This window comes from Roseateles sp., assembly GCF_039595595.1.
Classification (GTDB): Bacteria; Pseudomonadota; Gammaproteobacteria; order Burkholderiales; family Burkholderiaceae_C; genus Roseateles.
The window spans coordinates 1-85,169 of the sequence record NZ_JBCNLG010000021.1 but is presented as its reverse complement, the minus strand read 5'-3'; the positions used below and the strand labels follow the sequence as shown (position 1 = coordinate 85,169).

75 protein-coding genes are annotated in these 85,169 nt (G+C 69.4%); 34 read left to right on the top strand and 41 right to left on the bottom strand.

Going from position 1 to position 85,169, the window contains the following annotated elements:
* Positions 1-200: 200 nt before the first annotated feature.
* From ABDW61_RS20605 to ABDW61_RS20565, 9 genes are all read right to left on the bottom strand, one after another.
* Entirely contained in the window at positions 201-728 is a 528-nt protein-coding gene (locus ABDW61_RS20605; protein WP_343641359.1) for a deaminase, read from the bottom strand.
* Positions 729-1,886 (bottom strand): hypothetical protein, encoded by a 1,158-nt coding sequence (locus tag ABDW61_RS20600; protein WP_343641357.1) that lies wholly within the window; start codon positions 1,884-1,886, stop codon positions 729-731.
* A gap of 221 nt (positions 1,887-2,107) precedes the next feature.
* Complete coding sequence (locus ABDW61_RS20595) at positions 2,108-2,794, bottom strand: YoaK family protein (protein ID WP_343641355.1); 687 nt, start codon at positions 2,792-2,794, stop codon at positions 2,108-2,110.
* A complete protein-coding gene (locus ABDW61_RS20590; RefSeq protein ID WP_343641353.1) occupies positions 2,791-3,243 on the bottom strand; it encodes a DoxX family protein in 453 nt (150 codons plus the stop codon). The genes ABDW61_RS20595 and ABDW61_RS20590 overlap by 4 nt, the downstream gene beginning before the upstream one ends.
* 1 nt (position 3,244) lies before the next feature.
* Positions 3,245-5,152, bottom strand: a complete 1,908-nt coding sequence (locus ABDW61_RS20585) for an amidohydrolase (RefSeq protein WP_343641352.1) — start codon at positions 5,150-5,152, stop codon at positions 3,245-3,247.
* Positions 5,145-5,450: a XapX domain-containing protein gene (locus ABDW61_RS20580; protein WP_343641351.1), complete on the bottom strand. Its 306-nt coding sequence runs from the start codon at positions 5,448-5,450 to the stop codon at positions 5,145-5,147. The genes ABDW61_RS20585 and ABDW61_RS20580 overlap by 8 nt, the downstream gene beginning before the upstream one ends.
* A 19-nt stretch (positions 5,451-5,469) precedes the next feature.
* On the bottom strand, positions 5,470-6,123 hold the full coding sequence (locus ABDW61_RS20575; RefSeq protein ID WP_343641349.1) for a hydrolase: 654 nt from the start codon (positions 6,121-6,123) through the stop codon (positions 5,470-5,472).
* A 74-nt stretch (positions 6,124-6,197) separates the two neighbouring features.
* Complete coding sequence (locus ABDW61_RS20570; protein WP_343641348.1) at positions 6,198-7,172, bottom strand: alpha/beta hydrolase; 975 nt, start codon at positions 7,170-7,172, stop codon at positions 6,198-6,200.
* 98 nt (positions 7,173-7,270) lie between these two features.
* A complete protein-coding gene (locus ABDW61_RS20565; RefSeq protein WP_343641364.1) occupies positions 7,271-7,903 on the bottom strand; it encodes a response regulator transcription factor in 633 nt (210 codons plus the stop codon).
* Between the two features lie 177 nt (positions 7,904-8,080).
* On the opposite strand from ABDW61_RS20565, the gene ABDW61_RS20560 reads away from it, so the two are divergent.
* From ABDW61_RS20560 to ABDW61_RS20550, 3 genes are all read left to right on the top strand, one after another.
* Positions 8,081-8,902 (top strand): response regulator transcription factor, encoded by an 822-nt coding sequence (locus tag ABDW61_RS20560; RefSeq protein ID WP_343641346.1) that lies wholly within the window; start codon positions 8,081-8,083, stop codon positions 8,900-8,902.
* Positions 8,890-12,330 (top strand): triple tyrosine motif-containing protein, encoded by a 3,441-nt coding sequence (locus ABDW61_RS20555; RefSeq protein WP_343641345.1) that lies wholly within the window; start codon positions 8,890-8,892, stop codon positions 12,328-12,330. Before ABDW61_RS20560 ends, ABDW61_RS20555 begins: the two co-directional genes overlap by 13 nt.
* A gap of 78 nt (positions 12,331-12,408) precedes the next feature.
* The gene (locus tag ABDW61_RS20550; protein ID WP_343641344.1) at positions 12,409-12,870 is read left to right on the top strand and encodes a hypothetical protein; all 462 of its coding nucleotides are present in this window, start codon (positions 12,409-12,411) and stop codon (positions 12,868-12,870) included.
* A 287-nt stretch (positions 12,871-13,157) separates the two neighbouring features.
* Here the strand turns inward: ABDW61_RS20550 and ABDW61_RS20545 are convergent, their stop codons facing one another.
* The 3 genes from ABDW61_RS20545 to mnmA all read right to left on the bottom strand — a co-directional run bounded on the left by ABDW61_RS20545 (position 13,158) and on the right by mnmA (position 16,450).
* The gene (locus ABDW61_RS20545) at positions 13,158-13,805 is read right to left on the bottom strand and encodes a response regulator transcription factor (protein WP_343641342.1); all 648 of its coding nucleotides are present in this window, start codon (positions 13,803-13,805) and stop codon (positions 13,158-13,160) included.
* Between the two features lie 32 nt (positions 13,806-13,837).
* Positions 13,838-15,142: a histidine kinase gene (locus tag ABDW61_RS20540; RefSeq protein ID WP_343641340.1), complete on the bottom strand. Its 1,305-nt coding sequence runs from the start codon at positions 15,140-15,142 to the stop codon at positions 13,838-13,840.
* A 198-nt stretch (positions 15,143-15,340) separates the two neighbouring features.
* Positions 15,341-16,450, bottom strand: a complete 1,110-nt coding sequence (gene mnmA / locus ABDW61_RS20535; protein ID WP_343641338.1) for a tRNA 2-thiouridine(34) synthase MnmA — start codon at positions 16,448-16,450, stop codon at positions 15,341-15,343.
* A 153-nt stretch (positions 16,451-16,603) separates the two neighbouring features.
* On the opposite strand from mnmA, the gene ABDW61_RS20530 reads away from it, so the two are divergent.
* Positions 16,604-17,482, top strand: a complete 879-nt coding sequence (locus ABDW61_RS20530) for a response regulator (RefSeq protein WP_343641336.1) — start codon at positions 16,604-16,606, stop codon at positions 17,480-17,482.
* A gap of 51 nt (positions 17,483-17,533) precedes the next feature.
* Here the strand turns inward: ABDW61_RS20530 and ABDW61_RS20525 are convergent, their stop codons facing one another.
* Positions 17,534-18,028, bottom strand: a complete 495-nt coding sequence (locus ABDW61_RS20525) for an NUDIX hydrolase (RefSeq protein WP_343641334.1) — start codon at positions 18,026-18,028, stop codon at positions 17,534-17,536.
* Positions 18,029-18,271: 243 nt separating this feature from the next.
* Here ABDW61_RS20525 and ABDW61_RS20520 point away from each other — a divergent pair, with 243 nt between their 5' ends.
* The gene (locus tag ABDW61_RS20520) at positions 18,272-20,110 is read left to right on the top strand and encodes a hypothetical protein (RefSeq protein ID WP_343641333.1); all 1,839 of its coding nucleotides are present in this window, start codon (positions 18,272-18,274) and stop codon (positions 20,108-20,110) included.
* Positions 20,111-20,173: 63 nt separating this feature from the next.
* Here the strand turns inward: ABDW61_RS20520 and ABDW61_RS20515 are convergent, their stop codons facing one another.
* Positions 20,174-20,659 carry a hypothetical protein gene (locus tag ABDW61_RS20515; RefSeq protein ID WP_343641332.1) on the bottom strand — a complete coding sequence of 162 codons (486 nt, stop codon included), beginning with the start codon at positions 20,657-20,659 and terminating at the stop codon, positions 20,174-20,176.
* 229 nt (positions 20,660-20,888) lie between these two features.
* Between ABDW61_RS20515 and ABDW61_RS20510 the strand changes: the two genes are divergently transcribed.
* The 9 genes from ABDW61_RS20510 (at position 20,889) to ABDW61_RS20470 (ending at position 31,854) form a co-directional block, all read left to right on the top strand.
* Positions 20,889-22,007: a Re/Si-specific NAD(P)(+) transhydrogenase subunit alpha gene (locus tag ABDW61_RS20510; RefSeq protein ID WP_343641331.1), complete on the top strand. Its 1,119-nt coding sequence runs from the start codon at positions 20,889-20,891 to the stop codon at positions 22,005-22,007.
* Positions 22,008-22,027: 20 nt separating this feature from the next.
* Complete coding sequence (locus ABDW61_RS20505) at positions 22,028-22,339, top strand: NAD(P) transhydrogenase subunit alpha (protein ID WP_343641329.1); 312 nt, start codon at positions 22,028-22,030, stop codon at positions 22,337-22,339.
* A 112-nt stretch (positions 22,340-22,451) separates the two neighbouring features.
* Entirely contained in the window at positions 22,452-23,873 is a 1,422-nt protein-coding gene (locus ABDW61_RS20500; RefSeq protein WP_343641362.1) for an NAD(P)(+) transhydrogenase (Re/Si-specific) subunit beta, read from the top strand.
* A 180-nt stretch (positions 23,874-24,053) separates the two neighbouring features.
* Complete coding sequence (locus ABDW61_RS20495; protein ID WP_343641328.1) at positions 24,054-25,850, top strand: hypothetical protein; 1,797 nt, start codon at positions 24,054-24,056, stop codon at positions 25,848-25,850.
* 149 nt (positions 25,851-25,999) lie between these two features.
* Complete coding sequence (locus ABDW61_RS20490; RefSeq protein WP_343641360.1) at positions 26,000-28,075, top strand: ATP-binding protein; 2,076 nt, start codon at positions 26,000-26,002, stop codon at positions 28,073-28,075.
* Positions 28,076-28,203: 128 nt separating this feature from the next.
* Positions 28,204-29,877: a long-chain-fatty-acid--CoA ligase gene (locus ABDW61_RS20485; protein ID WP_343641327.1), complete on the top strand. Its 1,674-nt coding sequence runs from the start codon at positions 28,204-28,206 to the stop codon at positions 29,875-29,877.
* A gap of 88 nt (positions 29,878-29,965) precedes the next feature.
* Positions 29,966-30,490 carry a hypothetical protein gene (locus ABDW61_RS20480; protein WP_343641325.1) on the top strand — a complete coding sequence of 175 codons (525 nt, stop codon included), beginning with the start codon at positions 29,966-29,968 and terminating at the stop codon, positions 30,488-30,490.
* A gap of 47 nt (positions 30,491-30,537) precedes the next feature.
* Entirely contained in the window at positions 30,538-31,095 is a 558-nt protein-coding gene (locus ABDW61_RS20475) for an NAD(P)H-dependent oxidoreductase (protein ID WP_343641324.1), read from the top strand.
* 15 nt (positions 31,096-31,110) lie between these two features.
* A complete protein-coding gene (locus ABDW61_RS20470) occupies positions 31,111-31,854 on the top strand; it encodes a 16S rRNA (uracil(1498)-N(3))-methyltransferase (RefSeq protein ID WP_343641323.1) in 744 nt (247 codons plus the stop codon).
* 170 nt (positions 31,855-32,024) lie between these two features.
* On the opposite strand, the gene ABDW61_RS20465 is transcribed toward ABDW61_RS20470, so the two are convergent.
* The 11 genes from ABDW61_RS20465 to ABDW61_RS20415 all read right to left on the bottom strand — a co-directional run bounded on the left by ABDW61_RS20465 (position 32,025) and on the right by ABDW61_RS20415 (position 42,946).
* Positions 32,025-32,330 carry a type II toxin-antitoxin system RelE/ParE family toxin gene (locus tag ABDW61_RS20465; protein ID WP_343641322.1) on the bottom strand — a complete coding sequence of 102 codons (306 nt, stop codon included), beginning with the start codon at positions 32,328-32,330 and terminating at the stop codon, positions 32,025-32,027.
* A 9-nt stretch (positions 32,331-32,339) separates the two neighbouring features.
* The gene (locus ABDW61_RS20460; protein WP_343641320.1) at positions 32,340-32,594 is read right to left on the bottom strand and encodes a type II toxin-antitoxin system ParD family antitoxin; all 255 of its coding nucleotides are present in this window, start codon (positions 32,592-32,594) and stop codon (positions 32,340-32,342) included.
* Between the two features lie 69 nt (positions 32,595-32,663).
* Entirely contained in the window at positions 32,664-33,950 is a 1,287-nt protein-coding gene (locus ABDW61_RS20455; protein WP_343641318.1) for a THUMP domain-containing protein, read from the bottom strand.
* 282 nt (positions 33,951-34,232) lie between these two features.
* Positions 34,233-35,756, bottom strand: a complete 1,524-nt coding sequence (locus ABDW61_RS20450; protein ID WP_343641316.1) for an RNA polymerase factor sigma-54 — start codon at positions 35,754-35,756, stop codon at positions 34,233-34,235.
* Between the two features lie 14 nt (positions 35,757-35,770).
* A complete protein-coding gene (gene lptB, locus ABDW61_RS20445) occupies positions 35,771-36,538 on the bottom strand; it encodes an LPS export ABC transporter ATP-binding protein (RefSeq protein ID WP_343641314.1) in 768 nt (255 codons plus the stop codon).
* Positions 36,535-37,158, bottom strand: a complete 624-nt coding sequence (gene lptA, locus ABDW61_RS20440; protein WP_343641313.1) for a lipopolysaccharide transport periplasmic protein LptA — start codon at positions 37,156-37,158, stop codon at positions 36,535-36,537. The genes lptB and lptA overlap by 4 nt, the downstream gene beginning before the upstream one ends.
* A gap of 57 nt (positions 37,159-37,215) precedes the next feature.
* Complete coding sequence (locus ABDW61_RS20435) at positions 37,216-38,088, bottom strand: nucleotidyl transferase AbiEii/AbiGii toxin family protein (RefSeq protein WP_343641311.1); 873 nt, start codon at positions 38,086-38,088, stop codon at positions 37,216-37,218.
* Entirely contained in the window at positions 38,076-39,173 is a 1,098-nt protein-coding gene (locus ABDW61_RS20430; protein ID WP_343641309.1) for a type IV toxin-antitoxin system AbiEi family antitoxin, read from the bottom strand. Before ABDW61_RS20430 ends, ABDW61_RS20435 begins: the two co-directional genes overlap by 13 nt.
* A gap of 96 nt (positions 39,174-39,269) precedes the next feature.
* Entirely contained in the window at positions 39,270-40,955 is a 1,686-nt protein-coding gene (locus tag ABDW61_RS20425) for a dipeptide ABC transporter ATP-binding protein (protein WP_343641307.1), read from the bottom strand.
* 3 nt (positions 40,956-40,958) lie between these two features.
* A complete protein-coding gene (locus ABDW61_RS20420) occupies positions 40,959-42,011 on the bottom strand; it encodes an ABC transporter permease (protein ID WP_343641304.1) in 1,053 nt (350 codons plus the stop codon).
* On the bottom strand, positions 42,008-42,946 hold the full coding sequence (locus ABDW61_RS20415; protein WP_343641302.1) for an ABC transporter permease: 939 nt from the start codon (positions 42,944-42,946) through the stop codon (positions 42,008-42,010). Before ABDW61_RS20415 ends, ABDW61_RS20420 begins: the two co-directional genes overlap by 4 nt.
* Before the next feature lie 334 nt (positions 42,947-43,280).
* Here ABDW61_RS20415 and ABDW61_RS20410 point away from each other — a divergent pair, with 334 nt between their 5' ends.
* The 8 genes from ABDW61_RS20410 (at position 43,281) to ABDW61_RS20375 (ending at position 55,842) form a co-directional block, all read left to right on the top strand.
* A complete protein-coding gene (locus ABDW61_RS20410) occupies positions 43,281-45,134 on the top strand; it encodes an ABC transporter substrate-binding protein (protein WP_343641301.1) in 1,854 nt (617 codons plus the stop codon).
* A 14-nt stretch (positions 45,135-45,148) separates the two neighbouring features.
* Positions 45,149-46,993 carry an ABC transporter substrate-binding protein gene (locus ABDW61_RS20405; RefSeq protein ID WP_343641299.1) on the top strand — a complete coding sequence of 615 codons (1,845 nt, stop codon included), beginning with the start codon at positions 45,149-45,151 and terminating at the stop codon, positions 46,991-46,993.
* A gap of 35 nt (positions 46,994-47,028) precedes the next feature.
* Positions 47,029-48,894 (top strand): ABC transporter substrate-binding protein, encoded by a 1,866-nt coding sequence (locus ABDW61_RS20400; RefSeq protein ID WP_343641298.1) that lies wholly within the window; start codon positions 47,029-47,031, stop codon positions 48,892-48,894.
* 88 nt (positions 48,895-48,982) lie between these two features.
* Positions 48,983-51,034 carry an acetoacetate--CoA ligase gene (locus ABDW61_RS20395; protein WP_343641297.1) on the top strand — a complete coding sequence of 684 codons (2,052 nt, stop codon included), beginning with the start codon at positions 48,983-48,985 and terminating at the stop codon, positions 51,032-51,034.
* Between the two features lie 172 nt (positions 51,035-51,206).
* On the top strand, positions 51,207-51,575 hold the full coding sequence (locus tag ABDW61_RS20390) for a hypothetical protein (protein WP_343641296.1): 369 nt from the start codon (positions 51,207-51,209) through the stop codon (positions 51,573-51,575).
* A 469-nt stretch (positions 51,576-52,044) separates the two neighbouring features.
* Complete coding sequence (locus ABDW61_RS20385; protein WP_343641295.1) at positions 52,045-52,635, top strand: PEP-CTERM sorting domain-containing protein; 591 nt, start codon at positions 52,045-52,047, stop codon at positions 52,633-52,635.
* A 10-nt stretch (positions 52,636-52,645) separates the two neighbouring features.
* Entirely contained in the window at positions 52,646-54,838 is a 2,193-nt protein-coding gene (locus ABDW61_RS20380; RefSeq protein WP_343641293.1) for a phospholipase C, phosphocholine-specific, read from the top strand.
* A 128-nt stretch (positions 54,839-54,966) separates the two neighbouring features.
* The gene (locus ABDW61_RS20375; protein ID WP_343641291.1) at positions 54,967-55,842 is read left to right on the top strand and encodes a hypothetical protein; all 876 of its coding nucleotides are present in this window, start codon (positions 54,967-54,969) and stop codon (positions 55,840-55,842) included.
* A 31-nt stretch (positions 55,843-55,873) separates the two neighbouring features.
* On the opposite strand, the gene ABDW61_RS20370 is transcribed toward ABDW61_RS20375, so the two are convergent.
* Positions 55,874-57,790, bottom strand: coding sequence for a hypothetical protein (locus ABDW61_RS20370; protein ID WP_343641290.1), 1,917 nt, complete (start codon positions 57,788-57,790; stop codon positions 55,874-55,876).
* A 34-nt stretch (positions 57,791-57,824) separates the two neighbouring features.
* Positions 57,825-59,528 (bottom strand): molecular chaperone HscC, encoded by a 1,704-nt coding sequence (locus ABDW61_RS20365; protein WP_343641289.1) that lies wholly within the window; start codon positions 59,526-59,528, stop codon positions 57,825-57,827.
* 248 nt (positions 59,529-59,776) lie between these two features.
* Here ABDW61_RS20365 and ABDW61_RS20360 point away from each other — a divergent pair, with 248 nt between their 5' ends.
* Entirely contained in the window at positions 59,777-61,282 is a 1,506-nt protein-coding gene (locus tag ABDW61_RS20360; protein ID WP_343641288.1) for an ATPase domain-containing protein, read from the top strand.
* Positions 61,279-62,952 carry a response regulator gene (locus ABDW61_RS20355; RefSeq protein WP_343641286.1) on the top strand — a complete coding sequence of 558 codons (1,674 nt, stop codon included), beginning with the start codon at positions 61,279-61,281 and terminating at the stop codon, positions 62,950-62,952. Before ABDW61_RS20360 ends, ABDW61_RS20355 begins: the two co-directional genes overlap by 4 nt.
* On the opposite strand, the gene ABDW61_RS20350 is transcribed toward ABDW61_RS20355, so the two are convergent.
* Both ABDW61_RS20350 and ABDW61_RS20345 read right to left on the bottom strand, forming a co-directional pair.
* Complete coding sequence (locus ABDW61_RS20350) at positions 62,938-63,441, bottom strand: hypothetical protein (protein WP_343641285.1); 504 nt, start codon at positions 63,439-63,441, stop codon at positions 62,938-62,940. The genes ABDW61_RS20355 and ABDW61_RS20350 overlap by 15 nt on opposite strands.
* 57 nt (positions 63,442-63,498) lie before the next feature.
* Entirely contained in the window at positions 63,499-63,699 is a 201-nt protein-coding gene (locus tag ABDW61_RS20345) for a hypothetical protein (RefSeq protein WP_343641283.1), read from the bottom strand.
* Between the two features lie 487 nt (positions 63,700-64,186).
* On the opposite strand from ABDW61_RS20345, the gene ABDW61_RS20340 reads away from it, so the two are divergent.
* From ABDW61_RS20340 to ABDW61_RS20330, 3 genes are read left to right on the top strand one after another with little or no spacing between them, the layout of a single operon-like run.
* Positions 64,187-64,588, top strand: coding sequence for a GntR family transcriptional regulator (locus ABDW61_RS20340; protein WP_343641282.1), 402 nt, complete (start codon positions 64,187-64,189; stop codon positions 64,586-64,588).
* The gene (locus tag ABDW61_RS20335) at positions 64,585-65,505 is read left to right on the top strand and encodes an ABC transporter ATP-binding protein (protein ID WP_343641281.1); all 921 of its coding nucleotides are present in this window, start codon (positions 64,585-64,587) and stop codon (positions 65,503-65,505) included. Before ABDW61_RS20340 ends, ABDW61_RS20335 begins: the two co-directional genes overlap by 4 nt.
* On the top strand, positions 65,502-66,971 hold the full coding sequence (locus ABDW61_RS20330) for a hypothetical protein (protein ID WP_343641280.1): 1,470 nt from the start codon (positions 65,502-65,504) through the stop codon (positions 66,969-66,971). Before ABDW61_RS20335 ends, ABDW61_RS20330 begins: the two co-directional genes overlap by 4 nt.
* Before the next feature lie 18 nt (positions 66,972-66,989).
* Here the strand turns inward: ABDW61_RS20330 and ABDW61_RS20325 are convergent, their stop codons facing one another.
* Positions 66,990-67,517, bottom strand: coding sequence for a flavin reductase family protein (locus ABDW61_RS20325; protein WP_343641279.1), 528 nt, complete (start codon positions 67,515-67,517; stop codon positions 66,990-66,992).
* A 44-nt stretch (positions 67,518-67,561) separates the two neighbouring features.
* Between ABDW61_RS20325 and ABDW61_RS20320 the strand changes: the two genes are divergently transcribed.
* Both ABDW61_RS20320 and ABDW61_RS20315 read left to right on the top strand, forming a co-directional pair.
* The gene (locus tag ABDW61_RS20320) at positions 67,562-68,512 is read left to right on the top strand and encodes a M48 family metallopeptidase (RefSeq protein ID WP_343641278.1); all 951 of its coding nucleotides are present in this window, start codon (positions 67,562-67,564) and stop codon (positions 68,510-68,512) included.
* A gap of 180 nt (positions 68,513-68,692) precedes the next feature.
* On the top strand, positions 68,693-70,294 hold the full coding sequence (locus tag ABDW61_RS20315; protein WP_343641277.1) for an ATP-binding protein: 1,602 nt from the start codon (positions 68,693-68,695) through the stop codon (positions 70,292-70,294).
* A 24-nt stretch (positions 70,295-70,318) separates the two neighbouring features.
* Here ABDW61_RS20315 and ABDW61_RS20310 read toward each other — a convergent pair whose 3' ends face one another.
* Entirely contained in the window at positions 70,319-70,966 is a 648-nt protein-coding gene (locus tag ABDW61_RS20310) for an MBL fold metallo-hydrolase (protein ID WP_343641276.1), read from the bottom strand.
* Between the two features lie 318 nt (positions 70,967-71,284).
* Between ABDW61_RS20310 and ABDW61_RS20305 the strand changes: the two genes are divergently transcribed.
* The 3 genes from ABDW61_RS20305 (at position 71,285) to ABDW61_RS20295 (ending at position 73,320) form a co-directional block, all read left to right on the top strand.
* Complete coding sequence (locus ABDW61_RS20305; RefSeq protein ID WP_343641275.1) at positions 71,285-71,740, top strand: VirK family protein; 456 nt, start codon at positions 71,285-71,287, stop codon at positions 71,738-71,740.
* A gap of 81 nt (positions 71,741-71,821) precedes the next feature.
* On the top strand, positions 71,822-72,889 hold the full coding sequence (locus ABDW61_RS20300; protein ID WP_343641274.1) for a beta-propeller fold lactonase family protein: 1,068 nt from the start codon (positions 71,822-71,824) through the stop codon (positions 72,887-72,889).
* A gap of 125 nt (positions 72,890-73,014) precedes the next feature.
* Entirely contained in the window at positions 73,015-73,320 is a 306-nt protein-coding gene (locus tag ABDW61_RS20295; RefSeq protein WP_343641273.1) for a hypothetical protein, read from the top strand.
* 26 nt (positions 73,321-73,346) lie between these two features.
* Here ABDW61_RS20295 and ABDW61_RS20290 read toward each other — a convergent pair whose 3' ends face one another.
* The 7 genes from ABDW61_RS20290 to ABDW61_RS20260 all read right to left on the bottom strand — a co-directional run bounded on the left by ABDW61_RS20290 (position 73,347) and on the right by ABDW61_RS20260 (position 80,452).
* Complete coding sequence (locus ABDW61_RS20290; RefSeq protein ID WP_343641272.1) at positions 73,347-74,000, bottom strand: hypothetical protein; 654 nt, start codon at positions 73,998-74,000, stop codon at positions 73,347-73,349.
* Positions 74,001-74,005: 5 nt separating this feature from the next.
* A complete protein-coding gene (locus tag ABDW61_RS20285) occupies positions 74,006-75,466 on the bottom strand; it encodes an aminotransferase class III-fold pyridoxal phosphate-dependent enzyme (RefSeq protein ID WP_343641271.1) in 1,461 nt (486 codons plus the stop codon).
* A 47-nt stretch (positions 75,467-75,513) separates the two neighbouring features.
* Positions 75,514-76,164, bottom strand: coding sequence for a class II aldolase/adducin family protein (locus ABDW61_RS20280; protein WP_343641270.1), 651 nt, complete (start codon positions 76,162-76,164; stop codon positions 75,514-75,516).
* The gene (locus ABDW61_RS20275) at positions 76,161-77,774 is read right to left on the bottom strand and encodes an FGGY-family carbohydrate kinase (RefSeq protein WP_343641269.1); all 1,614 of its coding nucleotides are present in this window, start codon (positions 77,772-77,774) and stop codon (positions 76,161-76,163) included. The genes ABDW61_RS20280 and ABDW61_RS20275 overlap by 4 nt, the downstream gene beginning before the upstream one ends.
* On the bottom strand, positions 77,774-78,673 hold the full coding sequence (locus tag ABDW61_RS20270; protein ID WP_343641268.1) for a TorF family putative porin: 900 nt from the start codon (positions 78,671-78,673) through the stop codon (positions 77,774-77,776). The genes ABDW61_RS20275 and ABDW61_RS20270 overlap by 1 nt, the downstream gene beginning before the upstream one ends.
* Before the next feature lie 50 nt (positions 78,674-78,723).
* Positions 78,724-79,155 (bottom strand): DUF2147 domain-containing protein, encoded by a 432-nt coding sequence (locus tag ABDW61_RS20265; RefSeq protein WP_343641266.1) that lies wholly within the window; start codon positions 79,153-79,155, stop codon positions 78,724-78,726.
* A 139-nt stretch (positions 79,156-79,294) separates the two neighbouring features.
* Positions 79,295-80,452, bottom strand: coding sequence for an MFS transporter (locus ABDW61_RS20260; RefSeq protein ID WP_343641264.1), 1,158 nt, complete (start codon positions 80,450-80,452; stop codon positions 79,295-79,297).
* A 120-nt stretch (positions 80,453-80,572) separates the two neighbouring features.
* On the opposite strand from ABDW61_RS20260, the gene ABDW61_RS20255 reads away from it, so the two are divergent.
* Positions 80,573-81,241 (top strand): TetR/AcrR family transcriptional regulator, encoded by a 669-nt coding sequence (locus tag ABDW61_RS20255; RefSeq protein WP_343641263.1) that lies wholly within the window; start codon positions 80,573-80,575, stop codon positions 81,239-81,241.
* Positions 81,242-81,389: 148 nt separating this feature from the next.
* Here the strand turns inward: ABDW61_RS20255 and ABDW61_RS20250 are convergent, their stop codons facing one another.
* From ABDW61_RS20250 to ABDW61_RS20240, 3 genes are read right to left on the bottom strand one after another with little or no spacing between them, the layout of a single operon-like run.
* Entirely contained in the window at positions 81,390-82,850 is a 1,461-nt protein-coding gene (locus ABDW61_RS20250) for a S8 family serine peptidase (protein WP_343641262.1), read from the bottom strand.
* 3 nt (positions 82,851-82,853) lie between these two features.
* Positions 82,854-83,540, bottom strand: a complete 687-nt coding sequence (locus ABDW61_RS20245) for a zf-HC2 domain-containing protein (protein WP_343641261.1) — start codon at positions 83,538-83,540, stop codon at positions 82,854-82,856.
* A gap of 50 nt (positions 83,541-83,590) precedes the next feature.
* On the bottom strand, positions 83,591-84,211 hold the full coding sequence (locus tag ABDW61_RS20240) for an RNA polymerase sigma factor (protein ID WP_343641260.1): 621 nt from the start codon (positions 84,209-84,211) through the stop codon (positions 83,591-83,593).
* Positions 84,212-84,344: 133 nt separating this feature from the next.
* On the opposite strand from ABDW61_RS20240, the gene ABDW61_RS20235 reads away from it, so the two are divergent.
* The gene (locus ABDW61_RS20235; RefSeq protein WP_343641259.1) at positions 84,345-85,037 is read left to right on the top strand and encodes a hypothetical protein; all 693 of its coding nucleotides are present in this window, start codon (positions 84,345-84,347) and stop codon (positions 85,035-85,037) included.
* Positions 85,038-85,169: the final 132 nt, after the last annotated feature.

The following is an 85,169-nucleotide window of genomic DNA, read 5'->3' as shown; positions in this document are numbered from 1 at the left end:
GGCCGCGCCGCCAAGAACTGGCGAGAGGCAATGAACCAATTTGCCATCCTCTACGCAGACCGATTCACCAGGACCGGCTCGTAGCCTCGTAGAAGCGCCTCAAACACAGAATTCCTGACACTCCCTCAGAAATGCACGGAGCTCTTGAGCTTCCTTCTTGGTCGCCTCGATCTGGTCCATCATGGAGCGCTGTTGACGAGTCATTTCTTACTCCTGGTTCGTTTTGGGGGAAGGGCGGCAATCCCCTCGACGGCAAGAATCTCCGCGAGGGCATACGTGAACACGAAGCGCCTGATTCGTGGCGTCGCCGTCTGCTCGTCCAAGGCACGGATCTTACCGGCGGGGGTCTTCCTGGAGCCTTGAGATTCGAAGAAGTCCAAGTACCGCCGAGGCGCCACACCAACGAAAGCACGGAAATTCGTGCGTGTCGGCGACGGTTCCGCCGGCTCGACGCTGATGGAGTCGCCGAACAGTTCGAGCGCTCGGCTCTTCTCATACGGCTCTATGAACACGACTTCTCGCACGCCGGACGCAACGATATGTCGAGCACAGATGTGGCATGGGAACGTTGTGCAGAACAAGCGACTGTCTTGGAGGCGCACCCCCAGCCGCCCCGCCTGCGCAATCGCGGCCATCTCCGCGTGCACCGCGCGTCCGAACTCGATGACATCGAAGATCTGAGCGTCCTTGAGGTATGCGTCCCTGTCGAAGAGCGCTTCCGCAGACAACTAGGCACTCGACTTCTGCATCGTCGCTTTGGTCAGAAGACGCTTGGTCTTCAGACGATCGAACACCTCCTCAACGATTTCTTTCTTGATGGACACGTTGGAATCGAAACCGCGTTCGAAGTCTCGGTCGACGAATTCATCCTCGGCCCAGTACAAGCCGCCTCCGAACTTGGGTACCTCATTGCAGCCCGTGGTCAGGAGGTCGCCATCAGCCGACACGATGGCCGCACCGACCTGGCGGGAAAGATCAAGGGAGCGCAATGCCGCCGCCTTCGCGAAGAACATCGCTTGCTCATCCCGCGTCGGTGAGACGTATGGATTCCCAAAAGTCAGTTGCGCCAGTCGCTTGAGCGTCTTCTCCAACTCCGGGCGTGATTCACTGGTCACGAAGAAGTCAGCCAGCGGAAACGTCTTTCCGACACACTGACCGAGGGCTTTGCCTTCCTCGTCGTGGTCGATGGCGATCAACTCCGCCGCATACCGATCCGCCATGGCCTTGTCGGACGACAGGCTAGAGACGATGGCCTTCTTCAGGAACTGGGTTCGCCAGAGCTTCGACGCATAGACCGAGATCAGCGTGAAGGCTTCGCCATAGACGTCCCTGAAGAGTTCAACCTCTTCTTTTCGCTTGAAGGAGCGAACCAGGTAGGCCGTGCGACGAGGCGGACGGATTGAAGCCCGTTGCTTCCGCGCCTGTCGGATCTCGAAGATCGCGAGCCTCGCCGCAATGTTGGCCTGCTGAGTTTCCTCACGCAATCGCGTGCCGCGCTCCATCAAGGTCTTCATGCGATCGTAGAAATTCGCGAAGACATGCGATTCACCCAGATAGTTCGTGATCAGGGTGCTCAGCCGGATTTCTACGCATTCGTATTGAAGCGCCTTCAATTGAGCCTTCAAAACATCGCACACCTTGTCGAGGTCGATGCCCGAGGGACCGACGAATCCGAATACCAACTCGATGTTGGCCGGATCCGAAGCATCGACGTTTTGCAGGGGCTCGGCAGCAGTGTCCGCTGGGATGCGCGGCGCCGCGTGGTCACCGTCGGCGCGGTCGGCCGCGGAAGCGTGTTTCGCCTTCTTGTCTTGCCGCATCGCTCCCTCCTCGATCGAGTTGATCGCGGCCCCGATGTCCAGGGCGGAACGTTCTTCTTCGTGCATGAAGTGTCCTCGGATGGCGTCGCCGACAGGAGCCGGGCTAACCCTTGCGCGCTCAGCGGCGTCATGGGGAGTCCTATCGAACACCAAGGATTCTTCGCTTCGGAATCAGTTTTGCGACGGCATCAATGGGCCGATCACGAGGCCAAACTGACGAGGGGTAGGGCAACGGCCCCTGGTCTTGTTAGCCAGGGTTTTCATTCTGAACAAAGCGCCCTCCCCCCTCATCTGTTCCGATCCGGCCTCACATCCATCACCACCAACCCGGCCAGCATCCCCAGCGGCAACCCCAGCGCCCAGAACCTCCACGCGGCGTACGCGAACGCGCCCGCCAGCGCCCCCGCGGCGAAGGCCAGCACCGGCCAGATGAAGCGCTTCCAGCGCTCCCGCACCTCCGGCCCGGCCGCGCCGCGCAGCAGGTCCACGCCGTCGATCACCACCTGCGTGACATTGCCCGTCATCACCGTCGTCGGCGTCAGCGCCGGCCAGGCCAGCCGGCCCGCCGCGTTCTGCACGCCCATCGCCGCCGTCATGAACAGCCCCGTGGCCATCGCCCACGGCGCGTCCGGCGCCAGCGCCGCGCCCGCCGGCACGCTGCACATCAGCGCCACCGCCAGCAACACCGCCTGCATCACCAGCAAGGGCCGGCTCGCCACCGTCTGCGTGCGCTCGCAGCGCAGGGCCACCATCCGCGCCAGCGCCACCGCCGCCACGAAGGTCGGGAACACCAGCAGCTTCAGCAGCACGCTGTTCGCGCTCGAGCGGCTCAGCTCCGCGCCGATCAGCACGAAGTTTCCCGTCACGTGCGCCGTGAACAGCCCGAACAGCGCCACGAAGCCCACCGTGTCCACATAGCCGCCGATGAAGCCCAAGGCCAGGCTCGCCAGCAGCAAACGCTTCGCCCCCGTCATGCCGTCCCCTTGCGCTCGAGCACCGCGATCCGCGCCGCCATCGCCAGCGCGCAGATCAGCCCCAGGTGCTCGAAGAACGCGTTCTTGGCCATGAAGCGCGCCTGCCCGCTCATGTCCCAGAAATTGTTGGCCACCAGCATCGCCACGAAGGTCAGCACGCCCAGCGCCCCCGCCGCGAGCCACACCCAGCGGTTGGCGATCAACAGCAGCGATGCGATCAGCTCCACCGCGATCACCACCACCGCCCACAGCGCGGCCGGCTGCAGGCCGAAGTGCGCCTGCTCGGCCACCGCGCCGGGGAAGTCCATCAGCTTGTCGATGCCGCCGATCAGGTAGGCCGAGGCCAGCCCCACGCGCAGCAGCACCGCCAGCGATGGCCATTGCAGGATCGCCTCCACCCAGCGCGGCGCGGCGGGCGCAGTCAGTCGAGTCGGTCGGAGTGCGCTCATGTCACACCGCCCAGCAGGCGCAGCCCAGGGCGCCCCAGAAACTGCGCAGGTCCGACGCGGGCACTTCCGACGCCCAGGCATTCGCGTGCGCATGGCCGTGGACGCCGCAGGCGGTGTCGCAGCAGGCCACGCGCTGCATCGCCGCCTGCAGCGGCTTGCCTTCCGCGCCTCCGGCCCCCCATGCGCCATAGCCGCCATAGCGCCGCACCGGCGACCAGTCCGGCATCGCCGGTGGCGGTGCCGATTCGTCGAGGCCGGCGAACTCGCCCGCGCCCCACACGACCTTGCCGCCGACCATCGTCAGCAGCGCGCTGGTGTCGGCGATGTCCGATTCGGCGCAACCGAAGAAGTCGCGGTCCGGCACGATCAGGTCGGCCAGCTGGCCCGCCGCGATCTGGCCCTTGTTGCCTTGCTCGTTCGAGAACCAGGTGACGTTCTCCGTCCACATGCGCAGCGCCGCCTCGCGGTCCAGGCAGTTGCGCTGCGGCGTGATCTGCAGTCCGCCGACGGTGCGGCCGGTGACCAGCCACGACAGCGACACCCACGGGTTGTAGGAGGCGACCCGCGTCGCGTCCGTCCCGGCCGAGACCTTCATGCCCCGGCGCAGCATCTCGGCCACCGGCGGCGTCGCCTCGGCGGCGCGCGCGCCGTAGCGCTCGACGAAGTACTCGCCCTGGTAGGCCATGCGGTGCTGCACCGCCACGCCGCCGCCCAGCGCCGCGATGCGGTCCATCGAGCGCTGCGAGATCGTCTCCGCATGATCGAAGAACCAGTTCAGGCCGTCGATCGGCGTGTCGCGATGGACCTTCTCGAACACGTCCAGCGCGCGCGAGATCGTCTCGTCGTAGGTCGCATGCATGCGCCACGGCCAGCGGTTCTGCACCAGGATGCGCACCACCTCCTCCAGCTCGCCCTCCATCTGGCCGGGCATGTCGGGCCGCGGCTGGCGGAAGTCCTCGAAGTCCGCCGCCGAGAACACCAGCATCTCGCCCGCGCCGTTGTGGCGGAAGTAGTCGTCGCCCTGCTTGTAGGTGACCGACCGGGCCCAGTTGAGGAAGTCCTCCTTCTCCTGCCCCGCCTTCTGGGTGAACAGGTTGTAGGCCAGCCGGATCGTCAGCTGCCCGGCGTCGGACAGCTGCTGGATGATCTGGTAGTCCTCGGGATAGTTCTGGAAGCCGCCGCCCGCGTCGATCGCGCCGGTCACGCCGAGGCGGTTGAGCTCGCGCATGAAGTGGCGCGTGCTGTTGAGCTGGTATTCCGGCGGCAGCTTGGGGCCCTTGGCCAGCGTCGCGTACAGGATGGACGCGTTGGGCTTGGCCAGCAGCAGGCCAGTGGGGTTGCCCGCGCTGTCGCGCAGGATCTGGCCGCCGGGCGGTTCGGGCGTCTCGCGCGTGTAGCCCACGGCGCGCAGCGCCGCGCCGTTGAGCAGCGCGCGGTCATAGAGATGCAGGATGAAGACCGGCGTGTCGGGTGCGACGGCATTGAGCTCGTCGATCGTCGGCAGCCGCTTCTCGGCGAACTGGTGCTCGGTGAAGCCGCCCACCACGCGCACCCATTGCGGCGCCGGCGTGATCGCGACCTGCGCCTTGAGCATCGCCATCGCGTCGGCCAGGCTGCGCACGCCGTCCCAGCGCAGCTCCATGTTGAAGTTCAGCCCGCCACGGATGATGTGGAGGTGGTTGTCGATCAGGCCCGGCAGCACGCCGCGGCCCTTCAGGTCGATGCGGCGGGTGCCGGGGCCGGCCAGCGCCAGGATCTCCTGGTTGCCGCCCACCCCCTGGAAGCGCCCGTCGCGGATGGCGACCGCCTGCGCCGTCGGCCGCGCGCGGTCCAGCGTCGTGAAGCGGCCGTTGAACAGCACCAGATCGGGCGTGGCCGCCGCGGCGGCCGTCGATTTCGAATCAGACATCTTGCGTCTCCGCGTTGCGGGCCTTCCCGGCCTTCCCGGTCTGGACACCGGTCACCGGCTTGTCGCAGCCCGGCATGCGTCCGAACATGTGCGGACGCACCTTCTGCTCGATCCAGCTCACCTGCGCAGTGTCGCGGTGCATCCACTGGCGCACCAGCCCGGGGATCTGCTCCCCGGCGAGGATCCCCAGCAGGCCCACCAGCGCGATCACCGGCGGCGCCGGCGACCTCACGTTGAGCACGCCGTAGATCACGCCGACGAGCAGGCCGACGGCGGCCGACAGGACATAGGCATTCATGATGGCCGCCCTTTCGCGATCAGCCCTCGTGGGCGTTGAACATCGACTTGGCGTAGTTGATGCCGATGCCGTACGAGCCGCCCACCTTCTTCGCGATGCCGGTGGTCATGTCGTAGGTGCCGGTGCGGGCCCAGTCGCGCTGCAGCTCCAGCAGGTACTGCAGCGAGGTCATCGGCTGCGCGCCGGCCTGCACCATGCGCTCGACCGCGCGGTTGTGTGCCTCCAGCGAGACGTCGCCGCAGGCGTCGGTGATCACGTAGACCTCGAAGCCCTGGTCCAGCGCCGACAGCGCCGGCCCGACGATGCAGACGCTGGTCCACAGGCCGGCCAGCACGATGCGGTCCTTGCCGATGCGGTTGATCTCCTCGATCACCGCGACGTCCTCCCAGGTGTTCATCGAGGTGCGGTCCAGCATCTTCTGGCCGGGGAAGGGCGCGGTGACCTCGTCGAACATCGGGCCGGAGAAGCTCTTCTCCGCCACCGTGGTCAGGATGGTGGACACGCCGAAGCCGGCGGCCGCCTGCGCCACCAGCGAGGCGTTGGTGCGCAGGTTGTTGGCGTCGATCGAGTGCGTGGCGAAGGCCATCTGCGACTGGAAGTCGATCATGACCAGCGTGTGGTCGGCGGGGTTCAGCAACTTGGCGCCGGGAACGGCCTTGGCGAGCTTGCTCATGGGGATCTCCTTGAAAGGCGGGAGGGGCCGGTCACGGACCGGCCCCGGGTCGGGGTCGGGGTCGGCGGCGCCGCTCAGGCCTTGGCGAAGGCCAGCAGGTCGGCGTTGAGCTGGTCCTTGGCGGTGGCGGCCAGGCCGTGGCTGCCGCCCTTGTAGACCTTCAGCGTGGCCTTGGGCGCCAGCTTCACCGACAGCTCGGCGGAGTTGCCGATCGGCACGATCTGGTCGTCGTCGCCGTGGATGATCAGCGTCGGGACGGTGATCTTCTTGAGGTCCTCGGTGAAGTCGGTCTCGGAGAACTGCTTGATGCAGTCGAACTGCGACTTCAGCGAGCCCTGCATGCCCTGGAGCCAGAAGCTGTCGCGCATGCCTTGCGAGACCTGCGCGCCCGCACGGTTGGCGCCGAAGAACGGCGTCGTCAGGTCCTTGTAGAACTGCGAGCGGTCCTTCTGCACGCCGGCGCGGATGCCGTCGAAGACGTCCTTGGGCAGGCCGTTCGGGTAGGCGGCGGACTTCATCATCGTCGGCGGCACGGCGCCCACCAGCACGACCTTGGCCACGCGCTTGGTGCCGTGGCGGCCGACGTAGCGGGTGACCTCGCCGCCGCCGGTGGAGTGGCCCACCAGCATCGCGTTCTTGACGTCGAGCTTGTCGAGCACGGCCGCGAGGTCGTCGGCGTAGGTGTCCATGTCGTTGCCGTTCCAGGACTGGCTGGAGCGGCCATGGCCGCGGCGGTCATGGGCGATGACGCGGAAGCCGTTCTGGCCCAGGAACAGCATCTGGTCTTCCCAGGCGTCGCTGCTGAGCGGCCAGCCATGCGAGAAGACGACGGGTTGGCCGGTGCCCCAGTCCTTGTAGAAGATCTGGGTACCGTCCTTGGTGGTGATGTAGCTCATCGGGGCTCCTGGTAGGGGGTGTTGAGGGGGGGAGGAAGCGGCCGCGGCCGCGTCGGCCAGCGCGAGCGGCAGCGCCGCGGCGAGCGCGAGCTGGCCGCCCAGCGCGAGCACGTCGCGGCGGGTCGGGTCCGAAGGGGTCGAAGGGATCGTCATCGAGGGTCTCCGAGGGATGAGTCATCCTAGGAAACCGCTGTCCGGAACAACAGCCGCCGATGGCGCAGCGGGAGCTCTCCCGTCGGAGGCAGCCGCGCTCAGAGCCGCAGCAGCCCGCGCTTGAGCGCGAGCACCACGGCATGCGTGCGGTCGCGCGCGTCGAGCTTGGCCAGGATCATCTTGACGCGCGCCTTGATCGTGTCCTCGGACAGCGACAGCGCGCCGCCGATCTCGCGGTTGCTCAGGCCCTGCGCGATGTGCTCGAGCACGTCCAGCTCGCGGCCGGAGAGCTGCTCCTGGCCGGCATGGGCGGCGATCTCCTGAGCGACCTCGTTGGGGATCCAGCGCTGGCCGCGGTGCACGGCGCGGATGGCGTCGAGCAGCTCGGTGCGCAGCTGCGTCTTGAGCAGATAGCCGGCCGCGCCGAGCTTGAGCGCCTGACGGGCCTGCGCGTCGGCCTTGAAGGTGGTGAGCACGATCACGCGCGCCCCCGGGCTGAGCGCCCGCACGCGGGCCAGCGCCTCCAGGCCGTCCATGCCCGGCATCTGGATGTCCATCAGCGTCACGTCGGGCCGCAGCCGCTCGAAGGCCTGCAGGCCCTGCCAGCCGTTCTCGGCCTGACCCACCGGCGCCATGCCGGGCTCCTCGCCCAGCACGGCGGCGATGCCCTCGCGCATCAGCGGGTGGTCGTCGACCGTGAGGACACGGATGGGGTCGGGCGTGGGCACCATGGCGGCGATCATAGGGGCGGCCTTCGCGCGAGGTCCCCGTTCCGAGGGGCCGATACCCTTTCGGGTAGCCGGTATCGACTCGACCGGGGCTATCGTGGCGACCGCCCGCTTCCGATGATGGGTTTCCGTGTCCGGCTCCGGCCGGCCCCGTCCGTCATCGTCCCCTGGGAGCTGTCCATGTCCCTGATCGAGCCCGTCGCCGCCACCCGCCCCCGCGTTCGAGATCCTGTGCGGGATCCCGTTCGCGACCCTGCCCGCGATGTCACCCGCGATGTGCCCCGCGAGGCGGCCCGCGACGCGGTGCTGGACGCCATCGTGGTCCATCGCCATCCGCTGCTGCGCGCGGGCATCGCCGCCGCGCTGTCGCCGTTCTTCCGCGCGCACGAGGCGGCGCAGGCCGGCGAGGCGTTCACGCTCGACGACGGCGCGCCGGCGGTGCGCGACGCGCCCTTCCGGCTCGTCATCGCCGATCACGAGGGCGCGCTGCAGATGCTCGGCGGCCAGCCGCGCCGCAGCGGGTTCACCGGACTGCCGGGACCGAACTGGCTGGTCGTCAGCCCCGTGACGCATGGGGGCCGCGTGCGGCATGCGATGGCGGCGGGGGTGCTCGGCTACGTGCATGCGACCTGCGCGCTGGAGGAATTGCGCGATGCCGCGCGCGCCGTCGCCGCCGGACGGCGCTATCTGTGCCGAGCCGCGGCCGGCGCGATCGCGGAAGGCTGGCTGGGCGACGACCTCACGCCGCGCGAGCGCGATGTGCTGCGCATGCTCTGTCTGGGGCTGGACAACAAGTCGATCGGCCTGCGGCTGGGTGTCGCGGCCGGCACGGTCAAGACGCATGTGAAGACGCTGCTGCAGAAGCTTGGCGCGCGCAGCCGCACGCAGGCGGCCACCGAGGCGCTGCGGCGCGGGCTGCTCGACGAGCCGCCGATCGACGATCCGCTGCCGGCGCCAGCGCGCGTGCCGCGGCCAGACCTTGATGCGCGGTGTGCCGCCTGATCGCGACGGCAGGCCTGATCGCGCGCGGGCTGGCCGCCGCCTGGTGCTGCGCCGCGCTGCTGCTGGGCCTCGGGCTGAACGTCGCGCGCGCCGCGGGCGATGGCCTGGCGGATTTCTCGCACCGCGGCTGGAACGTGCGCGACGGCGCGCCCGCCGATGTCTGGACGCTGGCCGGCGGACGCGAAGGCGTGCTGTGGCTGGGCACCGGCATGGGGCTGTACCGTTTCGACGGGCTGCGCTTCGAGCGCTACCGGCCCGGCGGCCAGCCGCTGCCGGCGCTCAACATCAATGCGCTGATGGTCGACGAGGACGGCTCGCTGTGGATCGGGCTGTTCGAGGGCGGCGTGCTGCAGCTGCGCGGCGGCCAGGTGTTGCGCCATGGCGCGGCGCAGGGGCTGCCCGGCGGGCGCGTGCTGCGTTTCGCGCGCGCCTCGGGGGCGCTGTGGGCCGCGGCGGGCAAGGGCCTGGCGCGCTTCGACGGCCAGCGCTGGCAGCGCGTCGGCGCGGCGCAGGGCTATCCGGCCGCGGGGGCGGAATACCTGTTCCGGGATCGCCAGGGCACGCTCTGGGTCAGCTCCGGCGAGCGCCTTTATCGCCTTGCCGCTGGAGCCTCGCGCTTCGATGACACCGGCGTGAGCACCGGCCATCAGGCCGTGATGACGCAGGACGGACAGGACCGGCTCTGGATGGCCGATGGCCACGGCGGCGTGCGGCCGCTCGGCCTGCCGGGCTCGTGGCGGGAGTGGGCCACGCTCGCCAGCACCGCGCCGGCGCCCGGCCCGGTGCTGATCGACGACCTGGCCGCGGCGCCGTTCTCGCCCAGCGTCGTGTCGGCGCGCGACGGGCGCCCGTCGACCCGCGTGAAGCAGATGCTGTTCGCCAGCGACGGCGGGCTGTGGGTCACGGTGAACGGCCGCGGCGTGTTCCGCACCGATGCCGCCGAGACCGCGCGGTTGATGGCCGGCGAGCAGCTGGACTGGTCGCGCGGGCAGTGGTTCAGCGTTGCGGACGGGCTGGGCTCGTCGATCACCGTGCCGCTGCTGGAGAGCGACGACGGCGAGATCTGGGTCGGCACCAATGTCGGCGTGAACAGCCTGCGCGCGCATCGGGTACGGCGCGTCACGCCGCTGGAGGACGCGGCGGCCACCGGGTTCAGCGTGCAGCCGGAGGGCAGCGGGGTGAGGCTGTCGAGCTCCTCGGCGAGCTGGCGCCTGGACCCGCCCGCCGCGCCGGCGCGCGAGCCGGCGCTCGATCCGAGGCCCGCGTCACGGCGGGCGTCGGCCGCGGCGGTGCGCGCGGCCGATGGCGCGCTCTGGCTGCTGGATGCCGAGACGCTGTGGCGGCTGCCCGCCGGCGGACGGTGGGAGCGCCACGAGCTGCCGATGCCCGCCGGCAGCCCGGCGCGTGCGATGGGGATGGCGGCCGATCCGTCGGGCGGGCTCTGGCTGTCGCTGCTCGATGCGGGCGTGTTCCATGCGACGCGGGCCGGCGTGGCGCGCGTGAAGGCGGCGGAGCTGGACGGCGTCGCGCCGGGCGCCTTGGCCGTCGATGCCGATGGGGCCGCGTGGTTCGGCCATGACGGCGTGCTGCTCGGGCTGGACGAGCGGGGGCAGCCGGTGCGCGCGGGGCCGGAGCAGGGGCTGCGCACGGGACGCATCCTGGCGGTGCTCAACACGCGCCACGGGCTGGTGGTGGCAGGGGAGAACGGCGTCGCGCTCGGCCGCGACGGGCACTTCGCCACCATCACCATTGACCGCGACCCGGCCTTCGGGCGCGTGTCGGGCATCGTCGAGTCCTTCGACGGCGATCTGTGGCTCAACGGCGGGCGGGGCCTGGTGCGGCTCGCGGCGGCGGAGGTGGCGTCGCTGTTCGTCGAGTCGGCGCATCCGCTCAGCTATCAGCTGCTCGACGCGGCGGATGGACTGCCAGGCATCGCGCGGCAGGCGTCGCCGACCTCCACCGCGGTGCGCGACGCCCGCGGGCGGCTGTGGTTCGTGACCAACCTCGGCGTGGTCTGGCTGGACCCGGCGCGCACGCCGCGCAATTCGCGCGAGGTGGGGGTGGATGTGCAGGCGCTGATGGCGGGCGGGCAGAGCTATCCGGCATCGCAAGGACTGCAGCTGCCGCAGGGCACCCATGCGTTGACGCTGCGATACGCGGCCAAGGTGCTGAGCCGCGCGGAGCAGGTCCGCTACCGGTTCCGGCTGGTGGGGGTGGATGCCGACTGGCGCGATGCGGGGACGCAGCGCGAGGCGACCTACGCGAACCTCGGGCCCGGCGACTATCGCTTCGAGGTGCTCGCCTCCAATCCCGATGGGCTGTGGAGCCGGCAGCCGTCGGTGCTGGCGTTTCATATCGCGCCGTCGGTGCTGGAGAGCAGCGTGTTCCGATGGGCGGTGGCGCTCGCGATCGTGGTGGCGGCGTGGGGCGGGTATCGGTTGAGAGTGCGGGCGCTCCAGGCCAGGCTGCGGATGCGGCTGGAAGTCCGCCATCGGGAGCGGGAACACATCGCGCGGGATCTGCATGACACGCTGCTGCAGGGGTTCCAAGGGCTGCTGCTCGGGCTCGATGCGAGCGTGCGCCGCGTCAGCGACGCGGAGCTGCGCCGGCGCATGGAACGCGACCTGACGCGCGCCGAGGCGCTCCTCGCCGAAGGACGCGATCGCGTCGGGCAACTGCGCCAGCGCATCGACGACGAAGATGCGCAGGAATGGGGGGACGCTGGCCCTCTCCCCCGCCCTCTCCCGCAAGCGGGCGAGGGAGTTGATGGCAGCGATGACCGCGAAGGTGGCGGAGGCGGCACCGGCGGTGCCAGGGGGGACCGCGGTGGCAGGGGTGGTGGCAGGGGTGGTGGCAGCGGTGGTGGCAGCGGTGGTGGCAGCGGTGGAGGTGGCAACGGTGGAGGTGGTAGCAGTGGGGGCTGTGGCGGTGGTGGTGGCAATGGTGGCGATGGCGGGCGATGCGGTGGCGGAGATCGCGGCGGGTTGGTGGAGCGGCTGACGCAGGCGGGGCGGGACCTGATCCGGCCGCCGGGGCGGTTCCGGATGCGGGTGAGCGGCACCGTGCGCGCGCTGGAGGCCGCCGTCGAGGACGAGCTGCTGCTGATCGCGCGCGAGGGGCTGACCAATGCCGAGCGCCATGCGCGGGCGAGCGCGGTGGAGCTGCTGCTGGAGTTCCATCCGGATGCGCTGACGCTGACGCTGCGCGACGACGGCATCGGGCTGGCGCCGGACTGGGCGGCGCGGCAGACGCGCGGCGTGCGCTACGGCTTGCGCGGCATGCATGAGCGGGCCCGGCTGCTGAACGCCGCCTTCACGGTGCGGGGCGCGCCGGGCGCGGGGACCGAGCTGGTGCTGCGCGTGGTGGATCCGCCACGGGCGGGCTGGCGGGAGCGCTGGTGGCCGGGGCGCGCGGCTGTCTCCCCGTGAAGTCCCCAGGGTCAGGGCAAACCCTTCTCCCTAGAATTCCCCGGGCGTCGAAGTTCGACGATTCACGAGGGAAGAGTGATGAAGAAGTTTGCCGCGCTGTCCGCGCTTTGCCTGTCCTTGACCGCCGCGCTGCCGGCCTTCGCCGATCCCGCGCCGGTGCCCGACGCCGCCCAGGCGCAGAGCCTGCGCGATGCCGTGCGCGCCGACCGCAAGGGCGTCGTGCTCAAGGCGCTGGCGCTGGACGAAGCGCAGACCAAGAAGTTCGTGCCGGTCTACGAGGCCTACGAACGCGAGCTGGCCGCGCTGAACCGCCAGTTCACCCGCATGTCGGTGGAGTTCGTGCAGATCGGCGACAAGCCGACCAATGCGCAGTCGAAGTACTTCTCCAAGGGCTACCTGGGCTACGTCGACGCGGAGCAGAAGCTCTACAAGAAATACCACCCGCGCGTGGTGAAGGCCATCGGCGAAGTGGGCGCCGCGCGTTTCCTGTCGGTCGAACGCCGTATCCGCGCCCTCCAGGACTACGACCTCTGGATCTGAGGCCCAGGAGCCTCTGAGTTCCAGAGGTCTCTGAGCTCCGGGGACCTCTGAGCTCCGGGGACCTCTGAGCTCCGGGGGCCTCTGAGTCCAGGGGCCTCTGAACTCCAGGGACCGTTGAGGTTTCAAGGCCTCGCCCCAATCGAACTCCCTCGCCCCGCGTGCGGGGAGAGGGCAGGGGAGAGGGGTCGTCGAAGTACCTCAGCGGTTTTCCACGCTCCCCCTCTCCCTCACCCTCTCCCCCCTCGCGGGGGGCGAGGGAATGAATACCGAAGGAATGCGTGGCGGCGTCAGATCCAGCCCAGATCGATCGCGCGCAGCACGGCCTGCGTGCGGTCGCGGACCCCCATCTTCGCGAACACCGCGGAGCAGTGGTTCTTGATCACGCCCTCGCTGTTCCCCAGCAGCGCGGCGATCTCCGTGTTGCTGCGTCCGCTGGCCACCAGGCGCAGCACCTGCAGTTCCTTCGGGCTGAGCGGCTCCGGTTCCGGCGTCGCCGCGAACGCCCGCTCCACCGGCGCGCGCTCCATCCGTTCCGTCAGCAGCGGCCGCAGCGCGGTCGAGCCGCCGACCACGTCGCGCAGCGCCTGCACCAGCGTGTCCGGGCTGATCGCCTTCAGCAGGAATCCACGCGCCCCGGCGCGCACCGCCTCGTCGAAGGCCGACGTGTCGTCGAAGGTCGTCAGCAGCACCACCGGAATCTTCAGCGCCCGCGCCGCCAGCGCGCGGATCAGTCCGATGCCGTCCAGCCGCGGCATCCGCATGTCCGACAGGATCACGTCCGGCTGCTCGCGCGCCAGCAGCTCCAGCGCCTCCGCCCCATCGGACGCCTCGCCGATCAGGCGGATGTCGTCGTGCAGCGCCAGCAGGCCCTTGAGCCCCTCGCGCACCAGTTGCTGGTCTTCCACCAGCAGCAGCTTGATCGTGTTCTCGCTCATGTCGTCTCCTTCCCTGGATGGCGCCGGCCCGTTCAGGCGCGCCGCGGGCAGTTCAATTCGATCAGGAATCCGGGGTGATGCCGCAGCACCTGCATCGTCCCGCCCAGTTCGGCCATGCGTTCCTGCATGCCCTTGAGGCCGTTGCCCTCGCGCAGCTTGCGCGTGCCGCGGCCATTGTCGTCAACCCGGACCCGCACCTGCGGACCCGCCCCCGTGCCGCCCGCCCCGGCTGACGCAATTGCTCCCGCGCCTTCGGCCGGTGGCGCGTCGACCGCCTCCAGGCTCACCCGCACATGCGTCGCGCCGGCGTGGCGCACCGCGTTGGTCACCGCCTCCTGCACGCAGCGCAGCAGCGCGTGCGCGCAGCGCGGCGTCAGGTCTTGCGCGACCGGATCCAGCGCCAGCTCGATCTGCGTGCTCGCGATGCCGTCGGCCAGCGTGCGCAGCGCCGTCTCCAGATTGATGCGCTGGCTCTCGCGCTCGCGCGACACCGCCGCGCGCACCTCCGCCAGCAGCCCCGCCGCGCCCAGCCTGGCCTTCTCCACCGCCTGCGCGGCGCCGGCCTCGTCGTGGCGCCGCAGCAGCGCTTCGCTCAGCTGCAGGTGCAGGTTGAGCGCGGTCAGATGGTGCCCCATCACGTCATGCAGCTCGCGTGCCATGTGCATGCGCTCGGCGTAGCGCAGTTGCTCCAGCTGCAGGCGCTCGCCCGATTCCTTCTCGGCCAGCATGGCCTGGAACCAGCGCCGCCGTTCGCCCTCGGCCGCGGCCAGCCGGCCCAGCCCGAAGGCCATGCCGTGCAGCGCCACCATCGACATCGCCAGCCCCACGCTGTTCACCCACCAGGGCATGTCGGGCTGGAGCTGCTCCAGGCGCTGGGCCTCGCTGGGCAGCAGCCAGTACAGCGCGACGTTGACGACCACCTGCGCCAGCGCGAAGTTGAAGGCGCGCCGCACGTTCAGCAGCAGCGCGGCCAGCACCGTGACCAGGAAGGGCAGCCCAGGCGTGACCAACAGCGCCAGCAGGTCCAGCAGCAGCACGCGGGACATCGCGTCGCGCGGCGGCAGGTCCAGGTGCTGCTGGCGCGCCAACTGCCAGAACTGCCACGCGAACAGCATCACCAGCCCCAGGCAGGTGAGCACGAAGGGCGCGTCGTGGGTGGTGCCGCCGACACGGCGATAGAGGCTGGCGAGCACGCCGTCGTAGGGCTCGGTCGCGTTGCCCATCAGGCCCCAGATCGCCGAGCCCAGTTCCAGCAGGCAGATCGCGAGGGCGGCAATGCGCAGCACGAAGGCGGGCTGGGCGATGCGGGCGAGCAGGCGATCCAGGGGGCGGTCCAAGGGCGATCCAAGGGGGCAGGTCACGGACCTGCCGGCGCGCTGGGGATCGACGCGATCAATCCGGGCGACTTCCGGCAGGGACGGTGCGCATTGTCATGGGACTGCCGCGCCAGCGGTTCCCGCCATGCGACGAGCGCCCCGAATCGCTGGATGAGCTGCCGGATGAGCCGCAGGACGAGCCGCAGGATGGGCGGCCGCTCAGGCGATCGCTTCCGAGATCACGCCGCCGCCCAGGCAGACCTCGCCGTCGTAGAGCACCGCGCTCTGGCCGGGCGTGACGGCCCACTGCGGCTGCGGGAAGTCCAGCCGGATGCTCTGCGCGCCGGGGGTCAGCGCGCAGGCGGCGTCGGCCTGGCGGTAGCGCGTCTTGGCGCCGAAGCCGCCGAAACCCGGCGCCGCGCCGGTCCAGCTCAGGTCCTGCGCGATCAGGCTGCGGCTCTGCAGCAGTGGGTGATCGTGGCCCTGGACGGCGATCAGCGTGTTGGTCTCCAGGTCCTTGCGGGCGACGAACCAGGGCTCGTGCTCGCCGCCGCCGCGCGGCGCGCCCTTGTCCTTCACGCCGCCGATGCCCAGGCCCTGGCGCTGACCCAGCGTGTAGAAGGACAGGCCGACGTGCTCGCCCAGCTTGCGGCCGCGCTCGTCCTTGATCGGGCCCGGCTTGTGGGACAGGTAGCGGTTGAGGAACTCGCGGAACGGGCGCTCGCCGATGAAGCAGATGCCGGTCGAGTCCTTCTTCTTCGCATTGGGCAGGCCGATCTCCTCGGCCAGGCGGCGGACCTCGGTCTTGGGCAGGTGGCCGACCGGGAACACCGTCTTGCCCAGCTGCGCCTGGTTGAGCCGGTGCAGGAAGTAGCTCTGGTCCTTCAGCGGGTCCAGGCCCTTGAGCAGCTGCGCCGTGCCGTCATCCAGCTCACGCACGCGGGCGTAGTGGCCGGTGGCGATCTTCTCGGCGCCCAGGCGCATCGCGTGGTCGAGGAAGGCCTTGAACTTGATCTCGGCGTTGCACAGCACGTCCGGGTTGGGCGTGCGGCCGGCCTGGTACTCGCGCAGGAACTCGGCGAAGACGCGGTCCTTGTACTCGGCGGCGAAATTCACGTGCTCGATCTCGATGCCGATGACGTCGGCCACCGCGGCCGCGTCGACGAAATCGATGTTGGAGGAGCAGTACTCGCTGTCGTCGTCGTCTTCCCAGTTCTTCATGAAGATGCCGACGACCTCATGGCCCGCCTGCTTCAGCAGCCAGGCGGACACGGCGGAATCAACGCCGCCGGAGAGCCCGACGACGATGCGTTGCTTCTTGGGATTCATGGGGCGCGATTGTCCCAAAGGTTCGGGGAAGGCCCGCCGTGTAGGGGGAAGGCTGACAAGCGGTCAGCGCCGCCCCGCACAGCGGCTCCCGGCAACGCCGACTGATTCCGGGACGGCAGCCGCACGAAACTGGATGCAACAGGGAGACCCGCCATGAACGTCGTCATCGTCGAAGGATCGATCACCATCCGGGCCCAGCTGCGGGCGCTGCTGGCGCGGGAGCGCCGGATCCGCGTGGTAGGCGAGGCGGCCTGCGAGCAGTCCGCGATCGAGGTGATCGCGCGGACGCAGCCCGACGCGGTGCTGATGGACCTGGCGCTGCAGCCGGGCAGCGGCCTGCGGGTGCTGCGCGCGATGCGGCAACTGGGCCTGGGCGCGCGGGTGATCGTGCTGAGCAACAGCTATTACGAGGAAATGCGGCGCGCCTGCGCGGAGCACGGCATCTCCGGTTTCTTCGACAAGAGCCATCAGACCGAGGACACGCTGATGCTGCTGCAGAGCTGGCTGGCGCCGCTGCAGACCGATGAACACCAGCGCCAGGCGGCGGTCGACGGCCTGGACGTGCCGCCGCGCGGGCACGCCTCTTTCGACGAACTGGCGGATCTGGCCTGCGACATCAGCGGCTGCGGCATGGCGGCCGTGGGGCTGGTGGATGGCGAGCAGCTGCGGCTGATCGGCAACTCGGGCCTGAACCTGCGTCTGATGCCGCGCACTCGCGGGTTCTGCTCCCATCTGATGCATTACCGCGGCCTGCACGAGGTGCCGGACACCTGGCGTGACACGCGCTTCCTCGACCATCCGCTGGTGCAGGGCGCGCCCTACGTGCGCTTCTACGCGACGGTGCCGCTGTCGCTGGCCACCGGGGAGGCGGTCGGCAGCCTGTGCGTGATGGACCGGCTGCCGCGCCGGCTGCGGGAGCGTCAGCGCGAGTCGCTGCTGACGCTGGCGCGCTGCGCGGTCAACGAACTGGAAGCCTGCCGGCGCGAGCCGCTGCACAGCGAGCAGGCGACGAGCGCCGCGATGACGCTCTGAGGGCGAGCCGCCGCGTCAGCGCGGGCACTGTCGTCGGTGCGGCCGGTGCGCTCAGTGCGGCCAGGCCTTGGGCGCGTAGATCGAGGCATGGGCGCTGACGGCCTCGAGCGGCAGGCGGCGCCCGGCGGCGTGGTCCTCGACGCATTGCAGGATCAGCGGGCTGCGATGGCGCTCGCGGCTGGCGCGGATCTCGTCCAGCGTCAGCCACAGGGTGCGCTGGATGGGCTCGTCGAAGGGGCGGTCCGGGATCTGGTCGCCGACGCGGCCGGTGAAGGCCAGACGGACGTAGGTGACGTCGTCGCCGCGGTCCGGGCGCAGGAAACGCGACAGGTAGACGCCGAGGAAGGCGTCCGGCGTGAACGGCCGGGCGGTTTCCTCGAGGACTTCGCGCTTGACGGCGTCGATGACAGATTCGGCCTGTTCGAGATGGCCGGCGGGGTTGTTGAGCAGCAGCCCGTCGCGGGTCAGCTCCTCCACCAGCAGGTAACGGCCGTCCTGTTCGATCACGGCGGCCACGGTCACGCTGGGCTTGAATCGTTCGGTCATGGTCCTTCCTGATGGGCGGCTGGTCCGCGGCGGGAGATGCCGGGGAACGCCGCCTCGATGTGGGAACGGGGCCGCATTGTGAGGGGGTCGGGTGACACCTGGCGGCGAACTGGCCGCAGAAGCAGGGGCTGATATCCCATAAACAGGTGAGAGACGCCCGGAAATGAATGCATGAAGGCTGATGCCACCGGCGATTCATGTCGGAAGACTGCCGGGTTTTCAACTCGGCAAAGGCCAGGCGTCATGACGCGAATCAAGCAACTGCGGCAGGTCGCCGCGCAGCAGCTCCACGGTCAAGGGCAGCCCGCGGGGCGGCGACTGGATGCACTCGACGAGGAACAGGCGCTGACGCCCGGCGAAGCGGCGGCTCCGGCCGAAGCGCCGGCGGTGAACGCGGTGAACGCGCCAGCCGCGATGGAGGGAGAGATGGCGGCCTCCGCCGAGGCCGGAGTGCCCGGCGCGGCCGGTGGCTCGTCCGGGCTGGTGATGGGCGGTGTGGCGCTTGGAGCGATCGGGCTTGCCGCCGTCGCCGCCAGCGGCGGAAGCGGGGCGAAGTCGGGAGACTTGAAACCGCCCGCCGCGGAACTCCCCAAGCCGGAGATTCCCCGGCCTCTTCCCGAACCGCCAAAACCCGATGATGGGAAACCGCTGCAGCCGGAGGTTCCGAAGCCCGAAGATGGACAAAAGCCCCCTCCGGAAATCCCCAAACCGGATGTGGAACTGCTCAAGCCCGAGCAGCCCGGCAAACCTGAGACACCCCAAACTCCGGTTAATCCGAATCCGGATAAGCCCACCACGCCGGAGCCCGAGGAACCGACGATACCCACGCCTCAGCGTCCGCCTGCGCCGACGGTTGCGTTGGCCGTGGACTCGGGCCGCAGCGCGAGCGATCGATACACCAATCAGGCCGATGTGCAAGTGTCCGGTTTGCTGCCGGGTGCGACGTGGAAGTACAGCGTCGACGGTGGCATAACGTGGCGGGAAGGTGGCATCGAAGGAAAGATTCTTGCAGGAGAGTTTCCACCGGGTGATGGTGAACGTTCGGTTTCTGTCGTTCAAATCAACAGCGCCGGAATGTCAAGCAATCTGTCGGTTCTTGATTTTCATCTGGATACCACGGCTCCGCAGACGGGCTTTATCGTGCTCCTGCCAGAGGGATATTCGGAGGAGCAGTCTGGAACCTTCGAGGCAAAAGGTGTTACCGCAACGCTGCTCAATTTTGCAGATTTTGTCAACTCCAATCTTCCACTTCAGTGGAGTCTCGGACCTGTTGATTATGGTAAATGGGAGGAAATGACGCATGATAGCGTCGACTTCTCTCAATATGTATCGCCAGAGGTGGATAAAGCGTATTTGCTATTCCGCATCGCTGATCTGGCTGGAAACTTCAGTAGTGGACGAGGGGTGGAATTTTATGGGCTTGCAAAATTTGCGCCGCCGCCTATTCCGCGTGTTGAAATAGTCATGGATTCCGGTACCTCAACTGATGATCGCGTCACCAATGATGCAACCCTACGCGTCAATGGTCTGGTGACCGGCATGACCTGGAAATACAGCCTCGACAACGGCGTGACGTGGAAGACCGGCGGTGCTGACCATCAGATTGCCGCCAGCGAATTCGGCGGTATTCCCGGCCTCAAGAACGTGCAGGTGGTACAGGTGAATGCCAGCAATAAGGAAAGCGCCGCTGCGCATTTCGATTTCACGCTGCAGCCGGATGACATCACAGGCGTCCCAGGAGCGGCCAATTTCAATCCCACTGTGTTCACCGGCACCAGCGGCATGGACAAACTCAAGGTGAATACTGCGGACGGAAAGAAGCTGTCGATTGTCGGTTACGACAAGAGTCAGGGGGATGTGATCGACTTGAGCGCTGTGCTGGCTATTCCTAATGGCGCCAATGTGTCCGAGTACATTCGAACAATGGGAGCCGGGTCATCCAATTCCGGATATCAATTCAGCGTCAATTTGACAGGAAATCCCGCCGCCGATTCCAAAGACTTCCTCGTCGTTGATTTGGGTTCCTACGCCGCGCAACCGCAAGTGACAATCCTCTACAACGGCGGCCAGACGGTCATCTGATTCGTCCCGCTTGAAAACAGAAAACCCCGGCTTGCCGGGGTTTTCTTTTATTCATCGAGAGGCTCAGTTGCCCCGGCCGTGTCCGTGGCCGCGGTCATCGTCGCGGTCCTTGTCGTGACCGCGTCCGCGGCCGTGACCCTTGCCGGGGCCGCGATCGTCGCCATCGCGCCAATCCCGGCGGCCATCTTCGCGCCAGCGATATTCGGTGTGCTCGCGGCGATATTGCGGGGCATATACGTCCCGATACCAGCCGTCGCGCACGAAATACACCGGCCGGCCGCACGCGTTATATCGCGCGCAATGCTTGGCCCAGTTCTTTTCATGCCCCGGCGGCACCCGCAGATAAACCGCCGGCATCGGCGCGGGCACGCGTTCGACCAGCACGGGCCGCTCGTACACGACTTGCGGCCGCACGTTGCCGATGTCGATCTGCCCGTAGAAGCCCGGCTCCCCGATGGACACCGACACCCCCACATCCGCCGCCCGCGACGCCATCGGCACCAGGGCAGCCGTCACCAACGCGCTGCACAGAAGCATCTTCTTGATCATGGTCTGACTCCTTTCGAGCCGTCTTTCGAGTCGTCATTTAACGCCACGTTGACTCCCTGCGATGACTCTAGTTCACCACTCGAAACAGGTTTGCCAGGGGATTGCCGGATGCCGCCCCTCGTTGCCCAGGCAGTTTCTTGGTGAAAACCCCTGTCCCGGGCGAGCCTCGCCCGCCTTGAATCCCCGGGTAAGCTCGCCCCGACCCTGATTCAGGATGGAGGGATTCCAGATGCTGATCGGTGTGCCGCAGGAAATTGCGGCGGGGGAAGCGCGCGTCGCCGCGACGCCGGAGACCGTCAAGAAGCTCGTCGCGCAGGGCCACACGCTGCGCGTGCAGCAGGGCGCCGGGCTCAACGCCAGCGTCACCGACGAGGCCTATGCCGCCGCCGGCGCCGAGCTGGTCAGCCGCGAGGCCGCCTTCGGCTGCGAGCTCGTGCTCAAGGTCCGGCCGCCGGAGCCGTCCGAGCTGCCGCTGTTCAAGCCCGGCGCCGTGCTGGCCGGCATGCTCAATCCGTTCGACCGCGACGGCCTGCAGCGCCTGGCCGACGCGCAGCTGACCGCCTTCGCGCTGGAGGCGGCCCCCCGCACCACCCGCGCGCAGAGCATGGACGTGCTCTCCAGCCAGGCCAACCTGGCCGGCTACAAGGCGGTGATGCTGGCCGCCTTCCACTACCAGCGCCTGTTCCCGATGCTGATGACCGCCGCCGGCACCATCAAGGCCGCGCGCGTCGTGGTGCTGGGCGTGGGCGTCGCGGGACTGCAGGCGATCGCCACCGCCAAGCGGCTCGGCGCCGTCATCGAGGCCTCCGACGTCCGCCCCGCCGTGAAGGAGCAGGTCGAATCGCTCGGCGCCAAGTTCATCGACGTGCCCTACGAGACCGACGAGGAACGCCAGGCCGCCGAAGGCGTCGGCGGCTACGCCCGCCCGATGCCGCCGGGCTGGCTGCAGCGCCAGCAGGTGGAGGTCGCCAAGCGCGTCGCCCAGGCCGACATCGTCATCACCACCGCGTTGATCCCCGGCCGCCCGGCGCCGGTGCTGGTCACCGAGGAGATGGTCCGCGCGATGAAACCCGGCTCCGTGATCGTGGACATCGCCGCGCCCGCCGGCGGCAACTGCCCGCTCACCGAGCCCGGCCAGACCGTGCGCAAGCACGGCGTCACGCTGGTGGGCGAGACCAACCTGCCCTCGCTGGTGGCGGCCGACGCGTCCGCGCTCTACGCGCGCAACGTGCTCGACTTCCTCAAGCTGGTCCTGACGAAGGAGGGCGGCTTCGCCCTCCCGCCCGACGACGACATCGTCACCGCCTGCCTCGTCGCCCATCAGGGCCAGGTGCTGCGCAAGGCTTGAAGGCCGAAGGAGCTCTCCCCATGGACGCCGTCTCCCCCACCCTGATCAACCTGACGATCTTCGTGCTGGCCATCTACGTCGGCTACCACGTCGTCTGGACCGTCACCCCCGCGCTGCACACGCCGCTGATGGCGGTGACCAACGCCATCTCCGCCATCGTCATCGTCGGCGCGATGCTTGCCGCCGCGCTCACCGAGACCCCGCTGGGCAAGGCGATGGGCACCTTCGCCGTGGCCCTGGCCGCGGTCAACGTCTTCGGCGGCTTCCTCGTGACCAGGCGGATGCTGGAGATGTTCAAGAAGAAGGAACCGAAGCGGGACGCGAAGCAGTGATGCGTCCTTGCTTCATAGCGCGCCGGGCCGAGCGCCGGGCCGCTCCCAAGCCGGCCCGGATCCCCTCGGGGGATCGGGCGATGTACCCATCGACCGAGGGGGCCACATGCATATGTCGATGAACCTTGTCACGCTGTTGTATCTGGTCGCCAGCGTCTGCTTCATCCAGGCGCTCAAGGGCCTTTCGCATCCGACCACCTCCATCCGCGGCAATGTCTTCGGCATGGCCGGCATGACGATCGCCGTGCTGACCACCGGCGCGCTGATCCTCAAGCTCGCCGGCGGACAGGCGCTGGGCCTGGGCTACGTGCTGGGCGGCCTGGTCATCGGCGGCGGCATCGGCACCGTCATGGCCAGGCGCGTCGAGATGACCAAGATGCCGGAGCTCGTCGCCTTCATGCACAGCATGATCGGCCTGGCGGCCGTGTGCATCGCGGGCGCCGCGGTGGTCGAGCCGCATGCCTTCGGCATCGCGCCGCATGGCGATCCGATCCCCGGCGGCAACCGCGTCGAACTGGCGCTGGGCTGCTTCATCGGCGCGGTGACCTTCTCCGGCTCGGTGATCGCCTTCGGCAAGCTCAGCGGCAAGTACAAGTTCCGCCTGTTCCAGGGCGCCCCGGTGACCTTCGCCGGCCAGCACTGGCTCAACGCGCTGCTGGGACTGGCCTCGGCCTTCTTCATCTTCGGCTTCTGGCATTCGCAGAGCGCCACGGACTTCATCCTCGTGGCGCTGCTGGGCTTCGCGCTCGGCGTGCTGCTGATCATCCCGATCGGCGGCGCCGACATGCCGGTCGTGGTCTCGATGCTCAACAGCTACTCCGGCTGGGCCGCCGCGGGCATCGGCTTCTCGCTCAACAACAGCATGCTGATCATCGCCGGCTCGCTGGTGGGCAGCTCGGGCGCGATCCTGAGCTACATCATGTGCAAGGCCATGAACCGCTCGTTCTTCAACGTGATCCTGGGCGGCTTCGGCGCCGAAGCCAGCGCCGCCACCGGCGCCACGCAGCAGCGCAACGTCAAGAGCGGCAGCGCGGACGACGCCGCCTTCGTCCTGGGCAACGCCGAGAGCGTGATCATCGTCCCCGGCTACGGTCTGGCCGTGGCGCGCGCCCAGCACGCGGTCAAGGAGCTGGCGCAGAAGCTGATCGAGAAGGGCGTCAGCGTCCGTTACGCGATCCATCCGGTCGCGGGCCGCATGCCGGGCCACATGAACGTGCTGCTCGCCGAGGCCGAGGTCCCCTACGACCAGGTCCACGAGATGGAGGACATCAACGCCGAGTTCGGCCAGACCGACGTGGCCATCATCCTGGGCGCGAACGACGTGGTGAACCCCGCCGCGCTGCAGAAGGGCAGTCCGATCTTCGGCATGCCCATCCTCGAGGCGTACAAGGCGCGCACCGTGATCGTCAACAAGCGCTCGATGGCGGCCGGCTACGCGGGCCTGGACAACGAACTCTTCTACATGGACAAGACCATGATGGTCTTCGGTGACGCGAAGAAGGTGGTCGAGGACATGGTCAAGGCGGTGGAGTAGTGAATCGCCGCCGGCCGAGGCCGGGCGATGTGCGGCGGCGTTCGTGCAGCTTCCACCACTTCCGGTAGGCGGCTGACCGAATGTGGTGGGAGGTGATCGGCATTCCCACTGGTGAAGGCCGATGCAGGACCGGGACGGCTTGAACAGACTGCGGCATCCCTCCATCGCAGTCTGATTGCCATGCCAATTCCCTTTGATTTGTCGTCCCGCGTTCGCGCCGCCCTGACCTCGACGCGGGAGCCCGGCGCGGCGCCGCGCCGGCCTCGTGACGAGACCGGGCTCGACGAGTCCGCACCCGCTGAACCCGGCACCCGCGACGACGCGGCCCAGCGCGCCGACGCGCACGCGGCACCGCAGCGCGAGCCCGCCGACGCTGCGCCCGCCGGCCCCGCGGCCGTTGATGCCGCGGCCCCCGAGGCGCACGATCTGCCCCGGCAGGATCGGTCCAGCGCGCTGCTCGCGTCCGCGCTCGGTCTGCTGGGGGTCGGCGGCGCGGCGACCGTCGCGGTGTCGGCCGCGAGTTCGGACGGAAAGCCGCCAGCGACCTCGACCGAGCCACCCGGCCCCGGAACGTCGAAGCCCGAGGACAAGCCGCATCCGCAGCCGGACACCTCGGGCACGGGGCCGGGGTCCAAGCCGGACACGTCAAAGCCCGACCCGTCGAAGCCGGACCCCTCGCATCCGGGTCCGTCCAAGCCGGATCCCTCCAAGCCGGATGACGGCTCGAATCCGTCCAAGCCGGACGATCCCCGGCCCGAGGACCCCAAGCCCGAAGACCCCAAGCCCGGCGGCGATCCCGATCCGAAGCCGGAGCAGCCCATCACCCCGGACCCCAACGCCGAGCCCGACCCCGATGTGCCGGCGCCGCGTCCGCGCCTGGCGGCCGACACTGGCGTGGCGGCCGACGACCGGATCACTTCGCGCGCGGACGTCCAGGTCGACGGTCTGCTCGCGAATGGGCAGTGGCGCTACAGCCTGGATGGCGGCGCGACGTGGGCCGCGGGAAGCGGCGACCGCATCGCGGCACCGGCCTTCGGCGCGGACGGGCGCAAGGACCTGATCGTCGAGCAGTTCGATGCGCGCGGCCATCGCAGCGTGTCGAGCCGGCTGTCGTTCGAACTCGACACGCTGGCACCCGATGCGCCGACCCCCTCGGCGCCATCGAACGGCTGGCTCGGACGCACCGGCGAGATTCACGTCGGCGGCCTGGAAGGCAGCGCGCATTGGCAGTACAGCCTCGACGGCGCGAACTGGCTGGCCGGCACCGGTGCCGGCGTGCGGGGCCTGGACGTCGGCAAGGAGGGCGAGCAGCAGGTCTGGCTGCGCCAGATCGACGTGGCGGGCAACACCAGCGAGGCCAGCCGCGTCACCGTCAACGTGGACCTGTCGCCGCCGACCGACGCGTCGATCCGGCTGCCCGTCGACCCGCCGGTCAATGGCCCGTTCACCACCCAGCCGCACATGGCGCACGGGGCCATCACCGTGGCCGCCGATCCCGGCTGGGCCTTCAGCTGGGATGGCCAGTCCTGGCGCACGGACGCGGAATACGGCACCGTGGTCCGCACCCAGGACCTGATCGACGGGTTTCACACGCTGTACGTCCGGCAGCAGGACCAGGCTGGCAACGTGACGATCAACGAGCGCTCGTTCACGCTGGACAACGTCCGGCCGGCTGCGCCGACGGTGCGACTCGTCAACGACACCGGCTGGTCCAACGTCGACAGGATCACTTCCGACGGCACCCTGCGCGTGAGCAACCTGGAGCCGCACGCGAAGTGGTGGTTGAAAGCCGTCCTCAACGGCAAGGAGTACTACGAAGGGGGCAGCTCGGACACGATCACGATGAACGACATCAAGCTGCCTCCAGGCGAGGTGGGCAAGATGTCCGTGTTCCTCCAGCAGATCGACCAGGCGGGCAACTCGAGCGTGATGACGCGCTTCGACTTCGAGCTCTACGCCCAGACCGCCGTGATCTGACGCCAAGGGGGGGCTCAGGCCCCTATGTCCAAGGTGTTGTCCCCCCTTCCCCCTTTGGCCTAGCATCGGCCGCGGCCGGCCCCATCGCGGGGCCGGTGCTTCCTTGTGGCGATGGTGTCGGCGCGATGCCGGGGAGGGCAACTTTGGCGGTGTTCTCTCGCACGATGGCGGCGCCACCGGCCAGTTCGGCGGCGGTGATGCGCCGGCTCGCGCTGCTGGTCGCGCTGCCGCTGCTGCTGCTGGGCGGCGTGCATCTGTTCTCGCAGCAGTACGGCACCGCGATGCCGCCGCAGGTGCTGCGGCTGGCCGAGGCGCGGCTGCTTCCGGGCGACGCGTTCGATCCCGCGCAGGTGCGCGGCGCCTTGCTGGACCCGGCCGCGCCGGCCCCTGCCGCCTCGGCCCTCGTGTCCCGTCCGCTGGAGCCGACCACGACGCCGACACCGATGCCGGCGACGGCGCCGACGACGCCCAGCGTGTCGCTCGCGCCCGGTCACGTCGTGGCGCTGCCGGTCCAGATCCACGACACCGACGCGCCGGGACCGCTCTGGTTCGCGCTCGACTTCCGGCTCGAGGCGCCGGCGCGGGTGCCGTACTGGCTCGTCATCCAGCACCGGCCCGCGGCGACCGTCTACCTCGATGGCCAGCTGATCGCGACCTCCGGCCCGGGCGTCGGCTATGTGTCCGAGGACGAGGACGACCTCGCGCAGCGCGGCCTGCTGCTGGCGGGCCGGCGGCTGCAGGTCAGCATCCCGCCGGCGTTGCTGCCCGCCGGCGACCATCGGCTGAGCCTGCGTCTGGCGCGCCCCGGCTTCGAGGGCGCGGGGCTGTCCGCGCCGCTGCTCGGACCGGCGGCGCAGATCCGCGCGTTGCAGGAAGGACGCCGCTTCTGGCAGGTGGCGCGCGTGACGACCGCGCTGGCGGGCCTGGTCATCGGCACCTTCATGCTGATGGTCTGGCTGGCGCTGCGCCAGGAATGGCTTTACGGCGTCACCGGCGTCTTCTGCCTGTGTACCGCGCTGCTGCTGTCTCCCTATCTGCTCAATGGCGCGCTGTTCCCCGCGCCCTGGTGGCGCGTGGCGCTCGACGTGGCGGACGTGCTCTCGAAGGCGCTGCTGCTGTTCCTCGTGGCGCGGCTGTCCGGTCTGGCGGCGGGCTGGGCGGAACGGATGGCCGCGGCGTATCTCGGCCTGGGCATCGTCATCGACGGCGCGGCCGCCGTGCTGGGCTGGAGCTGGACCGATTTCCACCATCCCTGGCCCTGGTGGGCGCTCGGGAGCCGGCTCGCCGTGCTGGCCGCCGCAGCCGCGCTCGCGGCGCGCGCCGCGCTGGCCTCCGGCCGCCGCGCCCATCTGGCCGGCGCCTGCGCGGTCGCGCTGTCGGCCTGGGTCTGGCTCTACGTGAGCGCCTTCGCGCTGGTGATGTCGCGCCAGATGAGCGTCGTCGACATCAATGTCATCGGCCATGCGGTGCTCATCGCGATCGCCGGCGTCGCGCTGCAGCGGCGCTTCGTCGGATCGCTGCGCGAGGAGGCGCTGGCCCGCGTGCGGCTGCAGCAGGCGCTGGACGAGCGCACCCGCGAGCTGCAGGACCGCTGGGAGGACCTGCAGGACAGCGAACGCCAGCGCAGCGCCGCGCAGGAACGCGAGCGCCTGCTGCAGGAGATGCACGATGGCCTGGGCTCGCAGCTGGTCACCGCGCGCCTGTGCGCCGAGCGCGGCGTGCCTTCGTCCTCGATGGTGTCGCAGCTGGACGATTGCATCCGCGAGATGCGTCTGACCGTCGACGCGCTCGCCGTCACCGATGGCGACCTGACGCTGCTGCTGGCCAACCTGCGCCACCGCATGGCGCCGCGATTGCACGATGCCGGGCTCGATCTCGATTGGCAGCTCTCCGACGTGCCCCTGCTGCCGACACTGCGCGGCACCGGCGGCCGCGAGCTGATCCGCATCGTGCAGGAAGCGCTCAGCAACGTGATCCACCACGCCGGCGCCACGCGGGTGCGCTTCGCCACGCGCGTCGACGAGGCGCGGGGCCAGGTGTTGCTGTCCATCGTCGACAACGGCCGCGGGCTGGCGGCCGACCTGCGTCATGGCAACGGCCTGCGCGGCATGCGGCGCCGCGCCGAGCGCATCCAGGCGGACATCGAATGGCGCGCGCCCGAGGAAGCCCCGCTGGAGGGCGGCACCGAACTGCTGCTGCGATTGCCGCTGCGCGTGACCCCATGACACGCGACTTCCCCCCCTTCCGGGGGCGTTCTGGAGTCATCTCTCCACTTTGTGCGTTCTATCGAATCCCCTGATGGGGCGCCCATGTCGATCGGCGAGAATCCGCGCCGTACCTTGGAGACAGAACAATGGAGAAGAACTGGCTGAAGCACTATCCGGCGGGCGTTCCCGCCGCGATCGATGCGGATGTCTATCCCTCGCTGGTCGAGCTGATGGAAGCGGCGTTCAAGCAGTTTCCGGAGCGTCCCGCCTACAAGATGCTGGGCCGCACGATCAGCTTCGCGCAGATCGACGAGGCCTCGCGCGCGCTGGCCGCGTACCTGCAAGGCCTGGGTCTGGAGAAGGGCGATCGCGTCGCGATCATGATGCCCAACGTGCCGCAATATCCGGTGGCCGTGGCCGCGGTGCTGCGCGCCGGCTTCGTCGCCGTCAACGTCAACCCGCTGTACACGCCGCGCGAGCTGGAGCACCAGCTCAAGGACGCGGGCGCCAAGGCGATCGTCATCGTCGAGAACTTCGCCGCCACGCTGCAGCAGGTGATGGCGCATGTGCCGACCAGGCACGTGGTGCTCGCCGCGATGGGCGACATGCTCGGCTTCGTCAAGGGCATGGTCGTCAACTACGTGGTGCGCAAGGTCAAGAAGCTGGTGCCGGCTTTCGAGCTGCCCTCGGCGGTGCGCTTCAACGACGCGCTGGCCAAGGGCCGCGGCCAGACCTACACGCGGCCGTCCGTCGGCCCCAACGACCTGGCGGTGCTGCAGTACACCGGCGGCACGACCGGCGTCTCCAAGGGCGCGGTGCTGCTGCATCGCAACCTGGTGGCCAACACGCTGCAGTGCGAGGCCTGGTACCAGCCGGCGCTGAAGAAGATCCCCGCCGGCGAGCAGCTGATGAGCGTCTGCGCGCTGCCGCTGTATCACATCTTCGGATTCACCACCAACCTGATGCTGTCGATGCGGGTGGGCGGCTGCAACGTGCTGATCCCCAATCCGCGTGACTTGCCGGCGGTGTTCAAGGAACTCAGCCACCACAAGATCCACAGCTTCCCGGCGGTCAACACGCTCTTCATGGCGATGGCCAACCACGCGCAGTTCAACACGGTGGACTGGAGCGGGCTGGTGATCTCGGTGGGCGGCGGCATGGCGGTGCAGCAGGCCACGGCGCGGCTGTGGCTGGAGAAGACCGGCTGCCCGATCGTCGAGGGCTACGGCCTGTCCGAGACCTCGCCGGTGGCCTGCTGCAACCCGACCGACAGCACGGCCTACACCGGCTCGATCGGCCTGCCGCTGCCCGGCACCGAGGTCCAGCTGCTGGACGACGACGGCAACGAAGTCCCGGCCGGCGGCGCCGGCGAGATCGCGATCCGCGGCCCGCAGGTGATGGCGGGCTACTGGCAGCGTCCGGACGAGACCGCCAAGGTCATGACCGCCGACGGCTTCTTCCGCACCGGTGACATCGGCACGGTGGACGAACGCGGCTTCTTCCGCATCGTCGACCGCAAGAAGGACATGATCCTGGTGAGCGGCTTCAACGTCTATCCGAACGAGATCGAGGACGTGCTGACGCAGATGCCGGGCGTGCTGGAATGCGCCGCCGTCGGCGTGCCCGACGAGAAGGCCGGCGAGACCGTCAAGGTCGTGATCGTACGGCGCAACCCCGCGCTGACCGAGGCCGACGTGAAGGCCTTCTGCGAGGCCAACCTGACCGGCTACAAGCGTCCGCGCATCATCGAGTTCCGCACCGAACTGCCCAAGACCCCGGTGGGCAAGGTGCTGCGGCGTGAACTGCGTGACAAAAAGTAGCAGTCGGTAGCAGTTTCGGGGAATGCTCGCGGGCGTAACGCGCCCGTCACGGCCTACAGTTCGCCCTCCTGGGAGAGGAGACAAGACCGTGCTCGAAGAACGTTACGAGAAGACCGAGGCCGGGAGGTCGGAGATCAAGTCACGCGCGCTGGTGCAGGCGCGGGTGGCTCGCAATCTCCTGCTGGTGATCGACGCCAGCAAGACCGGCGGGGAATGGCTGGCGATGGTGCAGGGCGCCGCGCCGGGGGATCTGGAACTGCTGGTGCAGCACCGGCTGGTGAAGGTCACTGCGGGCGCGCCGGCGTCGATGCCGATGAGCGGCTCCGTGCCGGGGCCGGCGACGCGCGCGGGAGGCTCGGCCTCGCGGCCGGCGCCGTCGCGGCTGGCGGGGGCGCCGAGTTCCTCGCTCGACTACACGCAGCTGTACACCGCGCTGAACAACTTCGCCAAGCAGCAGGGGCTGCTCAAGGGCTACAAGCTGGCGCTTGAGGTCGAGCAATGCGCCGACATGGCCCAGCTGCAGACGCTGGCGCTGGACATCATCGACCGGGTGCGCGCCACCAAGGGCGACGCCGCGGCGCACGAGCTGCGTGCGACACTGGGCTTCAACTGAACCGGACCGCCGCCCGAGGCGGTCGTTTTCTTGTTGGGAGCTTTCACATGTCCACCTCTTATCGTGTCGCGGTGCTGGTCGGCAGCCTGCGCAAGGCCTCGTTCAACCGCAAGCTGGCCCTCGCGCTGGCCAAGCTGGCACCGCCCGAGCTGAGCCTGGAGATCGTCGAGATCGGCCAGCTGCCCTTCTACAACGACGACGACGCGGCCGAGCCGCCGGCGGCCTGGGTCGAGTTCCGCAAGGCCATCAAGGCGGCGGACGCGGTGATGTTCGTGAGCCCGGAATACAACCGCTCGATCCCCGGCGTGCTGAAGAACGCGCTGGACGTGGGGTCGCGGCCGTACGGGCAGAACGCCTTCGACGGCAAGCCCGCGGCGGTGATCACGCTGTCGCCGGGCGCGCTGGGCGGCTTCGGCGCCCACCACCACCTGCGCCAGGTGCTGGCCTGCCTGAACGCGCCGCTGCTGCCCTCGCCGGAGGTCTATCTGGGCGGCGCCTCCGACATGTTCAAGGAGGACGGCAGCCTGGCGAAGCCGGAGACCGAAGCCTTCCTGGGCAAGGTGATGACGGCGTTCGCCGGCTGGGTGAAGACGCTCAAGGGGTGAGGCTTGGCGGCGAGGTTGTTTGTCGAGCAGCCGCTCACGGCGGCGGGGCTCGAGGCTGAACTGGCGCTGCCGCCTGGCGCGGCGCGCCATGTCCAGGTGCTGCGGCTGCAGCCCGGCGATGAGGTCACGCTGTTCGACGGCAGCGGCGACGAATGGACCGCGGCGGTCACCGCGATGGGCCGCAGCGAGGTGCGAGTCGCGCTGAAGTCGCGGCAGGCGGTCGATCGGGAGCTGCGGCGCGCGGTGACGCTGGCGGTCGTGATGCCGGCGAACGACCGGATGGACGGCATCGTCGAGAAGGCCTGCGAGCTGGGCGCGGTGGCGATCCAGCCGCTGATGAGCGAGCGCTCGGTGCTGCGGCTGACGGGAGACCGCGCGGAGAAGAAGCGGGCGCACTGGCAGGGTGTCGCGATCGCGGCGGCCGAGCAATGCGGACGTTCCAGGCCGCTGCAGGTCGCGGCGGTGAAGACGCTGGCGCAGTGGCTGGCCGAGTTGCCTGCTGATGCCCAAGAGCAGCGCTGGCTGCTGAGCCCGGTGGCCGCACAGCCGCTGTCGGCGTTGGCGCCCAAAGCGAGTGAGGCGGGCGATGCGGGACGCATCGTGGTCCTCAGCGGCCCGGAAGGCGGCCTCAGCGAGGCCGAGGAGCAATCGGCCCGCGCACGCGGCTTCAACGCCGCGAAGCTGGGTCCGCGGATCCTGCGGGCGGATACGGCGCCGCTGGCGGTGCTGGGGTGGCTGGCGTTGAGCGAACTGCATTGATTCCCTCCCGCCTCAGGTGAGGAAATTCCGCTCGCAACGTGGCGAATGCTTCGTCGAGCGGGATGCCCCGACCAGCGCGCAGGTCTGCGACCGCTCGGTCAACCGATTCATTGAAGGCGCGCAACAGGACCGCGCGATGGCTTGAATTCATGTCGGTCACGATGGCGACCTCATTCGAAGTGAAGAAGTAAAGGGGCGGTATCGCGGGACGTGTGCAGGACGCGCACGACGTGAACGACACCCTGTGCGACATCGGCGATGTAGAAGATCTGATACGGCTTGTGGGTGCGCCTGCGCAACCCGCTTGCGGCGTAGCGCGGAATCACGCGAAAGCACTCCGCCATGGAAGACAGTCCACGGATCTTCCCCAGCAACTCGTGAATGAAGCTGCGGGCCCGCGCTGGGCTGCTCCTGCGGATGTAGGTCGAAATGTCCTCTAGATCTGCCGACGCCTCAGTCAAGAGGCGGACTTGCATGCGTACCGGTCAACGAAGATCCGGGTACTTCTTGAACAGACGCTCGAAGGCGTCTTCAGCGGGCACGCCTCCGCCAGCCTTGATCTCCGCGAGGCCGCGCTCGATGGAGGCATCGAAAGCGCGCAGTTGCGCCTCCCGCCAGTCCTTCAACTCCTCGCTGTCGCGCAGCACCTGCGCGCGCGACGAATACTTTCCGCTCTCGATCAGATTCAGCACGATGGCCTCCAGGTCGGGTCCAAGTTCGGCGTGAATCATCTCGGTCATTCCCTCGGAAAGAAATCGCATCGTAGGGGGTGACCCCATCCCCCACAAGGAGGCCCCCACCCGCCGAAGTTATTCGTCGGAGTCAGCGTTCCCGGGGTTCTGCTTGCGCGCCGAGCCGGCGACCAGATCGAACTTGAACAGCCGGCATTCGATCGGGCCGTTCCACATGGGGATGCGGCGCGACTCCTTCAGGCGCATCTTGCTGGGCAGCTTCATCTCGGGACACAGCAGCCAGGCGGTCCATCCGGCCTCGTGCTGCGTGTAGGCGCGCTTCCAGTGCGCGGACAGGCGCGGGAAGAAGTCGTCGCCAGCGTCGCGCTCCTCGGACAGCGCGCCGCCATCGGCGCGGTGCGCGCCGGCCTTGCCGCGCACCTCGATGCGCTCGCCGTAGGGCGGGTTCAGCATCAGCGTGCCGGGCATGTCATCAGGGAGCTTGGGGGCCGGACGCTCCAGCGCGTCGCCGCCGTTGAACTGGATGAACTGCGCCACACCCGCGCGCTCGGCGTTGCGGCGCGCGAAGTCGACCATCCGGAACGACACGTCGCTGGCGAAGATCGGCACCTCGGGCGCGCGCTCGGCGGCGCGGGCCGCTTCCTTCATCGCGCGCCAGGCGGGCAGCAGCGGCTGGAAGGGCTTGAGCTTCTCGAACGCGAAGCGCCGCTGGATCCCCGGCGCGATGTTGCAGGCGATGGTCGCCGCCTCGACCGGGATGGTGCCGGAGCCGCAGCAGGGGTCGTGCAGCGCGCCGCCCTGATCGCGAGCGCCCTTCCAGCCCGCCGCGGCCAGCATCGCCGCGGCCAGCGTCTCCTTCAGCGGCGCATCGCCCTTGTCCTCGCGCCAGCCGCGCTTGAACAGCGGCTCGCCGGAGCTGTCGACGTAGACGGTCGCCAGGTCCTCGGTGAGGTGCAGCTGGAGCGGCAGGTCAGGCCAGCGCGTGTCGACGCTCGGGCGCTCGCCGGTGTCCTCGCGCAGCAGGTCGCAGACGGCGTCCTTCACGCGCAGCGTCGCGAAGTTCAGGCTGCGCAGCGGCGAGCGCTGCGCCGTGGTGTCCACGCGCAGCGTCTGGCGCGGCGTGATCCAGCGCGTCCAGTCCACCGTGCGGGCGATGGCGTAGATGTCGTCCTCGTGGCGGTATTCCTCCCGGGCGACCTCGATCAGGACGCGCTGGGCCAGGCGGCTGTGCAGGTTCAGCCGCATCACCGCGTCCATCGTGCCGTACAGGCCCACGCCGCCGCGGAAGGCCTTCGGGCCCTGCAGGCATTCGGACGGGGACAGCAGGCTGCGCACCTCGTCCTCCAGCCAGTCTTCAACGCCAGCGGCGCAGGGCAGGAACAGGTAATAGGCAGACTCGGACATCGTGGGCAGCTTGAGCAAGCGGGCGCCGCGGCGCCCGGGGAGGATCAAGCGGCGGATTGTCCCACCGACATGCAGTCGGGGCTGCTGCCCGGCGGACCGCCCCCTCTCCCCTGCCCTCTCCCCCTCGCGGGGGGCGAGGGAGTTCATGCCAACACCGCGCTCTACATCCCTACATCCCTCGATCCCTCGATCCCTAGATCCCTAGATCCCGCATGAACTCCCTCGCCCGCTTGCGGGAGAGGGCAGGGGAGAGGGCCAGCGGCGGTCGAAGTACGGAAGCCCTCAGCGCGCCTTGCGCAGGTTCGCTGGCGCGAGCTTGAGCGCCTCGCGGTATTTCGCGACGGTGCGCCGCGCCACCGTGATGCCCTGCTCGCCGAGCATCGTCGACAGCTGGCTGTCCGACAGCGGGCTGGCCGTGTCCTCCGCCGCGATGAACTGCTTGATCAGCGCCCGCACCGCCGTGCTCGACGCATTCCCGCCCGCCTCGGTCGACAGGCTGGAGCCGAAGAAGTACTTCAGCTCGAAGGTGCCCCACGGCGTCGCCATGTACTTCGCCGTCGTCACCCGCGAGATCGTCGACTCATGCAGCCCCAGCTCGTCCGCGATCTCCCGCAGCACCAGCGGCTTCATCGCCAGCTCACCATGCGTGAAGAAGCCGCGCTGGCGCTCCACGATCGCCTCGCTGACCCGCAGGATGGTGTCGAAGCGCTGCTGGATGTTCTTGATGAACCAGCGCGCCTCCTGCAGCTGCCCGCCCAGCGGCGAATTGCTGACCCCGCCGCGCGTGGCCCGCAGCGCCTGCGCGTAGAGCTCGTTGATGCGCAGCTTGGGCAGCACGTCCGGATTGATCGACACGCGGAAGTTGCGCCCCGCCTTCTGCACGATCACGTCGGGCACGACCGGCCGGTTCTCGCTCTGCGCGTAGCGCCGCCCCGGCTTGGGCTCCAGATGCGCGATCAGCGCCTGCGCCTCGCGCAGCAGCTCCTCGTCGGCACCGGTCAGCGACATCAGCCGCCGCCAGTCGCGCTTGGCCAGCAGGTCCAGGTGGCGCCGGCACACGACGATCGCCAGCGCCTGCTCCGGCGAGCGCCGCAGCGCCCGCAGCTGCAGCTCCAGGCATTCGCCCAGGTCGCGCGCGCCCACCCCGGCCGGCTCCATCGACTGCAGCCACTTCAGCGCGACCTTGAAGCGGTCGAGCAGCTCCTCGCGCTGCTCCGGATCCGCGTCCTCGCCCAGGATCGCGGCGGCCAGTTCCTCGAGCGGGTCCTCGAGATAGCCGTCGTCGTTCAGCGATTCGATCAGCGCCAGCAGCGCCGCGCGGTCCACCGCGCTCAGGTTCATGCCCGGGATCTGCGCGCGCAGCACGTCCTGCAGCGACTCGGAGGGGGCCTCGCTCTCGGGCCGCTCGTCATCGTCGCCCGAGGCCGCCGGGCTGCTGCCCGGCGTCTCGCGGATGCCGTCGAAGTCGTCGCCCTCGGTGCCGTTCTCCCAGTCGTCGCGCTCGGTCGTGCCGAACTCCTCGGCGCGCATCTCCTCGCCGGCGGGCGCGTCGGCGGCGCCGGACTCCGACTCGGTTTGCGCGACGCGTTCCTCGCGCTCCTCGCGCTCGGTCAGGCGTTCCTGCGTCGCGGTCGGCAGCGGCGCGTCGAATTCCTCGTCCGCCTCCAGCAGCGGATTGCTGGCGAGCATCTGCTCCACCTCCTGGTGGAGTTCCAGCGTCGACAGCTGCAGCAGACGGATGGACTGCTGCAGCTGAGGCGTCAGCGCGAGATGCTGGGACAGGCGAACCTGTAGCGTCGGCCTCATGTCGGCTCCCGCCCTTACATCTTGAAGTGCTCGCCGAGATAGACCCGGCGCACATCCTGATGTTCGACGATGTGCTGGGGCGTGCCTTCGGCGAGCACCGCCCCCTCGCTGATGATGTAGGCGCGGTCGCAGATGCCCAGCGTCTCGCGCACGTTGTGGTCGGTGATCAGCACGCCGATGCCACGCTGCTTCAGGAAGCGGATGATGCGCTGGATCTCCAGCACCGCGATCGGGTCCACGCCCGCGAAGGGCTCGTCCAGCAGGATGAAGCGCGGCTGCGTCGCCAGCGCGCGCGCGATCTCGACGCGGCGGCGCTCGCCGCCGGACAGCGCCGGCGCCGGCGTGTCGCGCAGCTTCTCGATCGACAGCTCGTTGAGCAGCTTGTCCAGCTCCGCGTCGATGCGCGCCGACGGCCAGGCCTTGCCCTTTTCGTCGAGCTGCAGCTCCAGCACGGCGCGGATGTTCTCCTCGACGTTGAGCTTGCGGAAGATCGACGCCTCCTGCGGCAGATAGCTCAGCCCCAGCCGCGAGCGCTGATGGATCGGCAGGTTCTGCACCGGCTGGCCGTCGATCTGGATCTCGCCGGCATCGGCGCGCACCAGGCCGACGATCATGTAGAAGCTGGTCGTCTTGCCGGCGCCGTTGGGGCCGAGCAGGCCGATGACCTCGCCGCTGTGCAGGTCGAGGTGGACGTCCTTGACCACCTTGCGCACGCCATAGGACTTCTGCAGCCCCCAGGCCTGCAGGCGGCTCCGGGAGGTGTTCATGCGGGCTTCGCTCATTGCTGCGGGGACTGGCGCGGCGCCAGGTTGAGGCTGGGGCGCAGCGGCAGCGGCGCGCTGCTGGCGGGCGGCGGCTCGCTGGCGGCGTTGCGCGGCATCAGCACGACGCGGCCGCGGCCGCTCGGGTGCGGCGAGTTGGCGCCGGTCTCGACCACCAGGCGCTCGGTGCGGTTGTCGTAGTTCAGCGTCGCGCCGGACAGCGACTGCTTGAGCTGGTCGCCCTGCATCACGCGGGCTTCGGCGTTGCCGACGAGCCGGATCATTTCGGTGCGGGTGTCGTATTCGATCTGGTCGGCACGGCCCTCGATGCGCTCGCCCGGGGTGTCGCGGTCCTGGCGGAAGTGCACCTGCTTGCCCGAGGCGCCATTGGCGTAGGCCTGGTAGTAGCCGTCGCTGGTCTCCTGGACGTCCATGCGCTCGGCGCGCAGTTCCATGGAGCCCTTGGTCAGGATGACGTTGCCGTTGAACTCGGAGCGCTGCTTGACCTTGTCGATGGCGCCTTCCCGGTCGAAGACCAGGTTCAGCGGCTTCGCGCGGTCATCCTTGGCTGCCTGCGCCAGGGGGGCGAGCATGCCCAGCGCGAGGACACTGCACAGCAGAAGAGGACGACGAAGCGGCATGGAGGAATCCTGACGGCACAAAACTTGCGAGCCATTCTAGCCACGCAACGAAGCCGCTCAGGTTCGCAAGCCCAGCGCCCGCAAGAATGCATCGACCTGCCCGAAGGCGTCCTGCTGCCATTGATCCGGCGTGCGGCCGTCCATCATCCGGGTCTCGTTGACGAAGTTGCGCACGCAGGTCGGTCCGAAGCCGTCGAGACAATCGAACTTGTCCGCAATGAAGGTGAAGCCCGCCAACGCTTCCTTGTGCTCAAGCAGAGGCTGGCAGGCTTGGGCGAGCGCGACGGCCTCGCCCGGATAATTGCGCACGCAGTAATAGATGTCGTAAGCATCCTTCTGCTTGTAGCGATTCTGGATCGCATGCCCCTTCATCGCGAGGAACGCGGGAATGGAGCAAACCGCGATGTCCACGCGATTGCGGCCGCCATCCGGCATCGTGCCCTCGACGGCCACGGGCTCGTGGAATCGAAGCGCGAGCCCGGCTCCACTGGCGCGCTGCACGGCGAAGTTGTCGATCAGCGGCGGCACATTCCTGATGAACACGGCCTCTCGCGGCATCAGGAAATCGACGATGACCGGAATCGGCGGGTTCCCGTCATGTGAAGAGACGTACCGGACAAGTTGGAATCGTCGCAGCGTCTGACGCTGTTCATAGCCGTGCGCCAGCAGCGACTCGACGAGGCTTGCGTACTCGCCGTCGCCGAGCGCTTCCGCATCAAGGCTCAAGTCGAGATCCGTGGTTCCGACGTGGGGCATGTCGCCGGTCTGATCCAGAAGAAGCCACGGCACCGAGCCGCCAACGATGGCGTACTTTCCCCTGAAATCTCCCAGGATTTGTCCGATCTCGATCAGGACCGATTTCACCGCCGCAGTGGTGCGGTGGTCATAGTCCTCTGCGTACTGCGCTTCGCCGATCGTCATTTGCGCCATTGCAACTTCTCCTGCCGAAGATGCTCGGCGGCCTCACGTCCGCGCTCACCGGCTGCATGAAGGTCCAGGTAGGTTTGAACCACACTTGTGCAACGGATGCCAGGGGCTGGTTCGATGGCGTCTCGCAAGAGATCCGTGTCCTCGACCACCCGGATCTCGACGTTGGCACCGCGGCCCGCGGCCACCAGTCCCATCGCTCGCGCCAGCCAATCTGCGCCTTGCCGGTCGGCGTAGAACGAATGGACACCGACGCGCGCATAGGGTGCCATCCACCTTGCGGCCGAGAACGCCGACAGGATCGCGAATCCGCCGGCGGGCAACTCATTGGCACGACGCTTCAATGCTTCGTCCAATCCGGCGCCGTGAAGCGTGGTGTAGCGGCTCAGAAGCTCTCCGGCCGGCGGCGCGTATTCATCGCGCCACGCATCGAGCAGTCCGTCCGGTTGCGTCAGAAAGATTCCGTCGTCCGCCAGCTCGGCCCATCCGCGATCCAGAAGACTGCCTCTCACATTGCTGACGTGCCCCACGCTCACGCCTGCCTCGGTGGCGAGCTCGACGACCCGCCATGGGCGGGACGGCTCTCGCAACATGCGGCGCAGTACCGCTGCGGACTTGGGCTTGAACAGTGAGCGCAGCTCCCGTCGCTCGGCGACCGGTTTGCCGGCCGTCGTCCGCGAAAGGAAAAAACCCGGGAAGGCGATCCGCGCGTTCCCCTGCAGATCGAAGTAGCCGACCTCGCCTTCGACGCACAGCGCGCGAGCGTCCTCCGACAGATAGGGGGCGAAGATCAACGGAACGACGTCTTTTGTCTGAGCCTGCGCTTGCCGTTTCAGCTGGAAGAGCGCGGTCTGCACGTGGCGCGGTTGTCCGTTGGACTTCACCTCGCCCATCAGCACGTGCTCTCGTCCGTGAAACCTCAGGCGACAGAGCAGGTCCGCCGACAGCCCTTCGGACTCAGCGGGCGTGGTGATGTCCACCCGCTCGACGCCTGGCACGTCCGCCAAGGCCTCGCGGAGAAGGCGAGGAGCCTCAAGTTCGATTTTCATCGAATTCCCCATTTTCAGCATCCGCTGAAAATAGCTCATTCGGTGAAAACGTCAAGGGAAATTTCACTCAAAGGCCGCCTTTCAGCATAGGTTGAAAAGCGGCGAAAGAGTGAAATTGCGGCAGCCTATTCGTGTTCAGGCGACCGCCGCCTCCTGCCCCTGGTAGCCACGCGGCACGGCGCCGAGCAGGCGCCGGGTGTACTCCTCCTTCGGCGCGGCCAGCAGCGCGCGGGCGTCGTTCTGCTCGACCACGTCGCCGTGCTGCATCACCAGGACCTCGTCGGAGATGAACTTCACCACCGCCAGGTCGTGGCTGATGAAGATATAGCTCAGGCCGAATTCGTCCTGCAGGTCCTTGAGCAGGTTCAGCACCTGGGCCTGGACCGACACGTCCAGCGCCGACACCGCCTCGTCCAGCACCAGCACCTCCGGCTTGAGCGTCAGGCAGCGCGCGATCGCGATGCGCTGGCGCTGGCCGCCGGAGAACTCGTGCGGGTACTTGTGCAGCGCCGACTCGTCCAGCCCGACCTTCTTCAGCAGCGCACTGGCCGTGGCCAGCCGCTCGTCATGGTCCCGGCCGATGCCGTGGATCTCCATCGGCTCGAGCAGCGTCTGCGCGATCGTGAAGCGCGGGTTCAGCGAGGCGTACGGGTTCTGGAACACCACCTGGATGCGGCGGCGCATCTTCTGCCACTCCGGTCCCGACATCTTCAGCAGGTCGCGGCCCTCGAAGAGCACCTCGCCGCCGGTGGGCTCGTGCAGGCGCAGCAGCGTCAGGCCCATGGTCGTCTTGCCCGAGCCCGACTCGCCCACCACGCCCAGCGTGTGGCCCTTGCGCAGCGTGAAGTCCACGCCCTTGACCGCCTTGAACTCGGTCTTGCTGAACAGGCCCGACTTGAAGAAGAAGCTCTTCTTCAGCCCCTTGGCCTGCAGGATCACCGGCGCGGCCGGGTCCTTGGCCTTGCCCGCGCCCTGCGCCGAGCGGCCGGCGATGTGATCGTCGATGACCATCAGCCGCGCCGGGTTCTCCGTCAGCGACGGCCGGCAGGCCAGCAGCGCCTTGGTGTAGGCGTCCTGCGGGCGGTGGAAGATGTCGGCCACGGGCGCCCGCTCGCGGATCTCGCCATGCCGCATGACCACGACCTGATCGGCGATCTCGCCCACCACGCCCAGGTCATGCGAGATGAACAGCATGCTCATCTTGTGCGTGTCCTTGAGCCGCGCCAGCAGCTCCATCACCTGGCGCTGGATGGTCACGTCCAGCGCGGTGGTCGGCTCGTCGGCGATCAGCAGCTTGGGATTGCAGGCCAGCGCCACCGCGATCATCACGCGCTGCTGCTGACCGCCGGACATCTCGTGCGGATAGCTGCGCAGACGCCGCTTCGGATCGGGGATGCCGACTTCATTGAGCAGCTCCTCGGCGCGCGTCAGCGCCTGGCGCCGGCTCATCCCGAGGTGCTTGATCAGCGGCTCCATGATCTGGTCCGCGACCGGGAACACCGGATTCAGCGAGCTCATCGGATCCTGGAACACGCAGGCGATCTCGCGTCCGCGCACCGCCTGCAGCTCGCGCAGCGAGGTCTTGAGCAGGTCGCGGCCCTGGAACAGGATCGCGCCGCTGCGCTCGGCGTTGTCGGGCAGCAGGTTGAGGATGGACATCGCCGTCACGCTCTTGCCCGAGCCCGACTCGCCCACCAGCGCGACGGTGCCGTTCTCCGGGATGTCGAAGCTCACGCCCTTGACCGCCAGCTGGCGCTGCATCACGCCAGCCGTCCTGCCCATGCGGAAGGCGACCTTCAGGTCTTGAATGCTCAACAGCATGGCTTACTCCAGACCGCGCAGTTTCGGATCGAGCGCGTCGCGCAGCGCATCCGTGAAGAGGGCGAACGCGGTGACGAACACCGCCATGAAACCGGTCACCGCGGCCAGCTGCCACCAGTAGCCCAGGATCAGCTCGCTCTGGGCCTCGGCCAGCATCGTGCCCCAGGACACCTGGTCCACGCTCACGCCCAGCCCGAGGTAGGACAGGATGACTTCGCTCTTGATGAAGCCCACGACGTGCAGCGACAGCTGCACCAGCGCCACGTGCGAGACATTGGGCAGGATGTGCTTGAACATGCGCGAGGCCTTGCTCGCGCCGATCGCCTCGGCGCTGCGCACGTACTCGCGCACCGAGTGCTTCATGAACTCGGCCCGCACCAGGCGGTAGATGCCGGTCCAGCCGGCCAGGCCCAGGATCATCACCACCGGCAGCACGCCGCGGCCGAACACCACCGCGAACGCGAAGATCAGCAGGATGTTGGGCATCGCCGTGAAGACGTTGTAGACCCACTCCAGGAAGTCGCCGACCTTGCCGCCGTAGAAGCCCGACAGCGCGCCCAGCACCGTGCCGATGATCGTGGCCACCAGCGCGGCCAGCACGCCGACCATGATCGAGATCTCCGCGCCCTTGATCGCCTTGGCCAGCACGTCGCGGCCCAGGCGGTCGCCGCCCAAGGGCAGCGTCTGCGCGCGCGGCGCCTCGTCGGTCTTGTACTGCTTGGCCTTCTCGGCCCACTCCTTGTACCTGGGGGCCAGCGGGTCGATGTCGCTCAGGTCGACGTTGGGGCCCTTGGGCTGGGCGATGGCGCCGGCGCTCTCGGCCGGCGCGGGACCCACGAAGGTCGGCGGCGCGTTGGGCACGCCGGTCTCCTTCTGCCAGTCGCGCGCCACCAGGCCCAGGCCCGCGGCGATCACCAGCAGCAGCGACAGCGCCACCACCACCATCGCCGACATGCCGAGCCGGTCCGCCTTCAGACGCCGCCACGACGCGGCCCACACGCCCTGCGAGCGCCGCGGCGCCGCGCTCACCGGGGGATTCGACAACACAGCGCTCATTTGAGGACCACCCGCGGATCAACCAGCTTGTAGAGGAGGTCGGTGACCAGGTTCACCACCATGGTCAGCGCCGCGATGTAGATCGCGAAGGCCTGGATCACCGGATAGTCGTTGCGGTTCACCGCCAGCAGGATCTCGCGGCCCAGGCCCGGGATCGAGAAGAACACCTCCAGCAGGAACGAGCCCACGAACACGCTGGGCAGCGCCACCGAGATGTTGGTCATGATCGGGATCATCGCGTTGCGCAGCACATGCTTGAGCAGGATGGTGCGCTCGGTCAGGCCCTTGGCGCGCGCGGTGCGGACGTACTCGTGGCCGATCTCGTCGAGGAAGAAGGTGCGGTACAGCCGCGTGTACGGCGACAGCGCCACCGCCACCGCGACGAACACCGGCAGCGGCGCGTAGGTCGTCAGGTTGGTCCACAGCGAGTCGCTCCAGCCCTGCACCGGGAACCAGCCCAGCCGGAACGCGAAGACGTACTGCGCCACGATCACGTAGACCAGCAGCGAGATCGACACCGCCACCGTCGTCAGGATCATCACCGCGCGGTCTGTCAGGCTGCCCCGCATGTAGGCCACGGCCAGCGCGAAGGGGATCGCCAGGATCACCTCCAGCACCAGGATCGGCAGCATCACCGTCAGCGTGGCCGGCATGCGCGTGGCGAAGAGGTTGGCCACCGACTCGTTGGTCGCCCAGCTCTTGCCCCAGTCGAAGGTCACGATCTGCTGCAGGAAGATCAGCAGTTGCTCCCACACCGGCTTGTTCAGGCCGAGCTGCTCGCGGATGGCTTCGATCTGGTCCTGGCTGGCGTTGAGGCCGCCCAGCACTTCGGCGGGGTCGCCGCCAAACCATTTGAAGAGGAAGAACACCAGCAGCACGACGCCCAACAAGGTTGGGACCATCTGCCACAGGCGCCTGATGAGATAGGCCGCCATGTCCGCGGGACTCCATGCAAGCGCCGCCTGGATCGCGATCGACCCCGGCGACCGAAAAAGCAAACCCCGGGCGCTTGTGACGGCCGGGGCCTGCGGGTCGAAAAATCACGCGCGAGTCTACGTGAGCCCCCCTGCCGGCCGCACCGGCATTTGCCCTGAATCCATCGGAGAAAACTGATGAAGCATGCGTGGGAATCAGGGGCAATCTTCCGCAATGCGCCCCGGTCCGCGCGCGCCGCGCGGCGCTCCGGGTTGCCGGCATGGCGGGCGCGGACAGCGCCCACTAGACTGGCGCGCTTTCGAATTCAAGGACGGCTTCCAGATGCGACGCGGCATGGCCGGGACACAATCCCAGGCGCTCTTACTTTCGGCATCCCTCGCGGCGCTGGCGATGTTCACGGTGATCCCGTCGACCGCCCGTGCCGCCGACGAGTCGGCCGCCCCCGCGCCCAAGGTGCTGCGCTACGCGATCCGCGAGGCCGAGACCGGCTTCGACCCGGTGCAGGTCACCGACCTGTACTCGCGCAACGTGACCGCGGCGATCTTCGACGCGCCGCTGCGCTACAGCTTCCTGGGGCGTCCCTACCGGCTCGAGCCCAACGTCACCGACGGCATGCCCGAGGTCTCCGACGACTACAAGCGCTTCGTCTTCCGCATCAAGCCGGGCATCTACTTCGCCGACGATCCGGCCTTCAAGGGCCGCAAGCGCGAGCTCGTGGCCGAGGACCTGGTCTACACGGTCAAGCGCCATTACGACCCGCGCAACAAGAGCGGCCACCTGTACCGCCTGGAGGGCGCCAAGATCCTGGGCCTGTCCGAGCTGCGCGCCCAGGCGTTGAAGAACAAGACGCCGTTCGATTACGCGCGCCCCGTCGACGGCGTGCGCGCGCTGGACCGCTACACGGTCGAGATCCGCGTCGCCAACAGCGATCCACGCTTCCTCTACCACTTCGCCGATCCGATGCTGGGCCTCATGGCGCGCGAGGTCGTCGAGGCCTACGGCGACCACATCATGGAACACCCCGTGGGCACCGGCGCGTGGCGTCTGGCCGAGTGGCGCCGTTCGTCGCGCATGGTGCTGGAGAAGAACCCCAACTTCCGCGACGTGCGCTATCGCGAGGAGGTCGGCCCCGACCGCCCCGCCGCGCTGGTCGAGGCGGTGAAGAAGCTGCAGGGCCGCAAGCTGCCGATGGTGGACCGGGTCGAGATCTCGGTGATCGAGGAAGCGCAGCCGCGCTGGCTCGCCTTCCTGCGCAAGGAATTCGACTTCATGGACGAGCTGCCGGAGGACTTCGCGCCGGTGGCGATCCCGCAGAACAAGCTCGCACCCAACCTCGCCAAGGAGGGCATGCGCGCGGTGCGCTATGAGCGCGCCGACATCTCGGCCTCCTACTTCAACATGGAGGACCCGGTCGTGGGCGGCTACACGCCGGAGAAGATCGCGCTGCGCCGCGCGATCGCACTGGGCGTCGACGTCGAGCGCCAGGTGCGGCTGCCCCGCAAGGGCCAGGCGATTCCGGCGCAGGGGATCATCTCGCCGGGCGTGACCGGCTATGACAAGGCCTTCAAGACCGAGATGAGCCAGTACGACCCGGCCCGCGCCAAGGCGCTGCTGGACCTGTACGGCTACGTCGACAAGGACGGCGACGGCTGGCGCGACCTGCCCGACGGCAGCCCGCTGGTGCTCGAGTACGCGACCCAGCCCGATGGCCGCAACCGGCAGCTCGTGGAGCTGTGGCAGAAGGACATGAATGCGCTGAACATCCGCATCAAGTTCAAGATCGCCAAGTGGCCCGAGAACCTCAAGGCCGCCAACGCCGGCAAGCTGCAGATGTGGAACATGGGCTGGAGCGCCGACATCCCCGATGGCGAGAACTTCCTGGGCCTGGCCTATGGCGGCAGCCGGGGCCAGTCGAACAAGGCCCGCTTCGACCTGCCCGAATTCAACGCGCTGTATCGCAAGCAGCATTCGATGGTCGACGGCCCCGAGCGCGTGGCGGTGATGCAGGACGCGCAGCGGCTGCTGACGGCCTACATGCCCTACAAGGTCGAGGTGCACCGCATCTACACCGACATCACCCAGCCCTGGGTGCTGGGCTACGACAAGAACCTGTACCAGCGCGACTTCTACTCCTACGTCGACATCGACACCGACGCGCTGGCCCAGGCCCACGCCAAGAAGCACTGACCCGACGCCGCGCCATGACCATGCCCCGCGCCCGATTCCTTCCCTCGATGCTGCGCGGGGCCGCCCTGGCGGTCGCCGCCGCGCTGGCGTTGTCCTGCGCGCAGGCCGCCTCGGAGGCGCCGCCCAAGGTGCTGCGCTACGCGTTCCGCGTCGCGGAGACCGGCTTCGATCCGGCCAAGATCACCGATCTCTACTCGCGGATGATCACGCCCCACATGTTCGAGGGCCTCTACACCTACGACCAATTGGCGCGTCCCGCAAAGATGAAGCCGCTGACCGCGGCGGCGCTGCCGGAGAGCGCCGACGACTACAAGCTGTGGACCGTGCGGCTGCGCCCCGGCATCCTGTTCGCGGAGGACCCGGCGTTCAAGGGCAGGCCGCGTGAGCTGACGGCCCAGGACTACGTCTACACCTTCAAACGTTTCGCCGATCCGGCCGTGGCCTCGCCGTCGTGGAGCGAGGTGGAGGAGCTCGAGCTGGTCGGGCTCAACGAATACCACGCGCAGGTGCGCAAGTCCGGCAAGCCCTTCGACTACGACAAGCCCATCGAGGGCCTGCGCGCGCTGGATCGCTACACGCTCCAGTTCAGGACCAAGGAGACGCGGCCGCGCCTGATGGAGGTGTTCGCGCAGGGCGACCTGTACGGTGCGGTCGCGCGCGAGGTCATCGAGGCCTATCCGGGCGACTCGATGGCGCATCCGGTGGGCACGGGCCCCTTCGTGCTCAAGCAGTGGCGGCGCTCGTCGATGATGGTGCTGGAGCGCAACCCGCATTACCGCGAGCGCTTCTACGACCAGGAGGTCGACCCCGCCCCCGACGACGCCGAGGGCCAGGCGCTGAAGCAGCGCTTCAAAGGCCGCCGCCTGCCGATGATCGATCGCGTCGAGGTCGGCGTGATCGAGGAGAACCAGCCGCGCTGGCTGTCCTTCCTCAATGGCGAGTACGACTTCATCGAGCGCACGCCCGAGGACTTCATCAACCAGGCGATGCCCAACGGCCAGCTCGCGCCCAACCTCGCCAAGCAGGGCAAGCATGCGTACCGGACGGTGGCCTCGGACGTGCTGTTCACCGTGTTCAACATGGAGGACCCGCTGGTGGGCGGCTACACGCCGGACAAGATCGCGCTGCGGCGCGCGATCTCGCTGGCCATCGACGTCGAGCGCGAGCTGCGACTGGTGCGCCGCGGCCAGGCGATCCCGGCCCAGTCGCTCTACATGCCGGGCACGACCGGCTACGACGCCGCGTTCAAGAGCGACATGAGCAGCTTCGATCCGGCGCGCGCGAAGGCCTTGCTCGACCTCTACGGCTATGTCGACAAGGACGGCGACGGCTGGCGCGACCAGCCCGACGGCTCGCCGCTGGTGCTGGAAAGCCTGACGACGCCGGAGCAGTTCCAGCGCCAGATCGACGAGATCGTCCAGAAGAACCTCAACGCGGTGGGGCTGCGCATCGCGTTCAAGCCGGCCAAGTGGCCCGAGAACCTCAAGGCGTTGCGGGCCGGCCGCTACCAGATCTGGTCGCTGGCGACCTCGGCGGCCAAGCCCGATGGGCAGGACTCGCTGGCGCGCATGTACAGCGGCCAGATCGGCGCGCAGAACTACGCGCGCTTCCGGCTGCCGGCCGTCGACAAGCTCTACGACGAGGCGTCGCACCTGCCCGACGGGCCGGAGCGGCTCAAGCTCTTCGACGAGACCAAGCGCTACGCCACCGCCTACATGCCCTACAAGTACCGCGGCCACCGCTTCATCACCGACATCGCCCAGCCGCAGCTGATCGGGTATCGCCGCCCGCAGTTCTGGCAAAACTGGTGGGAGTACGTGGACATCGATCCCGACGCCGCCGCGAAGTTCAAGCACTAGCCCCTCGTCCGATGCAGGTCCCGATCCCGATCCCGATGCGCGCACGCTTCTCCGCCCTGGTCACCGCATCGATGCTGGGCGCCGCGGCCCTCGCGACGGGTACCGCCGCGCTGGCGGCTCCGTCCGCGGCCGCCGCGGCCGGCAAGACCGCGCCGGCCACGGCGCCCGCCGCGCAGGAGAAGGTGCTGCGCTACGCCTTCCTCGTCGCCGAGACCGGCTTCGATCCCGCGCAGGTCAGCGACCTGTATTCGCGCATCGTCACGGCCCACATCTTCGAGTCGCTCTACAACTACGACTACCTGGCGCGGCCGTTCAAGCTCAAGCCCAACACGGCCGCCGCGATGCCGGAACCCTCCGACGACTTCCGCACCTGGACCATCCGGCTGCGCCCCGGCATCCATTTCGCCGACGATCCCGTCTTCAAGGGCCGCAAGCGCGAGCTGACCGCCGAGGACTACGTCTACAGCCTCAAGCGCTTCTACGACCCGGCGACCAAGAGTCCGCTGTATTCGAGCTTCAAGCAGGAGGGGCTGCTCGGTCTGGAGGAGTTGCGCGCGGCGGCGCTGAAGTCCAAGCAGCCCTTCGACTACGACAAGCCCGTCGAAGGCGTGCGCGCGCTGGACCGCTACACGTTGCAGTTCAAGCTGGCGGAGCCGCGGCCGCGCTTCATCTACAACCTCGCGGGCGGCGACACCTACGGCGCGGTCGCGCGCGAGGTGATCGAGGGCTATCCGGGCAAGTCGATGGAGCACCCGGTGGGCACGGGCCCCTTCCAGCTGGACCGCTGGCGGCGCGGCTCGCTGATCCGGCTGGTGCGCAACCCCGGCTATCGCGACGTCTACTACGACGCACAGCCCAATCCGGACGACACCGAGGGGCAGGCGCTGCTGGCGCGCTTCAAGGGCCGCAAGCTGCCGATGGTGGACGCGGTCGAGATCAGCATCATCGAAGCGAGCCAGCCGCGCTGGCTGTCCTTCCTGAATCGCGAGTTCGATCTGCTGTACCTGCTGCCCGAGGAGTACGCCGACGTGGCGATGCCGCACGGCCAGCTCGCGCCCAACCTCGCCAAGCAGGGGATGCAGCTGTATCGCGTGCTCGCGAGCGATCGCACGATGTACTACTTCAACATGGAGGACCCGGTGGTGGGCGGCTACACGCCGGAGAAGGTCGCGCTGCGGCGCGCGATCGGCCTGGCCACCGACGTGCCCACCGAGATCGCCACCACGCGCCGCCACCAGGCGGTGCCGGCGCAGTCGGTGGTCGCGCCGATGAGCTGGGGCTACGACCCCGATTACAAGAGCGAGAACAGCGATTACGACCTGGCGCGCGCCAAGGCACTGCTCGACACCTACGGCTACGTCGACCGGGACGGCGATGGCTGGCGCGACAAGCCCGACGGCAGCCCGCTGGTGCTGGAGGTGGCATCGACGCCGGACTCCCGCTCCAAGCCTTTCGACGAGCTCTGGAAGCGCGACATGGACCGGCTGGGCGTGCAGGTGCGCATCCGGCTGGCGCAGTGGCCGGAGAACCTGAAGTCCGCGCGCGCGGGCCAGTTGATGATCTGGCAGCTGGGCTTCAACAGCTCGACGCCGGACGCGCAGCTGGGGCTGGAGCTGCTGTACGGGCCGGCCTCGGGCGGGCAGAACCTGGGCCGGTTCAAACTGGACCGCTACGACGAGATCTACCGCCGCATGATGGTGCTGCCAGACGGCCCCGAGCGCGCCGCGCTGCTGCGCGAGGCGCAAAAGCTGCTGACCGCCTACATGCCGCAGAAGTACCGCGTGCACCGGATCGTGTCGGACCTCGCGCAGCCGTGGCTGATCGGCTTTCGCCGGCCCTACTTCAACCAGATCTTCTGGCCCTATGTCGACATCGACACGGAGAAGCTGCCCAGGCGCTGAGCGCTCCCTGGGCGCGCCGCGGTCGCCTGCGTGACGGACAGGCGGTGGCGGTCCGCGCTACCGTCGCGGGATCCGGAAAGGAGACCGCATGCTCCCCTCGACATCCTTGGCGCCCACGCCCCAGATCGAGCACTACCGCCGCTTCCTGCGCGAGCGATGCGGGTTGGTCTTCGAGGACTACGCCGCGCTGTGGCGCTGGTCGGTGACCGAGCTCGACGCGTTCTGGCGCAGCATCTGGGATCACTTCGACCTGCGATCGGAGACGCCGTTCGAGCACGCGCTCGACGAGGAATGCATGCCCGGCGCGGTGTGGTTCCACGGCGCGACGCTGAACATCGCGGCGCAGGCGCTGCGCCATGCCGACGCGGCCGAAGCGGCGGGGCATCCGGCGATCGTGCACGCCAACGAGGCGATGCTGGCGCGCGGCGAACTCGGCGAACTGCGCTGGCCGGCCTTGCGCCGGCAGGTGGGGGCGCTCGCGGCCTCTCTGCATGAGCTGGGGGTGCGGCGCGGTGATCGCGTGGTGGCCTATCTGCCGAACGTGCCGCAGACGGCGGTCGCCTTCCTGGCGGTGGCGAGCCTGGGCGCCGTGTGGTCGGTCTGCTCGCCGGACATGGGGCCGGTGGCGGTGCTGGACCGCTTCCGTCAGATCGAGCCCAAGCTGCTGATCGCCGCCGATGGCGTGCGCTACGCCGGACAGGACATCGACCGGATGGGGATGCTCGCCCAGTTGCTCGACGAACTGCCGACGGTGACCGACGTCGTGCTGCTGGCCAACCTCGACGAGCAGGCCGATCCGGCGCTGCTGGCCGGCGCATCGGGCGCGGGGCGGCGCGCGCATCGCTGGGACGCGCTGATCGCCAACGAGCGCATCCGCGAGCCCGAGGCCGTGCCCTTCGACCATCCGCTGTGGATCGTCTATTCGAGCGGCACCACCGGGCTGCCCAAGCCGATCGTGCATGGCCACGGCGGCGTGCTGCTGGAGATGCTCAAGGGCGCGATCCACAACAACGTCGGCGCGACGGTCGAGACGGGCGACCGCTTCCACTGGTACAGCTCGACCGGCTGGATCATGTGGAACTGCCAGGTCGGCGCGCTGATGGGCGGGACGACGACCTGCCTGTTCGACGGCAGCCCCGCGGGGCCCAAGGACGCGCCGGACTGGAGCACGCTGTGGCGATTCGCGGCGCTCTCGGGCGCCAGCTTCTTCGGCGCGGGCGCGGCGTTCTACGCCAGTTGCCTGAAGGCGGGCGTCGAGCCGATGCGCCATGGCGACCTCAGCCGGCTGCGCGCGATCGGCAGCACCGGGAGCCCGCTCGCCGACGAGAGCTACGACTGGATCTGGACCCACTGTCCGAAGGTCGACGGCCGGCCGATCTGGATCTGCATCATCAGCGGCGGCACGGACTTCGCCGGCGCCTTCCTGACCGGGCTGATCACCGAGCCGCTGGTGCGCGGGCAGATGCAGGTGCGGAGTCTGGGCGCGGCGGTGCATGCGTTCTCGGAGCCTGATGAGCGGGGTCTGGGCCGGCCCTTGATCGATGAGGTCGGTGAGCTCGTCTGCACGCGGCCGATGCCGTCGATGCCGCTGTACTTCTGGGGCGACAAGGACAACGAGCGCTACCTGTCGAGCTACTTCGACATGTACCGGGGGCCGAATGGCGAGGGGATCTGGCGGCATGGCGATTGGCTGCGGATCACGCCGTCGGGCGGCGGGGTCATCTACGGGCGCTCGGACGCGACGATCAACCGGCATGGCATCCGCATGGGCACGGCGGAGCTGTACCGCGCGGTGGAGGCGCATCCCGAGGTGATGGACAGTCTGGTCGTGGACCTGGAGTACCTGGGGCGTCCGAGCTGTCTGCTGCTGTTCGTGCATCTGCGCGAGGGCGTGTCGCTGGACGCGGCCCTGCAGCAGCGCTTGCGGGAGTCGATCAAGAAGGCGCTGTCGGCGCGCCATGTGCCGGACGAGATCCACCAGGTCGAGGCGATTCCGCGCACGCTCTCGGGGAAGAAGATGGAGCTGCCGATCAAGAAGCTCCTGCTCGGCGCCGCGGCGGAGCAGGTCATGAAGCGCGATGCCATGGCGAACGCGGACGCGGTGGCTTGGTATCAGCGTTTCGCCGAGGGTCGGGAGTAGCTGCTTGCAGTCGCGAGCGGCTGGCTGCCGTCGCCATTGGGTTCGTTGTGTTCATGGCTTGTTCCTTTGAAGATGTGGATCGTTGGAGGCATATCGGGTCAATGCGCATCGCCAGGCCGTGCGGCGATCGTTACAGTGCGAGCCCGTCTCAACGCCCGCTCGAGGCCTTCTGGTGAAACTGAAATTCGCATTGCCCGTCCTCTTCATCCTGTCGTTGCTGCAAGGGGCGCTCGCTGGTGTCGCCAGGGTCCGCAGCGGAGCCGCAGGGTGGGTGGATTGGGCGATCACGCTGGCTTTCGTGGTGATCGTGTACCTCTGGTACCGCCACGATTCGCGGGAGCGCCGCTATCCAGGCAGTGCGCTGTTGGGCGGAGGGGTGATCCTCGTTTCCTTCATTGCCGTGCCGGTCTATCTGTACCGGTCCCGTCCGTCCGGCCAACGCGCGAAGCCCATGCTGGCGTTCTTCGGATTGCTGATCCTGTCGGTCGTCGTCAGTGGCGTCGCGGCGGAGCTGGCCGCGAAATTCGCCGCGTCGTCGTAAGGAGCTCGGGATCTGCCATGTCAGCGAACAGCGCGCGCGGGTGGCGAAGCGCGTGGATCAGGCTCTCGAACGAGTCCACGGCGCTGGACGTCTGGCATGCGCTCGAGGGCGTGGCTTGAAGCAATCGGGACATGGCCCCCATGAACGGCTCCTTCGTGGCGGGTCCCATGACCCGAAGGCACGCAGTGTCGACACGCGATGACGCGATGTCTTTCCTCCGAATTGCGGGACCGATGGGGGAACTGATTCAGGGAGGTCGGTCCCCCTGCGCATACTGATCAGAGTCATTGCGCCATCCAGGGTTTCATGACGCCCGCGCGTCGGTTCCGCGACGCGACCCTGCTTCCCGCGACAAGCGCGCGCAAGGCAGGTTCCAGGCCCGCCGATGACACCGGTCCTTCACCGGTCTGTCACCGCGCCGCTCGAACATCCGCCGCCACATCCGCCGCTTCCTCCCCCTGGAGCCCTCATGCGCAAGCCCCTTGTCCGTTCCCTCGCCCGTGCGTGCCTGCCGCTGCTGCTGGCCGCCGCCGCGCCGTTCGCCTCGGCCACCGTCGTCACCTTCGACGACCTCGCCGCCGACGGCCTCGTCCCTGCCCATTACGCCGGCCTGGACTGGTCCGCCAGCTCCTGGTTCCAGTTCTCCGGCGAGCAGTCGCCCTACAGCGCTCACTCCGGCGACCGCCGCGCCACGCTGGGCTTTGACGGCGCCAGCGCCACCAGCGCCATCGGCTTCCTGACCCCGAGCACCTTCCAGGGCGCCTGGTTCGCCGGCTTCGACGGCGTGAACATCGCCATCGACCTGTACCGCGGCGGCTCGCTGGTCGCCTCGACCGGGGCGCTGAACCTGGGCGAGACGCCCGCCTTCCTGTCCAGCGGCTACACCGGCCTGGTCGACCGCCTGGTCTTTCGCAGCAACGACCCCGCCTTCTTCGTCATGGACGACCTGACTTTCGCCGCCGCCGTCCCTGAGCCCGCCTCCGGCGCGCTGGCGCTGGGCGGCCTGGCGGTCGCCGCGCTCGTGATCCGCCGCCGCAAGGCTTCGCAACCCACGGCCTGAGGAGCCCGCCATGACGCAGCAGCCAACGCCCCGCCGCCAGTTCCTCCGCGCCGTCGCCACCGCGGCCGGCGCCACCGCCGCGATGACCAGTTTCCCGCCGGCCATCGCCCGCGCCCTGTCCATCAAGGCCGCCGTGCGCACCGGCACGATCCGGGACGTCGAACACATCGTCATCCTGACCCAGGAGAACCGCTCCTTCGACCACTACTTCGGCACGATGAACGGCGTGCGCGGCTTCGCCGACCCGTTCCCGGCGCCGGTGGCCGACTCCGCGAACGTCAAGGGCCGCAACGTCTGGATCCAGCCCACCGCCAACAACGCCGCGCCCGGCGCGATCGCGCCCTTCCACCTGAACACCGCGCAGAACTTCGCGTTCATGCGGGTCAGCGGCACGCCGCACTCGTGGACCGACGCGCAGGCCGCCTGGGACCACGGCCGCATGAACAACTGGCCCAAGGCCAAGCAGAACCACGCGATGGGCTACTTCAAGGAGCAGGAGCTGCCTTTCCAGTTCGCCCTGGCCAATGCGTTCACGCTCTGCGACGCCTATCACTGCGCCACGCAGACCGGCACCAACACCAACCGCCTGTTCATCTGGACCGGCACCAACGATCCGCTGCGCAAGGGCAACGGGCCGTCGACCGACAACAGCCACGACTGGTTCAATCCGAACCCGCTCGACGACTACACCTGGACCACCTACCCCGAGCGGCTGCAGGCGGCCGGCATCAGCTGGCAGGTCTACCAGAACATGGCGGACAACTTCACCGACAACTCGCTGGCCGGGTTCAAGGTGTTCCGCGATGGCTGGTACAACCGGCCGGGCTACTCGCAGGCGCTGAAGGACCGCGGCATCTCGACGCGCGATCTGGACCTGCTGCGCGACGACGTCATCAACAACCGCTTGCCGGCCGTGTCCTGGGTGGTCGCGACGGCTGAGGGCTCCGAGCATCCCGGCCCGTCGAGCCCGGCGCAGGGCGCGGACTACACCGCCAAGGTGCTGGACGCGCTGACCGCCAATCCGGAGGTCTGGGCCAGGACGGTGCTGTTCATCAACTTCGACGAGAACGACGGCTTCTTCGACCACATGCCGCCGCCGGCCGCGCCGTCCTGCGTGAGCTGGAACGCCGACCCGGCACAGGCCGTGCTGGCGGGGGGCTCGACGGTCGACACCACCGGCGAGTACTGCGAGATCCTCAACGGCGCCTCGCCCGCCTATCTGCACCGTCCCTACGGCATGGGCCCGCGCGTGCCGCTGTACATCGTGTCGCCGTGGAGCAAGGGCGGCTGGGTCAACTCGCAGGTGTCGGACCACACGTCGGTGCTGCGCTTCATCGAAGCGCGCTTCGGCGTCATGGAACCCAATATCGGCGCGTGGCGCCGCGCGGTGGCGGGCGACCTGACCTCGTGCTTCAACTTCGCCGATCCGGAGGACAGCGAGTTCTTCTCGAAGCTGCCGGCCACCGTGGCGCTGGCCAACCAGGCGCGGGCGCTGCCGGGCACCACCACGCCGCCGGTTCCCGGTGCGCTGGCGTTGCCGGTGCAGGCGGCGGGCGTGCGTCCGGCCCGCGCGCTGCCGTACGACCTGCAGGTGGCGTGCGCGCTGACGCCTGGCGCAGGGCCGAATGCCACGTCCATCGCGCTGAGCTTCCAGAACACCGGACGTGCCGCGGCGGTGTTCCATGTCTATGACCGCACGCGGCTGAGCGAGATTCCGCGCCGCTACACGGTGGAGGCCGGCAAGCAGCTCACCGGGAGCTTCGCGCCGCAGGCGACCGGTGCCTACGATCTGTGGATCCTCGGTCCGAACGGCTTCCATCGGCACCTGGCTGGCAACGCGCGGCGCGCGGCGGCGGCGGGGCAGCCCAATCCGGATGTGCTCGCCCAGTCGGCGCCGCGCACCGGGGAGCTGGTGCTGACGCTGGTCAACACGGGGCCGGTCGCGGCGACCTTCACGGTCGCTCACAACAAGTACCAGTCGAGCGCGCCGGTCACCGTGACCGTGCCGGCGCGCAGCCGCAGCGACGTGCGCGTTGGTGTGGCGGCGGCCGCGCATTGGTACGACGTGTCGGTGCGGGTGAATGGACAGGCGGACTTCCTGCGCCGCTTCGCCGGGCACATCGAAACCGGCGCGCCGTCGATCAGCGATCCGGCGATGGAAGGCGTGGCCAAGGCGGATCAGTACCGCGTGTCGGGTGGGTGAAGACTGCCGGCATGAACTCCCTCGCCCCCCGCGAGGGGGGAGAGGGCAGGGGAGAGGGGGCGGTTCGATGGGCACCGGGAACGTTCCTTGCCGCGCTCTGGCCTCCCCATGAAAACACGGAGGTCCTCATGCCCGTCATGCGTCTTCGTCTTCAAGCGCTTGCGGCCGTTGCCGCCCTTGGCTCCTCGCTGCTCATCCACGCCGGCGCGCAGGCGCAATCCGGCGTCGTGCCCCCGGACGCGGCCGGTTTCACCGACTACGTCGCCACCCAGCTGCGCCAGCAGCTTGGTGACGGCACCGTCGTCGTCCGCGAGCCGCTGACGCTGGGCGTCGCGGATCAGCGCACGCGGCTGGACAAGCTCTACGCGGGCTGCCAGACCAACCGCGCCCACTGCGCCGACGACGTGAATGCGTTCGTGAAGGCGACGACGCAGAACTTCCGTGCCTCGACCATCCCCGCCACGCGCGAATCGCTGCGGCTGGCGGTGCGCACCGCGGCCTCAGTGCAGCAATCGCAGCGCGAAGTCGGCGGCGATGCCACCACCTTCCGTCCGCGCCCCTTCGTCGGTCCGCTGGTCACCGTCCCCGTCTTCGACACGCTGCGCGCCTCGCGCCTGATCAGCGAGAAGGACTACAAGACGCTGGACCTGTCCGTCGACCAGGTGCGAGAGCTCGCGCGCAAGAACACCTACAACGCGTTGCCCCAGGTGCTGCAGACGGCCAAGCCGGTGGCCTCGGGCGAAGTCGGCCGGCTCGATGGGCCGGTGCTGCAGCCGAGCCGCCTGATCTTCATCGATGACTGGAAGCCGCTGGCCGATGCGCAGCACGGCACACTGATCGTCGCGGCGCCGGCCAACGACACGGTGCTCTACATCGGCGACGACTCCGCGGCCTCGCTCGACGCGCTGCGCGCGCAGGTGCGCGAGATCATGGGCAAATCCGCCAATCCGCTGACGGACGTGCTGCTGCGCTGGTCGCCTTCGGGCTGGGTGACGATGCCCTGAACGGCCGACGCTCTCGGCGCGCCCGATTCCATCAGCGCGCCGATGCCCCGCCACGGAAGCAGCGCCGCCCCAGCCACCAGCCGGCGCGCTGCACCGCCAGCCCCAGGCCCAGCGTCAGATAGAACGCGCCGATCAGGATCAGCGTGCGCGGCGCCGGCTCGGAGTGCGCCAGGACGCGGCTCATGCCGGCGTAGGCGACCGTCAGCGCGCCCAGCGTCAGCCGCATGCCGCCGAGCACCGACAGCCAGCTCATCAGCGTGGGCAGGCCGACGGTGAGCAGCGCCAGCATCGCCTTGCCACCGCCCTGCGGCCAGCGCGGCTGGATGCGGAAGTCCGGGTTGGGGACGTACAGGCGCAACCGGTACACGCTGGTGCCCGCGGACACCCAGGCGGCGATCAGCCCCCCGCCCAGCGGCGTGACCGACGGCAGCGCCTGCACGAGGAAGCCCCACAGCGCCGTGGCGGTGACGACCAGATGCAGCGGCCCCTTCAAGCCCAGCAGCACACCGGCGACGAGCGCCGCGATGCCCGCGATGACCAGGGCCACGCCGCCGTCTTCGGCCAGGATCGGCGCCGCCTGGAGGGCCGCGCCAGCGAGCGCGAAGCAGCCCGCGCCCACCCAGGGCGACAGCCGCTCCCAGCGGCCGCCGGCCAGCATCCGGGTCAGCCTGGCGGGCACGGCCTCGCGCAGGAAGTCCAGGAACTGCACGCCGTAACCCATCGCCGTGCAGAAGATCACCAGCGACATCAGGACGGAGAAGCCGCGCTCGATCGCGCTGCTCAGGTCGTGGCGCAGCGCCAGATCCACCGCCGAGACCAGCAGCGCGATGTGCACCACCGCGAGATGGCGCACTCGCGCGATGAGCCGGTTGGCCGCGGTCAGGTCCGACTCGTCCAGACCCAGCCGGCGCAGCAGCTGCCAACCCGCCCATTGCAGATGCAGCGGCAGTGCATGGCCCATCAGCCACACGCCGAAGGCGGCCTTGATCTGGTCCCACGTGTGCAGCGATCCGGCCAACTGGGCGACCCGCACGGTCGGCGCGAATTCCTCGAGCGTCTCTGGATCGGAGACCGGCACGGGACGGCGCTCGAGCACCTGCGCGAGCGCGGCCATCCGCTCGGCGCCGAGCAGGCGCTCGGTGCGGAAGTCCCGCGACCAGTCGAAGTGGTCCCGCAGCAGGTCGATCAGCAGGCCGGGCACGTGGTCCTGCAGCGCGATCACCAGATCGGCGAAGCGGGCCGAGGCCTCGAGCTGCGACGACAGCGGCAGTCCACCCAGCGCCAGGCGCAGGGCCGGCAACGCCGATTCGACCTTGGCGGGGCCGCGCTTGAGCAGCTCGACGAGGTCCTTGCACAGCGCCTCGGGCGTGGGCCCGGCGTCGACTGGCTCAGCCCCCGCTGGCTCAGCCTGCACCGGTTCGGCGGCTGGCTCCGCTGGCTCAGCCTGCACCGGCTCGGCGGCTGGCGGTTCTGATCGCGAGCCGTCCTCCTCGTTGAACCGGTGCAGCGGCATCGCGGGAATGTGGGCCGGGCGGGCGACCGGGAGGGGCGTGTCCGCGGCGGCCGGCAGGGTTTCGACCGCCGCCTCGACCGCCGCCTCGACAGTCTCCGCAATCACGGGCTCGATATCCTCCCGGGTCTCGGTCTCGGTCTCGGTCTCGGTCTCGGTCTCGGTCTCGGTCTCGGTCTCGGTCTCGGTCTCGGTCTCGGTCTCGGTCTCGGTCTCGGTCTCGGTCTCGGCCAGCGCCTCCTTCGCGCCATGCTCCTGATGCCATCGCGCATGCGCCACCACGCGGTCGTAGGCCTCGCGCAGCGCCTGATACGCCTGAGCATCGTCGTCGGGCCGGGTCTTGCGCAGCGTCTTCGCGTAGGCGCGCTTGATCTCGCCCAGGTCGGTGCTGGGCGCGTCCAGGCCGACGCGTGCGCAATCGGCCTGCCAGTGATTCATCCAAGCCTGCATCGGCGGCCTTCGCGAACGCGCCTCAGAAGCGGAAGCCGCCGTCGATGCTGTCGAGCGCCTCGCGCATGCGCTGGCGCGCCTGGCGGATGACGCGCGGCTCCTGTGTGTCCAGCGCCTGCTCGAACTCGCCCAGCCACGACTGGATCGCGATGCGCTGATCGCCGAGGCGGTCCTCGTAGAGCCGCTTCGCGCGTTCGATCAGGTAGCGGTTCTGCTCGTCGTCGCGCGGATGGCGCTTGAGCGCGCGCAGCTGCTTCAGCGCCTCGGCGATCTGCGCCTCGCTCATCTCGGTGGCGGTGTTGCGGATCAGCGTGGTGACGGTGCGCCCGCCCTGCACGTCGCGCGCGTCGACCTCCAGCAGGCCGTTGGCGTCGTAGGTGAAACGCACCTCGATCGCCGCTTCGCCGGCGGGCAGCGGCGGCACCTCGATGTCGAGCTTGCCCAGGTGCAGGTTGTCGCTGCCGATCGGCGATTCGCCCTGGCGGATGTCCAGCTCCACCTGGCGCTGGTTGTCGGAGACGGTGCAGTAGCGCTCCATCCGCGACACCGGCACCGGCGTGTTGCGCTCGATGATGGGGCTGAAGCGGTCGCCGATGCGCTGCTGGCCGATCTGCTGCGAGGTGATCACGCCCAGCGAGAACGGCATCACGTCCGTCAGCACGACCTCGTCCAGCGCCGCGTCGCGCGCCTTCAGGCCGGCCTGCACGGCCGCGCCCTGCGCGATGGCCTGGTCCGGATCGATGGTGCGCAGCGGCAGCCGCTGGAACAGCCGCGTGATCAGCTGCCGGATCATCGGCATCCGCGTCGCGCCGCCCACCAGCACCACCTCGTCCAGCGACGACGGCGACAGCTGCGCATCCTGCAGCGCGCGCTCGATCGGACGGCGCAGGCGCTGCAGCAGCTCGGCGGTGGCCGCTTCGAAGTCCGCGCGGCTCAGCTCGAGCTCCGCGCGGCGGCCGTCCAGCATCAGGCCCATCACGGTGCTGTCGCGCTCGCTGAGGTCGCGCTTGGCCTGCTCGGCGGCGCGCCACCACAGCGCGGGGTCCTTCTGCAGGCGCTCGCGGTCGGCAAGCGACAGCGCGCCGCAGCGCTCGATGAACAGCTTGCCCAGCGCATGGGCGAAGTCCTCGCCGCCCAGGCGCGTGTCGCCGGCGCTGGCGCGCACCTCGACGACGCCGTCGAAGTACTCCAGCACCGACACGTCGAAGGTGCCGCCCCCCAGGTCGAAGACCAGGAAGGTGCTGTTGTCGGGGCGGTCCTGCAGGCCGTAGGCCAGGCCCGCGGCGGTCGGCTCGTTGAGCAGCCGCTCGACCTTCAGTCCGGCGAGCTCGCCGGCAGTGCGGGTGGCGCGCCGCTGCGCCTCGTTGAAGTAGGCCGGGACGGTGATGACGGCCTCGGTGACCGGCGCGCCGAGGAAGGCCTCGGCATCGGCCTTCAGCGCCTGCAGCACCAGCGCGGACAGCTCCTCGGCGCGGAAGGCCTTGTCGCCCAGCTTGATCGTGCGGTCGCTGCCCATCCAGCGCTTGAAGGCCTGGGCGCTGCGGGCCGGGTCGGTGGCGGCGCGCTCGCGGGCGGCCAGGCCCACGATCAGCTTGCCGGCGTCGTCGATCGCCACCGCCGAGGGGGTCGAGAAGTCGCCCAGCGCGTTGGGTACCAGGTGGGGGCGGCCGTCGCGGAAGACGGCGAGAAGGCTGTTGGTCGTGCCGAGGTCGATGCCGACGATCATGGGGAGCAGCGCAAGCGAAGAGGGCGGAAGGTCCGCGGGCGCGCGCAGGGGCGCGAGGCGGCGGGAGGATAGCAGCGCGCTGGCCGGATTCACCGGTTGCCGGGGCAATTCACCGCTGGCGCGGGATTCGTGCTCGCCTAAGCTGTGGCAGGGCCGGGCAAACCCCGCCCGCGAGCGCGGGAAAGGCATTTGCCCCGCCGTCGAACCCGGATCGACTCCGCCGCTCAGCCCACGCCCACGCCATGGATATGCCCTCGCGCCCTCAGAAACGCTGCTCCACCGGCATCGCCGGGCTGGACGACATCCTCCAGGGTGGCCTGCCACAAGGCCATCTCTACCTCTTCGAAGGGGATCCCGGCACGGGCAAGACCACGCTCGGGATCCATTTCCTGCTGGCCGGCATCGCGGCGGGGGAGAGCGCCCTGTACGTCACGCTGTCGGAAACGGCGGCGGAGCTGCGGGAGGTCGCCCGCTCGCACGGCTGGGACCTCGACCAGGCCGGCGTGGAGCTGTTCGAACTGGTCAGCGCCGAGCAACTCGGGCCCGAGACGGAGCAGTCCATCATCCACCCCGCCGAGCTGGAGCTGAACCAGACGGTGCAGGGCGTGATGGCGCGCGTCGAGGAGACGCGGCCGCGGCGGGTCGTCTTCGACAGCCTGTCGGAGATGCGTCTGCTGGCGCAGGATCCGCTGCGCTACCGGCGGCAGGTCCTGGCCTTGAAGCACTTCTTCGCGCGCAACGGATGCACCGTGCTGATGCTGGATGACCTCAGCGCCTCCGCCGGCGACATGCAGCTGCGCAGCATCGCCCACGGGGTGGTGTGGCTGCAGCAGATCGTCGGCGAATATGGCGCGGACAAGCGTTTCCTGCGGGTGGCGAAGATGCGAGGCATCGCCTTCCGCAGCGGGGAACATGACTTCCTGCTCCGCACGGGCGGCATCGAGGTGTTCCCGCGCCTGATCGCGGCGGAGCATCACAAGAGCTTCCCGCCGGAGAACGTGTCCACCGGCAACGCCGCGCTGGACGCGGCGCTGGGCGGCGGCCTGACCCGCGGCAGCAACACCTTGTTCGTCGGCCCTTCGGGCGTGGGCAAGACCTCCACCGCCGTCGCCTGCGTGCACGCCGCGCTGGGTCGCGGCGAGCGCGCGGCGTACTACCTGTTCGACGAAGGGCTGGGCACCTTGCTACCGCGCGCCAGGGCGCTGGGCTATGACCTGGAGCAGGCGCTGGAAGACGGACGCTTCGAGCTCAGCGCGCTCGATCCCGCGGAGGTGACGCCCGGGGAGTTCACCGCGCGGGTGCGCCGGGCCGTCGAGCGCGATGGCGTGCGCACCGTCGTGATCGACAGCCTCAACGCCTATCTGCAGGCCATGCCTGGCGGCAAGTTCCTGATGCTGCAGATGCATGAGCTGCTGACCTACCTCAACCAGCGTGGCGTGATCACCATCCTGATCCTGGGACAGCACGGCATCCTGGGGCACGGCAAGCTGGACGTCGACCTCAGCTATCTGAGCGACGTGGTCCTGCTGTTCCGCTACTTCGAGGCGCGCGGCCGTCTGCTCAAGGCCGTGTCCGTGACCAAGAGCCGCACCAATCGCCATGCCAGCACCATCCATGAGTTCCGCCTGAGCGAGCAGGGCGTGGAGGTCGGCGTGGCGCTGACGGACTTCGAGGGCGTGGTCTCGGGCGTGTCCCGCTACACGGGCGGCATCGCGCTGCTCAGCGACGGTGACGGCGGCGACCGCGAGGCATGACGGCCGAGCTGGAAGCGCGGGTCCTCATCCTGGCGCCGTTCGGCCGGGACGCCCAGGTGGTGGCCGATGTGGTGGCGCGCCTGGCTCCGGTGCACGCGGTGGCCACGCCGCCGGAGCTCCTCGAAGCCCTGGACCGCGGTGCCGCCGCGGCCGTGGTCACTGAAGAAGCCTTCCTGGTGACGCCGGGCAGCCCGATGGACGCCTGGCTGCGGCGGCAGCCGCCGTGGTCCGACTTCCCCTTCGTGGTCCTGACCAGCCGGCGCACCGGCCGGCGGCCGGCCAACGCGGCCACGTCGCTGCATCTGCTGGGCAACGTGATCCTGCTGGAGCGGCCGCTCAGCCCGGACACGCTGCAGACGGCCGTGGAGGCCGCGGTGCGCGCCCGTGGCCGGCAATACGCCACCCGCGCGATGCTGGCTGAACTGGCGCGGGCGCATGACGTCGTGGCCGAGTTCAACCGGGAGCTGGAGACCCGCATCGACCACCGGACGCGGGAGCTCTCCGATGCCAACAACCGTCTCATGAACGAGATCGCCGAGCGCGAGCGCGCCCAGTCGGCGCTGCTGCAGGCGCAGAAGATGGAAGCGATGGGGCATCTGACCGGCGGCATCGCGCACGACTTCAACAACCTGCTCCATGTCATCGGCACCAACCTGGACCTGCTGGCGCGGATCGAGTGCCCGCCGGTGGCGCTTCGCATCATCGAGAGCGCCCGCCGCACCGTGCGGCGCGGTGCGCGCCTGACGGCGCAGTTGCTGTCCTTCGCCCGCAGCCAGTCGCTGGTGCCTCAGCCGACCGACGTGCATGCGCTGTTGCAGGGCATGCAGGAGCTGCTGCACACGTCGGTGGGATCGCGCGTGCAGATCGATCTGCGCTTGAACCATCCGCAGCCCGTCGTGGAGCTGGATCCGAACCAGCTGGAGATGTCCATCCTGAACCTCGCGGTCAACGCGCGCGATGCGATGGAGGGGACGGGCAGCCTCACGATCGCCACGGAGGAGGCGACTGTCGCGCGCGGCGAGGAGACGGTGCCCGGGCTGCGGCTGACGGTGGCGGACAACGGGCCGGGGATTGCGGCCTCGATCATCGAGAAGGTCTTCGAGCCCTTCTTCACGACCAAGCCGATGGGCAACGGCACGGGGCTGGGGTTGTCGCAGGTCTACAGCTTCGCGAGGCAATCCGCCGGCGAGGCCCGCATCGACAGCCGCCCGGGCGAAGGGACCCGCGTTCATCTGAGCTTCCCGGTCGTGTCGGCCGCGTCGGTGGGCGACGGTCCGTCGCGGTCCTCGCGCCCGGCGACGCCGGCGCAGCGCATCCTGGTGGTGGAGGACGACGATGAAGTGCGGCAATCCCTCGTGCAGAGCCTGGAGCTGCTCGGCCACCGGGTGAGCTCGGTGGCGAACGGCGCGGCCGCGCTGGCCGCGCTGCGCGAGTCGACGCCCAGCCTGCTGATCGTCGACTACGTCATGCCGGGCATGAACGGCGCGGAACTCATCGGCCGGGTGCAGGCCCGGTGGCCGGCGATCCCGGTCATCCTGGCCACGGGCTACGCGGACATGGACCAGGTCGCGCACGTGCTGGGCGCGCGCTTCATCCTGAAGAAGCCCTTCAGCGTCGAGGCGCTGTCGGAGGCGGTGCATGCCGCGGTGGGGTTATCAGCCCATCAGTAGCATACTTAGAAAATTCTGGATCATGTGTGGCAGGAGCAATATAAGAAGGCTACGCGGCCGATGAGCCGCCTTCCACTTGAACCAGGCAAGACTCCACACAAAAAAACTGATTGCGGGACCGAAGAACCAGAATGGAGACACGAGCCCGTGCAATAGGCCTGCAGTCGCCCCGATCAGTATTGCCGCGCCAAATATGCGATCTGGAAAATTCTTGATCGAAAAAAGGCAGACAGGATAAACAAGGACGCTTTCCAGGAGCGGGCCGACCACCACAACCATCAGCCAATCAAAAAAACCGCTGTCGCGCGTCACGGGCATTGGCATTTGCAGTCCAAACAGCCCCACGCCCACAAAACCTGCCAGATTGTGCAGGAGAACCGCCGCCACCGCAGAGATCAGGGCGGTTTTGGCGACATATGGCAACCATGCATCCGAGGTTGCATCGGGCGCCCAAGGCTTGATGGCAAGAGACACTTTCTTCCAGTTCATGCAAGTCGCCGGAGGCGCGCGCTTTTGCAGCGCGCGCCGAGTCAGAGAAGGCCGAGCTTAAGCCGTCATCTGGGATTGGCCAATGCGCTCCCAGGTGCCACCGTCCGCACCGCCGCCCTTGGCGTTCATGAACCAACCGCCGGCAGCCTTGGCGCCGTCGTACAGGGCGTTGGTCAGCAGCCCCCATCCCACTGCAGCCCAGCCGCCGGACACCAGTTCGAGCTCTTCCATGCTCAGTTCGGTAATCTCGTTTTGCATGATTTCCCTCAGATACTTTGATTGAATTAGAGCCGTTGAATAACAGCTCGCCCAATTAGGCCCGCTGACATGCCCCATTCTTGTCGGAAAACTCCGCCTCCTGCGTGACGTCAGCAGCGCCGTTGGTGAATGTGCGTTGCCGCTATTGGCCGATCAACCCCCTCCGAAGGGGGCTTGACCTCAACGGCCGTGTTCTCGTTTGCACATCTCTCCAGATATTTCACCGCAGTGAAATTGTCGGCATAGAGAGGGGTGATTAATATGTGAGTGTCCGGTGGAATATTGGTGATATGTCCGTAAGGGAGGCTGGAAAATCATTTCATACAGTACCCGAACGCGGGGAGTGCCACCAGTGCTTGGCCGACCCATGGCTGAAGTGGGACACCTCGTCGCTGGCCTGATCGGCGCGGAGCGCTAGCCCGGAAGTCACGGATTGACGATCCGCGATTACGTGTATTACTGTAGCGATACACGTCGACGACCGCCGATGGACACCGATCTCATCTTCAGCATCAACACCGGCTCCGCGGAGCCGATCTATCGCCAGTTGGTGGAGCAGCTGCGCCGCCGCGTGGCCAGCGGCCAGTTGGTGGCGGGCCAGGAGATCCCTTCGGTGCGCGAGGTCGCGCAGGCGCTGGCGGTGAATCCGATGACGGTGTCCAAGGCCTTCGGGCTGATGGAGGCGGAGGGGCTGGTGGAGCGCCGCCGCGGGCTGCCGATGGTGGTCGCCGCGCAGCATCAGAAGGCGATGAGGACGCGGGGCCGCGTCGAGTTGCTGCGGCCCGCGCTGGAAAAGGCCGCCGCCGAGGCGCGCCAGCTGGAACTGCCGCCGGAACAGGTGCTGTCCCTGTTCAAGGCGCTGCTCGAGGACAAGGGAGAGACGCGATGAACCAGACCTTGACGATCGGCCAGGCGCCGGCTTTTGTCGACGACGACGCCGGCGCCGTGCCCGTGCGGGCGAGCGGCCTGCGGGTGGACTTCAAGGGCCAGCCCGGCGTGCTGGCGGGACTGGACTGGACGCTCGCGCCGGGCCAGGTGGTGGGGCTGCTGGGCCGCAACGGCGCGGGCAAGACCACGCTGTTGGAAACGCTGCTCGGACTGCGCGAGCCGCAAGGCGGCGAGGTGCGGCTGTTCGGTCAGCCAGCGCTGATGCCCGACGACGCGCTGCGCGCGCGGCTGGGCTATGTGCCGCAGCATTCGGCGCTGTTCGAGGACTTCGAGGCCGGCGATCTGCTGCGCTACTTCCGCAGCTTCTATCCACGCTGGAACGACGCGAAGGTCGACGGCCTGATGTCGCGCTGGGACATCCCGCGCGAGCGCCGCGTCGGGCAGCTGTCGCAAGGGCAGCAGCAGCGGCTGTCCATCATCCGGGCGCTGGCGCACGAGCCCGACCTGCTGCTGCTCGACGAGCCGGTGGCCAGCCTCGATCCCGCCGGGCGGCGCGACTTCCTGCGCGAGCTCGTGGACCAGGTGCTCGATCGCGGCACCACGGTGCTGTTCTCGACGCACATCCTGTCGGACCTCGAGCGCGTGGCCTTCAACATCGCTTTCCTGAGCCGCGGCCGCATCGCGCTGCATGCGTCACAGGACGCGCTGCTGGACGAGATCCGCCTGCTCTCCGGCCCGATCGGACGGCTGCAGGCGGCGGTGGACACGCACGGCGGCCAGGTGCTGAGCCGGCGCGACCTCGGCGAGCAGCCGCGCTGGCTGGTGCGCTTCGCCAGCGGCCGGCTGCCCGAGAGCGACGCCGCGCTGCGCTGCGAGGCGCTGAACCTCGAGGACCTCTTCCTGGAGATGACGCAATGAACGCGGTGCTGGCGCCCGCAGGCGTCGATGGTTACGCGGCGCTGCGGCGCGCGGTGGCGCGCAAGACCGGACGGCTCTGGTGGCTGGCGCTGCCGGTGCTCGGCGCGACCGGGCTGGCGACGATGACGGACGCGCCGCACGCGGCCGCCTGGACCTTCGTCCTGGCGATGGCGGTGGCGCTTCAGCTGCTGTGGTGGTCCGCGGCGAGCGCGCTGCTGGGGCTGAACGATCCGATCTCGGCGCACCTCATGCCCGGCCAGCTGCGCAAGCTGCGCGAGACGGCCGTCGTGACGATGCTGGGTCTGGCTGTGTTGAGCGGACTGTTGTTGAGCGCCGTGTTCGGCCATGCGCCGGCCTTCGCCGCGGCGAGCGCGGCCGCGATGCTGGCCTTCGCCGCCTGCCTGCGCTGGCCGCTGCTGTGGTTCGGCGTCTGGATCCTGCCGGGCGTGCTGTTGCCGCTGCTCGGCGAGCTTCCCGCCGCGCGCGCGGTGGCCGGTTTCTTCGTGAGCTGGCATGAGCGGCAGCCCCTGATCCAGGCCGCCGTGATCCTGCTCGCGCTGGCGGCCGCCCTGTGGGGGCTCTTCCAATCGGGCGGCGCGGGACATGCGAGATCCTGGCAGGCCAGCCAGCGCATGCGGCAGGCGATGTCGATGCAGGCCGGCGGGTCGCGCGTGGCCTGCGCCGGCGGGCCCTTCGCGCGGCTGGGCCGCGTCTTCCAATGGGGACTGCCGCTCTGGCGCGAGCACCTGCTGAGGGCCGCTCGCCCGGACGCTCGCAGCGTCAGCGCGCGCGCCGAGCTCGGCGCCATGCGCGGACTGCACTGGTCCGCGACGGGCTCGACGGGCGTGGTGCTCGCCCTGTGCCTGCTGGGGTTCGAAGCGGCGGCGCTGATCTTCGTGCCCGAGCGCGCAGGCCGGATCATCGACGCGGCGCTGCCCGGCGTGTCCATCGGGCTGATGAGCGGGATGCTGAGCCCGCTCTTCGGGCTCGCCACGACCTTGCACCAGACCCGGCGCGAGCAGGCGCTGCTCGCGCTGGTGCCCGGCATGCCCCGCGGCGACGCGATGAACCGGGAGCTCGCCAGACGGATGCTGCGCCACTACGTCGCGATGTGGGCCGGCGGGGTCGCGATGATCCTGGTGGCGTCGGCGCTGGCGCCCGGCGACATGGCGATGGCGAGCCGGCCGCTGCTGGGGCTGGACTTCGCGGCCGCCGCGCTGCCGGTCTCGCTGATGATCTGGCGCGACTGGTCGCGGCAGGGGGCGCCGCGAGGCATTCAGGTCGGCTTGCTGACGATGATCACGCTGCTCGGCATGGGCTTGTGCACGGCGGCGAGCAGCTACTGGCGCTTCTCGCCGCTGTGGCTGGTGGGCGCGTCGATGCTGCTGACGCTCCCGCTCGGCGTCTGGCGCTGGCGTCTGGTGCGCCGCGTGGCGCCGTTCTGGCCGGTCGGCCGGCACGCCTGAGGCGCTGACCCGCGCCGTTCAGATCGGAAGCTCGGTGTAGTAGCGGCCGCCGTGGAAGATCAGCGGCTGCGCCTGATCCGTGCGGCTGCAGGCTTCGACCTCGCCGACGAAGATGACGTGGTCGCCTTCCTCGTACTGGCTGCGGTTGGCGCATTCGAAGACGGCGGCGCAGCCCTCCAGGACCGGCGCGCCGCCGCAGCCCTCGCGGAAGCGCACGCCGGCGAAGCGGTCGATGTCACGCGTGGCGAAGCGCTGCGCGAGCTCCTTCTGATCGGCCGCCAGGATGTTGATCGCGTAATGCGAGCCGCGGCTGAACACCGGCATCGAACCGGCGCGCCGCGCCAGGCTCCACAGCACCAGCGGCGGCGACAGCGACACCGAGTTGAACGAGTTCGCCGTCAGGCCGACCAGGGTGCCGTCCTCGGCGCGCGCGGTGACGATGGTGACGCCGGTGGCGAACATGCCCAGCGCGGCGCGGAACTGCTGCGGATCCAGCGGGGCGGTGGCGCAGGCCGGTGTCGGGGTGATCAGGGGCGGCTGGGACATGATGGGCCGCATTGTCGCCTGCCGGTTCCCTAGAATTCGCCCCCATGGACGATGCTGACTTCCATTGCGACACCGACCCCCATCTCCCCTCGGCGCCGGCCTATGGGTGGGGCCGCTGCGATTGCCGCCGCTGCGGCGCGGCGCGCCAGCCTGCGCGGCGCCTGTTCACCGGACTGATCGCGGCGGGCACCGCCTCGGCGCTGGCGCCGGCCTGGGCGCAGGAGGGCGTCGACGTCGGCCGGCAGAGCCGCTTCACCAAGCTGGTCTCGGCCGAGCAGGTCGAGGCCGCGGCGCAGCAGCAGTACACGCAGATGATGCGGCAGGCGCAGTCGCAGAAGGCGCTGGCGCCGTCGAATCATCCGCAGGTCGTGCGTCTGCGCGCGATCGCGCAGCGCATCATTCCGTTCGCCGGGGCCTGGAATCCGCGCGCGCAGCAATGGCGCTGGGAGGTGAACCTGGTCGGCAGCCGCGAGCTGAACGCGTTCTGCATGCCGGGCGGCAAGATCGCCTTCTATTTCGGGATCCTGCAGCAGCTGCAATTGAGCGACGACGAGGTCGCGATGATCATGGGTCACGAGATGGCGCACGCGCTGCGGGAACACGCGCGTGAGCGCATGGGCAAGACCATGGCCACCAACGGCGCGATCGAGATCGGCGCCGCGCTGCTGGGGCTGGGCAATCTGGGGCGCGGCGTGGCCAACATCGGCGGCCAGCTGCTGACGCTGACCTTCAGCCGCGAGGACGAGAGCGAGGCTGACCTGGTCGGCATGGAGCTGGCGGCCCGGGCCGGTTACAACCCGCGCGCCGGCATCTCGCTGTGGGAAAAGATGGGACGCGCGAGCAAGGGCGCGCCACCGCAGTTCCTGTCGACCCACCCGTCCGGACCGACGCGCATCCGCGACATCGAGCGGACGCTGCCTCGCGTCGAGGGCCTGTACGCGCGCGCGCCCAAGCCGACTGAGCGCTTCCAGCCGCCCGAGCCGGCCAAGACCTGACGCTCCAGCCGACACCCGGACCTGACGCCTGGACCTGACGCCCGACCTGACGCCCGGCAGGGCCGATGGCATCGGCCTTCCGGGCGAAGTGCGTGCCTTTGGCGTTAAGGCGCCGGGGCACGGCGATTGCCGAGGCGGCCCACGAGGTCCACACTCGGGCCTCACCGATCGGGAGGCGCAATGAAGCGTCGAGAGTCCACGCACGATCCGGGCGCGCCGGCCGCACCGGAAGATGGCGCCGCGCACGTCGGCGCCGCGCTGGACTACGTGACCGACGCGGTGATCCTGCTGCGCCACGACTGGTCGATCGAGTTCGTCAACGTCGCCTTCGAGCGTGCTTGCGGGCGGCCGCGCGAGGCGCTGATCGGCAGGAATTACTGGACCAGCCTGCCTGGCGTGATGGGCACGCGATTCGAGGGCGAGGCGCGCGCCGCGATGGCCTCGCGCACGGCGCGCCTCTACGAGGAATTCAATCCCCGCCTGAGCAAGTGGTTCGAGTGCCGCGCCTTCCCTTGCGAGCACGGCCTGGTGGTGCTGTTCATCGATGTCACGATGCGCAAGGCCGATGAGCTCACGCGGGTGGACCTCGAGGAGAAGCTGGTGCGCATCCAGCGCATGGAATCGCTGGGCACGCTGGCCGGCGGCGTGGCGCATGACTTCAACAACATCCTGGCGGCCATCCTCGGTCACGCGGGGATGATGCTCGACGAGCTGCCGGCGGCATCGCCGCTGCGCGGCCACATGCAGCAGATCAAGCGGGCCGGCGACCGCGCGCGCGAGATCGTGCAGCGCATCCTGGCCTATGCGCGGGGCAGCGCGCATGAGCTGTCCAAGCACCGGCTGCGGCCGCTGGTCGAGGACAGCATCGGGCTGCTGCGCTCGACGCTGCCGGCGACGGTGCGGCTGACGGTGGACCTGCACGGCAACGACTGCGTCGCGACGGTGGATCCGGCGGAGGTGCAGCAGGTGGTGCTGAACCTGTGCACCAATGCGTGGCAGGCGATGCCGGGCGGGCACGGCACGCTGCACGTGGGCCTGCGGGCGGTGCATTTCGACGTGCCGCACGCCTTCGCCATCGGCCGCGTCGCGCCCACGCGCTATGCCGAGCTGACCGTGCGCGACGATGGCGCGGGCATGCCGGAGGAGGTGACCAAGCGCCTGTTCGAGCCCTTCTTCACGACCAAGCCGCGGGGGCAGGGCACAGGGCTGGGGCTGCACATCGTGCATGGCATCGTGCATGCGCACGGCGGCGCGATCGATGTGCAGTCGCGGCCGGGCGCGGGCACGCTGTTCGCGGTCTACCTGCCGGTGGTGGCCGACGAGACGGCGCCGCTGGACACGGCGGCGCTGGCCAAGGTCGCCGATCCGGGCCAGGGCGAGCATGTGGTCTATGTCGACGACGACCCCATCGTGCTGATGATGGTGGAGGCCTTGCTGCGCAAGGCCGGCTACGACGTGCGGACCTATGCCGAGCCGCGCGAATGCCTGGGCGACATCGAGCAGGGCCGCATCCCGGTGCAACTGCTGATCACCGACTTCAACATGCCCGGCATGAACGGGCTGGAGCTGGCGGCGGCGGTGCGCGCGACGCTGGGACCGGTGCCGATCATCATCACGACCGGCTACATCGGCGACGACCTGGCCGATGCCGCCGACCGGATGGGCGGCGTGGCGGTGCTGCAGAAGGAGCGCAGCTTCGAGGAGCTCGCCGAGCTGGCGGCGCTGGCGCTGCGCGGCTTTCCGGAATCGCGCTTCGTCGACACGGGCCTGTCGCCGCTGTGAGCGGCGCGGCGCCCGCGCGGGCGCTCAGCCCCAGCGGCCGCCGACGAAGGGGTTGGTGCGGCGCTCTTCACCGAAGCTGCTCTCGGGCCCGTGGCCGGGGATGAAGACGGTGTCGTCGCCCATGGGCCAGAGGCGCTCGGTGATGGAGCGGATCAGCGTGGCGTGGTCGCCGCCGGGGAAGTCGGTGCGGCCGATGCTGCCGGCGAAGAGCACGTCGCCGACGAAGCAACGCTGCGCGGACGCCGAGTGGAAGACGACGTGGCCGGGCGTGTGGCCGGGGCAGTGGCGCACGGTCAGCGTCTCGTGGCCGATCTGGACCGTGTCGCCGTCCTCGAGCCAGCGCGTGGGCGTGAAGGTCTCGGCCGGCGGGAAGCCGAACATCGCGGACTGCTGCGGCAGGCCGGCGATCCAGAACTGGTCGCCGGGGTGCGGGCCGATGATGGGCAGGTCCAGCGTGCGCGCGAGCTCACCGGTGCCGCCGGCATGGTCGATGTGCGCGTGGGTCAGCCACAGCGCCTTGAGCGTCAGGCCCAGGCGCTTGACCTCGGCGAGCAGGCGCGAGATCTCGCCGCCCGGGTCGATGAGCGCGGCATCGTTCGTGGCATCGCACCAGACGATCGAGCAGTTCTGCTGGAACGCGGTGACGGGGACGGTGAGGTAGCGGAAGGACATCGAGCGGGTGATCCAGGCCGACAGGGCGCTGGATGTGAGGAAGTTCGGGCGAGGTTACATCGAATGGAAGTCCGCGCCGTCCGCCGCGCCTGCAGGCGCGGATGCCCACGGCGGGTCAGGTCTGGCGGCTGCAAGGCCCCGGGACTGCGGCCACGCGATCGGCGAGGATCCCATAGAGACTTGCATCGAGACAATTTCAGTCGTTTACGGGCTTCAACCGCTGATTGCAAACTCGGCCGTGAACGCGGCGCTTGGCCGCTCTCCAGCCAGGCAAGACATGGCACGCTGACGCTCTCTTCAACGCCACCGACCATTGCCATGACCTCCGTGTTCCCCAAGAAATCGCTCGTCCTGCTGCCCCTGCTGCTGGGCGCCGCCCTCAGCCACGCCGAGCCGACGACCACGCTGAACCAACCCGCGGCGCTCCTGGAGGCGCTCGACGCGGGCCAGAAGGTCTCCGTCACCATCGACCTGAGCCGCTGCCAGCCCCAGTCCGGCGGCCGGCCGTCGCAGACCAAGGGCGGCCTGCTGGCCATCGATGCCTATCGCGTCCTGCCCGACGGGACCATCTCCTTCGCCGACACGCATTTCACGGCGTCCGACAGCGCCGCGCCGCTGTTCCAGACGCTGCGCTATCAGGTCAAGGTCGATGGCAGCGTGAACTTCCGTCAGGTGCTCTTCAGCCTGCCGGACTACGCCCTCGTGAGCCAGTCGAGCTTCAACTGCGCCATCGGCAATGGCGTGGAGTTCAGGACCGCGCGCCGCGGCTGGTGACGCTCCGCGCCGGCAGAATGCGGGCGCACCAGCATTCATGACAGGCCCGGAGCAGAGTCGATGCGCAAGCTCAGAAGTGGAATGATCAAGATCGCCAGCGCCGCCGCCATGGCGGTCGCTGCCGCCGTCCCGGTCTCGGCCAAGACCTACGTCTATGTCTCCGCGGCGGAGGACGGCGTCATCGACGCGTTCGAGATGGACGCCACCGGCGCGCTCACGCCGCTGGGCAAGACAGCGGCCGGCAAGCTCGTGATGCCGATGGCCGTGGATCCGGCCAGACGGCATCTGTACGCGATCGTGCGCTCCGAGCCATTCCGCGTGCTGACCTACGACATCGATGCCGCGAGCGGCGCCCTGCGCCAGAAGGCCGACGCGCCACTCCCGGACAGCATGGCCTACGCGTCCACCGACCGGACCGGACGCTTCCTGTTCACGGCCTCGTATGACGGAAGCCGGATCGCGATCAGCGCGATCAAGGACGGCCTGGTCGAGCAGGGCGCCATCCAGGTCCTGCCCACCGGCGAGAAGGCGCACAGCATCCGGATCGACCCCGGCAATCGCTTCCTGTACGTCACCAACCTCGGCAGCGACCAGCTCCTGCAGTTCGGATTCGACGCCGCCAGCGGCAAGCTCACGCCGCTCGATCCAGCGCTCGTCAAGACGAAGCCGGGCAACGGCCCGCGGCACATCGAGTTCTCCCCCGACGGTCGATTCCTCTATGTGATCGGCGAACTGAGCGGCAACGTCATCCAGTTCGGGAGGGATCGCGATCGGGGGACGCTCACCGAGCTCTCGACCACGCTCACGGTGCCGGCGAGCGACGAGAAGCCACGCATCTGGTCCTCCGATATCGCGATCACGCCGGATGGCCGATTCATGTACACGTCCGAACGGACGAGCAGCACGATCTCGTTGCTCACGCTCGCCGCTGGGTCCGGCAAGCCAAGCCTGGTGGACGCCTATCCGACGGAGACGCAGCCACGCGGCATCCGCATCGATCCGACGGGGAAGTTCCTGCTCGTGGCCGGCGAGAAATCGGAGCGGCTGTCGGTGTACCGCATCGATCCGGACAACGGCACGCTCCGGTTGATCGGCCGCCAACCCGTGGGACGGGCCGCGAATTGGATCGAGATCGTGGACCTGCCCTAAGCGGCGGCCACCATCCAGCCCTGACCCCGGCCCATTCAACCGCCAGATCCGCAGCTCGCGACACGCCTGCGCCTCGCATCGGAGGCACCGCCTACAACGCATCCTCGAACACACCGAGGATGATCATGCAGGCGACCTCTGAAGCAGCCATCGGCGCGGAGCCGGTGCTCGCGCCCCCTCGCAGGAAGAGCTATTTGAAGGCCAACGTGGCCACCGTGCTCGCCATCGCCGTGGCGGCGACGGCGGCCTGGGTCACGGCCATGGCCTGCGTCGAGGCCTATGGCATCGGCGTCACGCATTACGGCCAGTCGACCGATCCCGCCAAGCGCGCCGGGCCGGATGCATCGCTGTTCGTGCTCGATGCGCTGGCGCTCGTGATCGTCATCGTGCTGGCACGCGTGGCGATTCGCGGCTTCCGCTCGCCGCGGTGATCCATAGCCCGGCGCATGCGCCGGGCTCAGTAACCCTTCGTCTCCTCCGGCGCCAGCCCCGCGCGCACGCGGCCGCGGGCGCGCTGCTCGTCCTTCATCAGGCGGCGGTTCGCGACGTGGCGGACGATCCAGGGCAGCGGGCGCACCGGGCCGCCGCTCGCGACGGCGAGCACATACGCCGTCGCGCATTTCTCGAAGAGCTCCGCATTCATCGCCAGTCGCGACGGCGTCATGCCCAGCACCATCGGCCGCCCTCCGACCAGCAGCGCATTGCCACCTGCTGCGAGCGCGCCCGCGATGGCCTCGACCCGGTCCACCGCCGCTGCCATGCGGCCGAGATGCCGCACCTGCTCGTCGAAGACCCCCGGCATCGCGCCGCCGAAGTCCTTGAGCTGAAGGCCGAAGGCTCCGCCGCCGATCACGATCGCGCAGACGTCGTCACGCGCCGCATAGACCGCCGCGTGCACATCCGCGATGGCCTCCGATGCCGTCGCGCCCCTCGTTGCGATGTGCCTGTCGAGGCGCCTCGGGACCTCGTCCTCTGCCATCCCAAGCCACATCGCGTTCGCGTCCGGGATGCGCAGCGACAGGCTCGCCGACTCCCCCGCCAGCAGCCCCTTCGCGGCGAGCCGGTCGCGCCGGTGGCGCCATTCCTCTTGTGGATCGAGCGTCACGGCCACGCGCCTCAGACCAGCGCGAACACGTCGTCGAAGCGGTTCAGCGCGTCGTCGATGACTTCGTCGGTGTCCGCCGCGCTCGTGTAGAGCCGGCTGCCCGCCACCGTGATCACGCCGTGCGCCGTGTACGCGGCACCCATCTCCTCCATCATGTGCTTGCGCCGCTTGGCCTCGTCCTTGAGCTTGAGCAGCTTCCACAGGCTGCTCGTGTCGAGCAGCAGCACGCCCGAGGTCTGCAGATGCACGATCGAGCCCATGTTGTAGGCCACATAGGGCAGGCTGCGCCGCTGGATGATCTCGTCCAGCCCGCGCCGCAGGCGATCGCCCGCGCGGCCCGCGACGCCGGCCGCATCGATGCGCTCGCATTCGCGCAGCGCGTGATAGCCGGCGACGCAGGACAGCGGATTGGCCGACAGCGTGCCGCCGACGAAGGCGCGCCGCGCGGTGGTCCCGATCCCGCCCGCGAGCGACATCATGATGTCGCGCCGGCCGCCGATCGCGCCCGCCATCGGATAGCCGCCGGTCAGGCACTTGCCCAGCACGGTGATGTCCGGCGTCACGCCGAAGTAGGCCTGCGCGCCGCCCATGCCCAGCCGGAAGCCGGTCACCACCTCGTCGAAGATCAGCAGCGCGCCGAACTCGTCGCACAGCGCGCGGACCTGCGCGTTGTAGTCCTTGGCCACGGGCCGCGTGCCGCTCTCGGGGCCCAGCGGCTCCACCAGCACCGCCGCCGTGCCGCCGCGCAGGCGGTTCCAGCGCAGCCGGCGCCGCAGTTCCTCCAGATCGTTGGGCAGGCACTCCTGCGTGTGGCCGGTGGCGCCGCGCGGAATGCCGGTCGCCTCCAGCCGGCCGGTCTTGGGCAGGCGCATGCCGTAGACCAACTGATCGCTCCAGCCGTGGTACGCGCCGCCGACCTTGATGATCCACTTCTTCCCCGTGTGCGTGCGCGCCAGCCGGACCGCGCCCATCACCGCCTCGGTGCCGGAGCCGAGCAGCCGCAGCATCTCCACGCCGGGCATGTGGCGGCACACCAGCTCGGCCAGCTTCACCTCGTACTCGTGCAGCAGGCCGGTGACCGGCCCGCAGTCCTCGAGCACCGCCTGCGCCGCCCGCCGTACCGCCACCGGGTTGCTGCCCAGCAGCGTCGGACCGCCGGCCTGCAGGAAGTCGATGTAGCGGTTGCCGTCGATGTCGGTGAGGTGCGCGCCCTCGGCCTTGGCCATCGCCAGCGAGAACGGATGGTTGAACGCCAGGTTGTGCTGCACGCCGCCCGGGATCACCGCCTTGGCCTGCTCGGCCAGGCGCTTCGATCCGGCGCAGTGCTCGTCGAACCAGCGCAGCACCTTGGGCATCGCGTCGGCGCGGATCGGCCGCATCGGCTGCGCCACCAGCTCGGCGAAGCGGCGGTACAGCGCGTTGACATCGGGCCATTCGGAAATGGCCGGACCGGCGGAAGCGGGCTTCGTCACGGGACGATCAGCGGCAAGGAGGCTCATGGTGGTCGAACTCAGCGGAATCAATGAAGGGGCGACGGCGGCAGCGCCTCATGCGCGCGCAGCAGCGCGTCGCGGCGTGCCGGCTCCCACGACGCGCGGTCGGCGATGCGGGCGCGCAGCCAGTGGCGGGCGAGCTGCTCCAGGTCGTCGAGCGCGCGCATCGCCGCCGCGCTGTCCGCGCCGCAGCACAGCACGCCGTGGTTGCGCATCAGGTAGGCGTTGGATTGCGCATTCACGACGCGCGCCAGCTTGCTGGCGAGCCAGTTGCTGCCCGATGGCGCGTAGCCGGCCAGCGGCACGCGCCGTCCGAGCGAGGCCTGCATCCCGGCCGGCACGTCGAGCGTCAGCCCCAGCAGCGCGCAGGCGCTCGCCACCGGCTGATGCGTGTGGATGGAGCAGCCCACGTCCGGCCGCGCGGCGAGCACGCGCGCATGCAGGCTGCTTTCCACCGACGGCGGCAGCTCGCCTTCCACGCGCTCGAGGTCCCGGAGCCGCAGCACGCAGATGTCCTCCGGGCCCATCGTCAGGTAGTCGGTGGCCGAGGGCGTGACGGCGACGAGCGCGTCGTCGATGCGCAGCATCAGGTTGCCGCCGGTGGCGGCGAAGTAGCCCTTGCGGGACAGGGCCAGGCACAGATCGACGACCTGCCGGCGGGCGGCGAAGTGCTTCATGCGGGGATGGCCGGCGCGAGGCGCTGCGGCGCGTTGAGCCGGTGATAGAGCGGCGCCAGGCGCGTGCGCACCTCCTGGAACGCCTCGAACTTGTCCTGGTAGAGACCGCGCAGCGCGAGGGTGGGTTCGAAGACACGCCGCGTGCGGCGCAGCGAGCGCAGGTCGGAGAAGCTCAGCCGCCCCAGACCCACCGCGGCGATGAAGGCCGCGCCGATCGCGTTGGCCTGGATCGGCGCCTCGAGCTGGCGGATCGGCTGGCCGGTGACGTCCGCGATGATCTGGCACCACACGTCGCTCTGCGCGCCGCCGCCCACCGCCGCGATCGCGCCGACCTCGCGCCCCAGCAGCCGCGCGAAGGGCTCCAGCATCCAGCGCGTGTTCAGCGCGACGCCCTCGAGGAAGGCGCGGAAGATGTCCTCGCGCGAGTGCTCCAGCGACAGGTTGATCAGGCCCGCGCGCAGCCGCGGATCGTCAACCGGCGTGCGCTCGCCGAAGAGCCACGGCGTGTAGATCAGCCCGCGCGCACCTGGCGGCACGCGCGCCGCGATCGTGTTGAGCAGTTCATAGGCGGCGGGGTGTTCTTCGTCGCTGGCCAGCTCGTCGCGATGGAAGAGGATGCGGTCGCGCAGGAAGGACAGGTTCGCGCCCGCTGTCGATTGCAGCGCCATCGCGAGGTAGCGGCCCGGCACCGCGCAGGGCACCGCCGCGATCTTGCGCCGCACGTCCGTGCGCATGCGCGGCACGTGCGCGCCCAGCCAGGACGAGGTGCCGAGGTAGAGGTGACTCTCGTGGTCCTCGACCGCGGCACCCACCGCGACGGCCGAGTTGTCGACGGCCCCGGCGACCACCGCCGTCGCCGCGTCGAGGCCGAGCGCCTGCGCCACTTCCGGCCGCAGCGTGCCGATCACCTCGGTGGACGCGACGATCTCCGGCAGCTTCTCCCGCGCCACGCCCAGCAGGCGCAGCAGGCCGTCGTCGTAGCGGATGCGGTGGGGATCGCGGTTGTCCGTCACCCAGGCGGTGAGAATCGAATCCTGCGTCGCGCAGAGGCGGCCGCACAGCCGCAGGTTCATGAAGTCGAGCGCGTTGAGGAACTTGTGCGTGCGCTCGTAGACCTCGGGCATCTCGTCGCGTACGAACGCGAGGTGGCCGGCGATGTCGCGGCCGGTGCTCGAAGGCGCGCCGCCGGTCAGCCGCAACCAGCGCCAGAGTTTGAGCGGGCCGTAGCCCTCGATGTTGAGCACGCGGCCGCGCGAGCGCCGCGCGATCGCGGCGGCGCCGCGCGCGTCGAGCCAGCTGATGGCGCGCCCGATCGGCTGCCCCGCGCGATCGACGCAGACGGTGACCTCGGTCTGCGTCGAGCAGCACACGGCCGCAACCCGCCGCCGCAGCGCGGCATCCGGCGCGAGCAGCTCGCTGGCCGCCAGCAGGAAGGCGCGCCACCAGTCCTCGGGGTCCTGCTCCGCCCGCGCGCCCTGCACATGCAGGGCCACGGGCTGGAAGGACCAGGACCGCACCGAGCCGTCGAGCGCGACCAGCGCGCATTTGCAGCCCGAGGTGCCCAGGTCCACCGCCAGCACCAGCGGCCCATCGCTCGCGTCAGCGTTCATCAGAACTTTCGCGCCACCGACAGGACCAGCCGGTTGTTGTCCTGCGCGCGCAGGCGGTCGCCGTCCTGCACCAGGAAGATCTCGCGCGCCTTGGTGCGCGTGGTCAGCCACTCGGCCGTCCACTGGAAGCCCCAGCGCGTGTGCGTGACGCCGATGGCGTAGTCGCTGAAGTCGGCCTCCTTGAAGTGACGGATCTTCTGCAGGCCGGCATGCAGGTTCAGCGTCGTCGCCGCGCCCAGCGGCAACTTGTAGCCGAGGTCGAACAGCCAGCTGCCGCGCGAGTCATGGTCGCCGCGCGCATAGCACTCGATGGCCTTGGTCGGATCCTCCGACACCGCCAGGATCTGGCCGCACACGCCGCCGGTGTCCGCGCCGCGATAGGTGCGCGAGATCACGTTGAGCGCCCGTCCCTCGAGCGCGCCCCAGCCGATCTCCAGCACCGCGTAGGAGGTGTCGTAGCGGGTGGTGCGGAAGTCGGTCGGCACGCCTGCCTCGAGGTCGATGCCATGCGGCGCCGAGAACTTCGCGCCGGGGAAGAACTCGGTGGCCAGGCCGACGCCGAAGTGCCACGCGTCCGGATCGCCGAAGCGGTAGCCCGCGCCCAGCAGCAGGTTGACGCCGTCGGCGCCGGTGTAGGACTTCTTGCTCACCGAGGACAGCTGGACCAGGCCGATCACGCCGCTCTCATGCGCGAACTGGAGGCTCACCTGCACGCCCGGCTTGTTGAGCGAATCGGAGATGCCGCGATTGCGCTGGTCGGTGGTGAGCTTGATCTCGGTGTCGAGGGCGTAGGTCGCGGTCTGGACCTCGCCGGGCTTGGCGAGCTTGGTGGTGTCCTCGGCCGAGGCGCTGGCCGCGCAGGCCGCGCCGAGCGCGAACAGCAGGAGAGAGCGTTGCATGAGAGGCCTTTCGGTCGTTCGTTCGTTCGTTCGGTCTGTCGTCCGGGCGCTCAGGCGGCCTTGCACACCGGTGTCGCCGGCAGCTCGGTGACGCGGGAGAAGCGCTCGGTCTGGCCCAGGATCTCGGCGCCGACGAAGGCGCGCAGATGGACCTCCGCGCCCTTCACCCGCAGCGCGCCTTTGTACTTCTTCCCGTCGCGCGGATCGAAGACCCAGCCGTCGCGCCAGGCCTCGCCGTCATAGCGCTCCAGCCGCGCGATCACCACGCCGCAGGTGTCCTTGGGCGTGCCGGCGTCCTTGTCCCAGACGATGCGGCCGCAGAGCGCGGCCGCCTTGTCGGCGCAGGGCTTGAACTCGATGACGGCGTCCTTCTCGGCGGTCATCCACAGGCCGGCGGCGTCCTCCGCGGCGGCCCGTGCGGCGCCCGCGGACAGCAGCAGAAACAGGGGAAGCATCAGGCGGCAGGCGCTGATCGGCGGCATCGCGGTCTCCTTGGCATCGGTGATGGTGCTAGCGATGACTAGAATATAGTCATCGCTATCGTTATCGACGAATGGGAACAACCCTGAGGCGCTCGGGGCGGCGGGCGGGTTCGATGCGGACTGGAAGCCGCCGGGCTGCTCAGGCCGAGGGCACTTGAGCGCGGCGCCCGGCGTGGCCCTTGAGCAGGGCCAGGACCGTCAGGATCGCGAAGGCGACGCTGACCAGCGGCACGCGGGCGGCTTCTTCGCCGTCGACGACGAAGGACGCCATCAAGGGCCCGAAGGCGACGCCGAAGAGCTGCGCCGCCGGCACCAGCGAAGCCACGCGCCCGGCGGGATCGGCGGCGAAGGCCAGGCCCATCTGGAAGGGTGCGGCGAAGAGCCAGACGAAGGTGAACACCGCGCAGAGCAGCGCGAAGGGCAGGGCGTCCGCAGGCCCGGCGCGGCCGATGCCGTAGGCGGACAGGCCCAGCAGCAGCGCGCAGATCGACAGCGTGCCGCGCACCGGCAGCCGCCGGACGAGCACCGAGCCCAGGCTCCCGCCCACGACCTGCATGCCCAGGCCCGCCGCGATCAGCGTCTGGATCGCGACCGAGCCGTAGCCGGCGCGCTTGCCCAGCGGCTCGATGTAGGCCCAGAGCGAGCCCAGCGTGGCCATCAGCAGGAAGGAGACCACCAGCGGCATCGCGAGCCTGGCCGACCAGTTGAAGCCGTCGGCCGCCACCGCCGCGAGGGGTTTCAGGCCGATGGGCAGCCGCATCGCCAAGGCCGCGGCCGCGGCGGACAGTGCCGCCAGCGCGATGAACGCGCCCGGCCAGCCATGCGCCGGGATGATGGTTCGCGCAAGGAGCAATCCGACGACGCCTTGCGCGATGGTCTGGATCACGAAGAACAGCCCGGCCTTGCGTTCCGGCTGCGACGAGCGCACCAGCACGCTGGTCGTCGACCACACGAGCACGCCCTCGCCGGCGCCGGCGGCGGCGCGGATCAAGCCGAAGGAGAGGTCGCCGCTGGCCTGGAGCGTGAGCAGATCCAGCCCGGCGGCGCACACGGCGGCCAGCATCGTCATGAGGCGCAGGCGCGCCAGCGGCAGCGCCAGATCGCCGAGCAGCACGCCCGCGCCCAGCCCGACGATCTCCGCCATCGCGATCACGCCCACGCCTTCGAGCGTCACGCGCCCGGACTCCAGCAGCTCGCCCAGCACCAGCGGTTGCAGGCCGAGCATCAGCAGCGCGATGGCGCCCACCGCGACGGCAAGCGGCCACGCGTTCGCGGCGGGTTCACGGGTCGTCGTCATTCGTCTCTCCCACGCCGCGAGCGGCGCTACACTGAACAGTAGCCATCGCTACCGTTGAATCATCGCTCCGGGATCGCCGCCATGGGCTGGGAGAATCCCGCAGCATCACGCCGCCAACACATGCCGACATCCCGCCGCACTGCTCCTCCATTGACGACCAAGGTCCAGCCGGCGCAGCAGCGCGCGACCGAGACCTTCGAGCGCATCCTCGACGCGGCGGCGAAGACGCTGACGGAGGTCGGGATCGAGCGGCTCTCCACCAACCTGGTGTGCGAGCGCGCGGGGCTGTCGCCGCCGGCGCTGTACCGCTACTTCCCCAACAAGTACTCGTTGCTGGCGGAGCTGGGGCAGCGGCTGATGCAGCGCCAGAACGACTGCATCGACCGGTGGATCTCGGAAGACGTGCTGGCCGGCGGCGTGCCGGCGGTGGAGGCGGCGCTGGTGGGCTTGCTGCTGGACACCTTCGAGGTCACGCGCAGGACCGAGGGCGGGATCTGGATCATGCGGGCGCTCCGGGCGGTGCCGGCGCTGGAGGAGATCCGGTTGAACTCGCATGCGCAGGTGACGGAGGCGCAGGCGCAACTGCTGGCGCGGGCGTTGCCGAAGGCCAAGCTGGCGGAGTTGCGACTGGCGAGCCGGATCGTGGTGGAGCTGATCTACGCGACGGTGGAGATGCTGTTCGACGAGTCGCTCGACGCGAAGCGTGTCGCTGCCGTCACGGCGGGGATGATGGCGAGCCATCTGGAAAAGCTGGTGCCGCGCAAGAGCGCCTCGCCGCGCCGGAGATAGCAGGAACTGCTCGTCCCCTGACGGAGGCGCGCAAGCGACCGCAGGAACTCCCTCGCCCCGGCGGCAATGTCGATTCGGCAGGGGCGGAAGGAGGCGTTTCCCGATGAGGGGATTGCGCGCCACCGGGACCGGTGCGCGGCACGCGGGCTCAACGGCGCGTGGAGGCGTCGCTTGTGGCGCTGTCGCAGCGCAGGCCCGCGATGCCCAGCGTCATGGCCGCGGCGCAGGCGTTGATGACGCCGGAGCCGCCCATCGACGCGAGCAGCGCCCGCTTGAGGCGTTCCGCGTCGAGGCCGGGCATCGCGGCGCGCAGCAGCGCGACGACGCCGCTCGCATGCGCGGTGGCCAGCGAGCTGCCGGAGTCCATGTCGTAGCTGCCCCCGGGCACCGTGGTCAGCACGGCGCGGCCGGGCGCGGCGAGTTCGCCGGCGACCTCCGTGGGCTCGCCCGCGTTCGCGATGACGAGCGCGCCCGGCACGTCGCTGGGGAAGCCCTTGCCGAGCCTGGCCGGCGGCGCCGCGGCGACGATGACCGCGCCGCGCGCCTGCGCATGGCGCGCGAGTTGCGTCAGCAGCGGATCGCTCGGACCGCCCAGGCTCAGGTTGATGACGTCGGCGCCGTCGGCGATCGCGGCGCCCAGCGCCTGCGCGAGCGTGAACGAATTGCAGCGGGCCGAGGCCGCGCCGCGATCCTCGCGAGGCGGCGCGGTCCAGCAGGCGCGGTAGCTCAACATCACCGCGCCGGGCGCGACGCCGACGATGCCCTGGCGGTTGTTGGCGCGCGCGGCGATCAGCCCCATCACCTCGGTGCCGTGGCGCTCCGGCACGCTGTCGACATAGGCGCCGCCGCCGGTCACGTAGTCGCGCTGACCCGAGAGCCGGCCCGCGAGGTCTGGATGGCGCGCGTCGACGCCGGTGTCGATGACGGCCACCTTCACGCGCTCGCCCAGGCTCACTTGCTGCAGCGACGCGGCGGACATCTGCTGGAAGCCCTTCTGCAGGCCGAAGTAGGGGTCGTTGTAGGGCGCGGGCGCAGCGGCAGCGGATGGCGCGGCCGGCGGCGCCGATGGTGCCGACGGTGCCGATGACGAGGCGGGCTCGCGCGGGCCGGGCGCGGGCGGCGTGCCGCCGAGGGCCTCGAACTCGTTGAGCGGCTGCGCGAGCCGGACCCGCGCGTCGCGGCGCAGGCGCGCCAGCATCGCGTCCAGGTCGTCGCCGGGAGCGAGCGCGAACAGCATGCAGCGCAGATTCAGCGGCGCGATGGTCCAGGCCGCCTGCTCGCGCAGGTGGTAGTCATGCGCCAGACCCTCCGACATCGCCTCGGCGCGCGCGCTGCCGGCATAGCCGGCCATGCGCCGGTAGTCGCCGCGCGGCGAGCCGCCCGCGCCGGGCAGCGGCTCGCCGCGATCCTCGACGGCCAGGATGATGAGGGCGCCCTCGGCGGGCGGCAGGGCGGCCGCAGAAGCGGCTGCAGAAGCGGCTGCAGAAGCGGCGGGGGCGGCGCTGGCTTCGGCGGCCGGCTCGACGGCCTCGGCCGGAAGGCCCGAGGCCAGCAGCGTGGCCGCGCCGATCGCGACTGCGCCGATCGCCCGACCGATCCGGAAGACCATCGTTCAGCGCTCCGCGACGGCGGCGCCCACCGGCTCCACCAGCAGCACGCCCGGCTCGGCGCGCAGCTGGCCGACCATCGCGGACGTGGTGTCCGGCGCGTCCGGCCTGGCCGGCGCCAGCAGCAGGCTGCTCGCGTCCTCGTCGGCGCCGACGATGCGCAGCCCATGGCGGGCGAGCATCTGCCGCAGGCGCGCCATGTCGACGTGTTCCTCCGGCACCAGGCGCAGGCTCGCGGCGGCCGGCAGCGTGGCGGGCTGGCTCAGCGTGACGTAGTCGGCGGGCGCATGGCCGTCGGGCCACAGCCGCAGGCCGAGCACGCACAGCGCCACCGCCTGCACCGCCACCGCGGCGGACAGCCAGCGCGTGAGGCGCGGCGAGGCGTCGTTGGCGGCGCGCCCGCCCTGCGCGGGAGCGACCGGACCGGCCGGTCCGGCGTCGCGCTCGCGCGCCCAGAGCCGCTCCAGGCCGGACTGGATCGCGGCCTCGTCGACCGGCAGCGCGGCCGGATCCTGCATGCCCCGATGGATCTGCTGCTGCAGCGCGAGTTCCTCGCGGCAGTGCGCGCAGTGCGGCAGGTGCGCCTGCACCATGCGGCGCTGCTCCGGCGTCGCGGTGCCGGCGACGACCCAGGCGATCGTGTCCCAGATCTGGCGATGCTCGTCGGGCCGCTCGCCGAGGGGGGTGTTCATGGGGGCGCCGGTGAGGTCGTTGCCTGCGCCGGGAGGGGCGTCGTGCGATGTCATGTCTGTCCTTCGGTGCCACTGGCCGGGCGTGGGAGGCCGCCCAGTTCGGGCAGCACGTTGCGCAGCCGGACCCGCGCATGGAACATGCGGGCCTTCACCGTGCCGGTGGCGCAATTCATGATGCGGGCGATGTCCTCGCAGGTCTCGCCCAGGTAGTACGCGAGCTCCATCGTCACCCGCTGTTCCGTCGGCAGCGTCGCCAGCCCGCGCAGCACCCAGTCGCGCTGTTCGCGGTCAGCGGCCTCGTTGAAGGCGGGTTCTACCGATGCCAGCTCCCCTTCATGCACGGCCGACGCATTGATCTCCTCGGCCGTCACGCCGTCGCGCAGCGCCTTGAGCATGCAGCGGTAGGCGATGCCATGGATCCAGGTGGAGACGCGCGACTCGCCGCGGAAGTTGCCGGCGGTCCGCCACACGATCCAGAGCGTGTCGTTGACGACCTCGTCGGCCAGGTCCGGCCGGCCGCAGCAGCGCAGCACGAAGCGCGTCAGCCGCGGCTGGCAGTGCCGGTAGAGCTGCTCGAAGCCGGACCGGTCGCCGGCCGCGGCCGCCTGCAACCAGGCGCGCAGACGCGATTCGGAGCTGGGGTCCGCGTCGTTTGGAACAGATGGAAACATGGGGCGACGAATTCTGCAGAAGTGTCGTTCATGGGTGCCACAATCGCCGCCGATGGTTGTCCAGCCCCCCAAAAAAGTTGCATGCACCCCCATTGAAGGGGGGCCGGCAGGGGCACTGGAGGGTCCGGGCCGGGTGGCGCTGGCGGGGCTGATCGCCGCGGCCGCCGCGGTTTTTCCGCTGCGGGACGGCCATGCGCAAACCTGGGGCGGGACCGTCTCGCTGGTGTCGGAGCGCATCTCGCGCGGACTCAGCTTGAGTGACGGGCATCCGGGGGCCACCGCGGATCTGTTCTATCGGGACGACCGCAACTGGGCGCTGGGACTGGGGCTCGGGACGATGAATCCGGACCAGGGGCCGAAGGCCGAGGCCATCGTGTCGGCCACGCGCTGGTGGCAGGTGGATGACCACCACACGGTGACGCTGTCGGGCGCCTATTACGACTATCTCGGCGGCGAGGGCACGAGCCGGCTGCGCTACAGCGAGGTGTCGCTCGGCGGCCTGTGGGATGGCGGACGGTGGGGGCAGTGGGGCGGCACGGTGTCGCTGTCACCGGACCTGGGCGCGTCCACGGCGTGGGGGTATCTCGGGCATCGCGGGGCGACGATCGTCGAGCTGACCTGGCATCGGCGCATCGCGGGCGCCGTCGCGGCGGACCTGGGATGGGGCATCGTCAGCAACTGGGGCGGCGGGGACACCGGGTCCTATCGCTCCGCCAACGCGGGGCTGAGCTACACGGCGGGGGCGTGGCGATTCACGGTGTCGAGGCTCTACAGCTCCGTGCCAAAGAAGCAGCGCTGGGTCGCCGGGGTGGGATGGTCCTTCTGAGGATGCTGGCCCTCTCCCCCGCCCTTGTATGTAGCAAAGTACGCCCAGGCCGCCACAGGCCGACCCGCCCAGGGTAGGCGCTTGGGCGCCATACCGAGGGAGAGCGAGGGTCGTGGCGGCCGACCTCGGTTC

What these genes read in the sequence shown, in the direction of transcription:
- ABDW61_RS20600 (WP_343641357.1), bottom strand. Translation starts at nt 1,886, where the DNA reads ATGCACGAAGAAGAACGTTCCGCCCTGGACATCGGGGCCGCGATCAAC.
- ABDW61_RS20595 (WP_343641355.1), bottom strand. Translation starts at nt 2,794, where the DNA reads ATGACGGGGGCGAAGCGTTTGCTGCTGGCGAGCCTGGCCTTGGGCTTC.
- ABDW61_RS20590 (WP_343641353.1), bottom strand. Translation starts at nt 3,243, where the DNA reads ATGAGCGCACTCCGACCGACTCGACTGACTGCGCCCGCCGCGCCGCGC.
- ABDW61_RS20585 (WP_343641352.1), bottom strand. Translation starts at nt 5,152, where the DNA reads ATGTCTGATTCGAAATCGACGGCCGCCGCGGCGGCCACGCCCGATCTG.
- ABDW61_RS20580 (WP_343641351.1), bottom strand. Translation starts at nt 5,450, where the DNA reads ATGAATGCCTATGTCCTGTCGGCCGCCGTCGGCCTGCTCGTCGGCGTG.
- ABDW61_RS20575 (WP_343641349.1), bottom strand. Translation starts at nt 6,123, where the DNA reads ATGAGCAAGCTCGCCAAGGCCGTTCCCGGCGCCAAGTTGCTGAACCCC.
- ABDW61_RS20570 (WP_343641348.1), bottom strand. Translation starts at nt 7,172, where the DNA reads ATGACGATCCCTTCGACCCCTTCGGACCCGACCCGCCGCGACGTGCTC.
- ABDW61_RS20565 (WP_343641364.1), bottom strand. Translation starts at nt 7,903, where the DNA reads ATGGTGCCCACGCCCGACCCCATCCGTGTCCTCACGGTCGACGACCAC.
- ABDW61_RS20560 (WP_343641346.1), top strand. Translation starts at nt 8,081, where the DNA reads ATGTCCCTGATCGAGCCCGTCGCCGCCACCCGCCCCCGCGTTCGAGAT.
- ABDW61_RS20550 (WP_343641344.1), top strand. Translation starts at nt 12,409, where the DNA reads ATGAAGAAGTTTGCCGCGCTGTCCGCGCTTTGCCTGTCCTTGACCGCC.
- ABDW61_RS20545 (WP_343641342.1), bottom strand. Translation starts at nt 13,805, where the DNA reads ATGAGCGAGAACACGATCAAGCTGCTGCTGGTGGAAGACCAGCAACTG.
- mnmA (WP_343641338.1), bottom strand. Translation starts at nt 16,450, where the DNA reads ATGAATCCCAAGAAGCAACGCATCGTCGTCGGGCTCTCCGGCGGCGTT.
- ABDW61_RS20530 (WP_343641336.1), top strand. Translation starts at nt 16,604, where the DNA reads ATGAACGTCGTCATCGTCGAAGGATCGATCACCATCCGGGCCCAGCTG.
- ABDW61_RS20525 (WP_343641334.1), bottom strand. Translation starts at nt 18,028, where the DNA reads ATGACCGAACGATTCAAGCCCAGCGTGACCGTGGCCGCCGTGATCGAA.
- ABDW61_RS20520 (WP_343641333.1), top strand. Translation starts at nt 18,272, where the DNA reads ATGACGCGAATCAAGCAACTGCGGCAGGTCGCCGCGCAGCAGCTCCAC.
- ABDW61_RS20515 (WP_343641332.1), bottom strand. Translation starts at nt 20,659, where the DNA reads ATGATCAAGAAGATGCTTCTGTGCAGCGCGTTGGTGACGGCTGCCCTG.
- ABDW61_RS20510 (WP_343641331.1), top strand. Translation starts at nt 20,889, where the DNA reads ATGCTGATCGGTGTGCCGCAGGAAATTGCGGCGGGGGAAGCGCGCGTC.
- ABDW61_RS20505 (WP_343641329.1), top strand. Translation starts at nt 22,028, where the DNA reads ATGGACGCCGTCTCCCCCACCCTGATCAACCTGACGATCTTCGTGCTG.
- ABDW61_RS20500 (WP_343641362.1), top strand. Translation starts at nt 22,452, where the DNA reads ATGTCGATGAACCTTGTCACGCTGTTGTATCTGGTCGCCAGCGTCTGC.
- ABDW61_RS20495 (WP_343641328.1), top strand. Translation starts at nt 24,054, where the DNA reads ATGCCAATTCCCTTTGATTTGTCGTCCCGCGTTCGCGCCGCCCTGACC.
- ABDW61_RS20485 (WP_343641327.1), top strand. Translation starts at nt 28,204, where the DNA reads ATGGAGAAGAACTGGCTGAAGCACTATCCGGCGGGCGTTCCCGCCGCG.
- ABDW61_RS20475 (WP_343641324.1), top strand. Translation starts at nt 30,538, where the DNA reads ATGTCCACCTCTTATCGTGTCGCGGTGCTGGTCGGCAGCCTGCGCAAG.
- ABDW61_RS20465 (WP_343641322.1), bottom strand. Translation starts at nt 32,330, where the DNA reads ATGCAAGTCCGCCTCTTGACTGAGGCGTCGGCAGATCTAGAGGACATT.
- ABDW61_RS20460 (WP_343641320.1), bottom strand. Translation starts at nt 32,594, where the DNA reads ATGACCGAGATGATTCACGCCGAACTTGGACCCGACCTGGAGGCCATC.
- ABDW61_RS20455 (WP_343641318.1), bottom strand. Translation starts at nt 33,950, where the DNA reads ATGTCCGAGTCTGCCTATTACCTGTTCCTGCCCTGCGCCGCTGGCGTT.
- ABDW61_RS20450 (WP_343641316.1), bottom strand. Translation starts at nt 35,756, where the DNA reads ATGAGGCCGACGCTACAGGTTCGCCTGTCCCAGCATCTCGCGCTGACG.
- lptB (WP_343641314.1), bottom strand. Translation starts at nt 36,538, where the DNA reads ATGAGCGAAGCCCGCATGAACACCTCCCGGAGCCGCCTGCAGGCCTGG.
- lptA (WP_343641313.1), bottom strand. Translation starts at nt 37,158, where the DNA reads ATGCCGCTTCGTCGTCCTCTTCTGCTGTGCAGTGTCCTCGCGCTGGGC.
- ABDW61_RS20435 (WP_343641311.1), bottom strand. Translation starts at nt 38,088, where the DNA reads ATGGCGCAAATGACGATCGGCGAAGCGCAGTACGCAGAGGACTATGAC.
- ABDW61_RS20430 (WP_343641309.1), bottom strand. Translation starts at nt 39,173, where the DNA reads ATGAGCTATTTTCAGCGGATGCTGAAAATGGGGAATTCGATGAAAATC.
- ABDW61_RS20425 (WP_343641307.1), bottom strand. Translation starts at nt 40,955, where the DNA reads ATGCTGTTGAGCATTCAAGACCTGAAGGTCGCCTTCCGCATGGGCAGG.
- ABDW61_RS20420 (WP_343641304.1), bottom strand. Translation starts at nt 42,011, where the DNA reads ATGAGCGCTGTGTTGTCGAATCCCCCGGTGAGCGCGGCGCCGCGGCGC.
- ABDW61_RS20415 (WP_343641302.1), bottom strand. Translation starts at nt 42,946, where the DNA reads ATGGCGGCCTATCTCATCAGGCGCCTGTGGCAGATGGTCCCAACCTTG.
- ABDW61_RS20410 (WP_343641301.1), top strand. Translation starts at nt 43,281, where the DNA reads ATGGCCGGGACACAATCCCAGGCGCTCTTACTTTCGGCATCCCTCGCG.
- ABDW61_RS20405 (WP_343641299.1), top strand. Translation starts at nt 45,149, where the DNA reads ATGACCATGCCCCGCGCCCGATTCCTTCCCTCGATGCTGCGCGGGGCC.
- ABDW61_RS20400 (WP_343641298.1), top strand. Translation starts at nt 47,029, where the DNA reads ATGCGCGCACGCTTCTCCGCCCTGGTCACCGCATCGATGCTGGGCGCC.
- ABDW61_RS20395 (WP_343641297.1), top strand. Translation starts at nt 48,983, where the DNA reads ATGCTCCCCTCGACATCCTTGGCGCCCACGCCCCAGATCGAGCACTAC.
- ABDW61_RS20385 (WP_343641295.1), top strand. Translation starts at nt 52,045, where the DNA reads ATGCGCAAGCCCCTTGTCCGTTCCCTCGCCCGTGCGTGCCTGCCGCTG.
- ABDW61_RS20380 (WP_343641293.1), top strand. Translation starts at nt 52,646, where the DNA reads ATGACGCAGCAGCCAACGCCCCGCCGCCAGTTCCTCCGCGCCGTCGCC.
- ABDW61_RS20375 (WP_343641291.1), top strand. Translation starts at nt 54,967, where the DNA reads ATGCCCGTCATGCGTCTTCGTCTTCAAGCGCTTGCGGCCGTTGCCGCC.
- ABDW61_RS20370 (WP_343641290.1), bottom strand. Translation starts at nt 57,790, where the DNA reads ATGAATCACTGGCAGGCCGATTGCGCACGCGTCGGCCTGGACGCGCCC.
- ABDW61_RS20365 (WP_343641289.1), bottom strand. Translation starts at nt 59,528, where the DNA reads ATGATCGTCGGCATCGACCTCGGCACGACCAACAGCCTTCTCGCCGTC.
- ABDW61_RS20360 (WP_343641288.1), top strand. Translation starts at nt 59,777, where the DNA reads ATGCCCTCGCGCCCTCAGAAACGCTGCTCCACCGGCATCGCCGGGCTG.
- ABDW61_RS20355 (WP_343641286.1), top strand. Translation starts at nt 61,279, where the DNA reads ATGACGGCCGAGCTGGAAGCGCGGGTCCTCATCCTGGCGCCGTTCGGC.
- ABDW61_RS20350 (WP_343641285.1), bottom strand. Translation starts at nt 63,441, where the DNA reads ATGAACTGGAAGAAAGTGTCTCTTGCCATCAAGCCTTGGGCGCCCGAT.
- ABDW61_RS20345 (WP_343641283.1), bottom strand. Translation starts at nt 63,699, where the DNA reads ATGCAAAACGAGATTACCGAACTGAGCATGGAAGAGCTCGAACTGGTG.
- ABDW61_RS20340 (WP_343641282.1), top strand. Translation starts at nt 64,187, where the DNA reads ATGGACACCGATCTCATCTTCAGCATCAACACCGGCTCCGCGGAGCCG.
- ABDW61_RS20335 (WP_343641281.1), top strand. Translation starts at nt 64,585, where the DNA reads ATGAACCAGACCTTGACGATCGGCCAGGCGCCGGCTTTTGTCGACGAC.
- ABDW61_RS20330 (WP_343641280.1), top strand. Translation starts at nt 65,502, where the DNA reads ATGAACGCGGTGCTGGCGCCCGCAGGCGTCGATGGTTACGCGGCGCTG.
- ABDW61_RS20325 (WP_343641279.1), bottom strand. Translation starts at nt 67,517, where the DNA reads ATGTCCCAGCCGCCCCTGATCACCCCGACACCGGCCTGCGCCACCGCC.
- ABDW61_RS20320 (WP_343641278.1), top strand. Translation starts at nt 67,562, where the DNA reads ATGGACGATGCTGACTTCCATTGCGACACCGACCCCCATCTCCCCTCG.
- ABDW61_RS20315 (WP_343641277.1), top strand. Translation starts at nt 68,693, where the DNA reads ATGAAGCGTCGAGAGTCCACGCACGATCCGGGCGCGCCGGCCGCACCG.
- ABDW61_RS20310 (WP_343641276.1), bottom strand. Translation starts at nt 70,966, where the DNA reads ATGTCCTTCCGCTACCTCACCGTCCCCGTCACCGCGTTCCAGCAGAAC.
- ABDW61_RS20305 (WP_343641275.1), top strand. Translation starts at nt 71,285, where the DNA reads ATGACCTCCGTGTTCCCCAAGAAATCGCTCGTCCTGCTGCCCCTGCTG.
- ABDW61_RS20300 (WP_343641274.1), top strand. Translation starts at nt 71,822, where the DNA reads ATGATCAAGATCGCCAGCGCCGCCGCCATGGCGGTCGCTGCCGCCGTC.
- ABDW61_RS20295 (WP_343641273.1), top strand. Translation starts at nt 73,015, where the DNA reads ATGCAGGCGACCTCTGAAGCAGCCATCGGCGCGGAGCCGGTGCTCGCG.
- ABDW61_RS20280 (WP_343641270.1), bottom strand. Translation starts at nt 76,164, where the DNA reads ATGAAGCACTTCGCCGCCCGCCGGCAGGTCGTCGATCTGTGCCTGGCC.
- ABDW61_RS20275 (WP_343641269.1), bottom strand. Translation starts at nt 77,774, where the DNA reads ATGAACGCTGACGCGAGCGATGGGCCGCTGGTGCTGGCGGTGGACCTG.
- ABDW61_RS20270 (WP_343641268.1), bottom strand. Translation starts at nt 78,673, where the DNA reads ATGCAACGCTCTCTCCTGCTGTTCGCGCTCGGCGCGGCCTGCGCGGCC.
- ABDW61_RS20265 (WP_343641266.1), bottom strand. Translation starts at nt 79,155, where the DNA reads ATGCCGCCGATCAGCGCCTGCCGCCTGATGCTTCCCCTGTTTCTGCTG.
- ABDW61_RS20260 (WP_343641264.1), bottom strand. Translation starts at nt 80,452, where the DNA reads ATGACGACGACCCGTGAACCCGCCGCGAACGCGTGGCCGCTTGCCGTC.
- ABDW61_RS20255 (WP_343641263.1), top strand. Translation starts at nt 80,573, where the DNA reads ATGCCGACATCCCGCCGCACTGCTCCTCCATTGACGACCAAGGTCCAG.
- ABDW61_RS20250 (WP_343641262.1), bottom strand. Translation starts at nt 82,850, where the DNA reads ATGGTCTTCCGGATCGGTCGGGCGATCGGCGCAGTCGCGATCGGCGCG.
- ABDW61_RS20245 (WP_343641261.1), bottom strand. Translation starts at nt 83,540, where the DNA reads ATGAACACCCCCCTCGGCGAGCGGCCCGACGAGCATCGCCAGATCTGG.
- ABDW61_RS20240 (WP_343641260.1), bottom strand. Translation starts at nt 84,211, where the DNA reads ATGTTTCCATCTGTTCCAAACGACGCGGACCCCAGCTCCGAATCGCGT.